This window comes from Maritimibacter sp., assembly GCF_016774595.1.
GTDB lineage: Bacteria > Pseudomonadota > Alphaproteobacteria > Rhodobacterales > Rhodobacteraceae > Maritimibacter > Maritimibacter alkaliphilus.
Genome location: NZ_JACBWT010000001.1, coordinates 1602501 through 1713350, shown reverse-complemented (window position 1 = coordinate 1713350; position 110850 = coordinate 1602501). Strand labels below are relative to the sequence as shown.

Genomic DNA, 110850 nt, shown 5'->3' with positions numbered 1-110850 from the left:
CCACCTGCGCGCCGATGTCGCGGAGTGTCGCGAAGAACCGCTCTGGCACGCCGATCCCGGCAAAGGCGAGGACGGGCAGACCTTTCCACGTCATTCCGGTCTGGAGCACGTCGAGATGGGCGCGAATGCGGGGCAGGGGCACGGTCCGAAACGCCTCCTGCGCGCGCTGCGGCCCGACGGTCACCAGCAGGTCGGCCTCCGCCAGCCCCCGCGACAGGGGATGGCGCAACGGGCCGAGCGGCCAGACCCTGCCGTTCCCGAACCCCCTGACCGCATCCTCGACGAGAATGCGGTAGTCCGAGGCGACATCCTGCGTGCCGTCCTCTTCCACGATCAGCAGGTCGGCGCCGTCGTTTGCCGCCGCGCGCGCCGCTTCGGCCATGTCGGACCCGACCCATGTCGGCGCGAACGCCGCGGACAAGAGCGGTTCGTCCCCCACGTCGTTGGCGGTATGCGTTCGTTCGTTCACGCGTAGGGGCGCGTCGCTCCCCCGCATGACGACATGAACCTTCCTGTCGGGGCGACCAAGACGTTGGGCGAGGGCGATCACCATCGGGGTCTTGCCCGTCCCGCCCCGCGACAGGCTGGCGACCGATACGATGGGCACATCCACACGAACGGGGTCAGGGCGTCGGGACCGGGGAAAGCGCACGGTCAGACGCCCTTTCGGTCGAGCGTGTCGAGCACCAGTTCCACCACGCGATCCGTTGCCTGTGCGCCGTTGGTGGTCACGTCCCAGGCCGCCGAGGCCATGCGCGCCACGTGATCCGGCGCCAGCAATTCCTCGACCGCGCGGGTCAGATCCTGCTTGTCGCTGACGCATCGCGCCGCGCCCGCATCGCGCAGCCTTTCGAAGCTCTCGCGCCACGGTCCCGGGCGCGGTCCATACAGCACCGCCGACCCCAATGCGGCGGCTTCGTAAGGATTGCGCACGGGCCCACCGGACAGCGTGCCGCCCAGAAAGGAGGTCGGCGCCAAGCGATACCACAGGCCCAACTCGCCGGGGACGTCGGCGATATAGATTTCGACCTCGGGCTCGGGTTCGTCCTCCAGCGAACGCAGGCCGACGACCCAGCCCTCGCTTTCCAGCTTGCGGGCAAGGAGTGGGCCCTCGTTCGGGTCTTGTGGCGCGAGGATCAGAAGGAGCCTGTGCGACCGCCGCATGACCTGCTGGTGCACGCCTGTCAGAATCGCGAATTCATCTGCCCCGGCGCCCGCCGCAAGCCAGACGGGTCGCGCGGCAAGCTCTTCGGCCAACATGTCGCGTTCGGCCTGACTGCAAGTCAGCGGCGCGGTGCCTTCCTGAAGGAAACCCACCGTCTCGATCCGGTCGGGGGACACACCCAAGCCGATCAGGCCGGTTCGGGCGGTGTCGTCGCCTGCGAACACATGGGTGAACTGGCGCAGGAGTGTCCGCCTGATACCCGGAAGCCAGCGCCAGCCAGCCCGTTCCGGCACCCGTGCGTCGACAAGCACCATGTCCACCCCGGCGCTCGCCGTCCGGTCGATCAGGCCCGGTTCGAACCTGTTTTCGGCCCAAAGGCAGATGTCGGGGCGCCAGTGACCCAAGAAAGCCTCGACCGCCCCGTCCTCGCCGTAGGGCGCATATTGCAGGATCGCGCGTGACGGCAGACGGGCCTCCAGCGGGTGATCCGGGTCGTGTCCGGTCGTGGTGACGAGAAAGCTCAGATCTTCGCGCTCGTCGGCCAGACGGTCGACCAGTTCCGGGAATCCCAGCGCCTCGACCTCGTTGCCTGCGTGCAGCCAGATCAGCGGACCTGCGGGGCGGTCCTGACGCGGCTTGCCGAGCCGTTCGGCGGCGCGGGTCCGGTCTTCGGACCCTTCGACGAGACCGCGTTTGAGCCGCGCCTCGGCACGGGCACGCCCCCGCAGCTTCTGCGATGCCAGATAGAATGAAAGGCCGGGGCGTTTCGCCATAGGCGGATTATTCCAGCTCCTCGGTCGGCGAGGCAGGTGTTTCCTCGTCCCGAAGGCGGTGAAGGTGGGCGATGAAATACCGCATGTGGGCATTGTCCACGGTGCGCTGCGCCTCGGCCCGCCAGGCGTCATAGGCGGTGGCGTAGTCCGGGTAGATACCCACGATATGAATATCGTCCACGCTCTTGAACTGGGTTTTGGTCGGGTCGACCAATTCGCCCCCGAACACGAGGTGCAGTCTTTGGGCCATGTCCGTCTCCGCCGTTGCCTGTGCCGAGCCTATCGCAGGGCCGGGTGAGGTAAAAGGCGCTCAGGTCTTGAGGCGCGTCTCATAGCCCGCCGCCTTGATCGCGTCGGCCAGAGCGGCGGTGTCGAGGGTCGAGTCGATCTCGACCTCGCGCGCGTCCATGTCGAACGCGATGACCGCGCCTTCGTCGGCGTCCATCACGGCGTCTTCGATCTTTGCCTTGCAGTGGCCGCAGCTCATTTCGGGAATGGAAAACGTGGTCATCGGAACCTCCTGAATGACCCCTCAGCTAGGATCGCGTCGCGCCTCCGTCAATCGGGATTCGAAAATTCCACCGCGACCTCTTGACCTTCCAGTGACTGGAAGGGCTATGTGGTGGATCATCGAGAAAAGGAGTCGGTGATGAACGACATGACGATCAAGGTCGAAGGGATGCATTGCGCCTCCTGCGTGTCCCGTGTCGAGGACGCGTTGAAGGGGCTGCCGTTCGTGGCCGACCCATCGGTGAACCTCGCAGGGGAAAGCGCGAACCTCACCTTCACGGAACCCGGCCACATGGCCGAAACGGCCGAGGCTCTGGCGCGCGCGGGCTATCCTGTCGTGACCGACGAGATCGACCTGTCGGTTGACGGTCTGGTGGACGCCGCCGCCGTCGCCAAGGTCGAAGCGGCGCTGAACGCGATCCCCGGCGTGCTCGAGGCACATGCGAACCCGGCGACCGACACCGCCAAGGTGGTGTTCGCGGCTGGCGCGGTCGCACCGTCCGCCATCACCGCTGCCGTCAACGCCACGGGCTACAGCGCCGAGGTGAAATCGGGCGGATCGCTTGACCTTGAAGCCAAGAAAGCCGCCGAGACGACCCGGTTGGGCCGGATGACCCTGCTCGCCGCGATCCTGACGCTGCCCGTGTTCATCGCCGAGATGGGCGGGCACCTGATCCCGGCCTTCCATCAATGGCTGCACGGCCTGATCGGCATGCAGAACCTGCGGTTGGCCGAGTTCGCGCTGACAGCGCTGGTCCTCGTGATCCCCGGACGCCGGTTCTTCACGGCGGGCGTGCCGCAGCTTTGGCGCCTGTCGCCCGACATGAACTCGCTGGTTGCGGTCGGCACGGCGGCGGCCTTTGCCTATTCCACCCTGTCGACCTTCACCCCCGGTATCTTCCCGGCAGGCACGGCGAACGTGTATTTCGAAAGCGCCGCGGTCATCGTCACACTGATCCTGTTCGGACGCTGGATGGAGGCGCGCGCCAAGGGTCGGACGGGCGAGGCGATCCGCGCGCTCATGAACCTTGCCCCTCGGACTGCACGGGTCGAGCGGGACGGAGAGACCCGCGAAATACCGACCTCCGAGGTGCGGCCCGGCGACATCGTCGTCGCCCGTCCCGGCGAGGCGATCGCGACCGATGGCGACGTGCTGTCGGGCGAAAGCTACGTCGATGAAAGCATGGTCACCGGCGAGCCTGTCCCGGTCGAAAAGGGGCCGGGCGACAGTGTGACGGGCGGCACCGTGAACACCAACGGGGCGCTGCGGATCACCGCCACACGCGTCGGGGCCGACACGACGCTTGCCCAGATCATCCGCATGGTCGAACAGGCGCAGGGGGCGAAACTGCCGATCCAGTCGCTTGTCGACCAGATCACCCGCTGGTTCGTGCCGGGGGTCATGGCCATCGCCGCCCTGACCGTGGCCGTCTGGCTCGCCCTCGGTCCCGATCCTGCGCTGAGTTTCGCTCTGGTCGCCGGTGTCGCGGTGCTCATCATCGCCTGTCCCTGTGCGATGGGTCTGGCGACGCCGACCTCGATCATGGTCGGCACGGGTCGGGGCGCGGAACTGGGCGTGCTGTTTCGCAAGGGCGACGCACTTCAGATCATGGAAGGCGTCAAGGTCGTCGCGCTCGACAAGACCGGGACGCTGACCAAGGGTCAGCCGGAGCTTACCGACCTGATCGGTGACGATACGGACGAGGCGCTGCGCCTTGCCGCGAGCGTCGAGGCCCAGTCCGAACATCCCATCGGGCAGGCGATTCTGCGCGCGGCCGAGGATCGCGGGCTGAGACTTTCCGAGCCTCATGGGTTCAAGGCGCTGCCCGGTTTCGGGTTGAAGGCCGAGGTCGACGGACGCGCCGTTCTGATCGGGGCCGAGCGGCTCATGCTGCGCGAAAAGGTCGACACCGGGACGTTTCCCGGGGAAGCCGCCCGCCTTGCGGCCCTTGGCAAGACACCGCTCTACATCGCGCTCGACGGCAGCGTGGCGGCGCTGGTCGCGGTCGAAGACCCGATCAAGGAGACGACGCCCCGCGCGATCAAGGCGCTGCATGATATGGGTATCGAGGTCGCCATGATTACGGGCGATGCGCAGGGCACGGCGGAGGCCATCGCCAAACGGCTGGGGATCGACCATGTGACCGCCGAGGTTCTGCCGCGCGGCAAGGTCAAGGCGCTCGAGTCGCTTCAGGCCGAGCATGGCACGACCGCTTTCGTGGGTGACGGCATCAACGACGCGCCCGCCCTTGCAGCGGCCGACATCGGCCTTGCGATCGGAACGGGCACGGATGTGGCGATCGGAGCGGCGGACGTGGTCCTGTCGTCCGGCGAGCTGACCGGCGTGCCCACCGCGATCCACCTCAGCCGCCGCACGATGCGGAACATCCGCCAGAATCTGTTCTGGGCATTCGGCTACAACGTCGTCCTGATCCCGGTCGCCGCCGGGGTGCTGTTCCCGGCCTTCGGCCTCATGCTGTCGCCGATGCTCGCGGCCTTCGCCATGGCGATGTCCTCGGTCTTCGTGCTCACCAACGCTCTCAGACTTCGCTTCGTAAAGGTGCCGACATGAATATCTCAGACGCCGGAGCCCGTGCGGGCCTGCCGCCGAAAACGATCCGGTATTACGAGGATATCGGACTCGTCACGCCCGACCGCGATCCCAATGGATACCGCTCGTTCTCGGACGTGGACATTCACAACCTGACCTTCCTGTCGCGTGCCCGTGCGCTGGGCTTCACCATCGAAGATTGCCGGACACTTCTGGCCCTGTATCAGGACAAGTCGCGCGCCTCGTCCGAGGTCAAGAAGCTGGCCGAGGGTCATCTGGACGAGATCGAACGCAAGATCGCAGACCTGACGTCGATGCGCGACACGCTCACGCATTTGGTTCACGCCTGCCACGGGGATGATCGGCCGGATTGTCCGATCCTCAAGGGCTTGGGGGGCGGCGGCGCGACTGATGACGAGACGGCCTAGCCGGCTACCCGTCGCTTGAAACGTCAGGTGAGTGGCCCCCTGGGTAGATTGGACTGGTACACGCTGGCCCGCGTTGCGACACCAAGTTTTTCCGACCCACAAAAAAGGGCGGCCCGCGTGGGGCCGCCCTTCGTATTTCGTAAGACCGGAACGCTTAGTTCAGCGCCATGTCGGTGATGTCGAGCGTGTAGGCACCCTCAGGCTCTTTCGTGATGACCGGGTCCGAACCGCCACCCATCAGGGTTTCCACGGTGCGTTCATAGTCGGCCGGGTCGAGCGCCCCGTTGGAACCGGCGGTCAGTTTGGCCACCTCGCCCATCATGCGGATCTGGTGCTGTTCGGTCTGGGCGCCGGTTTCATCGTATTCCAGCACGATCATCGCGGCCTCTTCCGGGTTCTCTTCGGCCCATTTCCAGCCCTTCATCGACGCGCGCACGAAGCGGGCCATCTTGTCCTTGAAGGCCTCGTCCGAAAGGTTCTCTTCCAGCACGTACAGACCGTCTTCAAGCGTCGCGACACCCTGATCTTCGTATTTGAAGGTGATGAGTTCGTCCTCACCGATGCCGGCGTCGATGACCTGCCAGTATTCGTTGTAGGTCATGGTCGAGATACAGGCGGCCTGGTTCTGAAGCAGCGGATCGACGTTGAAGCCCTGCTTGAGCACTTCGACACCGTCGTCGCCACCCTCGGTCGGGATGCCCAGCGTGCTCATCCACGACAGGAACGGGTATTCGTTGCCGAAGAACCAGACGCCCAGCGTGTTGCCGGGGAAGTCGTCCGGGCTGGTGATGCCGCTTTCTTCGAGGCAGGTCAGCATCATGCCGGACGATTTGAACGGCTGCGCGATGTTGACGAGCGGCAGGCCCTGCTCACGTGCGGCGAGGGCGGCGGGCATCCATTCGACGATCACGTCGGCACCGCCACCGGCGATGACCTGCGGGGGCGCGATGTCGGGGCCGCCCGGTTTGATCGTCACGTCGAGGTTCTCTTCCTCGTAAAAGCCCTGTTCGAGCGCCACGTAATAGCCCGCGAACTGCGCTTGCGTCACCCACTTGAGCTGAAGCGTGACCTCGTCCTGAGCCATTGCGGCCCCCGACGTCAGGGCCAGCGCGGTGGCGGCGAGTTTCATTGATTTCATCATTGGTCTTTCTCCCGTTGGTAAGTTTCGGCTCAGCCTCGTTGTGACGGGTGCCAGAAGGTCACCCCTTTTTCTATGAGTGCCACGGCGCCGTAAAAGACGCTCCCGGCGATCGCGGCGACCGCGATTTCAGCCCAGACCATATCAAGTCTGAGACGCCCGACCTCGGTCGAGATGCGAAATCCCATGCCTTTGATCGGACTGCCGAAAAACTCGGCAACGATGGCCCCGATAAGGGCCAGCGTTGTCGTGATTTTAAGCCCGTTGAAAATGAACGGCATGGCTGCGGGCAGGCGCAGTTTGATGAGCGTCTGGGCGTAGCTTGCCGAATAGGTCGACATCAGGTCGCGCTGCATCCGGGTGGTGGCCGCCAGACCCTCGACCGTGTTCACCAGCATCGGGAAGAAGACCATCACCACGACGACGGCGGCCTTGGACTGCCAGTCGAAGCCGAACCACATGACGAGGATCGGGGCGGTGCCGACGATGGGCAGCGCGGCGATGAAGTTGCCGACGGGCAGAAGCCCCTGTTGCAGGAACCTGGAACGGTCGATGAGGATCGCGGTCAGCACTGCCGCACCGCAGCCGATCACGTAGCCCGACAGCGCGCCCTTGACGAAGGTCTGAACGAAATCCTCCCACAGCGTCGGCACCGATTGGGTCATGCGCAGCCAGATGTCTGAGGGCGCGGGCAGGATCACCAAGGGCACGTTCAGGCCCCGCACCAGCCCTTGCCACACGACGAGGATCGTGATGCCGAAGATCACCGGAACCCCGATCCGCACGGCGCGATACTTGGCCAGGCGCGAATTGGCGAGCCAGACGTTCAGCGCATAGGCCCCGGCCCAGAACGCAGCCGCGAAGATCAGCCAGCCCCAGCTCATGCGTTCATCCCCATTCTGGTAAGGGTCCGGCGCTGGATCACGCCGATGATCCCCACGAGTATCGCGGCGAGGATGGCGGCGGCGAAAAGCGCGGACCAGATTTGAACGGTCTGGCCATAATAGCTGCCCGACAGCATCCGGGCGCCAAGGCCACGGATCGCTCCGGTCGGAAGCTCACCGACGATAGTGCCGACCAGCGCGGCGGCGATCCCCACCTTCAGCGACGCGAAGAGATAGGGCATCGAGGCGGGCAGGCGCAGTTTCCAGAAGGTCTGGGACCGGCTGGCCGAATAGGTCTTCATCAGGTCGAGGTCGAAGGCGGCGGGCGACCGCAGCCCTTTGACCATACCGACGACGACCGGGAAGAAACTGAGATAGGCCGAGATGATCGCCTTGGGGATGATCCCCGTCACACCCAGCGAGCTCAACACCACGATAATCATCGGCGCGATGGCGAGGATCGGAATGGTCTGCGATGCGATGGCCCATGGCATCACGCCCATGTCCATCGCGCGACTGTGGACTATCCCGACGGCCAGCAGGATGCCCAGCCCGGTGCCGAAGGCGAAGCCGAGCATGGTGGCCGACAGCGTGATCCAGCCGTGGTGGATGAGCGAGCGTTTCGACGTCACTTTCATCTCGACGGTCGATCCCCAAAGCTCGGACACGACCTGATGCGGGGCGGGAAGGCGCGGCCTTTCCTGCGACCATGTGTCGAGGATCAGCTCGCCGGTCGAAAGCTCGACCTCGGCGCGCTCGGCCTGATCCAATGCCCACTGGCTGTTCATCGGGATCGCAGCGGCATACCAGATGACGACGATGGCGGCGACGACGGTGAGGATCGGAACGATGTTTTTCATGCGCCGGTCCTCGCCATACGCAGGTTTCGCAGGCCGAAGACGACGTTCAGAAGGCCGATGAGGCCGAAGAGGATCGGCGACACGTAGTTTCCGCCTTCGGCGTCCAATGCGAAATTGATGGCCACACCGATCAGGATCACCCCGGCGATCAGCAGCATCCAGCCCGACGGGCGGTCACGGGTCGTCCGACGCGCTTCGTTCGCCGCCTCCTTGGTGTTGGCGGTCCGCACGTATTTGTAAGCGGCGTCCTTTTTGCTGACCATCACGCGCCCTCAGTCATAGCTGTGCCCTTCGCGCAGCCCTTCGCGAACCCTGTGGGCCACGTCGAGGAACTCCTTGCTGTCACGGATGTCGAGCGGGCGGTCTTTCGGCAGCGGGCTTTCGATGACATCGGTGATCCGACCGGGGCGCGGCGACATGACGACGATCTTTGTCGAAAGATAAACCGCTTCGGGGATCGAGTGGGTGACGAATGCGATGGTCTTTTCCGTCCGCGCCCACAGATCCAGAAGCTGCTCGTTCAGGTGGTCGCGCACGATTTCATCCAGTGCGCCGAACGGTTCGTCCATCAGCATGATGTCGGCATCGAAGGCCAGCGCACGCGCGATGCTGGCCCGTTGCTGCATCCCGCCCGACAGCTGCCACGGAAATTTCTTGCCGAAACCCTTGAGGTCCACGAGGTCCAGCACCTTTTCGATCCGGCCCGCGTGTTCGGATTTGGGATAACCCATGATCTCGAGCGGGAGGCGGACGTTGCCCGCGATGGTGCGCCACGGGTAAAGCCCCGCCGCCTGAAAGACGTATCCATAGGCCCGCGATTTGCGCGCCTCGTCCGGGGTCATGCCGTTGACGGTCAACGTGCCGCCCGTCGGATGCTCCAGTCCCGCGATACAGCGCAGGAAGGTGGTCTTGCCACAGCCGGATGGCCCGATGAAGCTGACGAAATCGCCTTTGTCCACAGCCAGATCGACGCCCTTCAGCGCGTGCACCGGACCATCGTTGGTTTCGAATGTCAGATCGAGCCCCTTTGCCTCGATCACTGGATTTGTGCTCACGAAAGTCCCCACAGTTTCGGTTCGGCGAATTCCACCGAGTTCCCGGCCGGATCACGCACGTAGATCGAACGCGGGCCGTGCGGCCAGTTGAAATCCGACTCGATATCTATCCCCTTGTCCACCAGATAGGCGGCCCATCCGTCCAGCTCTTCGCCCGGTACGGAAAAACAGATGTGCCCCGGACCCGTCGCACCGTGCGGCGGGACCGGAAGCTGGTCGTCACCTGGCGGCACCACCGTTTCCTCGGCCACGAAGGCAAGGACGACGGTCGGCCCGCAGGCAAAAAAGATGTGGCGCGGATCGCGCCGCGTGATGACGTCGAGCCCCACGACACCGGCATAGAAGGCTTCGGTCTTGTCGAGGTCGTCGACATAAACCGCGGCCTCGAGCACGCCGGTGGGTGTTGCGGGGCTCGTCATCCTTTACACGCCCGTCGCCGGAATGCCCGTCCGCTGCACGGGCTGCGGTGCGGTCAGCGCCTTCCACTTGGACAGCGACGAGTTCACGGTGGCGTTCGGCTCACGCGCGACGAACTCGCCCCAGCCCGGCTTGTGGTTCATCTCGCCGTCCATCACGGCGACATGGCCGCGGGTGAGGACATAGCGGGGCAGGGCCGAGACCTCTTTGCCTTCGAACACGTTGTAGTCGATCGACGACTGCTGCGTGTCCGCCGTGATCGTTTTCGACTTCGCAGGGTCCAGCACCATGATGTCGGCATCCGCGCCCACCAGAATGGCCCCCTTCTTCGGGTAGCAGTTCAGGATTTTGGCGATGTTGGTCGAGGTGACGGCGACGAATTCGTTCATCGTGATCCGCCCCGTTTCGACCCCGTAGGTCCAGAGCATCGGAATACGATCCTCCAGCCCGCCGGTGCCGTTCGGGATCTTGGTGAAGTCGCCGACGCCGTAGCGTTTCTGCTCGGTCGTGAAGGCGCAGTGGTCGGTGGCGACCACGGAAAGCGTGCCCGACGAAAGACCGGCCCACAGGCTGTCCTGATGCTGCTTGTTGCGGAACGGGGGCGACATGACGCGGCGGGCGGCATGGTCCCAGTCCTGATTGAAGTATTCGCTTTCATCCAGCGTCAGATGCTGGATCAGCGGCTCGCCCCAGACGCGCTTGCCCTGCATCTTGGCCCGCCGGATCGCCTCATGGCTTTCCTCGCAGGAGACGTGGACGACGTAAAGCGGCGCACCCGCCATGTCCGCGATCATGATCGCGCGGTTCGTCGCCTCGCCCTCGACCTGCGGCGGGCGGGAATAGGCATGGGCTTCCGGCCCGGTGTTGCCCTCGGCCAGCAGCTTGGCCGACAGTTCCGCGACCACATCACCGTTTTCGGCGTGAACCATCGGTGTCGCGCCCAGTTCGGCCAGACGCATGAAGGACGAATAAAGCTCGTCATCGTTCACCATCAGCGCGCCTTTGTAGGCGAGGAAGTGTTTGAACGTGTTGATGCCCCGCTCTTTGACGACCGTCTCCATCTCGTCAAAGACCTGCTCGCTCCACCATGTCACGGCCATGTGGAAGGAATAGTCACAGGCGGCGCGGGTCGATTTGTTGTCCCAACGCTTGAGTGCATCCAGCAGGCTTTCACCGGGGTTCGGCAGGGCGAAGTCCACGACCATCGTGGTCCCGCCGGCGAGCGCGGCGCGGGTGCCGCTTTCGAAATCGTCCGAGGAATAGGTGCCCATGAACGGCATCTCAAGGTGCGTGTGCGGGTCGATCCCGCCGGGCATGACGTAGCAGCCGGTCGCGTCGAGCGTCTCATCGCCCGACAGACCTTGCCCGATCTCGATGATCTTGCCGTCCTCGATCTTGACGTCGGCCTTGTAGGTCAGGTCGGCGGTGACGATCGTTCCGTCCTTGATGACTTTGGTGGCCATGTTCTCTCTCCTGTTGTTTCCCTGACCTTATTGGACGCAGACGGGATAACCGTCGGCATTGGTCAGCGGATAGATTTTGCCGTCTCTGCGGTAGTAGTAGCAGAACCCGATATCCTCGGGTTCGGTGTAGACCAGTAGGTCCGAATAGGGGATGTCGGCGGGCAGAGCCGCCAGCGCCTCGGGCGTGTACGGTTCATCGGCGACGTAGTAGTTGGCGGGCAACCCGCCGCTCGACCCCGACTGCCCGCAGGCAGCGAGCGTCAGAGCGAAAAGTCCCAGTGCGATGCGTGTCATTGTCCCCCCTCAAACACTTGCAAAACAACCGATGGCGTCGCCGTGGACCGAGATGTCGCAGGGTCCGAAGCGGCTTTCGACCGCGAGCGAGAAGACGTCGGACCATGGCAGCCAGAAGACCCGGTAAGGTCCCTTGGTCTCGGTCACCGCATAGGCGAAATCGGTGACCCCGCCCGGAAGGTTCACTTCCATCAGTTCGGGCTCGATCAAAGCAGACTTGAAGTCGGCGAGGATCGCCTCGTTCCATTCCTTGATCCCGGTGTGACGCGCCGGGTCGAACCCCGCGATCTCCGCCTGGATCAACTCCCGGATGCGGGCGACTTCCTTTGCCTGACTTTCATGTTCACTTACCAATTGCGACTCCACTCCCCGAAGGCATGGTTGTCGCTACGCGGACGCAGGTCAAATCAAGTCGCCTCCTTGCATCGCATGCCGATAGGAGCCGGCGACGATTGGCCGGATCGACTCTCAAGAAACGATCTCCGCCGTTTCGAGCGCGGCGTGGAACAAGACGTCGGCCCCGGCCATCGCCCAGTCTTTCGAGATTTCCTCGGCCTCGTTGTGGCTCAGGCCATCGACGCAGGGGCACATGATCATCGCGGTCGGGGCGACCTGATTGATCCAGCAGGCATCATGGCCCGCGCCCGAGATGATGTCGCGGTGGCTGTAGCCCAGCCGATCCGCCGCGTCGCGCACGGCGCTCACGCAGTCCTTGTCGAACTCGACGGGATCGAAGCCGCCGACCTTCTCAAGCTCGACCTCCAGCCCCATCTCGTCGCAGATCTTCTTGGCGCCCTCGGCCAGCCGCTTTTCCATGTCCTGAATCGTGGCGAGGTTCGGAGAGCGGAAGTCGACGGTGAACACCGCCTTGCCGGGGATCACGTTTCGGCTGTTGGGGTAGATGTCGATATGACCAGCAGCCCCCACCGCGTCGGGTTTGTGGGACCACGCGATCTCGTCCACCAGTTCCAGAATGCGCGCCATGCCAAGACCGGCGTTCTTGCGCATCGGCATCGGGGTCGAGCCGGTGTGGCTTTCCTTGCCCGTTACGGTCACCTGCGTCCACGACAGGCCCTGTCCGTGGGTGACGACGCCGATGTCCTTTTCTTCGGCCTCGAGGATCGGGCCCTGTTCGATGTGCAGTTCGAACATCGCGTGCATCTTGCGCGCGCCGACCTCTTCGTCGCCGACCCAGCCGATCCGCTTCAACTCGTCGCCGAACTTTTTGCCTTCCGCATCGACCCTGTCATAGGCCCAGTCCTGCGTGTGGATGCCCGCGAAAACGCCGGACGACAGCATGGCCGGGGCGAACCGTGTGCCTTCTTCGTTCGTCCAGTTCGCGATCACGATGGGATGCTTGGTCTTGATCCCCAGATCGTTCATCGAGCGCACGGCCTCGAGCGCGCCGAGCACGCCCAGAACCCCGTCGTATTTCCCGCCCGTCGGCTGGGTGTCGAGGTGGCTGCCCATGTAGACGGGCAGGGCATCCGGGTCGGTCCCTTCGCGGGTGGCGAACATGTTGCCCATCGTGTCCACGCCCATGCTCATGCCCGCATCCTCGCACCATTTCTGGAACAGGGCGCGCCCTTCGGCATCGGCGTCGGTCAGGGTCTGGCGGTTGTTGCCGCCCGCCACACCGGGGCCGATCTTGGCCATTTCCATCAGGCTGTCCCAAAGCCGGTCGGCGTTGATACGAAGGTTCTCACCGGGGGCTGCCATGGCACTCTCCTGTCATTTCGTCGCAGTCGCGGGCGGACGCCCATACATCAGGCGCGCCGCCGTCAAATTGTGCAACAGGGAAATGGGCGGACCCGTTCGGCTGCGCTGTGACGCCTCCGAACCGAACTGTGATTTCGCGCGATGCAGCATCGCCCTTGTCCCTGTTGCGTTGCCGCGCCCCTTGTTTTGCAGGGGCTTCGGCAGAAGTTCTGGTTTTTACCATTCGGTTAAAACGAGGCTAGCACAGGCCAACCCATCGTCAACCGGCGTTCACTGCCCGCGCGAGATGCAGGTCAGCGGATCGCCCATCGGGTTGTTCGGATGTTCGAGCCACGTGCGCTTGTCGTCCTCCGCCGGGATGGTCATGCCGGTCCGCAAGTCGGTTTCGCCGGGTTCAAGGCGGCGCATGGTGATGCAGCCTTCGACCGGGCAGACGTTGACGCACAGGTTGCAGGCGACGCATTCGTCGTCCTTCACCGTGAAAGTGCGGTCTTCCGACATGGCGATGGCCTGATGCGAGGTGTCCTCGCACGCCGCGAAACAGCGCCCGCAGGAAATGCAGAGGTCCTGATCGATTTCGGCCTTGGTCACGTAGTCGAGGTTCAGGTGCTGCCAGTCGGTGACCCGCGGGGTCGCCATGCCGATGAAGTCCGAGGTCTTGGTATAGCCCTGTTCGTCCATCCACTGGCTCAGGCCCGAGCACATCTCTTTCACGATGCGGAAGCCATAGGTCATCGCCGCCGTGCAGACCTGCGCATTGCCCGCGCCCAGTGCCATGAACTCGGCCGCGTCGCGCCATGTCGAAATTCCGCCGATGGCCGAGATCGGGATGCCCGCGGTTTTTTCCCAACGGGCCACTTCGGCGACCATGTTCATCGCGATGGGTTTCACCGCCGGGCCGCAATAACCGCCGTGGGTGCCAAGTCCGTCGATCATCGGCTCGGGGCACATCGCGTCGAGGTTGACCGAGGTGATCGAATTGATCGTGTTGATCATCGACACCGCATCGGCCCCGCCCTGTTTCGCGGCGAGCGCGGGCTGGCGGATGTCGGTGATGTTCGGTGTCAGCTTCACGATGCAGGGCAGGTCGGAGTGCTTTTTGACCCACTGGGTGATCTGGCCGACATACTCGGGCACCTGACCCACCGCAGAGCCCATGCCGCGCTCGGCCATGCCATGCGGGCAGCCGAAGTTCAGTTCGACCCCGTCCGCGCCAGTCTCGCCCACGCGGTCGAGGATCTTGCGCCACGCATCCTCATCCAGCGGAACCATGAGCGACACGACCACGGCGCGATCCGGGTAGTCGGCTTTGACGCGCTTGATCTCGTCGAGGTTGGTCTGAAGCGGGCGGTCGGTGATGAGTTCGATGTTATTCAGGCCCAGAAGCCGCCGATCCGCGCCCCAGATCGCGCCGTAGCGCGGGCCCGAGACGTTCACGACGGGCGGGCCCTCTTCGCCCAGCGTCTTCCACACGACGCCGCCCCATCCGGCCTCGAAGGCACGGCGGACGTTGTATTCCTTGTCGGTCGGCGGTGCCGAGGCCAGCCAGAACGGGTTGGGGGATTTGATACCTACGAAATCGGTCGTCAGGTCTGCCATGTCATTGGCCTCCTACGGTCTGAAGAAGAATGAGATTGCCCTCGCTGTCGTGGATCATCGCCCAGCGGGTCGACGGGTCCCACGGCGCGGTGTCCGGGCCGAGATGGATGGGCACGCCCAGATTCCTGAGCGCGACCACGTCGGCGTCGACGTCGTCACACAGGAGAACGAGGGCGGGCTTGTCGCTTGGTGTGATCGCGCTTTCTTTCGCGATCTGGAGCATGGTCTGCGCACCGGGAAGCTGGACGAAGATCCAGCGGTCGTCGCCATAGGCCTCATCCCGTTCCACCTCGAAGCCCAGCTTCTCGGTATAGAACGCCACCGCGCGCGCCTGATCCGTCGCGCCGATGGATTGGAAGTGGATGTGGCTGGGCATGTTGCCTGGCTCCCCGGTTCGGTCCGCTTATCCCGTAAGGCTCGCGTGGATGTCTTCGGCGGCGTCGCGGCCCTCGGACACGGCCACCACGGTCAGGTCTTCGCCCGCCGTGCAGTCGCCCCCGGCCCAGACGCCCGCACGCGATGTGCGCCCGGCGCCCGTCACCTTGATCTTGCGACCGTCGGTGTCGAGGCCTGCAACCTCGTCGAACACCTGCCCGATGGCCTTGAACACCTGATCGGCGGGCAGCGTGAAGGTCTCGCCCGTCGGCTTGGCGTTCTCGTCGGTATAGGCGAGTTCGATGGCGGCGACGTGCCCCTCGCCGATCAGCGAGACGGGCGCGACGCCCGACATGATGTGCACGCCCTTGGATTGCGCGAGGTGCTGTTCGTATTTCGATGCTGGCATCTTGTCCTGCGACCGGCGATAGACCAGCGTGACGTTCTCGGCGCCCAGCAGTTTGGATTGAACGGCGGCGTCGATCGCGGTCATGCCACCGCCGATGACCACCACGTTGCGGCCAACGGGAAGCTTGGTCAGGTCGTCGGTCTGGCGCAGGTCCGCGATGAATTTCACCGCATCCACGACGCCGCCAAGCTCTTCGCCCTCGATCCCGAGCGCGTTGGTGTTGCCCAGCCCGATCCCGAGAAAGACCGCATCGAAGTTGGCGGCCAACCCGTCAAGCGTGATGTCGGAACCGAGCGCCTTGCCCAGTTCCATCGTGATCCCGCCGATCTGCATCAGCCAATCGACTTCACGCGCAGCGAAATCGTCGACGGTCTTGTAGGTCGCAATCCCGTATTCGTTCAGACCGCCCGGTTTCGGCTTTGCGTCGTAAATCACCACGTCATGCCCATGCATCGCCAGCCGGTGTGCCGCCGACAGACCCGCAGGCCCGGCGCCGACGACCGCCACGCGCTTTCCGGTCGGCTCGGCCCGCTTGAACGGGTGCACGTTCGCGCGCATCAGCGTGTCGGTGGCGTAGCGTTGCAGGCGGCCGATCTGCACCGGCTCGCCCTCGGCAACCTCGCGCACGCAGACCTCTTCGCACAGCGTTTCGGTCGGACAGACGCGGGCGCACATGCCGCCGAGGATATTCTGTTCGAGGATCGTCTTGGCCGCCGCTTCCGGCGTGCCGGTCATGATCTGGCGGATGAATAGCGGAATGTCGATGTCGGTCGGGCAGGCCTCCATGCACGGCGCATCGTGGCAGAAATAACAGCGGTCCGCCGCGACATGCGCCTCATGCGCATCGAGCGGCGGATGCAAATCCGAAAAGTTGTCGGCCAGCGCCGGTGCCTGCAAACGCTCGGCAACCACGCCGGGGGTTTGTGGGGAATGGGTCACGGCTGTCTCCCTGTAGATTGTTCTTTTGGAGAACGCTGGCATGACTCGACTTTTTTATCAATTGGTAAAAATTATTGAGGTGTTTCATTCCACACCTGCCGCGCGACGCGCCGGATATTTTTCCATTTGGTCAATTGTTGTGCAGAGCGTTGACGAAGGCGTTGCTTCGACTTCGTGAAGGGAACGGGCGCTACCCGCAATTGGGTCTCGCCCTCGAACTCATTCGCCTTTAAGATGTATGGCGGGGCGAGTGGTTGCAAACCGAAAGCAGAGGTTCGGGCCGGTCGTAGAGATTGATGGGAAACACGAAACCGGGCGCGACGAAAGCTCGGTGGGGATCGTGAGGGCTGAATTTGGATCAGGTGGTCGAAGATCTGATTGTCGTGGGAATTGCAGCGTCGGCAGGGGGGCTCGAGGCCACGTCCTTGCTGGCCCAGAACCTGCCCAAGAGCCTGAATTGCGCCTATGTGATCGCGCAGCATATGTCGCCCAGCCACAAGAGTATGCTGGTGCCGCTCTTGTCGCGCGAGACTCGACTGAAGGTCGAAGAGGTCGAGGCGGAAACCGTGCCGTCGCCCGGAACGATCTATGTCCCGCCGCCGGGCCGCGATGTCGTGTTGGAGAACGGCACGCTCGTCCTGCGCGAACCCGTCGGTCACCATGCCGCGCCCAAGCCGTCCGCCGACCGCCTGCTGAAATCGCTGGCGAGCGATCTGGGGTCGAACGCGGTCGGTGTCGTGCTGTCCGGCACCGGAAGCGACGGGTCATATGGCGTGCAGGCCATCCGCGAAGCGGGCGGGATCACCATCGCGCAAGACCCCGGCACGTCGAAATACGACTCGATGCCGATCTCGGCGATCCGGACCGGTTGCGTCGACCTCACGCTCACGCCCGAACAGATCGGCCAGCACCTTGCCACCGTCCTGCAACAGCCGCGCGACCTGTCGTCGCTCAAGGATCTGAACGAAAAGACGTCGAAGAACCACGACCTGTTCCAGATCCTGCTCGCGCACACACTGGTCGATTTCCGACACTACAAGGAAACGACGATCAACCGTCGCATCCATCGCCGGATGTTCGCGAAGGGCATCGAGACGTTCGAGGAATATGTCGAGCTTTGCCGCCGCTCGGTGGAAGAGGTCGAGGCGCTGTATCGCGACCTCCTGATCTCGGTCACCAACTTCTTCCGCGATCCCGATCAGTTCGCCGCGCTGGAACAGGAAATCGCCGAGCGGTTCGCGGATCACGACGACGAAACGATCCGGGTCTGGGTGCCGGGATGCGCGACGGGGGAGGAGGCGTATTCCATCGCGATCCTCGTGGCCGAGGCGCTGGGCGGGCTTGAAAAACTGTCCAAGGACAAGCTTCAGATTTTCGCGACGGACATCGACGACCGGGCGCTGGGCATAGGTCGCAAGGGCAAATACCCGGCCTCTGCGGCCAGCGACATTCCGGCGCGTTTCCTCGACCGTTACTTCGACGTGTCCGACGACACGGTGAAGGTGAAGGACAAGCTCAAGCAGCATGTCATGTTCACCCGCCACAACGTGTTTCAGGATGCGCCGTTCATGTCGATCGACCTCGTATCGATCCGAAACGTGCTGATCTATTTCGAGGCGAAGTTGCAGGAGCGCGTGCTGACCCGCATTCAGTATGCGCTGAAATCGGATGGTCTGTTGTTCCTCGGCACGTCCGAGACGACGGGCGTGCTGGAAAGCTACTTCGTGCCCATCGAGTCGAACTCGAAAATCTTCGGCAAGCGGTCGCTGCGTCTGTCCCGGCCTCCGGGGCCGGAACGCACCTTGCCGGCGGGGCTCAATTTCCAGTCGGGGTCGGGCACCGGGTTCCATCGCGGCCAGATCGTTCACGAAAACACGTGGCGCTTCGACTCGCTCGCCCGGTCGGTCGTGTCGACCGGCATCCTGACGAACAGCGAAAAGTCGATCCTCAAAATCTACGGCGACATCGCCGAGTTCGTTGAGATGCGGGAGCCGATTCAGGGCAGCATGACCCTTGGCGTCCTGAAAAAGACTTTGGCCTATGAGGCCGGGTCGATGGTTCTGGTTGCGCTGAAACACAAGGAAACGCGCGCCGGTCAATGGCACCAGATCGACGGGCGCGGATACAACAACCTTCGCATGGTCGCCTATCCGATCATGCCGGAAAGCGGCGATTCCGAGAACGAGCCGCTCGTCCTGATCGGTTTCGAGACCGAGATGCGGGAAGAGCCGAAGGGCGACGAAGCCGAGCGGACGGATTACCTCGACTATCTCGAGACCGAACTGACCCGCACCCGCGATACGCTTCAGGTCACCATCGAGCAGCTTCAGACATCGAATGAAGAGCTTCAGTCACTGAACGAAGAACTCCAGTCGTCCAACGAGGAATTGCAATCCACGAACGAGGAACTCGAAACCTCGAACGAGGAGCTTCAGTCGACGAACGAAGAACTCATCACGGTGAACGAGGAGCTGCTGGTCAATACCTCGCAGCTTGAACGGACGACCGCAGAGCTCAACGGTCTGATCTCGGGCATTCCGACCGTGATGATGATGCTGGACCTCGGCCTGCTTATCCGCCACGCGTCGAAAAGCGCGATCCAGACGTTCCAGATCAAGGAACGGGGGCATTCGCTGGGCCACCTGTCGCAGTGCTACATTCCCAAGGGCTACCCGCCCCTCGTCGACATCTGTTCGCAGGCCCTGCTCGACCGGCAGGTTCACACCCGCAACATCGAAATCGGCGACTCGCTCATCACCCTGTCCGTGTCTCCCCTGTCCACCGAGGGCGAGGGGCTGATCGGTCTGATCGTTCTGGCCGACGAGGTGGATATGTCCATCGAAGGCAAGCTGAACGAGACGCTGCGCACCTTCGGCGACATCGGCACCTGGAAGATGAACCTTACGACGGGCGAACTGGACTGGTCGCGTGAGACCTATCTGATCCACGGTATCGACCCGGACAACCACCGCAGGCAGTTGGACGAAGGGGTGAACTTCTACCATCCCGACGATCAGGCGATGGTGCGCACGGCCATCGACAAGACCGTCGAAACCGGCGAACCCTTCCACTTCTTCGCCCGCCTCAATCGCGCGGACGGGCGCACGATCGTGGTCGAAGCGGCCGGATCGTCGGTGCGGAACGAGGCTGGCGAAGCCGTGGCGCTGGTCGGCGTGTTCCGCGATTTCTCGCGCCAGCGGAACGAAGACCTGCTGGTTCAGCATTATAACGAGGTCGCGGCGGATCAGGGGATCGGGTTCTATTCCTACGATATCGAGCACGACCTGCCGTACTGGAGCCCGCAGCTTTACGACATCCTCGGCCTCGATCCGAGCGAACCCCCGGTGGTCGATACGGCGCTGCGCCTGTTTGTTGGGGACGCGCGCGACCGCGTCGCGGATTACATGCAGTCGGCGATCGAGAAGAACGAGCCTTACGACTACGTCGAAGAGATCGAGCGCCCGGATGGAAGCCGCGCGAAGTGCCGCGGCACGGGGCGTGCGGAAGTGGATGAAAACGGCAAGGCGACCCACTTGTACGGGTCGTTTCAGATCGTGACCTGACCCGAAACGGCGCTACGGCGGGGCAGGCGTTAAGAGTTTGTTAACTCGCGAGAAGTAGCGCGAAGCCGTCGAGGTGACTAGAGTATGAGCATGGAACAGATCTCGGAAGACGGACCCAACGACACGCTCCAGATTCGCCTCGTCCGCGATTCGGACTCGGGCGAATGGTTCGCCGAGCAGATCGACATCAACCGCGGCGACGTCCATCACCGCATCGGATTTCGTAACAACCTGCCGCTTGCGCAGGCCTTCGTTCCGCAGTTTCTGGGCGAGTTGCAGCCCTACCTGCCGGACGGGCCGGCGAAGGGCGTGATGGCCGATAGTTCCGCGCTCATCGAAATCCCCGGTTTGGTGCTCGGCGGCATCCGCGTCATCGCGCAGTCGGTCGTCACCGGCATTCAGTCGCTGACCATCCGCTTCATTCGGGCGCTGGGCGCGCTTCAGGCGGTCCTTCTGCCCAAGTATCGGACCGAGACGGATATGTTCGCCAAACTCGAAGGGGCGGCGGCCCATACGCTCTTGTCGCTTCTGCACCCCGCGCTCGATCTTGCAGACGTCGGGCCACCGACCACCCTCAGCCGCAATGTGATGGAGCAGGTCGCCGAAAGGCTGGAAGTGCTTGCGCGCAACCGGAACGAGATCGGGTTCTTCGCGGTCCTGCTGCAACGCTATCTGCGCAATGCCCCCGACCTCGACCTTGCGGCCCGGCAGATCGCGGCCCAGACAAACGCTATCGGACGGTATTGAGCGTTTCCGCATCGGCCCGTTCAGCGGGCACGTCCCGTGAGGATCAATCTGCGGCGAACGCCCGACAAAGCGGATGATCCGGGTCTTTGAGCCCGTCGATCACATCGAAGTGGTGACGCCCCGGATCGGCGACGAGCGGTATGTTCCACGCTTCGGCGAGTAGCGCGGCTTGACGCAGGAACTCCGGCCGTTCCCGTGCGCCGACCCATGCCGTCACCTCCACCTTCCCGCGCTTGTCGCCCAGCGCGGGACTTTCCGCCGCCGCCTCATCGGCATCGAGGCGCAGAGCCTCGTTCATCGAATTCCGCCGAAGCGGGCGCAGATCGTGCAGGCCCGAGATCGAGACGACCCGTTCGACCCGGTCGGCAACCGCTGCGGGCAGGGGGGTAGACCCCGAAACCATGCGGGTGACCAGATGGCCGCCTGCCGAATGTCCGGTCAGCCGGATCGGCCCCGCAATCCGCTCGCCCGCCGCAGCAATGGCGCTCGCGATGTCATTGGAGATTTCCGAAATCTGCACCTCGGGCGCCAAGCGGTAACTCGGCATCGCGACGGCCCAGCCATGTGCCAACGCGCCTTCAGCCAGATCCGACCAGAACGATTTGTCGAACCTGAGCCAGTAGCCGCCATGCACGATGACCGCCAACCCGCGTGGTGTGCCGGTCGGGTGGAACAGATCGAACACCTGCCTGTCATGATCGCCATAGGGAATGTCGAACGCGGCGGACGCGCTCTTGCGGAACGCCTCGGCCCGCTCGGTCCAGAGATCGGGGAAGGTTTCGCCGCCGTCGATGCGGCCGGCATTCACGAAGGCTTCTTCCCAGTCGATTTCGGTGTCCGCCACTGCACTGCCCATCGCCGCACCCCTCTCGCACGCTCTGCCTCAGGCTATAGTGCAAACATAAATATTTCAAGCTTGAAGTATTTTTGACAAGGCGTAAGCTTTGGGTGAGTCGGGGCCTGATCCCGGCATTGGGAAAGGAGCGCCACGATGCGGATCGCCTGTCTGGGTGGTGGACCCGCCGGTCTCTACTTCGCGATTTCGATGAAGCTGCGCGACCCGTCGCACGAGATCGTCGTGATGGAGCGAAACCGTGCCAACGACACGTTCGGCTGGGGCGTGGTTCTCAGCGACGACGCGCTGGAAAACCTCGAAGCGAACGATCCGAAAAGCGCGCAGCAGATCCGCGATCACTTCGCCTACTGGGACGATATCGCGGTGATTCATGGCGGCGTGCGAACAGTGTCTGGTGGCCACGGCTTCGCGGGGATCGGCCGCAAGCAGATGTTGGTGCTCCTACAGGAGCGGGCGCGCGAGCTTGGGGTCGACTTGCGGTTCGAAACCCAATTCGACGATGTCGAGGCGATCCGAAAGGACTATGACCTCGTGGTCGGCTGCGACGGCCTGAACTCCCGCGTGCGGGCCACCTATGCCGACACGTTCAAACCGGACGTGGACACCCGGAAGTGCAAGTTCGTCTGGCTCGGCACACATCAGAAATTCGACGACGCCTTCACCTTCATCTTCGAAAAGACCGAACATGGCTGGGTCTGGGCCCATGCCTATCAATTCGACGCCGACACCGCGACCTTCATCGTCGAATGCTCGCAGGAGACATGGGATCGCTTCGGCTTCGAAGACATGACCAAGGACGAGACGGTCGAAACCTGCCGCCGCATCTTCGAGCGTCATCTCGACGGTCACGCGCTGATGTCGAACGCGGGCCACCTGCGCGGCTCGGCGGTCTGGATCAACTTCCCCCGCGTGCTCTGCGAACGCTGGCACCATGAGAACGTGGTGCTTCTGGGCGACGCCTCGGCCACCGCGCATTTCTCGATCGGTTCCGGCACGCGGCTTGCCTTCGACAGTGCCATCGCGCTGGCGGAATTCCTGCATCGCGAGCCGACGATGGAGCGTGCGTTCGAGCGGTACCAGGGCGAGCGGCGGCTCGACGTCCTGCGCCTTCAATCGGCGGCGCGCAACTCTCTTGAATGGTTCGAGGACGTCGAGCGGTATCTCGATCTCGACCCGGTGCAGTTCAACTATTCGCTCCTGACGCGGTCGCAGCGGATCAGCCACGAAAACCTCCGCCTGCGCGATCCCGATTGGCTGCAAAGCGCGGAACGCTGGTTCGCGATGCGCGCGGGCGTGGACGGAAACGCGCCGGTCCGCGCGCCGATGTTCACACCGTTCAAGCTGCGCGACATGGAGCTGAAGAACCGCATCGTCGTGTCGCCCATGGCGCAATACAAAGCCCAGGACGGCACGCCGACCGACTGGCACCTCGTCCATCTTGGCGAGCGCGCCAAGGGTGGGGCGGGGCTGGTGTTCACCGAAATGACCTGCGTGTCCCCCGCGGGCCGGATCACGCCGGGCTGCCCCGGACTTTACGCGCCGGAGCATGAAGCGGCGTGGTCCCGGATCGTGGAGTTCGTCCATGCGGAAACCGATGCCCGCATCTGCTGCCAGATCGGGCACTCGGGCCGCAAAGGCTCCACCAATCTCGGGTGGGAGGGGATGGATGCCCCCTTGGCGTCGGGCAACTGGGATCTGATCTCGGCCTCGGCGATCCCGTGGTCCGAAGACAACGCCACGCCACGGGAAATGACCCGCGCGGACATGGATGAGGTCCGCGATCAGTTCGTGGCTTCCACCGAAATGGCCGCACGGGCGGGGTTCGACATGATCGAACTGCACGCGGCGCACGGCTATCTATTGTCCTCGTTCATCTCGCCGACCTCGAACACACGCACGGACGACTACGGCGGGTCGCTGGACAACCGCCTGCGCTTTCCTCTCGAGGTGTTCAAAGCGATGCGGGCGGTTTGGCCGGCGGGCAAACCCATGTCTGTCCGCATCTCGGCGCACGACTGGGTGGGCGAGGCCGGGGTGACGCCCGAAGAAGCCGTCGAAATCGCGCGTGCGTTCGATCTGGCCGGGGCCGACCTGATCGACGTGTCGGCCGGCCAGACCTCGACCGAAGCGCAGCCCGTCTATGGCCGCATGTTCCAGACGCCGTTTTCCGACCGGATCAAGAACGCGGCGGGGATCACGACCATGGCGGTCGGCAACATATACGAAGCCGACCACGCCAATTCCATCCTCATGGCTGGGCGCGCCGATCTGGTCGCCATCGCCCGCCCGCACCTCGCCGATCCCTATTGGACCCTGCACGAAGCCACCCGCGTCGGTGATCGTGCCGAGGTATGGCCGCTGCCCTATCTCGCCGGGCGCGATCAGGCTTGGCGACTGGCCGACCGCGATGCCGAGGCGGCACAGGTATGAGCCTTAAGGGTCGTCATATCGTGGTCACAGGCGGCGGAACGGGTGTCGGCGCCGCGACCGCGCAGGCGCTCGCGCGAGATGGTGCCATGGTCACGGTCATGGGCCGGACCGAGGCGCCGCTGGTCGAACAGGGTCTGCCTTACCAGATCTGCGATGTCACCGACGCCGAAGCGGTCGCTGCGGCCTTTGACAAGGCGCGCGATCAGTCGGGGCCGATAAATGGAGTCGTGGCCAATGCGGGCATGGCCGAAAGCGCCCCGTTCGCGCGTATGACCCCCGACCTCATGTCGCGGACGCTGGCGGTCAACGTCATCGGCACGTCGAACGTCTGGCAGGCCGCGCTTGCCGACATGAGGGCCGCAGGATGGGGCCGGATGGTCGCCATCGCGTCGAGCGCGGGGCTAAAGGGTTACCCATACGTCTCGGCCTATTGCGCGGCCAAGCATGGGGTCGTTGGCCTGACCCGTGCTCTTGCGCTGGAACTGGCGAAAACGTCCATCACCGTCAACGCCGTCTGCCCCGGCTTCATCGACACGCCGATGCTGGATCGGTCGGTCGAGAACATCGTCAAGACCACGGGCATGAGCGACGAGGCCGCCCGCGCCTCGCTTTCGGCCAACAACCCGCAAGGGCGGTTCATCAAGACGGATGAGGTCGCGGGCGCGGTGCTCTGGCTCATGTCCGACGTGGCCCGTTCGGTGAACGGCCATACGCTTTCGATCACGGGGGGTGAAGCATGACGGCGGACGCAGGGCAACGCCCATCGCAAACCCTCTCCAAGGAACGTCTTCGGCTGTGGCTGAAGCTGCTCAAGGCCAGTGGCATGATCGAGGAAGAGGTGCGCCGACGCCTGCGCCGGGATTTCGACTGGACCCTGCCGCGCTTCGACGTGATGTCCGCGCTCCACCGCCACCCGGACGGGCTGAAGATGAGCGAGATTTCCCGGCTCCTGCGTGTGTCCAACGGAAACATCACCGGCATCGTCGACAAGCTGACCGACGAGGGGCTGGCGCTGCGCGTTTCGGTCGCGGGCGACCGGCGGGCGAACCTGATCCGCCTGACCCCGAAAGGGCGCGCGCTTTTTGCCGACCACGCCGCCGTGCACGAGGGCTGGATCGACGAACTGCTCGGCTCGGTCGACGCGGACGGCATCGCCAACATGACCGCCTGGCTCGACGAACTGACGACACACCACGAGGAGGAGACCTGACATGCGCACCGACGTGTCCCATTTCAAATGCGAGATCGACGGGGCCATCGCCACCGTCTCGCTCGACCGGCCCGAGCGGAAGAACCCGCTGACCTTCGACAGCTACGCCGAGATGCGCGACTGGTTTCGTGAGCTTCACTACGACGACGAGGTGAAGGCGGTGATCCTTGCGCCGAACGGCGGGAATTTCTCGTCCGGCGGCGATGTGCGCGACATCATCGGGCCGCTCACCAAGATGACGATGAAGGAACTTTTGACCTTCACGCGAATGACCGGCGATCTGGTCAAAGCCATGATCGGATGCGGCAAGCCCATCATCGCGGCGGTCGACGGCGTGTCGGCGGGTGCAGGCGCGATCATCGCCATGGCCTCGGACCTGCGGATTTCGACGCCGTCATCAAAGACCGCGTTCCTGTTCAACCGCGTCGGCCTTGCGGGCTGCGACATGGGCGCTTGCGCCATGCTGCCCCGGATCATCGGTCAGGGCCGCGCGTCCGAGCTTTTGTATCTGGGCCGCTCCATGACAGCCGAAGAAGGCCATGCATGGGGCTATTTCAACGCGGTCGTCGAGCCGGACGCGCTGATGGACGAGGCGCGCAAGATGGCGGGCCGGATCGCGTCAGGGCCGACGTTCTCGAACATGATGACCAAGACGATGCTGGCGCAGGAATGGTCGATGAGCCTCGATCAGGCGATTGAGGCCGAGGCGCAGGCGCAAGCGATCTGCATGCAGGGGCAGGATTTCACCCGCGCCTACGAGGCGTTCATCGCGGGCCAAACGCCCGTGTTCGAGGGCGACTGATGGCCGACACGAGCTATCTCGACTGGCCGTTCTTCGAGCCGCGCCACCGCGACCTCGCCGCACGGCTTGAGGATTGGGCGGCGTCCAACCTGAGTCAGATTGACCACTCTGACACCGACACCGCCTGCCGCGCGCTGGTGCAGGCCTTGGGTGATGCGGGCTTTCTGGAGCATTCCGCCAGCGAGACAGTCGACCTCGACGTGCGAAGCCTCGCCCTGATCCGCGAAACGCTCGCCCGCCACGATGGCCTCGCCGATTTCGCGTTTGCGATGCAGGGATTGGGCACCGGGGCGCTCACCCTGTTCGGGAGCGATGAGCAGAAGGCCGCATGGCTGCCAAAGACGCGCAGCGGTCAGGCGATTTCGGCCTTCGCTCTGACGGAACCCGGATCGGGGTCCGACGTGGCCAGTTCCACGATGACCGCCACCCGCGACGGTGACGCTTACATCCTTAACGGCGAAAAGACGTGGATCTCCAACGGCGGGATCGCCGATGTCTACACGCTCTTTGCCCGCACCGGCGAGGCGCCGGGGGCCAATGGGCTGTCGTGCTTCATCGTCACCCCGGACCTGCCGGGGTTCGAGGTGGCCGAACGGCTGGAAACCATCGCGCCCCATCCGCTCGCCACGCTGCGGTTCAGAGACTGCCGGGTGCCCGCGTCGGCGATGATCGGTGGCCCCGGCGAGGGGTTCCGCATCGCGATGTCGGTGCTCGACGTGTTCCGCGCCTCGGTCGCTGCCGCCGCGCTCGGGTTCGCCCGCCGCGCGCTGGACGAGTCGCTAAACCGCGTGACCACCCGCCGCGTGCAGGGCGCGCCGCTGGCCGAGCTTCAGATGGTGCAGGGGCATATCGCCGACATGGCGCTCGACATCGACGCCGCCGCGCTTCTCGTCTACCGCGCCGCGTGGACCAAGGATTCCGGCGCGCCGCGCGTCACCCGCGAGGCTGCGATGGCGAAGCTCTTCGCCACCGATCAGGCGCAGAAAGTCATCGATACGGCGGTGCAGCTTCACGGCGGCGACGGCGTCCGCTCTGGCAGCGCCGTCGAGACACTTTACCGCGAAATCAGAGCGTTACGCATCTACGAGGGCGCCTCCGACGTTCAGCGCGTCGTCATCGCCCGCCAGACGCTCGCACAACACCACAGGGGTTAGCCATGCTTGGTCCGTCCGCGCATATCGACACGTTCACACGCGACAGTCTGCCGCCCGCGGACAGTTGGCCGGACCTGATGCTGGACGGGTTCGAGTATCCCGAGACGCTCAACGCGGGCTATGAACTGACCGACGCGATGGTCGCCAAAGGGTTTGGCGATCATGTGGCGCTGATCGGGAACGGGCGGCAGCGGACCTATAAGGAACTGGCCGACTGGACCAACCGGCTGGCCCATGTGCTGGTCGAGGATTTCAAGGTGAAACCCGGCAACCGCGTGCTGATCCGCTCGGCCAACAATCCCGCGATGGTGGCCGCCTGGCTTGCCGCGACCAAGGCGGGTGCGGTCGTGGTCAACACCATGCCGATGCTGCGGGCGGGGGAACTCGCGAAATACGTCGAGACGGCGCAGATCAAACTGGCGCTCTGCGACACGCGGCTTATGGACGAGATGATCCTTTGCGCCAAGGCGAGCGACATTCTGGAAACTGTGGTGGGGTTCGACGGCACCTCGAACCATGACGCCGAGCTCGACCGTTTGGCGCTTGAAAAGCCGGTCACGTTCGATGCCGTTCCGACCGCCTCGGACGATGTGGCGCTGATCGGTTTCACGTCGGGGTCGACGGGAACGCCCAAGGGCACGATGCATTTCCACCGCGATCTGCTGATTATCGCGGATGGCTATGCGAAAGAGGTTCTGTCGGTCGTGCCCGAGGACATCTTCGTCGGCTCGCCGCCGCTTGCCTTTACCTTCGGGCTTGGCGGCCTCGCGATCTTTCCGCTGCGCTTCGGGGCGACGGCGACTCTGCTTGAAAACGCCTCGCCCCCGAACATGATCGAGATCATCCAGAAATACCGCGCGACCGTGTGTTTCACCGCGCCCACCGCCTACCGCGTGATGCTGCGGGCGATGGACGAGGGCGCGGACCTGTCGTCCTTGCGCGCGGCTGTTTCTGCGGGCGAGACGCTGCCGGGCCCGGTCTACGACGAATGGCAGGAAAAGACCGGCAAGCCGATGCTCGACGGGATCGGCGCGACCGAGATGCTGCACATCTTCATCACCAATCGCTTCGACGATCACAAACGGGCCTGCACGGGCAAACCCGTCACGGGCTACGAGGCCAAGGTGATCGGACCGGAGGGTGAAGACCTGCCAGCCGGCGAGATCGGGCGCCTTGCCGTACGTGGCCCGACCGGCTGCCGCTATCTGGGCGGTCACCGGCAGGAGGAATACGTGGTCGATGGCTGGAACATCACCGGCGACGCCTTCGTGCAGGACGAAGACGGGTATTTCCACTTCGCGGCCCGCAACGACGACATGATCGTCTCGTCCGGCTACAACATCGCGGGGCCAGAGGTCGAAGCCGCGCTTCTGTCGCATGACGCCGTGCTGGAATGCGCCGTGATCGGCGTGCCGGACGACGAACGCGGCCAAATCGTCGAGGCGCATGTGGTGCTGACCGAGGGCGCGACGGACGACGCGCTGATGGTCAAGACCCTTCAGGACCACGTTAAGGCGCAGATCGCCCCCTACAAATACCCCCGCAGCGTGCGGTTCACCGAGGCGCTTCCAAAGACGGAAAGCGGGAAAATCCAACGCTTCAAGCTGAAAGCCGACAGATGAGCAGCGACGCATACGATCCCGGCAGCGAAGGCGCCAAGATGGCGATGGCCGGGGCCATGTCCTATGGCGATTACCTCGACCTCGACACCCTGCTCGACCAGCAGAACCCGCTCTCCGGCGCGCATGACGAGTTGCTGTTCATTATCCAGCACCACACGAGCGAGCTTTGGATGAAGCTGATCCTGCACGAGATGCAGGCGGCCCGCGAAGCCCTAATCGCACGCGATCTGCCGCCGATGTTCAAGATGCTCGCCCGCGTGTCGCGCATCTTCGAGCAGCTCAATAACCAGTGGGACATCCTGCGCACGATGACCCCGTCGGACTACACCACCTTTCGCGAGGTGCTCGGCCCGTCCTCCGGGTTCCAGTCCTACCAATACCGGCTGATCGAATACGTCCTCGGCAACCGCAATCCGAACCTGCTGAAGCCACATGCCCATGTGCCAGAGGTGCACGCGAAGCTTGCCCGCGAACTCGAACGTCCGAGCCTTTATGACGAGGCGGTGCGGTTCCTGTTCGAAACGCTCGACGGAAACGACCGCGACATGCCCGCGCCGCAACTGACCCATCCGCATCAGGCGGTCGAGGCGATTCAGGAGCGGTGGGCGGCCGTCTATCGCGACGTGCGCGCGCATTGGACGCTTTACGAATTGGCCGAGAAACTGGTCGATCTCGAGGACTATTTCCGGCGCTGGCGCTTCAACCACGTCACCACGGTCGAACGGGTGATCGGCTTCAAACGCGGCACCGGCGGCACATCCGGCGTGACCTATCTGCGCAAGATGCTCGACGTCGAACTCTTTCCGGAACTCTGGCACCTGAGGGGTGAGCTATGACCGTCTTGCGCAAGGAATTGTTCCACCTTCCCGAGGGCGTCATTTACCTTGACGGCAACTCGCTCGGCCCGTTGCCCGTGAACGCCGAGGCCCGCGCGCGTGAGGTGATGACCCGCGAATGGGGGCAGGATCTGATCCGCGCGTGGAACATCGCCGACTGGATTTCGCTGCCCAAGAAGGTGGGCGACCGGATCGGCCGGATCATCGGCGCGCCGGAGGGCAGCGTCGCGACCGGCGATACCTTGTCGATCAAGGTCTATCAGGCGCTCGCCGCCGCCTTGAAGATGAAGCCGGATCGCCGCGTGATCCTGTCGGACAGCGGCAATTTCCCCACCGATCTTTACATGGCGCAGGGTCTGATCGGCACCATCGACAAAGGATATGAGCTTCGCACGCCCGCGCCCGAGGATGTCGTGGGTGCCATCACCGATGAGGTCGCAGTGGTCATGCTGACCCATGTCGATTACCGCACGGGCCGGATGCACGACATGGCCGCAATCACGCGCGCGGCCCATGCGGTCGGCGCGGTGATGATCTGGGATCTCGCCCATAGCGCCGGGGCGGTGCCGGTGGACATGGCCGGGTCGGGTGCCGAATTCGCGGTCGGCTGCACCTACAAATATCTGAACGGTGGCCCCGGTGCCCCGGCCTTCATCTATGCCCGCCCGGATATCGTCGAGACGGTTCAGCCCGCGCTCGCCGGTTGGATGGGCCATGAGGAGCCGTTCGCGATGGACCCGGACTACCGCCCCGCCATGTCGACCGAGCGCCTGCGCGTCGGCACGCCGCCGATCCTGCAACTGTCGGTTCTGGATGCCGCGCTCGATGCGTGGGACGGGCTTTCGATGGACGATGTCCGGGCGGCGTCGATCCGGCTGTCGGACCTGTTCATCGCCGAGGTCGAGCGGCTGTGTCCGACCCTGACGCTCGCCTCGCCGCGCGACGCGGGGGTTCGGGGCAGCCAGGTCTCGTTCCGGTTCGAGCACGGCTATTCCGCTATTCAGGCGCTGATCGACCGGGGGGTGATCGGCGACTTCCGCGCGCCCGACATCATGCGGTTCGGCTTTGCGCCGCTTTATCTGGACGAAGGCGATATTCGCGCGGCTGCTGAACACGTGGCGACCGTCATCAACGACAGCCTGTGGAACGATCCGAAATATCAGACGCGTTCGCGCGTGACATGACCCGAGGGCGTGGAGGAGAACCGATGAAACCTGAAACCATTCACCCCGAAGGCTGGGCGCCCGCTCTGGGCTATGCGAACGGGATGCATATGCCGGATGGGACGCTGCACATCGGCGGGCAGATCGGCTGGGACGCGCAAAAGGTTTTCGTCGAAGGCGGCTTTCTCGAACAGATGGAGCAGGCGCTGGCCAACATCGCAGCAATCGTCCGGGCGGCGGGCGGAGATGTGAGCGACGTGGGCCGGCTGACGTGGTTCGTGAAGGACAAGGCCGAATACCTCGCCCATCAGCGCGAGATCGGGGCGGCCTATCGTCGCATCTTCGGCAAACATTTCCCCGCCATGTCGCTGGTCGTCGTCAAAGATCTGGTCGAGGACGAGGCGCTGCTGGAGATCGAAGCCACGGCATTCGTCGCGCGATAGACGCGCGTCGGTCGCGTTCAATCTGGTTGCCGCTTAAGGGCGCCGCACATTCTTCTTCCCGACTGCGATGAGGCCGCTTCGGGGCCGCCGGGCGGCGGTTCGTGGAGGGCTGAGAGCCCAGCCCTGTAAGGCCTCGCACGCGGGGTGGGTGGCGATGAGCCTTGCGTCGTCGACCACCCAAGGGCGCGATGTCTGGCGCCGGCCTTTGCGCCGCTAGACCACCTTTCAAACGGCGACGTTCGCGTCCTCGATCCTACCTTCTCGCCGACCTTTCCACGGGCGCGTCGTCCACATGCCGTGGCGGCATTCGGCGGATTCCCACCCCCTCAACCGAAACACATTGACACATATCAATGTATGCATTTCCCATGAGCCTTAAGATTAAGTAAGTGACTAGTTACAAAATTAGCGACCCATCGCGTTCGCCAAGGAGGAAACGCCGTGACCACATACACATCACCCACGCATGTGTTTTCGATTGAAGACCTGACCGCGACATACTCAGGCGTACAGTATCCGGCCTTGCCCGGCATGCTCGATACGGCCGGAACCACTGTCGAGCCATACACCGACAGGGACGGAAACATCCTCTATGCGATCGACAGCGAGTTCGGGTTCTACATCGACGACTTCATCGGTGCGCTTGAAAAGGTGCTGGACGGCGATTTCGCCGAAGGGTTCGCCGGTAACGCTTTCGACGACGAGGGGAATCAGATCGGTATCGCCCTGCGCGACGCCGAAACCGACGTGTTCCTCTCCGGCGCGCCCTTCGGAACATGGTCGCTGGGCTTGGGCGGCAACACCGTCAAAGCGTCGACCGAGCATTACGAAACGATGGCCTCGGTCCTGTCGGATCAGGAATATCCCGGCGATCCGGGGGCGATTGGTCCGCTCGACGACGACCTCAAGATGCTGGACATCCGCCCGAGCGAGGTGACGCCGGGCACGTTCGACATCGGCCCCCTCAACAACGCCTATATCCACGAACTGATTCAGGCGCTTCAGGCCGCGATGGATTCGGCGGACCCCGGACTCGACACGGTTCTTTCCGACATCGACTTCGACCGTGACGGCGTGCTCGATACCTATCGCATCACCAAGACCACGGTGAATTTCGACGATGACGGCGACGGTATCGCGGACCCCATCGTGGTCGGCGCGGTCGATGTCGACAACGACGGCACCATCGACATCGTGGACAGCTTCCTGAACGGCTACGGCGGCGATGCCGACATCGTGGACCTGCTGGAACCCAACGAATCCAGCGTGACCTACAACATCGCCTACGGTCAGGATTACTCGGTCACGCTCAAGGACGATGGCAAGCTGCTTTACCGCTGGGGCGAGGCGGTCAAGCGGCCGAACGATATCCGGCTCGAAGTGGACATGCCGCTGCCCGAGGAATGGACGCGGGACGCCAACAACAACTCGATCATGGACGGTCTCGAAGGCAGCGGATTCACGATCACGCGGGCCGAACTGGTCATCACTCACGACATTACGAACAACCCGAACGATCAGGTCCGCCCTGAGGATTACGAGAACGAAGCGGCCATCGGTCGGCTTCCGTCCTTCTACATCGTCAAGGACCCGGACGACCCGACCAAGCTGCTCTGGGTTTCGCCGCTCGACAGCTTCGACGGGACGGGCGAGCCGCTTCCGAGCTACTTCATCCTCGACGCCGACGGCAACGTCGACCTCGCCGCGGGCGGCACGGCGGTCTACGACCCCGACGACGTTCTGGTGGGCTACCGCAACGAAGATGGCGGCGGCAACCCGGTCGGGACGGTCTTCCGCAGCGATGCGCTGGCCGAAATGAACGCGGCTGCCGGTCTGGATTTCATGACCGAAGACCTCGAGCACGGTTTCACCGAAGCGTGGTACACCACCACCGACCGCGAGCCGTTCGAATGGTCCTACGATCTGTTCCCGACCGATCCCTACAAGAACGTCTTCGAAAGCTTCCGCTCGCCCGATGACGCCGAAGATGCCGGGTTCACCGAGGATGCGCTGGTCTCCGGCCCGCGCTGGCGTTTGACCCCGAACAAGTTCGGGCAAGATCTGCCGGGGCTGGAAATTCCGCTCGAAGAAAATTCCGAGCCGCCCTACACCCGCGACAACATCAAGTACGACACCGGCGAAGTCATCACGACGACCCTGAACCTGCTCGACTGGGAAGGCGACTCGCCCCTTGCCAGCAGCCTCGGCTGGATGAGCATCGACATCGCGACGCTCGACGAGAATGCCGATGGCCTGATCGACGAAGGCTGGTCGATGGTCAACGGGTCGCTCGGGGCGGGGGATGCCGTTCCCACCGATCCGATCCTGACCGCCGTGACGCCCAATGGCGTGACGCTTGAATCCAGCTTCTTCGACGTTGCCGTCTACATGAAAGGCGACCGTCAGGACGACTCGATCATCTACGACATGGAACTCATCATCGAGTACGAATCCGATGCGGGCGACGTCATCGGGGCGGTTCAGAGCGTCGGCGGCGTGAATCATCAGACCCAGACCGTCAGCTATCAGGGCGGCACGACCTTCGACAACCCGGTGGTCTTCGCCTCGCTCGCCAGCCGCGTGGGCTGGGACATGGTGACGGTCGAATTCACCGACATCTCGGCGACCGGCGCAAGCTTCTACCTTGATGAACCCGAAGGTTACGATGGCACCCATGCCGCCGAAGAGGTGACGCTGGTCACCTTCGAAGAAGGCGTCTGGGAGCTCGCGGATGGCAGTTTGCTTCAGGTCGGCACGACGAACTTCGCTGCCGGAGCGACCGACGCATTCCACCGTGTCACCTTCGAACAGGCTTTCGACGAAGCACCCATCCTGCTGCTTCAGATCCAGTCCGACAACGGCGGCGAATGGGAGATCGTTCGCGCCCAGAACATCGGCGCCGATGGTTTCGATTTCGCAATCGAAGAACGGGAAGCCGCAGACGGGTGGCACACCTCGGAAGTCGTCGGCTGGGCCGCTCTCGATGCATCGGCGGCAGATGGTGTGATCGACTGGGGCGGCATCGGATCGCAGGCGTTTTCGACCGGCGATACCGTCTCGCACGAGATCGCGCCTTTCGCCTTGGACGCGGCGGTCGGGGCCGACCCGCTCGTGGCGGCCTTCCTTGCCAGCTACAACGGGGCGGATACGGCAAATGTCCGCACCACGGGCGTGACCTTCGACGGTTTGGTCGCCTCGGCCAACTTCAAGATCGACGAAGAAACCAGCCTGGATGCCGAACTCGAACATGCCTTCGAGGATGTGCACGGCTTTGCCTTCGAGCAGGCCGGATTGCTCACGGGCATGGAATACGTCGACCCCCTGCTCATCACCTGACGCAGGCGCGTGACACACAAGATCGGGCGGCCCGTCGTGGCCGCCCGAAGGTGTCCTGAACTGGGCGCCAGAATCGGGACGAACTGGAAAGGCCAGACACATGAGACTTGCAACAACCGCCGCCCTCGGCATGACCATTCTGACCGTCGCCTGCACGGAACAGACCCCCCGCGTGATCTACTCCGAGCCGGTTTTCAACAAATTCGGCGAGCCGTCCTGCCGCCCGCCTGATGTGCCGATCGGCGGGATCTACACTGCCGCCATGCCCACCTGCGATTCACGGTCCGTGGCCGTGGTCCCAGCCGGCACCCGGACCGCGACCGCGCCCACAGGCACCGCCACGTCGCCCACAACGGACGACGATGGGTCCGAGACGACAACGGACACGACGGACGGCACCGACCCCACTGACGATCCCACGGACCCGACAACGGGCGGAAGCGGAACGCAGAACCAGAACACCCAGTCCACGCAGAACTCGAACCGCAATACGTCGAGCACGCGAAACCAGTCGCAATCCAGTAGCGGGAACCCGTAGCGGCTGACCGGTTCCCGAACGCAACGCGGCATTGCGGCTGGCATTTGACGGGAGCCAAAGCCCCGCCGAGGACCAGCGACCTGTGGGCATTCATGTGACGTGGTGTGAGTGTATTTGCGCGGCAATCAGTTAGCGCGGAGACGGTTCGGCCCCGCAGGCTCAGACCGCCAGCGCAACACGCTCATTGATTCCTGTGTTCCAGAGCGAAGCGCCAGATGGATCAACGGATTTCTTAGGAGAAATGGTGCCCAGGAGAGGACTCGAACCTCCACGTCCATACAGACACCAGCACCTGAAGCTGGCGCGTCTACCAATTCCGCCACCTGGGCACAGGTGCGTGGAGCCGCGATGTAAGGCCCCGCGCAAACAGTGTCAACGGGATTCGCACACTTTCAATTCGCCTTGTTCCGGTTGACGCCGGGGGCTATGCAGGAACCCGTATTTACGAAGGAGATCGGGCATGTCGAAACTCGTGACCATCTACGGCGGTTCCGGCTTTGCGGGGCGCTATATCGCGCGGCGCATGGCCAAAGCAGGGTGGCGCGTTCGCGTTGCGGTGCGCCGACCGAACGAGGCGATCTTCGTGAAGCCCTATGGCACGGTCGGGCAGGTCGCGCCGATCCTGTGCAACATCCGCGACGACAACTCGGTGGCCGAAGCGATGACGGGCGCGGATGCGGTCGTGAACTGCGTGGGCACCTTCGACAAAGGCGGCAAGAACAACTTCGGCGCTGTTCAGGACGAGGGCGCCACGCGGATCGCGCGGCTGGCCGCCGAAAAAGGGATTGGGACGCTCGTCCACCTTTCCGCCATCGGCGCGGACACGGAGGGCGACAGCCTGTATGCGCAGTCCAAGGGGCGTGGCGAGGCGGGCATCCTCGAACATTTCCCCAACGCGGTGATCCTGCGCCCTTCGGTGATGTTCGGGCCCGAAGACAACTTCTTCAATCGGTTCGCGGGTATGACCCGCATGGGGCCGGTGCTTCCCATCGTCGGCGGCCAGACCCGGTTCCAGCCTGTGTTCGTCGATGACGTGGCCGCGGCCGCCGAAAAGGCGGTCAAGGACGAGGCCGCGCCGGGGATCTATGAGCTTGGCGGGCCGGACGTGCAGACCTTCCGCGAATTGATGCAGGATATGCTGACCGTCATTCAACGCCGCCGCATGATCGTGAACATTCCGTTCTGGATCGCGGGCGTGATGGGGACCGTTTTCGACGCCGGCTCTGCGATGACCGGGGGGCTCGTGTCGGCACCGCTTACGCGCGATCAGGTGACGTCGCTCAGGTCCGACAACGTGGTCGCCGAGGGCGCGAAAACCTTTGCAGATCTGGGCATCACGCCGACCGCGATGGAGGTGGTGCTGCCGCAATACCTGTGGCGTTTCCGCCAGACCGGGCAATATGCCGACATCACCGCCTCGGCGCGCAATCTGCGAACCTGAGCGCGTGGGACTTTGAACGCAGGGCCGATCCGAAAGGGTCGGCCTTATCGGTTCAGGTATAGGCGATGACGAGCAGTACGATCCCGAGGATCACGCGGTAGATCACGTATGGCGTGAAGCTGACCGAGCGCAGCAGCCGCATCATCAACGACAGTGCGAGCAGGGCGGCGACGAATGCCATGGCGGCGGCGATGGCCCCGTCCCGCAGAACCGCCCAGTCGGCTTCCGACGCGGCTTCCACGCCCAGAAGAAGACCGGACGCCATGATCGTCGGGATCGACATCAGCATGGCGAGCCGGGTGCCGTCCTCGCGCTTGTAACCCAGCGCCCGCGCGCCCGAGATGGTGGCGCCGGAGCGGGAGGTGCCGGGGATCAGGGCGAGCGCCTGCCACAGCCCCATGACGATTGCATCGCGCAGGGTCCAGTCCGCGTCGGTCTTTGTTTCGGCGCCTTTCTGGTCGACCCAGTAAAGCACGAGGCCGAAGATCAGCATCGTCCAGCCGATGACCGTGATCGACCGCATCGCGTCGGACAGCCCGGTGACGCTCAGGATCAGGCCGAGAGCGAGAACGGGGATCGTGGCGATCAGCAGGAGGAAGGCGAGCCGCGATCCCTTGGTGTCGATCCGGCCCGTCAACATGCGGGGGATACCGAAAAGCCCCTCTCGCACATCGGACCAGAAGTAGAGAACGACGGCGCCGAGCGTGCCCACGTGGACCGCGACGTCGATGACCTGACCCTGATCCTCGAGCCCGGTGAGATTCGGCAGAAGAATCAGGTGACCGGAGGAGGAAACCGGAAGAAACTCGGTAAGTCCCTGAATGACAGCGACAATAAACAGGTGGAAGAGCGACATGCCTGCTGCCTCGGGTTTGGAAGTTGCCCAAAGCTAACCATTTGGAAAGTAATGGAAAGCGGAAATATAGGTCAGCATAAGTTACTTAAAAATTCTCCAAACGATCAGAAAAACACGCTACCTTGGGCGATATGATCGTTTTTAGGTCAGTAATTATGCCTTTTCTTTTTCGGAAACCCTGCTAGATAGGCGGCTCGAAGACGGAGGACGTGATGGCCAAGCAGCCGATGTTGAAATTCGTGACTGTTCAGCGAGACATGCCCGAAAAGCGTGGCGCGGAACTACGTCGTGAAGACTTTCACGAGATTTATGCAGAGTTCGCGGATGCGAAGGCAGCCGAGCAATCGGCGCGGTGCAGCCAGTGCGGTGTGCCGTACTGCCAAAGCCACTGCCCGCTTCACAACAATATCCCCGACTGGCTGCGCATGACCGCGACCGGACGGCTCAAGGAAGCCTACGAAATATCGCAGGCGACCAACACCTTCCCGGAAATCTGCGGTCGCATCTGCCCGCAGGATCGTCTGTGCGAAGGCAATTGCGTGATCGAGCAGTCGGGTCACGGCACCGTCACCATCGGTGCGGTCGAGAAATACATCACCGACACGGCGTTTGAAAAAGGCTGGGTCGAAGACATCAAGCCCGCCGCCGAGCGCGGTGAGAGCGTCGGCATCATCGGGGCCGGCCCCGGCGGCCTTGCCGCCGCCGACCGTTTGCGCCGCGCAGGTGTGCAGGTCACCGTCTATGACCGCTACGACCGCTCCGGCGGGCTGCTGACCTACGGCATCCCCGGCTTCAAGCTGGAGAAAGACATCGTCATGCGCCGCAACGAGCAACTTGAAAAGGGCGGTGTGGATTTCGTGATGAACTGCAACGTCGGCGAGGACATCAGCTTTGCCGAGCTGCGCGAGAAACATGATGCCGTGCTCATCGCCACGGGTGTCTACAAGACCCGCGATCTGTCCGGCCCCGGCGCGGGCAGCGCGGGAATCGTGCGCGCCATCGACTATCTCACCGCGTCGAACAAGGCGTCCTTCGGTGACGAGGTTGCCGAGCACAAGGACGGCTCGCTTTGGGCCGAGGGCAAGAAGGTCGTCGTGATCGGCGGTGGCGATACCGCGATGGATTGCGTGCGCACCGCGATCCGTCAGGGTGCCACGAGCGTCAAATGCCTTTATCGCCGCGACCGCGACAACATGCCCGGCTCGCAGCGTGAGGTTGCCAATGCCGAGGAAGAAGGCGTGGAATTCGTCTGGCTTTCCAACCCGAAGGGGTTCCACGGCGACCCGGTGACGGGTGTCGTGGTGCAGCGGATGCGGCTGGGTCAGCCCGACGCCACCGGCCGCCGCTCGCCCGAGGCGATCGAAGGCGCGGAATACGTCGAAGAGGCCGATCTGGTCATAAAAGCGCTGGGTTTCGAGCCCGAGGATCTGCCGTCGCTTTGGGAACAGCCTGAGCTTCCGGTGACCCGCTGGGGGACGATCAAGGCTGATTTTCGCACCGGCGCGACCGACATGGATGGGGTCTACGCAGTGGGCGACATCGTGCGCGGTGCCTCGCTCGTCGTGTGGGCGATCAAGGACGGCCGCGACGCCGCCGACGCGATGCTCAAGCGGTTCAACGCCGCGGCGGCAAGCGTCGCTGCGGAGTGAGGAACGGCGTGCACAGCGGGCAAAAACGCTGTGCACAGGGACGAAACACGGCACTTCGGAAATGTCAGCGCACCTGACCCGGTCAAAGCCAAAGGTAAAGGAGGGGTTTAGATGAACCATCGCATCGCCGCGACGCTCGCCGCCGCGACCCTTCTCGCCATGCCTGCCCAAGCCCGCGTGTTCACCCCGCCCGAAGGCTGCGAGGTGTTTCTGACGGTGCAATCCAAGCAATGCTCGGTGTCCAACCTTTATCGCTGCGACACCGACACGGGCGGCTTCGCCGAAGCCATGTTCGACGGCGAGGGCATGTCGGCGGTCGTCACCTATGGCGCCGGCTACCAGTGGCAGGACAGCCTTTACATGTGGGACAATTCCCGCGAACGGCTGGTCGAACCGGCTGAAGACCCCATCGACCTGCCGACCCTGACCGACGAGGGCATCGACACGTTCCGGTTCACGATGCACCGCACCGCCCCCGGCGAAGATCGCGAGATCACCATCGTCGGGGCCGACATGCTGTCTGGCGAAACCACGGTCATCGACGGCATGACGCTCGACATCGTTCAGACCCAGCTTCAGATCCTGACCGAGGACGGGACCGTGGAATACCAGTCGCGCGGGGTTCAATACCTCAACCGCGAGTTGGGCCTGTTCTTCCTCGGACCGGAAGAGGTGCTCGACGACACGGGCGAAGCCACGCCTTACGACAACAGCCCCGTCGATTTCATCCATCCGGGCGAGCCGGGGTTTTCCCAGACGCTCCCCCTTTACGAATGCGACCAGCAGAAGGCGGGGCTTGTCCCCGCGCCAGCCGCCCCCACTCCGGGGCTTGAGGAGACCGACCATGACCAAATTTGACGAACGCTGGGTGGCCGAGGAAGAAGCCAAGCGCGCCTACCTTGCCGAACATGGGATGTACCGCGAAGAGTTCGAACACGCATCGTGCGGCGTGGGCCTCGTCGTGTCGATCGACGGCAAGAAAAGCCGCAAGGTCGTGGAATCGGGCATCGAAGCTCTTAAGGCGATCTGGCACCGGGGCGCGGTGGATGCCGACGGCAAGACCGGCGACGGCGCGGGCATCCACGTGCAGATTCCGGTGGAGTTCTTCTACGATCAGGTCCGCCGCACCGGCCACGAGCCGCGCGAGAAAGAGATGATCGCGGTTGGTCAGGTGTTCCTGCCGCGCACCGATTTCGGCGCGCAGGAGACGTGCCGGACCATCGTCGAGACCGAAGTCCTGCGCATGGGCTATTACATCTACGGCTGGCGTCACGTCCCCGTGGATATCTCCTGCCTTGGCGAAAAGGCCAACGCGACCCGGCCCGAGATCGAGCAAATCCTGATCTCGAACGCCAAGGGCGTGGACGAAGAGACGTTCGAGCGTGAGCTTTACGTCATCCGCCGCCGGATCGAAAAAGCCGCCGCGGCCGCAGGTGTCGGCCAGCTTTACCTCGCCTCGCTGTCGTGCCGGTCGATCATCTACAAGGGCATGATGCTGGCCGAGCAGGTGGCGGAGTTCTACCCGGACCTGAAAGACGAGCGGTTCGAAAGCGCATTCGCGATCTATCACCAGCGGTATTCGACCAACACCTTCCCGCAGTGGTGGCTGGCGCAGCCCTTCCGGATGCTCGCCCACAACGGCGAGATCAACACGCTGAAGGGCAACCTCAACTGGATGAAGAGCCACGAGATCCGGATGGCCTCGGGCGCGTTCGGGGATCTGGCCGAGGACATCAAGCCGATCGTGCCGCAGGGCTCGTCGGACAGTGCGGCGCTGGATTCGGTGTTCGAAGTTCTGGTGCGCGCCGGACGGTCCGCGCCGATGGCCAAGACGATGCTGGTGCCGGAATCGTGGTCCAAGCAGTCGGCGGAGATGCCGAAGGCGTGGGTGGATATGTATTCCTACGCCAACTCGACGATGGAGCCGTGGGACGGCCCCGCCGCGCTGGCCATGACCGATGGGCGCTGGGTCTGCGCGGGTCTCGACCGCAACGGCCTGCGCCCGATGCGCTATGTCGTGACGGGTGACGGCCTGGTCATCGCCGGGTCCGAAGCGGGCATGGTCCCGGTCGACGAGGCGACCTGCGTCGAGAAAGGCGCGCTTGGCCCCGGTCAGTTGCTCGCCGTCGATATGAAAGAGGGCAAGCTCTACCACGACGTCGAGATCAAGGACAAACTCGCCAACAGCCAGCCCTTCGGCGACTGGGTCGGCAAGGTCAACGACATCGACGAAGAACTGCTGGGCGTCGAAGAAAAGGCGCTCCATACCGGGTCCGATCTGCGCCGCCGTCAGGTGGCGGCAGGCTATACGTTGGAAGAGCTCGAACAGATCCTCGCGCCGATGGCCGAGGACGGGAAAGAAACGCTGGCGTCGATGGGTGACGACACGCCGTCTGCGGTGCTGTCGAATGAATACCGGCCCCTGAGCCACTTCTTCCGCCAGAACTTCAGCCAGGTGACGAACCCGCCGATTGACTCGCTGCGCGAATTCCGGGTCATGAGCCTCAAGACCCGGTTCGGCAACCTCAAGAACGTGCTGGACGAAACCGGAAGCCAGACCGAGATCCTCGTGCTGGAAAGCCCCTTCGTCGGCAACGCGCAGTTCGAGGAGTTGCTCAAGCACTTCAACGCGAAATGCGTCGACATCGACTGCACCTTTCCGGCGGACGGGGGCGATCAGGCGCTGCGCGACGGTCTGGCCCGCATCCGTGACGAGGCGGAAGAGGCCGTGCGCTCGGGCGCCGGGCACATCGTGCTGTCGGACATGGCGCAGGACGAGGATAAGGTAGGGATGCCGATGATCCTTGCCACCTCGGCCGTGCATTCGTGGCTGACGCGCAAGGGGCTGCGGACCTTCACCTCGCTCAACGTGCGGTCGGCCGAGTGCATCGACCCGCATTACTTCGCGGTGCTGATCGCGTCGGGTGCGACGGTGGTGAACGCCTATCTCGCCGAAGACAGCCTTGCCGACCGGATCGAGCGCGGCCTGCTGGAAGGCAGCCTGACCGATGCCGTTCGCAAGTATCGCGAGGCGGTGGATCAGGGTCTGCTCAAGATCATGGCCAAGATGGGTATCTCGGTCATCTCGTCCTATCGCGGCGGCCTGAACTTCGAAGCCGTGGGTCTGAGCCGCGCGATGGTCGCCGACTACTTCCCCGGCATGACCAGCCGTATCTCCGGCATCGGCATCGGCGGTATCCAGAAGAAAGCCCGCGCGATCCACGCAAAAGGCTGGCGTCTGGGGCAGGATATTCTGCCCATCGGCGGCTTCTACAAGGCTCGCAAGAACGGCGAGACCCACGCTTGGGGTGCGCAGACCATGCACCTGATGCAGGCGGCCTGCGACCGCGCGTCTTACGAGATGTGGAAGCAGTATTCGGCCCGGATGCAGGCGAACCCGCCGATCCATCTGCGCGACATGCTCGACATCAAACCACTGGGCGAGCCGGTTCCGATCGAACAGGTGGAATCGATCACCTCGATCCGCAAACGGTTCGTGACCCCCGGCATGTCGCTGGGCGCGCTGTCGCCCGAAGCGCACAAAACGCTGAACGTCGCGATGAACCGGATCGGCGCCAAGTCTGACTCCGGTGAGGGCGGCGAAGACCCGGCGCATTTCGTGCCGGAGCCGAACGGTGACAACCCGTCTGCCAAGATCAAGCAGGTCGCATCGGGCCGTTTCGGCGTGACCGCCGAATACTTGAACCAGTGCGAAGAGCTTGAGATCAAGGTCGCTCAGGGTGCCAAGCCCGGCGAGGGGGGTCAGCTTCCGGGGATGAAGGTCACCGATCTGATCGCGCGTCTGCGTCATTCGACCAAAGGCGTGACGCTGATTTCGCCGCCGCCGCACCACGACATCTACTCGATCGAAGACCTCGCGCAGCTGATCTACGACCTCAAGCAGATCAACCCGCGCTGCAAGGTGACGGTGAAACTGGTGGCGTCCTCCGGCGTCGGCACGATTGCCGCTGGTGTCGCCAAGGCGAAAGCGGACGTGATCCTGATTTCGGGTCACAACGGCGGCACGGGCGCATCGCCCGCCACGTCGATCAAGTTCGCGGGTCTGCCGTGGGAGATGGGTTTGTCGGAAGCGCACCAGGTGCTTGCGATGAACAACCTGCGCTCGCGGGTGACGCTGCGGACCGATGGTGGCCTTCGCACGGGTCGTGACATCGTCATGGCCGCGATGATGGGGGCCGAGGAATACGGCATCGGTACCGCCGCGCTGATCGCGATGGGCTGTATCATGGTGCGTCAGTGCCAGTCGAACACCTGCCCGGTGGGCGTCTGCACGCAGGACGAAAGCCTGCGGGCCAAGTTCACGGGCAATGCCGACAAGGTGGTGAACCTCATCACCTTCTACGCCACCGAAGTGCGCGAAATCCTCGCCCGGATCGGTGCCCGTTCGCTGGATGAGGTGATCGGTCGTGCGGATCTTCTGAGCCAGGTCAGCCGGGGTGCCGCGCACCTTGACGATCTGGACCTGAACCCGCTCCTGATCTCGGTCGATGGCGTCGGCAAGGACACGTACGACCGCACCCGGCCGCGCAACGAGGTGCTGGATACGCTCGACGCCGAAATCGTGAAGGATGCCGCGCGCTTCCTGAACGAAGGCGAGAAGATGCAGCTTCAATACGCCGTCCAAAACACGGCCCGGACCATCGGGACGCGGGTGTCGAGCCATATCGTTCGCAACTTCGGCATGAACAACAACCTTCAGCCCGATCACCTGACGATCAAGCTGTCCGGTTCCGCTGGCCAGTCGCTGGGCGCTTTCGCGGCCCCCGGTCTCAAGATCGAGGTCGCGGGCGATGCCAACGACTATGTCGGCAAGGGTCTGTCAGGGGGCACGGTCGTCGTGCGTCCGACCATGTCGTCGCCGCTGGTGGCGAGCGAGAACACGATCATCGGCAACACCGTGCTTTACGGTGCGACCGCCGGGTATCTGTTCGCGGCAGGTCGCGCGGGTGAGCGGTTCGCCGTCCGCAACTCGGGTGCCCATGTGGTGATCGAGGGCTGTGGGTCGAACGGGTGTGAATACATGACCGGTGGTGTCGCGGTGATCCTTGGGACCATCGGGGCCAACTTCGGGGCCGGGATGACGGGCGGCATGGCCTATCTTTACGACCCGGACGCGGTGGCCGAGACCTATATGAACAAGGAAACGTTGGTGACCTGCCCGGTGACGGTCGAGCACTGGGAAGCCGAACTGCGCGGACTGATCGAACGGCATGTGAAAGAGACGAACAGCCGTAAGGGGGCCGAGATCCTTCAGCACTGGGATATCGAGAAGGACAACTTCCTTCAGATCTGCCCGAAAGAGATGCTGCCGCACCTCGCCGCACCGCTTTCGGTCGAAGAGGGGGCGATCCCGGCCGAGTGATCGCCGTCGTGACTTTGAAAAGGGCGTGCCGCTGGCGCGCCCTTTTCCGTTACAAAACATGATTTTTCGTTATGCTGGCCTCACAACAAGGGGGCTTGCCATGAAACGACTACTCAAGATCGCGGCCGTGTTGATCGGTCTCGCGCCGGCGGCGGCGTCGGCCCAGCAATGGGGTGCGGTGTGTATCGGACCGGGCGGCGCATGGGGATATGCGCATAGTTATGGGAGCGAATCCGGGGCCTACAACCGAGCCTTGCAGGAGTCGCAATACGACTGCGAAGAGGTTCGGACGTTCTTCAACACCTGCGCCGCTATGGCCGTCGCCTCCAACGGCGGCTGGGGTTGGTCGACCGGCAATTCGCGCGGACAGGCCGAGGCGGGGGCGATGAGCTATTGCCGCCAATACGGGTCGGGCTGTCAGGTCCGCGTTTGGGCCTGTTCCGGCTGAGAACAATTCGTTGACGAACCCATAGGGCGTTCGCCGGATTGAGATTCCGTGCCAGACTTGCCCAAACTGGGGGATTCGATGCTGTTACATATTGCTGCCACGGCGCAGTTTTTCATGCGTGTCATATTGGGATTGTGTTTCGGGCTGATCGCCGGGGCCATGCTGGCGACGTTCCTTCCGATCTACGCCTGACGGGAACCGGACTTGCGCTTGCGACGTTCGATTTCCGAATGGATTGAACGGAGTGTCCCATGTCCGAGATCGTCGTTGCCCGTTTTCCCGACCCAGCCAAGGCCGAGGCCGCCCGCATGGCGCTGGCGAAGCTGGGCCGCACCTATCAGATCGAGCCGGAAGACATCGAACTGGTCAGGCGCGGCACCGACGGGAACGTCGAGATCATGCCGGAGGTCAACATCCGCCTCGCCCATGTGATCGGCGGCGCGATCTGGGGGGCCGTTCTGGGTGTCGTCTTTCTCGTGCCCGTCATCGGCGCGGCGGTTGGATCAGCCGCAGGCTTCCTGACCGGGCGCTTCACCGACGTCGGGCTTCGCGATGCGTATCTTCGCGATGTCGGACACCAGATCGCCCCGGGTGAGGCCGCTGTCGCCCTGCTGGCCCGTCGTGTGGACCCCGGTGCCTTGGCCGAGACGGTTCGCCGGTTCGGGGGCAAGGTCATCCGCTCGTCCTTAAGCGGGCGGCGCGCCGACCAGATCCGAACCGTGACGGCCGCGGATGCGCGCGGCGCCGAAAAGGCCAGCTTGCGGGACCAGCCCGAGCTTGCTTGACCACGCGCCCGCGCCCGTGGTCATAAGTGGCCATGGCGCGGAAATCGAAAAAGACCGAAGCGAAGCCACGCCGCGTCAGGGCCAAGCGCCCCGCGCGGCGTTTCGTATGGCGTTGCTCACGGCGCATCGTTCTTGGGTTCGTCGCCCTGATTTGCCTTTTGGTCTCGCTCTTCGCCTTCGTGAACCCGCCGACCACGCTTTACATGGCGAGCGAGTCGCGCCGCCTTGGCGGTGTGGCGCATGACTGGATCGACATCGAATATGTTGCGCCAGTGATGGCCCGGTCCATCGTGGCGGCGGAAGATGCGAACTATTGCCTGCACTGGGGCTTCGACATGGAGGCGATCCGGCAGGTCATCGAAGCGGGCGAAACGCGCGGCGCGTCGACCCTGTCGCAGCAGGTCGTCAAGAACGTCTATCTCTGGCCTGCCCGCAGCTATGTGCGCAAGGCGCTGGAGGCGATCATCACGCCGGTCGTGGAACTAGTCTGGACCAAGCGCCGGATCATCGAGGTCTATATGAATGTGGCCGAGTTCGATGAGGGCGTGTTCGGCGTTCACGCAGCCGCCCAGCATTACTTCGGGGTCACCCCCGACAAGCTGACGGATGTGCAGGCCGCCCGTTTGGCCGCGATCCTGCCGAGCCCCAAGGAACGCTCGGCCTCGAACCCCGGTCAGTTCGTGCAGCGCCGGGCCGCGTCGATCCGCGACGGGGCGGCGACGATCCTCCGAGACGGGCGGGCGGATTGCTTCGAGGATTGAACCCTTTCGCATTTCACGGCATGACAGGCGAAACCCCAATAAAAACGCAGCGATGATCCGCCTTTACCACTCCCCCCTGTCCCCGTTCTGCCGCAAGGTGCGGCTCGTCCTTGCCGAGAAGCGGCTGGAGGTCGAGCTGGTCGAGGAACGGTATTGGGAAAAGAGCGTCGAGTTCATGCGCCGCAATCCGGCGGGCAAGGTTCCGGTGCTACGCATCGACGGCAAGACGCTGACCGAAAGCGCGCCGATCTGCGAATACATCGAGGAAACCGTGCCGGAGCCGTCCCTGATGCCGAATTCGGCCGACGGGCGGTACGAGGTGCGGCGGCTGGTCATGTGGTTCGACGACAAGTTCCACAGCGAAGTGACGTCGAACCTGCTGTATGAGCGCGTGAACAAGAAGCTGATGGGGCAGGGCTACCCGGATTCGACGCGGATCAAGAACGGGGCGAAGGCGATCAAGTATCACCTCGACTACATGGGGTGGCTTCTGGATCAGCGGCGCTGGCTGGCGGGCGACGCCCTGACGCTGGCCGATTTCGCGGCGGCCGCGCATCTGTCGGCGCTCGACTACATCTCGGACGTCGACTGGAACCGCAACGCCAACGTGCGGGAGTGGTATGCCAAGATCAAGTCGCGGCCCGCGTTCCGGTCGTTGCTGGCCGATCAGGTGCCAAGCTTCCCGCCGCCCGAACATTACGCCAACCTCGATTTCTGACGCGGCCCGGACCGGAGAGGTCCCATGACACTGACCGAAAAGCTGAAGGCGCAGGCACTGGCCGAGGGATTCTCGGCGGTCGGTGTGATGCGTCCCGATGCCGTGCCGGAGCTGGCCGACCGGCTGGCCGCCTTTGTCGAAGCGGGGCGGCATGGCGACATGGGCTGGATGGCCGAGCGGGTGCACTGGCGCGGCGCGCCCGATGCGCTGTGGCCCGAGGCAAGGTCGGTCATCATGCTGGCCGAACTTTACACGCCGGAGCACGACCCGATGGCTGTGATCGGCGAACCGGAGCGCGGCGCGATCAGCGTCTACGCGCAGAACCGCGACTACCATGACATCGTGAAGAAACGGCTGAAGCGGGTCGGGCGCTGGCTGATCGACGAGGCGGGGACAGGGACCGAGATCAAGGTGTTCGTCGATACCGCGCCGGTGATGGAGAAGCCGCTCGCGCAGGCCGCGGGGCTGGGGTGGCAGGGCAAGCATACCAACCTGCTCAGTCGCGACCTGGGAAGCTGGTTCTTCCTCGGTGCGATTTTCACGACGGCCGAATTGGAGCCGGATCGTCCGGGGCGCGAGAACTGCGGTCGCTGCACCGCTTGTTTGGATGTCTGCCCGACGGATGCCTTCCCCGCGCCCTTCCAACTCGATGCAAGGCGCTGCATTTCCTACCTGACGATCGAGCACAAGGGTCCGGTGGACGAGGCCCTTCGCCCCCTGCTGGGGAACCGGATTTATGGGTGCGACGACTGCCTCGCCGTCTGTCCGTGGAACAAGTTCGCCGCCGAGGCGTCGGAGGCGCGTTATCTGGCGCGAGACGATCTTGCAGCGCCAAGGCTCGCGGACCTCGCGGCTCTGGACGATGCGGCGTTCCGCGAGAAATTCTCCGGCAGTCCGATCAAGCGCATCGGCCGGACCCGTTTCCTGCGCAATGTGGCCTATGCGATGGGCAATTCGGGCGACCCGTCGTTCGCCCCACAGCTTCAGCGCCTCGCAGGCGAGCCTGACCTGGTGCTTGCCGATGCAGCCACGTGGGCTCTGACCCGGATCGCTCGTTAAGCCGATCCGACCTTACACCTTTCGGCCCACTGCACGCTGTCCTCGGATTTCGGTCAATTGATCGGAACGTGCATGTGAAAGGCTTCGACCGCGGCGCTGATCCCTCGTGCCGCACGGGCGACCGAATAGGGGCCGATGGTGGTATGCCCGACCCTGTAGGTGACGCGCGTGGCGTCGACGCCGGGGTGGAAGAAAACGAAGACCTCGACCCCCTTGGCCTTGAAGGCGTTGACGATGGCGAGTTCCAGCGCCCGTTGCGAATATCCCCCGGCGCGGGCGGGCACCCATTCCACCTGTGCGACGATGTGGATCTGTTCGGTGGGGCGGCCCCTGTCATAGGCCGACAGGGCTTGCTGTGTGACGCCAAGGGGCCGAAGGTTCGGGTCCTTCGTCACCACGTAATAGCCGAGCGACATCGCGGTCGGCATCACGATAAGTGCGATGATCCCGAGAACGTAAAGGATGTTGCGGCGCGCGGCCATGCCTGCCCCCAGAGTTGGACGAGGCCACTCTAGGGGACAGGTCTTTTCAAAGTGTTACGACCGAACGTGCCGTTCGTAGGCCTCTGCGATCTCGCGGGTCAGGGCGCCGACCTCGAAGGTGTAGTCCCCGATCTGACCGACCGGGGTCACTTCCGCCGCCGACCCGGTGAGCCAGCACTGTTCGAACCCTTCCATCTCTTCGGGCATGATGTGCCGCTCGTGCACCTTCACGCCCCGCTCTTCGAGCATCTTGATGACGGTCTGGCGGGTCAGGCCGTTCAGGATCGCGTCGGGCAGGGGGGTGTGAACCTCGCCGTCCTTGACGAAGAACACGTTGGCCCCCGTCGCCTCGGCCACATAGCCGCGATAGTCGTAAAACAGCGCGTCGGAGCATCCCTTGGCCTCGGCCGCGTGCTTGGACATGGTGCAGATCATGTAAAGACCGGCGGCCTTGGCGGCGGTCGGGATCGTTTCCGGCGAGGGGCGCTTCCACTTCGAGATGTCGAGCTTCGCGCCCTTCATTTTGGCGTCGCCATAGTAGCTGCCCCATTCCCAAGCCGCGATGAACAGGCGCACGGGGTTGCGCGAAGAGCTGACCCCCATGTCTTCACCCGCGCCCCGGAACGCGACGGCCCGCACGTAGGCATTGGAGAACCCGTTCGCCTTGAGCACCTCGTCCTTGGCGGCGGTGATCTGTTCCGCCGTCCACGGGATCGGCATGTCGAGCAGCTCGCCCGAGCGCAGCAGGCGCTTGGAATGCTCGTCGGTCAGGAAGATCTTGCCATCATACGCGCGCTCGCCCTCGAATACGGACGAGGCGTAGTGAAGCGCGTGGGTCAGGATGTGTACGTTGGCGTCGCGCCAATCGACGAGCGTGCCGTCGACCCAGATTTTGCCGTCGCGGTCATCATATCCAGCCATTCCAACCTCCTTGGCCACATGGGCGCTTTTGCAAATGTTGCGCAAACTATGTCCGAACCGGACGTAAAGTTGCGTCAAAGACGCGATTCGCTACCATTGAGGGGTGGTAAAGTCAACAAGACTGACGTAAATTGCCTATCCGAAGGGCATTTTGTGAACGAGGATACCAAGGATGGACGACCGGCGTGGACCCCACCTGCTGTTCCTCACTGACGAGCAGCTCAAGAAGGGTATCGAGGCGATGTTCTTTGCCTACAAGGGCTTTACGGCGGACCCTGATCGCATTCTTGAACAATACGGCTACGGGCGGGCGCATCACCGGGCGATCCATTTCATTCATCGCAGCCCCGGCACGACCGTCAACAACCTGCTGGCGATTCTCGGCGTTACGAAACAGTCGTTGAACCGCGTGTTGCGCACACTGGTCGAAGACGGGCTGGTCGAAAGCCGCGTGGGTACGCGCGACAAACGCGAACGGCATCTGGTGCTGACCGAGAAAGGTCAGGCACTCGAGGCGGACCTCGCCGAAGCGCAGCGTGCCCGGATGCGCGCGGCCTACCGCGAGGTCGGGCCGGAGGCGGTCGACGGGTTCCGAAAGGTGCTGGAGGCGATGATGGACCCGGACATGCGCCGCCACTTCAACGCGCTGAAGGACCCGGAATGAGCCAGCCGGACGCGCATCTGCTTCTGGTCGACCCGGATGAGACCAAGCGCGGTCTGCTGAAGACCTTTCTCGGTCGGCACGGCTTCCTCGTCTCCGCCGCGCGGGATGTGGACCATGCGCAGCGCCTGCTGACGGGGCTGGATTTCGACCTGATCGTGCTGGAGGATGTGGCCGAGGCCGCACCGCTGTGCGATCTGACCGAAGCTCCGGCGCTGTGGCTCGTCGCGGCAGGCGAAACGCGCGAGGGCGAGGTTCTTTCGAAGCCGTTCGAACCGCCCGCACTGATCGACAAGATCAACCAGATGCTCGACCGCCGCCCGCCGCCCGAATCCGCCGCGCCCAAGGTGCTCAGGATGGGGCCGTTCACCTATGACATCGAAGCGGGTGCCCTGACTCAGGGCGAGGCGCGCGTGCGTCTGACCGCGACCGAGGTCAAACTGATGCGTGCGCTGGCGGCGCGGCCAAATGCGCCGATCACACGGTCCGAACTGGCCGACGTTGTCGATGCCGACCCGGCAAGCCGCGCGGTCGACGTCCAGATCACGCGGCTGAGGCGCAAGCTGGAACCCAACCCCAAGATGCCCAAGGTGCTGCAAACCGTGCGCGGGACCGGCTACATGATCGTCGCCGACTGATCGCGTCCCCACGTCACGCTTGCGCCGATGGTCTGCCCCGTGCCTCTCTCACCCCCAAGGGAGGATCAGCCATGTACGAAGTGATCGGAAAGATCGACACCCGCGCGTTCCGCGTGCTCTGGATGCTCGAAGAACTGGGCCAGCCTTACGAGTGGACCAAGGCCGGGCCGCGCAGTGCCGAGGTGATGGCGCACAACCCCTCGGGCAAGGTGCCGGTCCTGCTGGTCGATGGCGAGCCGGTGAACGACTCGGTCGCGATCATGCAGTATCTGGCGGACCGCCATGGCGCGTTCACACATCCTGCAGGGACGCTGGAACGCGCGCGCCAGGACGCGATCACCAACTTCCTGATCGACGACTTCGACGCGCTCCTCTGGATGGGCGCGCGCCACGTCTTCGTCCTGCCGGAAGAGCACCGGATGCCCGAGATCCGGTCGTCGCTGAAATGGGAATTCGCAGGCGCGGTGGAACGCTGTGCCAATATCCTCGGCGACAAGGCTTTCCTGACCGGGGACGAGATGACTGTGCCGGACATCCTTGCCGCCCATTGTGCGAACTGGGCCTTCTCGGCCAAATTCCCGCTCGAGAACGATAAGTTCAATGCCTACGTCAAGCGGATGCGCGACCGGGACGCCTTCAAACGCGTGGCGGCGCTGGCGAAAGCCTAGCCCAGCGCCTGACGGGCCGCCGCCAGCCCGGTGGCGAAACAGGCGGTCAACAGGTAGCCGCCCGTCGGCGCCTCCCAATCCAGCATTTCGCCGCAGGCATACAGGCCGGGAACGGACCGGATCGCATAACCGTCGAGGGCATCGGCCGTGATGCCCCCGGCGGTCGAGATCGCCTCGTCGATCGGGCGAAGTCCGGCATGACGGATCGGCAGTGCCTTGACGAGCGGGGCGAGGTCGTCGGGCAAGGGCCGCCCGAACTCCATCAACAGGGCGAGGCGAACGGGGTCCAGCTTCAGCGCCTTGCGCAGGTGCGCGGCGACGGTCGCCTTGCCGCGCGGCTTGGCCAGACGCGCGGCCACCTCGTCTTGCGTCAGGTCGGGGCACAGGTCGACGGTAAGCGCCGCACCCTCGCGCACCGCGCGCGAGACGGTGTAGATGGCCGACCCTTCGAGACCCCGCGCCGACACCACGAACTCCCCCCGGACCGAGGTGTCGCCTGCGGTGAGCCGGGCCACCTTGACCGGCGCGCCAAAGTGCTTGTCCATGTGAACCGACCAGTCGACCACCAGACCGGCGTTCGCAGGGGCGAGCGGCGCGATATTCACGCCACGATCCGCCAGCCACGGCACCCATGCCCCGTCCGAGCCGAGGCGCGCCCAACTGCCGCCGCCAAGTGCGAGGATGCACAGGTCGGGGGTGACGACCTGCCGCCCCTCCGGCGTGTCGAAGACATAGCCCGCGCCGTCGAATCCGACCCACCGCCAGCGTGTGCGCATGGCAACGCCGTCTAGCGTGCCGAGCCACGCCCGCAACAGCGGCGATCCTTTCATGGTCTTGGGAAACACCCTCCCCGACGACCCGGTGAAGACAGGCTGGCCCAGCCCGCGCGCCCAATCCGCGACCGCCTCCGGTCTGAAATCCACAACCGCCGCCCGAACCAGCCCGGCGCAACTGCCGTGATAGGCCGCAAGGAACCGTTCGAGCGGCTCGTCCTTGGTCAGGTTCAGCCCGCTCTTGCCCGCCATCAGGAATTTTCGCGCGACCGATGGTTTCGCTTCGGCCACCACCACGTCGCAGCCGCCACGCGCCAGCGCCCCGGCGGCCATCAACCCCGCCGGACCCGCGCCGATCACCAGTGCTTGCCGTTTCACGCCGTTCATCCCACCTTCACTGCATGGAAGCGCCGCCCGACACAAGCGACCCGATCTGCTCGATCTGCGCCCGCCCGATCCCCGAAGGCGTTCCGCAATCGCGCCATCACCTGATCCCGCGCCTGAAAGGCGGCAAAGGCGGCGAGACGGTGCTGCTCCACCACATCTGCCACAAGGAAATCCACGCGACCCTGTCCGAGGCCGAGCTTGCCCGTGTCTACAATACGCCCGAGGCGCTGCTCACCCACCCCCGGATCGCTAAGTTCGCCAGATGGGTCGCCAAACGCCCGCCCGACTTCCTGTCCCGCAGCGAAGGCAAACGCCGTCCCCGCCGTTAGGTGTTTCCGGTCTCGAAATATCCCGGGGGAGCGCGAGGGGGCTGGCCCCCTCGCCCGGGTCGGGTCGGGCGCAAGTCCGATCCGAAATCAGATCAAGCCCTTGATCCCGGCCACATGCTCCGGCGTCGCGCCCAGCGCATCCGTAGCCAAATCCCGCGCAGCCGTGACGACATCCGCGTCGATGATCCGGTCGATCAGACCCCAGTCCAGCGCCTCGGGCGCTTCGACCTTTTGCCCGGCCATAAGGATCATCTTGGCCCGCGACGGGCCAACGAGGGCCGCAAGACGTTTCGGGTCCGACGGCTGCGGCAGGAAGCCCAACTTCATCACCGGGTAGAAGAACTTGGCCGACGGCACCGCGATCCGCAGATCGCAGGCCAGTGCCATGCCCATCGCCCCGCCTGCGAGCGTGCCGTTCAGGGCCGCGATGGTCAGGATCGGGGCGCTGGCGATGGCGCCCGAGAGCCGTTCCCAGACCGGATCGGTGGCAAGCCCCGCGCGCGCCTCGTCAAGATCGGCCCCGGCGGAGAACACCTTGCCTTCCCCGGTGAAGATCAGCGCGCGTGCGGTGCTCGACGCCTCTTCGGCCACAGTCGCCAGTTCGAGCAGCATCTCGCGGGTGAGCGAATTGGCCTTGTCGGGCCGGGCGATGGTGGCGATCCAGAGGCCGCCGTCCCGCTCCAGCCGGATCATGCGATCAGGCCCACGGCGCGGCGCACGTCTTCGTCACGCAAAGACACCTCCTGCCCGAGCCATGCATCCCCATCCGGGCCGCAAAGCCACATCAGGCACTTCGCAGGCCAGTCGGGCGGGATGTGGTCGGACCAGTCGAGCTGGCTGACCGGGTTCACGCCGGAGGCCTTGATCTCGCGCTGCATCTCGGTCGCCACGGTGCCGGGCGACAGGCCGATGGCCCGGATGCCGTGACCCACCTCTTCCTTGTGAAGACACCGGGTCAGCATGTGGACCGCGGCCTTGGAGGTGCAGTAGTGGCTCCATGCCTCCAGCGCTCCATGCGCCGCGCCGGACGAAATCGTCAGAACCGTTCCGCTGCCTGCCTTCCGCATCGTCGGCAGCACCGCCCGCATGCCGTGGTAGACGCCCTTGACGTTGATGTCGATCACACGGCCCCAGTCGTCCGGGTCGCTGTCCGCCATGTTCGCAATGGGTTCGATCACGCCCGCGTTGTTGATGAGCACGTCGACGCCGCCGAACTGCGCGATGGCTTCGTCCACGGCTGTCTGCACCGCCTCGAAGCTGGCCACGTCGCATTCCAGCGCGAGCGCGTTGTCCCCGATCTCTTCCGCCAGTGAGGTGAGCGCATCGCCGGAACGCGCCAGCAGGGCGACGTTCGCCCCGGCCCCGGCGAACACGTGCGCGGCGGCCTCGCCGATCCCCCGGCTCGCGCCGGTGATGACCACCGTCTTGCCTGTCATATCCATCTGAAAACTCCCTGTTTCGCGCAGACCGTAATGGTTCGTTGCGCGGTGGACCAGTGCGTCGCCCTTGCGGGGGGGCGTTGGGGCCGTTACCTGAGACGACAACGTGGAAAGGAAACCCATGAAGGCCAAGCTCGACAGTCTCACCCAACAGCTTCTCGACGCCGCGCGCAAAGCGGGGGCCGACAATGCCGACGCGCTCGCCGTCGCGGGCACGTCGCTGTCCATCGACGTGCTCAAGGGCGCGCTGGAACATGCGGAGCGGTCCGAGGGCGTGGACATCGGGCTGCGCGTGATGGTCGGGCATCGTCAGGCGAACGTGTCGGCCTCGGACACCTCGGCGGACACGATCGAGGAAATGGCACAGCGGGCCGTCGCGATGGCGCGCGAGGCGCCGGAGGACCCCACCATCGGGCTGGCCGATCCATCGCAATATGCCCGCGACTGGGATCTGGCGGCACTGGAACTGGCCGACCCGTCAGACGAGCCGGCGCCCGATGCGCTGGAAGAGGATGCGCGGGTCGCCGAACAGGCCGCGCTGGGCGTCGAGGGCGTCAGTCAGGTGCAGGCCACGTCTGCGGGCTACGGCCGCACTGACATTTTCCTCGCCACCTCGAACGGGTTCGCGGGCGGCTATGGCCGCACGACGCGCGCCGTGTCGCTTGCCGCGATCTCAGGCACGGGTGCCGAGATGGAGCGGGAATTTAACGGCGAATCCCGCATTTTCCAGACCGACCTGCCGTCGGCGGAAGAGATCGGACGCATCGCAGGCGAACGGGCAGCGGCGCGCAAGGGCGCGAAACAACCGCCGACCGGCACCTATCCGGTCCTGTTCGACGAACGTGTTTCGGCCTCGATCATCGGGCACCTTCTGGGGGCGATCAACGGGACATCCATCGTGCGCGGATCGTCCTTCCTGCGCGACCGGATGGGTCAGCAGGTTCTGCCCGCGCATCTGTCGATCATCGAAGATCCGCTGCGCGTGCGTGCCACCGGATCGCGCCCATTCGACGGGGAGGGCCTTCCGACCGGGCGCCGGGCGCTTGTCGAAAACGGCGTGCTGAACGGCTGGGTGCTCGACCTCGCCACCGCGCGCAAACTGGGGCTGGAAAGCACGGCGAATGCGGGGCGCGGCACCGGAGCGCCGCCCAGCCCGGGCGTGTCCAACATGTACCTGACACCGGGAGACAAGACCCATGCCGACCTCATGTCCGATATGGGAACCGGGCTGCTGGTCACGGGGCTGATCGGGTCGACCGTGAACCCGAACACGGGCGATTACTCGCGCGGGGCCTCGGGCTTCTGGGTCGAGAATGGCGAGATCGCCTACCCGGTCAACGAATGCACCATCGCGAGCAACCTGATCGACATGCTTCTGCGGATCATTCCGGCGAATGACGCCGAGCCGCACAAGTCGCGGCAAGTGCCATCGCTTTTGATCGAAGGGATGACCCTTGCGGGAAGCTGATACCGCGCTTCTGGCCGACGCGGCACGAGAGGCGGGGGAGATCGCGAAGCGGTTCTTCAAGCGCGACGTGACCAAGTGGGAAAAGCCGGACTATCAAGGCCCGGTGACTGAAGCCGATCTGGCGGTCGACGAGATGCTGAAGGGCCGTCTGCGGGCCGCCCGGCCGGATTATGGCTGGCTGTCCGAGGAGACGCCGGACGCCACCGACCGGCTGGACGCCGAGACGGTGTTTATCATAGACCCGATCGACGGGACGCGGGCCTTCATCGAGGGGAACCCGACGTGGTCCCATTCCCTCGCCATCGCGAAGGGCGGCGCGGTCGTGGCGGCGGTCGTCTATCTGCCGATGCACGACAAGCTTTATGCGGCGACGGCGGGGCAGGGTGCGATGCTGAACGGCGAGGCCATTCGCGCGTCGGAGCAAAGCGTTCTGGCCGAGGCCGAGGTGCTGGCGGCGAAGCCCGCGATGGAGCCGCACAACTGGCTCGACGCCGACGTGCCGGAGATGAAACGGCAATTCCGCTCGTCGCTCGCCTATCGCATGGCGCTGGTCGCCGAGGGGCGCAAGGACGCCATGTTCACACTTCGCGCGACGTGGGAATGGGACGTGGCCGCCGGAACATTGCTGGTCGCCGAGGCCGGCGGGCGCGTGTCGGACCGAAAAGGCGGTGCGCTGGGGTTCAACAATCGGCATCCGCAGGTCAACGGCGTGGTCGCCGGTGGTGGTGCGGTCCACGCCGATATCGTGTCGCGCCTGCTTTAGGAATTTCGCCGCGGGCTTGCGCCCGCGTCGACCCGCTGGAGGGGAGGCCAGCCTCCCCTCCAGACCTCCCCACCGGGATATTTCCGGACCGGAAAGGGGATGTGCGTTTCGCTCTGCCGCAGCCGGGAATCGAGGTAGGGTGAGGGGTCACTTACGAGGAGATTCCCATGCGTTCAGTCATCTTCACAGTGTTCGCTTGCTGTCCGGGCGTCGTTCTAGCCCAGGAAGGACCGACCTTCGATTGTGCCCAAGCCACGCATGAGGCGGAGATCGCCATCTGCGAAAACGCGGAATTGGCCGCGCTGGACCGACGTCTGGCCGAGACTTATGGCGCGGCGCTGACCATGGCAGAAGGGCTGGACGCGGGCGCCGAGGCTGCGGTGGCGGAGCTGAAGGCCTATCAGCGAGGCTGGATCGGGGGGCGAGACGCGTGTTGGAAAGACAGCGATATCGTGGCCTGCATCAGCGACGCCTATCTGCGGCGCGAGGCCGAACTGGTGGCGATGTGGATGCTCGAGGAACCGGTCGGCACGTCCGTCTGGATGTGCGACGGCGGACCGGAAGTCGTGACGATGTTCTTCGACACGCCCCTGCCCAGCGCGCGCATGGAAGTCGGGGATTCCATCGACGTCGCAACGGTGACCCGGACCGCGTCAGGGGCCAAATACGAGGGCAGCTTCGGGCGGTCGATCTGGATCAAGGGGAACGAGGCGCTCTATCGCGAAGCTTCGCCGAATGATGCGGAGTATGGCTGCGTGCTGGCTGAGTAGGCGATGAGGTGTTAGCGGAATACAATGCCGCTAACACACATGAAAAAAGGGACTTTACAGCGTCGCGTCACCCCCTAACATCGGACTTATCCGAGTGTGAAAGGACATCCCATGGCCGACGCCCCGAAACGCCCCCTGACCCTGCGCGACGTGTCCGAGGCGTCGGGCGTCAGTGAAATGACGGTCAGCCGGGTTCTGCGCAACCGGGGCGACGTGTCGGACGCGACGCGGGAAAAGGTGCTCGAAGCGGCCAAGGCGCTGGGCTACGTGCCGAACAAGATCGCCGGGGCGCTGGCCAGTCAGCGGGTGAACCTTGTCGCCGTCATCATCCCGTCGCTGTCGAACATGGTGTTTCCCGAGGTGATGACCGCGATTTCGGACGTTCTGGACGATACGCCGCTGCAACCCGTGGTGGGGGTCACGAACTACAAGAAGGAACGCGAGGAAAAGGTGCTCTACGAGATGCTCTCGTGGCGGCCCTCGGGGGTCATCATCGCGGGACTTGAGCATTCGGAGGCGTCCAAGGCGATGCTGCGCGGGGCGGGTATTCCGGTCGTCGAGATCATGGACACCGACGGCACGCCGATCGACGCCGCCGTGGGGATCAGCCACCGGCGCGCGGGCCGGATGATGGCCGAGGCGATCATCAAGGCGGGCTATCGCAAGATCGGCTTCCTCGGCACCAAGATGCCGCTGGACCACCGGGCGCGCAAACGGTTCGAGGGGTTCACCGAGGCGCTGGCCAAGGCCGGGATGGAGATTGCCGATCAGGAGTTCTATGAGGGCGGGTCCGCGTTGGGCAAGGGCCGGGAGATGACCGAGGCGATCCTCAAACGGACCCCGGACCTCGACTTTCTCTATTTTTCGAACGACATGATCGGGGCTGGGGGGCTTCTCTATTGCCTCGACAATGGGATCGACGTGCCGAACCAACTGGGGCTGGCCGGGTTCAACGGGGTCGAATTGCTCAAGGGTCTGCCGCGCACGCTCGCCACGATGGACAGCTGCCGGGAAGAGATCGGGCGCAAGGCCGCCGAGATCATCGCGTCGCGCGTCGAAGGCGGGATCGAAGGGCCTCAGGGCCAGAAGGTCGAACTGACCCCGACCATCGAGCGGGGCCATACGTTGCGCCGCAAACCCAAGGATGCCGCCTACCCGGAATGAGTTGACGCACGGCGCCCGCCGGGGCATCAACCTTGCGCGCGGTCCCGTGGCTCAATTGGATAGAGCAGCCCCCTCCTAAGGGGCAGGTTGCAGGTTCGAATCCTGCCGGGATCGCCAGCCCTTCCGAACAGCTTGACGCGACGACCGGCGGGAAATCTGTGGGCGGGCTGCGACACCTTGGCTAACCTTTGCGGCAGGGAGGACGGCATGGTTTATCTACGCATCGCGTCGGCGCTTATCGCGCTGGTCTACTGGGTCGCGGAACCGATCGGAGGTGACGGCTCGCTGGTCAATTCGCTCATTAAGGCATCCTGCGTGACGCTTCTGGCGGTGTCGGTCGTGCCCTCGGGGCGGCTGATGCTGGTGGCGGCGCTGGCGCTTGGAGCGGCCGGGGATTACCTGCTCAGTCGATCGGGCGACATCATGTTCATGGCGGGCATGGGCGCCTTCGCGGTCGCGCACATCCTGTATGTCGTGCTGTTCCTGAGCCTGCCGACACGGATGCGGATCGTTCCGATGGTGGCGCTCGTGGCCTACGGTGGTCTCATGGCCGTCGTCATGTGGGAGGGGGCCGGGGCGCTGCGGGTGCCGGTCATGGCCTATATCGTCGTTATCATCGCCATGGGCCTTGCAGCCCTCAGCCGGGCCCGTTCGGAGCAATTCTGGGTGCTGCTCGCCGGGGCCGGGCTTTTCATCCTGTCCGATACCCTGCTCGCCACACGCCTGTTTCTGTGGGAGGGCGAGGCGGCATTTCCCGGCGGGTTCCTGATCTGGCCGACATACTGGTGCGCGCAGTTCGCGCTGATGTGGGGGTTCGAAAGGTCGCGGGGGTGACCCGTCACACCATCCGGATCACGTCCTTGTCGATCGACAGCATGTAGCCGCGCCGCGCGATGGTCTTGACCAGAAGTTCGGCCATCATCTGATTGCCCAGCGAGTCGCGCAGGCGCTTGATGCGGGTTGCCCCTGCCGCCTCTTCGCAGTCCGAGGCATCGCGGCCCGAAATGACCCCCTCAAGCTCGGCCCCCGTCAGCACGTCTTCGTCCATCCGGGCCTCGGCCAGCACGGCGAGGGTTTCGAGCGCGGCTTCGGTCAGCGAGAACTCCAAGTCGTTCAAAAGCACGGTGCGGTCGTTGCGGTTGATGACGAGGGATTTGACGCGAAGCCCCGCGCGCTCGATCTCGTCCATCCGGCGGTTCTGGCCGATGATGATGACGAGGAAGACGAGCGCCGCGACGAGGAGCGCGGTCGCGAAGACCATCAGCACGAAGATCACCACCCGATAGCTGGTGAGCGTGTCGGAAAAGGCGGTGCCGGATTGGGCGAGGATTTCGAGCAGCTTGATCTCGGCCTCGCCCGTGAGCGCATCGTTCTCGATGAAGATCTGTTCGACCCGCGCGTTGAACGCGTTGGCCGACGGCAGGTTCAGGAAAAGAAAGATCGCCGCGACGGTGAGGATCGCGACGATGGCGGCGATGCCGATGGCGACCACACGGTTGCCGGTCAGGCGCGTGTCAGTAGCGAAGGAAGTAGGGGCCGGCACTCGCTTTCCTCTCATCAAGGCCTGCATCGTCGAACACGCCCAGCACATTGAGCAGTGTCCAGCCGTCGGCGGCGATTCGGCGGCTCACCTCGGGCGCGGCGTCTTGGGCCGAACCGCAGGCGACATCGGGCAGTTCGATGACACCGTAGTGCAGTTTCAGCGGGTTGTCCTGCTTGGCCTTGTAGTCGGCATAGCAGGCGGCAGTCGCCGGAAGGGCGAGCAGGGTGGCGGCGGCAATGGCCGTGGAAAGAAGGCGTGTTTTCATGGGCGTAGAGATGCGCCGGAAGCCCCTGTTATGCGATATCAAACCACCTTTTCCGGGCCGCTATCCGATGTCAACGCGGCGATATTCCATGTCCGGGGCGAGGGGGGCCAGTTTGGGTTCATCGACATCGCGGATCACCCCGCACACACCCAACAGGACCCGAAAGGACACGTTATGAAATTGATTTCCAAAATCACCCGCCCGGTCACCGCCATGGCGCTCGCCGCTTCGGTCGCCTTGTCGCCTGTGGCCGCCACCGAAGCGCGCGCCGGGAGCGAAGAGGCCCTGATCGCAGGGGCCATCGGCACGATCATTCTGGGTGCCATCGCGACGCAGGCGATCGGCAACGGCAACATTCGTTTCCATTCCAACACGCAGTCGCATTACCAGCCGCGCAACCCCGCGCCGACCTATGGCAATACGCATGGCGGACGTCATGACGGGAACCGGGGCGGCCATCACGACAACCGCGGAAACCATGGCGGCAACCGGCACAACGCCAAGCAACTGCCGTCGAGCTGCATCGTGAACAACATTCCGGGCGAGCGCGGCGTTCTGTTCGGCAACCGCTGCCTTCAGCGCAACTTCACGGGCGCCTCGCGTCTGCCCGCGCAGTGCAAGGATCATGTCTACAACCGCAACACCGGGAACGTCCGCAACGTCTATCGCGGTCACTGCCTACGCCAATACGGCTACACCATCGCCGCGCGGTAAGAACATCGAGCAGGGAGCGGCACGTCTGTCCCCGATCTTCCGAATGCCGCTCCTCCCCGGCGGCGGGCCCGTAGAAGGCCCGCCGCCTTTTTCTTGTCCTTGCCTGCGGGGGTTCATTGCCGCAGGTAGGCGGCATGACCGATGGACTTGATTTTTCGCATGAGACCGCCGTGTTCGCCCGTGGCTTTGCCCGTGTTGCGGGTGTGGACGAGGTGGGGCGCGGGCCGCTCGCCGGCCCCGTGACCGCTGCGGCCGTGATCTTGGATGCTGCGAACATCCCCGAGGGATTGAACGATTCCAAGAAACTGTCGGCGAAGAAGCGCGACGCCCTGTTCGACGCGATCATGGCCGGGGCGCAGGTGGGCATCGCCCATGCCAGCGTTGAAGAGATCGACACCCACAACATTCTGCGCGCCTCCCACATCGCGATGCTGCGCGCGGTCGAGGCGCTGGGCACGCCCCCGGATCACCTGCTGATCGACGGCAACTTGATCCCGCGCGGCTGCACTGTTTCTGCCGAGGCCGTAATCAAGGGTGACGGCAAATCACTGTCCATCGCCGCCGCTTCGATCGTGGCGAAAGTGACACGCGATCGGATCATGGTGGACTTGGCGCAACAGCACCCCGGCTATGGGTGGGAGCGCAATGCGGGTTATCCATCAAAAAGCCACATTTCGGCACTCCAAGAATTAGGTGTGACCCCACACCATAGGCGATCCTTCAAGCCGGTCCACAATATCTTGTGTCCACCAAAACTGTAAGACACTGATTTAAAAAAGAAATTGACCACGAATCGCGTCTGACTCAAACTTATCCACAAGATACGAGGTCGAAAACGACCCGGGGAACGAGGCAGACAAATGAACAAAATGATCCCTGCGGCAGAGGCTCTGCCGCTCAATCAGATTTTGCCCGGTGATTGCATCGAGGTGATGAACAGCCTTCCGGAAAGCTCGGTCGATCTGATTTTTGCGGACCCGCCCTATAACCTTCAGCTCAAGGGCGACCTGCATCGCCCGGACAACTCCAAGGTCGACGCGGTCGATGACGAATGGGACCAGTTCGCGAGCTTCAAGGTCTATGACGATTTCACGCGCGAATGGCTGGCCGCCGCGCGCCGCCTGCTTAAGCCGAACGGTGCGATCTGGGTGATCGGCTCCTACCACAACGTGTTCCGCATGGGGGCCGAGCTTCAGAATCAGGGCTTCTGGATTCTGAACGATGTGGTCTGGCGCAAGTCGAACCCGATGCCGAATTTCCGGGGCAAGCGCCTGACCAATGCGCATGAGACGCTGATTTGGGCGCAGAAGTCCGAGGACAGCAAGGCGACCTTCAATTACGAGGCGCTGAAGTCGCTGAACGAAGGCGTGCAGATGCGGTCGGACTGGGTCATCCCGATCTGCAACGGCGGCGAGCGGCTGAAAGACGACAACGGCGAAAAGGCGCATCCGACGCAGAAGCCCGAGGCGCTCCTCCACCGCGTGCTGGTCGGTACGACCAACCCCGGCGACGTGGTGCTCGACCCGTTCTTCGGGACCGGCACCACCGGCGCGGTCGCCAAGATGCTGGGCCGCGAATTCATCGGGATCGAGCGTGAGGAGGCCTATCGCAAGGTGGCCGAGAAACGTATCTCGAAGATCCGCAAGTTCGACAAGGAGGCGCTGACCGTCTCGACCTCCAAACGTGCCGAGCCGCGCGTCGCCTTCGGGCAACTGGTCGAACGCGGTATGCTGCGCCCCGGCGAAACCCTGATCGGCCCGCGCGGCCAGATCGCCAAGGTCCGGGCCGACGGCACACTCATTTCGGGCGAGGCGCGGGGGTCGATCCATCAGGTCGGCGCGGCGCTGGAATCCGCGCCTTCGTGCAACGGCTGGACCTACTGGGCGTTCAAGCGCGACGGCAAGACCGTGTCGATCGACGTTCTCAGACAACAGATTCGCGCAGAAATGCGCTGACGGAATTGCCCCTCGGGGCAAAAGGCGTACCGCCTGTGCCAGTGGCATCGACCACGGCACAACTTACCCCGCCCTCGTGGCGGGGTTTTTTTGGTTTGGCGTTGAACCGGGGCGGGGGCCGGGGGCACCTTGTCCAAAAGGGGACAGGTCCATGAAGCTACTGATCATCGCCGTGGGGTCGCGGGGCGACGTGCAACCGTTCGTGGCCTTCGGGCGGGCGGCCACGGCGGCAGGGCACGATGTGGTGCTGTCGGCACCGCAGGGGTTCGACACGATGATCCGGTCGGCCGGGCTGACCCCCGCGCCGCTTCCCGTCGATTTTCAGGAGCTTCTGCAACAGCCGGAAATGCAGGCCGCGTTCAACTCGCTCACCGGGCGGCTCAAGGCGTTTCGCTGGGCGAACGAAATCATGAACGACCAGTTGTCAGAGATGTGGCGCATCGGGCTCGAGGTGGCGCCGGACCTGATCCTTTATCACTTCAAGGGCGCGATGGGGCCGTATCTGGGCCGCAAGCTGGGCCTGCCCGCGCTGCCCGTCGCGCTTCAGCCGGGGTTCGCGGCGACGGGCGAATATCCAATGTTCCTGATGGGGTCCAAGGACCGGGGGCCTGCGCTCAACCGGGCGACGCACCGGATCATCCATGCCACGATGCGCATGGGGACGAACGTGATGGTGAAGCGGTGGATCAAGGCGACGGGGGCCGAGATCGGACCCTTGATGGAGGTGCGACTGGGCTATGCACCCGCCGGCGCGCCGACCCGGCTTCACGCGTTTTCGCCCACGCTGGTTCCGCGCCCTGCCGATTGGGGCGCAGGGGACGTGCAGACCGGGTATTTCTTTGAAGACCCCGACGCGGATTACCTGCCCGACCCAGGCCTCGCGGCGTTTCTGGAGGCTGGCACCCCGCCGATTTACGCAGGCTTCGGTTCGATGCCGGGGCTAGACCACGAACGCACCACACGGGCCTTGCGGGGCGCGCTGGAGAAGACCGGGCAGCGGGCGGTTCTGGCGACCGGCTGGGGCGGGATCGAGGGGTTCGAGACGGGCGAGAACATCCACGTCCTCGACGCCGTGCCGCACACATGGCTGTTTCCGCGCGTCTCGGCAGTAATCCACCACGGCGGATCAGGGACCACGCACGAAGGGCTGCGATGGGGCAAACCGTCGGTCGTCTGCCCGCTTTTTGCCGATCAGCCGTTCTTCGGTGCGCGTGTCGCCGCGTTGGGCGCAGGGCCGGACCCGATCCGGCAAAAGCGGCTGACGGCGGATAACCTCGCCGCCGCCATTGATGTCGCGCTCATGCCCGAGACGGCGAAGCGGGCCGACGCGCTGGGCGGGGCGATCCGCACCGAAACGGGGATCGCCGATACGCTGGCCCTGATCGAACGGCTCGCCTAGCGCGGGCCGGGGATCGGGTGCTCGCCGTTCTTGTAGGGCCCCCAATCCTCGATCTCGGGGTAATACTGCCGCCGCCATGCCCGCACGCGCTTGTTCATCACGCGCCGCCAGATCGGCGGGATCATCGCACCCATCGCCATGAGCGGATAGCCATAGGGAAGCTGCGGGGCCTGCGTTTCGTCGTAGGTCTGAAGCAGCGGAAAGCGCCGCGCGGGTTTGTAGTGGTGGTCCGAATGGCGTTGCAGGTTGATGAGCAACCAGTTGGTCGCCCGGTGGCTCGCGTTCCACGAATGATGCGGGCGGACGGGTTCGTATTTCCCGTCGCCCAGATGTTTGCGGGTCAGGCCGTAGTGTTCGACGTAGTTGGTCAATTCCAGCTGCCAGATCGCGATGAAGGCCTGAAACAGGAAGAGCGCGAGGCCAAGCCAGCCGCCGATCAGAAGCGCAAGGATCACCGCGCCGCCCTGTAGCGCCCAGTAGCGCCAGAATGGGTTCGCACCGTCCCAAGGCGACAGATCACGCCGGGCCAGCATCGCCCGTTCCGCCCGCCACGCCGACACCGGGCCTTCGCGCAGGACACGGAAGAAATAGCGGTGGAAGCCTTCGTTATACCGCGCCGTGACCGCATCGCGGCGGGTGCCGACCCACGGGTGATGCACCAGCAGGTGCTCGGTGCGGAAATGGGAATAGAGCACGGTGGCAAGCAGCAGGTCGGCAAGCCAGCGTTCGAAGCGATCCTTCTGGTGCATGAGTTCGTGGGCATAGACGATGCCGATGGAGCCGCCCATGACGCCGACGCCGAAGAAGACCCCGAACTTCTCCCACAGTTCAAGGTGTTCTGCCCGCGGAACGAAGGCGATCATGCCGTAAAGGGTGACGACCTGAATGGGCAGCCAGATCCAGGTGATGAGGGAATACCAGTAAAGATGCGCATCGGTCGCGGCGGGGTCAGGGTTGTCCTCGTTCCGGCCCAGAAGCCGGTCGAGCGCGCTGAAGGCCCACCAGGTTCCCGCAATGGGCAGGATCAGTGCCCAGCCGCCATATGTCGCCGCGAGGAGGACGAGCGGGATGATAACCAGCGACGACCAGAAGGGCGCTGCGTGACGGAAATCTATGGCGGTGTCGGTCGGGGCCATCTGCTCACTCCTTGTCCCCCGTGGCCGAGTCTACGCCCGGTCGGGGGAACGGGCAACGGGGCCGGTCAGGACAGGGTGCCGCGGGCCAGATCGAACGCTTTGCGCATGACGGTGGGCAGATCGGACGGGGCAAGGCGCGGCTCGAAATGCCCGTGCTGGGGCGTGGCATCCTGTGGCAGCGTCGCGGTGCGCACGCGCAGGATCAGGTGGAAATGGGTGAAGGTGTGGCGCACGTCGCCGGGCAGGTCGGCCCAGTCCGCTGCGATGGGCGGCAGGTCTTCGGCCTCGTCGCCCCAGTCGCCCCCCGGCCAGCCCAGCATCCCGCCCAAAAGCCCCTTGTCCGGGCGCGTTTCGACCAGCCACGCCCCATCTTCGCGCCGCGCGACATAGGCGATGCCGTGGCGGAGCGGCTTGGGCTTCTTCGCCTCACGGGCGGGCAGGGCGGCCTGAACGCCCTTGGCACGGCCCGCGCAATCGTCGCGCCACGGGCAGATGCCGCAGGCGGGGGACTTCGGGGTGCAGATTGTCGCGCCGAGGTCCATGACTGCCTGTGCATAGTCGCCGGGCCGCGCCTTGGGTGTAAGCGTTGCGGCGGCGTCCCGCAGGGCAGGCTTCGATCCCGGCATGGGCGCTTCGATGCAGAAGATCCGGGCCATGACCCGCTCGACGTTCCCGTCCACGACCGTTTCGCTCCGGTCAAAGGCGATGGCGGCGATGGCGGCTGCGGTATAGGGGCCGATGCCCGGCAGCGCCTTCAGCCCGTCGAGCGTATCGGGAAACACGCCGTCCAACTCGCGCGACACGACCCGCGCGCACTTCAATAGGTTGCGGGCGCGGGCATAATATCCAAGGCCCGCCCATTCGCCCATCACGCGCGCATCTTCAGCGTTTGCCAGATCGTGCACCGTGGGCCAGAGCGCCATGAACCGGGTGAAGTAATCGCGTACGGCGGCCACCGTGGTCTGCTGGAGCATCACTTCGGACATCCAGACCGCGTAGGGATCAGACGTCACTCCGGCGGCCCGATCCGCCGGCCCCACGCGCCACGGCATGTCGCGGGCGTGGCGGTCGTACCAATCCAGAAGCTCCCCGGCCATCACCCCGGCGTCACGCATGTTTTATCCTTGTAACCTGATCGATCATGGCGTCCCTTGCCCGCGAACCGTAGTATCCGGCCTGACATGGAGAGGCCAGTGACCGACGCCAAAACCAAACGTGAGCGCCGCATGCGCGGGTTCGAGCGGACCAGCAAACTGCTGGGCAGCCGGATTCGCAAGGCGGGCGAATCGCGCGGGTTCGCGGTCACGCGGCTTATCACCCATTGGGACGAAATCGCGGGTGAAGGCGTCGCCCAGATTTCCCGGCCCGTCGAGGTGTCTTATGGCCGGGGCGGGTTCGGTGCCACGCTGACCCTGCTGACCACCGGGGCCAACGCGCCGATGCTCGAGATGCAGAAAGAGCAGATCCGCGAAAAGGTGAACGCGGTCTATGGCTATGCCGCGATTTCGCGCATCCGCGTGACCCAGACCGCACCGACAGGTTTCTCCGAAGGGCAGGTGGAATTCGCGCCGCGCAAGGCCGAGACCCCGAAAGAGCCCGATCCCGAAATCACCTCCCGCGCTAGGGCGACCGCCGACGGCGTGGAGAGTGAGGCGCTCAAGGCCGCGCTGGAGGCGCTGGCGGCGAACGTCTATACCCGCAATTCATCGAAAACATGAGGCAGACCCCATGAACAAGATCCTTCCCATCGCGCTCGGCGCTGCCGTCCTTGTCGGCGGCGGAGCCTATTTCGCCACGCAGTCGGGCCCGACCCCCGGCACGTCGGCCCTGTCGCCGATTTCCGCCGCCGTCGCGCAGGACGCCGACGTCGAGCTCGCACCCGACATGGTGCTGGGCGAAGAAGACGCCCCGATCACGATGATCGAATACGCGTCCTTTACCTGCCCGCATTGCGCGGATTTCCACGAACGTGTGTGGGAAGACCTCAAGGCCGACTATATCGACACGGGCAAGGTCAAGTTCGTGAACCGCGAAGTGTATTTCGACAAGTATGGCCTGTGGGCCGGTCTGGTCGCCCGCTGCGGCGGCGAGATGCGCTATTTCGGCGTGATGGACATGCTGTTCGAGACCCAGAAAGACTGGATCGGGAACGGGCAGGAGGCCGCGATTCTCGAGAACCTCACCACCATCGGCAAGAAGGCCGGTCTGAGCGAGGAACAGGTCACCGCCTGCGTGAACGACAAGGAAATGGCGCAGTCGATGGTCGCCGCCTATCAGCAGAACGCGGGCGCGGACGAGATCACCGGCACGCCGACCTTCATCATCAACGGCGAAAAGTATTCGAACATGACCTATGACGATCTGAAAAAGATCCTCGACGGTCTGGCCGAAGGCTGAACCCGGTTCTTTCGGACGAACGAAATGGCGGCTCACGGGTCGCCATTTTTCGTTAGCGCGCAGCCATGAAGGCGAGGCGGATGAGCGTGCGTTCGATCAGCGCCATCTGCGGGGCCTTGGATGTCGAGCGCAGCGTGAGGTCGGCCTCGATAATCATGTCGAGCGCGGTTTCCAGCTTGGCCGCACCCCAGCGCGAGGCCTGACGGGTCATCCGGTCGCGGGATTTGAAATGCACCGGGGGACGGGCGCGGAAGATGCCCTTGTTCGGCCCCTCCGGGTCCGATGCGGCCATGTGCAGCGTGCGGAAATGGTTGGTCGTCGCGATGGCAAGCCGCGTGGGCGCGATGCCCTGCGCTTCGAGCCGGGTCAGCAGCGGTCCAAGTTCCGGCGCGCGCCCTTCGGCGGTGGCGTGAAGCAGGTCGTCGAGCACCGCTTCGGTCGAGGCGGGCGCGCAGGCGTCCACGTCGTCAGGCGTCAGCAGCGACGGGTCGCCCAGCTTGTAGAGCGACAGCTTTTCGACGGTCTGGCGGAAATCGCCGGGGTCGAGAGAACGGGCGAGAGCTTCGAGATCGCGCATCGCTTCTGGGTCGATCTGGTTCAGACCGGCCTTTCTGAGTTCGTCCTGAATCTCGTCGCGCGACATCGGGTCGTCGTAGATGCCGATGGCGAAGGCCGAGGGGTGTTTCTCGAAATATTTCCTGAGCTTGCCGGTGGGCTTCAGGTTGCCGCCGGTGACCACGACATGGGCATCGCCCGGCTGCCAGTCGTCCAAAGCTTGCGTGATCTTGTCGCCATGCACGTCGGTCGCGTCCTCGACGAACACAGCGCGCGGACCGGGGAAGAACCCCTGCGCCTTGATCGCATCCGACAGCGCCGCCGGATCGGCGCGCAGATCGCCCGCGAGCATCCGCGTCAGGCGCATTTCCTCTTCGGCACCTTCGCCCAGCAGGTTCTTCAGCAAATCCTGCCGCTTCAGCGCCACCCGCATCGCGTCGGTGCCATAGATCAGCGTGCCGGTGGTGTCCGGCGCGGGCTTGGCGAAATGGCGGTTGGCTTCGGCGGGTTTGAGTTTCATGGGCTCACACTAGCCTGAACCGAAATGGTGCGCCCATCGGAAATGAGCGCGCCTTTGGGTCAGGCGACCACGTTCACGATCCGGCCCGGAACGACGATGACCTTCTTCGGCGCATTGCCGTCCAGCGCGCGTTTCACGCCGTCGGTGTCGAGGGCGAGTTTCTCGACCTCGGCCTTGTCCATGTCCTTGGGCACGGTGATCTCGTCGCGCCGCTTGCCGTTCACCTGAATCGGCATGGTCACGGTATCCTCGACCAGCATCGCCTCGTCCGCGACGGGCCATTCGGCTTCGGCCACAAGCCCCTCGCCACCCAGCATCGCCCAGACCTCTTCGGCAAGGTGCGGGGTCATCGGGGCCATGAGTTGCGCCATGACGCGCATGGCGGTTTGTTTGGTCTCAGCGCCTGCCTTGGATTTCGACAGGGTGTTGGTGAAGCCGTAAAGCTTGGCGATGGAGGTGTTGAAGGCAAAGCCCTCGATCCCGTCCGTGACGGCCTTGATGGTCTTGTGCATCTCGCGCAGCAGGTCTTCGTCGCCTTCGCCGGTGCCTGTGGCCTCGGCGATCTCGGCGGCGATGCGATAGACGCGGGCGAGGTGCTTGGAGGCACCTTCCGCGCCCGATGCCGTCCATTCCACGTCCCGTTCGGGCGGCGAGTCGGACATGACGAACCAACGGGCGGTGTCGGCACCGTATTGCGCGATGATCTCTAGCGGATCGACCACGTTCTTTTTCGACTTCGACATCTTGGCCGAGGGGATGACTTCGACCGCCTCGCCGGTGGCCTTGAGAATAGCACCGTCTTCAGTTTCTTCGACTTCTTCGGGGAAATGGTAAGTGTAGGTCTTGGTGCCAAACGACCCGCTTCCATAGCCGCCCTTCCCGTACTCGGTGTGGGTAGTACGGTAGATCGCGTGCGTCACCATGCCTTGCGTGAAGAGCGCGTTGAACGGCTCTTTCGACTTCTCCGGCAGGTGACCGGTGATGTTCATCGCGCGAGCGAAGAAGCGTGAATAGAGCAGGTGGAGAATCGCGTGCTCGATGCCGCCGATGTATTGATCGACGTTCATCCAGTACTCCGCATCCTCGGCCACGGTCGGCGTCGTCGCGCGGGGCGCGGTGAAGCGGGCGAAGTACCACGAGCTGTCCACGAAGGTATCCATCGTGTCGGTCTCGCGTTTCGCGGGCTTGCCGCAGGACGGGCAGGCGCAGTCGCGCCACGTCGGGTGACGGTCGAGCGGGTTGCCGGGCGTGTCGAAGCTGACGTCGTAGGGCAGTTCGATCGGCAGGTTCTCTTTCTTCTCCGGCACCACGCCGCAGTCGCCGCAATGAACGACGGGAATCGGGCAGCCCCAATACCTCTGCCGGGACAGGCCCCAGTCGCGCAGGCGGTATTGGGTGTGGCCTTTGCCCCAACCCTGTTTCTCGGCGTAGTCGATGGTGGCCGCAATGGCCTCTTCCCCAGTGGCCTCGTCCAGCCCCGCGAAGTGGTCGACCCACTTCACCTTGTCCGACTTCGGCGGCACGAAAGCCTCGCCCTCGACCGGCTTCGGGTCGTTCAGCGCAAAGAAGGTGTCGATCACCGGCAGATCGTATTTCCGGCAGAAATCCAGATCGCGCTGGTCATGCGCCGGGCAGGCGAAGATCGCGCCGGTGCCGTAATCCATCAGGATGAAGTTGGCGATCCAGACAGGCAGTTCCCAGTTGGGGTCCAGCGGGTGTTTCACGCGCAGCCCGGTGTCGTAGCCCAGCTTTTCGGCGGTCTCGATCGCCTCGGCGGTGGTGCCGCCCTTACGAGCGGTGGCGCAGAATTCGGCCACTTTCGGATCGGCGGCTTCCAGTTTCTTGGCCAGCGGATGATCGGGCGAGATACCCACGAAGCTCGCACCCATGAGGGTGTCGGGGCGGGTCGTATAGACCTCGATCGGGGTGCCGCCGTCCGTCCGCTCGAACGCGAAACGCAGACCTTGCGATTTCCCGATCCAGTTGGCCTGCATCAGCCGAACCTTTTCGGGCCAGTCCTTGAGCGTGTCGATGGCCTCAAGCAATTCTTCCGAGAAGTCGCTGATCTTGAAGAACCATTGCGTCAGCTCGCGCCGCTCGACCTCGGCGCCGGAGCGCCAGCCCTTGCCGTCGATGACCTGTTCGTTCGCTAGAACGGTCATATCGACCGGGTCCCAGTTCACCACGGCGTTCTTGCGATAAACGAGGCCCTGATCGAGGAAGTCGATGAACAGTGCCTGCTGCTGGCCGTAGTATTCCGGGTCGCAGGTAGCGAATTCGCGGGTCCAGTCCAGCGACCAGCCCATCGGCTTCATCTGCGATTTCATCTCGGCGATGTTGTTGTAGGTCCAGTCCTTCGGATGGCCGCCCGTCGCCATCGCGGCGTTCTCAGCCGGCATCCCGAAGGCGTCCCAGCCCATCGGGTGCAGCACGGAAAAGCCGCTCGACTTCTTATACCGCGCGACCACGTCGCCCATCGTGTAGTTGCGCACGTGTCCGATGTGGATGCGGCCCGACGGATAGGGAAACATCTCGAGCACATAGAACTTGGGCTTGGCCGGATCGCGGGTCGCGGCGAAGGTGCCGGCCTCGTCCCAGGCGGCTTGCCATTTCGGCTCGATTGTCGATGCGTCGTAGCGGGACATTGCTTCGTGGTCCTTCGGAAATGAAAACGCCGGGCTGTTGCCCGGCGCTTGAATAATTGGATGTGGCGCGAGGGTCCAGCGACTTACAGGTCGTAGTCCTGAATACGAAGCTGACGGGCGCGGCCGAGAATGGCGTCTTCGATCGCGTGCTGCGTGGCCGAGGATACGGCGCGACCACCGCGCGTTTGCAGCGCGACGTTCAGGCCGCGCGCATCCAGCGCCGGGTCCGAGACGTGGACGGTGGCGCGATACGCCTGACCGCCGCCCGGCGGGACACCGTAGCCGAAGACGATGACGCCCGAGAAGGGATCGACGACTTCGACCGGCATGAAGCTCAGAACGTCGAGCGAGGCGTTCCAGAGGTACTTGTTCACTTCCAGTGTGGTGTTGGGATCGTCGCGGTCCGCGAACAGATCCCAGATCGTCGAGCGTTCCGGGGCGCGGCGGGCCCGGTCCGGTCGGGCGATGACCTGACCGTCGGCGGTGCGCACGGTTTCCGTCTGGCCGCCGAACAAATTGCCGAAACCGCCCGAACAGCCGGCCAAGGCGACGAGACTGGCAAGGATCACAGCCTTGGCGGTGAAGCGCCCGTAAGTCATATGAATGCCCCGTTCCACTGGTTTGCTCCTACCTACCCAAGCCAAAAAGCGCGGGCAAGCGTTTTCCCGGTGGTAACAGGACCACGGGTAGCGCCGCCACCCCTATAGAGACTCAATATGTGCGACAGGGGCGGGGTTTGGCGGGGGCCACCGGGGCATGTGTGGCAACTCTGCACCATCACGCGGCACATTAGGTCGGGGCCGTTTGCATCGCTTGCATCGGAGCCGGGAAAGAGAGAGGAAACAGCATACTCAATTCGGATTCCCCTGAATTGAGGTGCACCTTTAGATAAACGAGGGAAACGAAATGAAAAAGATTCTCCTTGCTTCGACGGTTCTGGTGGGCACCACCGGTTTCGCCGCTGCGGACGTGTCGTTCACCGGTCGCGCCTATGCTGGTCTCGGCTACAACATCACCACCGGCACTCTGCTTCCGGAACTGTCGGCGCTCTTCACCGCCGGCATGATGACCACCACGGATCAGGGTCTTGAGGCTGGCGCCTCTGTGACCGTTCTGGCCGCTGGTCAGTCGATGCAGAAAGACCCGTCGGACGCTCAGTTCGGCACCAACGACTGGCCGCCGGCGGCCGGTGTTGTGCTCGGCGCCAACGTCTACCTGTCGGGTTCCTGGGGTAAAGTTGCTGTCGCATACGACACCAACGCGGACGGCGACGCCACCACCCCCGGTGACCAGGACATCACCGTCACCTACACGAACACCTGGGGCAACTTCGGCCTGAGCGCCTTCGGCGTCCTCGTCGCTCCGGGTTCGACCGCCACCACCAACGGCGACCTCGGCGTGAAAGGCACCTACTCGTTCGGCGATTACTCGGTTTGGGCCGCTGTTGAGCGTGACGCCAACGACGCCGACGGTAACACCATCGACCTGAAAGCTGGTGTGTCGGCTTCGATCTCCGGCTTCACCGCTGCTGCCGAAATCAAGTACGACCTCGGCAACGCCACTCCGTTCTCGTGGGCTGCTTCGGCTGGCTACGCGACCGGCCCCTACTCCATCTCGGCGTTCTTCAACTCCGACATGGAATACGGCGGTAAGGCTGCTTACGACCTCGGCGGCGGCGTCGCGATCGAAGCTGGTTTCGCCCACTCGAACGGCGTGAACTCGCCGGTTTCGAACGTGGTCTGGGCTGGCGTCTCGATGGCGTTCTAATCCGACCAGGATTTGAATTGGGAAGAGCGGGCCTTGTGCCCGCTCTTTTCATTTTGGGCCTCTCGTGATTTGTCAGGGCGACATTGAGAGGAACCCCGATATGGCCCTGTCCGACATTCTCCAGAAAATCCGCGACGAAGAGGCCCGCGTGGGGCGCGAGGCCGGTTCAACGCGTCTGATCGCCGTGTCCAAGGTTCAGCCATTGGAGCGTGTCGTGTCCGTGCTGGATGAAGGCCACCGGCTGTTCGGCGAGAACAAGGTGCAGGAGGCCGCGGGAAAATGGCCGGACCTACGTGCCCGCTACGAAGGCATCGAACTGCACCTGATCGGCCCGCTCCAGACCAACAAGGCGCGGCAAGCGATGGAACTGTTCGATGCGATCGAAACCGTGGATCGCCCGAAACTCGCCAAGACCATCGCGCGACTCGCCGATGAACTGGGCCATTGCCCGAAGCTGTTCGTGCAGGTGAACACCGGCGAAGAGGAACAGAAGGCGGGGGTGATGCCGGGCGATGCCGATGCGTTCATCGCCGATTGCCGCGACCTCGGGCTGACCATCGCCGGCCTGATGTGCATTCCGCCCGTGGATGAAGAACCGTCGTTGCACTTTGCGCTTCTGGCCAAGATCGCTGCGCGCAACGGGCTCGACGAGCTGTCCATGGGTATGTCCGGCGATTTCGAGAAAGCCGTGGCGCAGGGCGCGACCTATGTCCGGGTCGGCTCTGCGATCTTCGGTGAACGGGTCTACGACTGATCCGCGCAGGGCGGGTCAGGGCCTGACGAGGATTCGCGAGCGCGGCGTCCATCGGGCGAGAATCCAGCGCAGGTGATCTGGCCGGAAGGCAAGGCACCCAGCCGTCGGTTTGCGCGGTCCACGCCAGCAATGAACGAAAATGGCCGACCCCTTGCCGGGGCTCGCCTCCGGCCAGTTCCAGTCGGTCACGATGAAAATGTCATACAGGGGATCGGCACGGCGCAGTCGTTCGTGCGACGCGCTGTAAGGCGCCCGGACGGCGTGGTTGTACAGCGTGTCTTCCGGCGCATCGCACCACAGGTCGTGCGGGCCGATTGCACGCAGGCCTATCGGGGCTGGCGGGGGCATGACGCGGTCGGCCCGGTATCCGCCGCCCATCAGGCGCCAGGTTCCGGCGGGTGTTGCCCCATCGCCTTCGCGTTTGTTTTGTGTGATGCCGCCGCGCCCGATTGCGACCGGAAAGTGCCGTCCGGCGAACCGTGCGCCCCAGCGCGTCACAACCATGTCGCAGCGCCTTGGCGTCACAGCAGGTGGCCCGATTTCGCGGCTTTGGTGTCCAGATAGTCGGTGTTGTGCGCCCCGCGCCCGACCTGAAGCGGCACGCGCTCGGTCACGGCGATCCCGTTCGCCTCCATCATCGCGACCTTGGCGGGGTTGTTGGTCATGAGGCGCACGGCGGAGAATCCCATCTGGGCGAGAATCTCGGAGCCTATCCTGAAATCGCGTTCATCGTCCTCGAACCCAAGCCGATGGTTCGCTTCCACCGTGTCAAAGCCCTGATCCTGAAGCGAATAGGCCCGCATCTTGTTGGCAAGGCCGATCCCGCGCCCCTCTTGGTTGAGGTAGAGCAGGACGCCCGTGCCATTCTCGCCCATCGCGGCCAGCGCGGCGCGCAGTTGCGGGCCGCAGTCGCATTTGAGGCTGCCCAGCAGATCGCCGGTAAAACAGGCGGAATGGAGCCGCGCGAGCACCGGGTGATCGCGATCCGGGCGCCCGATCTCGACCGCATAATGCTCCTCCCCCCCGTCGACGGGGCGGAAGATGTGCAGCCGCCCCGCCTCGGACACTTCAAGCGGCACGCGGGCCGAAACGACCTCTTCCATCGCCGTGACGGGCGGATCGTCGGGCCGGCCGGTCAGGTCGACACGGGTCAGGCCGTGGCTCAAGGCGACTTCGGCCCCGTTTTCGACCGGCACGACAAGGGCAGCGGGCAGCAGCATGGCGGATTTGGCGAGGGCGATGGCGGCGCGGGCCACACCCTCATCCCCGCCGCGTTCGGTCATGAGCGGCCCCTTCATGGGCTTCATCAGGTCGTCTTTCGGGTCGGCGACGCCCAGGACCCATTCGACCCCCTCGTCGCGCGGCACGTGCACCCGTGCGACGTGATCGGAGTAGGCCCGCGCCTTGAGTGTCGCGGCACGACGCGGTGTGATGGCGAGCAGGAGTGGGCCGAACCCGCGCAGATCGCCAAGGCGACCCGCATCGACCGTTTCGGCGGCCGCCACCAGCCCGGCATGACCGCCGATCTCAAGCACGACCGGAAGGCCCATGCGCAGGTCGGCACGGGCGCGGGCGGTGAGTTCGGTCTGGGTCGGCTTGAGCGTCATTTTCGTCCTTCCACCGCACTTCAATAGGCCCGGTCCACGGGAATGTGAAACATTTCGACTGATCCCGACACGACCGCGTGAACGTATTGCCACAAACATTGCCGGGTCCGTGATGGGACCCAAGGTCTGTGAAAACAACATGGAGGGCCGAAGATGGCGACCCAGAAAAACATTCTACTCGTCGACGACGACGAGGACCTGCGCGAGGCGCTGGCGGAGCAGTTGGTGATGACCGAAGACTTCGAGGTCTTCGAAGCGGCCAACGGCGCGGACGCCATGCAGAAGGTCAAGGAGCAGATCCATGACCTTGTGATCCTCGATGTGGGCCTGCCCGACACCGACGGGCGCGAGCTATGCAAACTGATGCGCAAGCAGGGTGTGAAATGCCCGGTGCTGATGCTGACCGGGCATGACAGCGACGCGGACACGATCCTCGGGCTCGACGCCGGTGCGAACGACTATGTGACAAAACCGTTCAAGTTTCCCGTGCTTCTGGCCCGTATCCGGGCGCAGCTTCGTCAGCACGAGCAATCGGAAGATGCCGTGTTCCAGCTTGGGCCGTACACGTTTAAGCCCGCGATGAAGATGCTGATTACCGAGGACGAGAAGAAGATTCGTCTGACCGAGAAAGAGACCAATATCCTGAAATTCCTCTACCGGAGTCAGGAAGGCGTGGTCGCGCGCGACGTGCTCTTGCACGAGGTCTGGGGATACAATGCCGGGGTCACGACCCACACGCTGGAAACCCATATCTACCGCCTGCGCCAGAAGATCGAGCCCGATCCGGGCAACGCACGGCTTCTGGTGACGGAATCGGGTGGCTACCGGCTTGTGGCGTGATCGCAACAGGGGTGATCGCCTGCCTTATTCATGCCGGGATTCACGGGTAACCTAATCCTGAACATGATATTGTTTCCATATTGGCGACGATACAAAATCCCCTCGCCGTGTCGGGGTAATGACACGGCATCCTCCCTGTTGGACTGACCCGGCTTCGCGCCGGGTCTTTTTTGTCCAAGGGGTCAGCCGCGCGTCAGGCGGCCCGCGATCGGGTCGATCGGCTGGATGAGCTCGCGATTGGCGAGCCATTGCGGGCGCGGTTTGCTGGCCGCAAACGGGCTGACCGGCCGGTTCGTCACCGCATTGAACACAAAAAACGCGTTCGAGCGCGGGTCGGGCGTGATGTTCCCGTTGGAACCGTGAAGCGTATTGCAGTCGAAAAAGACCACGGTGCCCGTCGGCCCGGTCGCCGTATCCAGCCCGAAATGCTGGGCGAAGCGGGTGATCGTGTCCGGTTGCGGCACGCCGACCTCCTGCGCCTTGAGCGAGCTTTCATGGTTGTCGTCCGGCGTTTCGCCCAGACAGGCGATGAATTCACCCTGTGAACCCGGAATCAGCATGAGCGGGCCATTTGTCGACGAATTGTCGGTCAGCAGGACCGAGGCCGACACGGCACGCATCCGGGGCAAGCCGTCCTCGGCGTGCCAGGTCTCGAAATCCGAGTGCCAATAGAACTCCTTGCCCTTGAAGCCGGGTTTGTAGTTGAGCCGCGACTGGTGAAGATACACCCGGTCGTTCAGCAGGAACTCGGCCACACCGGCAAGGCGGGTATCGGCGGCGAGACGGGAGAAAAGCGGCGAGTGCTCGTCCAGCCGGAACACGGTGCGCACGTCGTCGGAATTGGGCTCGGTCACGAAATCCGCGGGCCGCTTGTCCGCATCCGTGTCGCGCAGACGCTTGGCCGTATCGACCAACAGCTCCAATTCGTCAGATGAGAACATGTCACGACGCACGAGATAGCCGTTCTCGCGGTAATGCTCCGCCTCGTCACGGGAAATCGGGGCGGCCTCCGACCAGTCGGACCACAGCACCGGGTCGCGGCGCGGCGTGATCTGTTCGCGATCCGGCAGACGGGTCGGGTAAGCGTCCACCGCATCGAAGTGCTGGAGTGTATCGTGTGAGATATTCATGGTTTCGATCCTCTTGGATTTCTAATTGTGATCAGCAGTCCCACTTAGTGGGCGTGGCCGGGCAACGCGGGGTTGCGCGTGTGGGTTCCAAATCCGGCGAACTTGTAATGTTCGCGGGTGGAACTGACCCGGACCCCCGGATAGGGTGCCCGCAGAATCTCAAAATGGGAGCAGTCATGTCCTTCACACTTGCCACGTGGAATATCAACAGCGTGCGGCTTCGCGCCGACCTCGTGTCGCGCCTGCTGGCGGACGAAGCGCCGGATATTCTGTGCTTGCAGGAGTGCAAATCGCCGGTCGACAAGATCCCGCACGACATCTTCAAGGCGCGCGGATACACCCACATGGTCGCTCGGGGTCAGAAGGGGTACAACGGTGTCGCGATCCTGTCGAAGCTTCCGCTGGAGGACGCAGGCGATCAGGATTTCGCGCGTCTGGGCCATGCCCGACACATCGCCGCCAAGCTGGAAAACGGCGTGACGATCCACAATTTCTATGTCCCGGCAGGCGGCGACAAGCCGGACCGCGAGATCAACGAGAAGTTCGGGCAGAAGCTCGACTACCTCACCGAGATGCGCGACTGGTTTCATGCCGAGAAGCCCGAGAAGGCGATCCTCGTCGGCGATCTGAACATCGCGCCGCGCGAAGATGACGTGTGGAACCACAAGCAGCTTTTGAAGATCGTCAGCCACACGCCGGTCGAGGTCGAGCACCTTGGCGCGGCGCAGGATGCGGGCAAATGGGTCGACATCACGCGGCAGGACATCCCCGAGGGGTTGCTGTATTCGTGGTGGTCCTACCGCTCGCCCGACTGGGATACGGCGGACAAGGGGCGGCGGCTGGATCATATCTGGGCCACGCCCGACATATCGAACGCGGCGCATGGCAGCCGTATCCTGCGCGACGTGCGCGGATGGGAAAAGCCATCCGACCATGCGCCGGTGTTCGCGACCTTCGATCTTTAGCGTTAGGATGCCGCAGGACGGCGGGCTTGGACGCGACGGAATGCACGCCCATATTGGGGGCAACAGACAGACAAGGAGCCAGACATGCTGGAACTGGGTCAGACGAACGGCGCCGCACCCGCAGGCGGCAACGTAAAGGACATATCCGAAGCGGATTTCATGGCCGAAGTGGTCGACGCCTCGCAAGAGGTGCCGGTCATCGTGGATTTCTGGGCACCGTGGTGCGGGCCGTGCAAGACGCTGGGCCCGGCGCTGGAAGAAGCCGTCAACGCGATGGGCGGCAAGGTCAAGATGGTCAAGGTCAACGTGGACGAGAACCAGCAGATCGCCGGTCAGCTTCGCGTGCAGTCCATCCCGACGGTCTATGCGTTTTCCGGCGGTCAGCCGGTCGACGGGTTTCAGGGCGCGCTGTCACCGAGTCAGGTGAAGGAGTTCGTCCAGAAGGTCGCCGCGATGGGCGGTGACGGGGGCGATGGGTTGGCCGATGCCATTGCGGCCGCCGAAGAAATGCTGGACGCGGGTCAGGTGGACGACGCAGCGCAGACCTTCGCCGCCATTCTTGAAGAAGATCAGGCGCTTGCCGCAGCTTACGCAGGTCTGGCCAAGTGCCACATCACGAAAGGCGACGTGGAGGGGGCCGAGGCGGTGCTGAACGGCGCACCCGCCGAGATCAGCCACGCGGCCGAGATCGACGCGGTCCATGCCCAGATCGCGCTGGCCCGTCAGGCCGAAAGCGCGGGTCCGGTCGACGAGTTGCGCGCCAAGGTCGACGCGGCGCCCGACGATCATCAGGCCCGATTCGATCTGGCGCAGGCGCTCTATGCCTCGGGCCAGACGGAGGAGGCCGTCGCGGAACTGCTCGAGCTCTTCCGGCGGGATCGGGAGTGGAACGACGGGGCCGCCAAGCAGCAGCTTTTCACGATCTTCGAGGCACTGGCCCCGAACGACCCGATCGCCCTGACGGGTCGCCGCAAACTCAGCTCGATGATCCTCGCCTGAGATGAGCCCGCGCACGGATCTTCCGGACGTTCTGCCGATTTTTCCGCTGCCGGGTGCGGTGGTCCTGCCGCGCGGCAGGCTGCCACTCAACATCTTCGAGCCGCGCTACCTTGCGATGTTCGACGATGCGCTCAAGACGGATGGCCGGCTGATCGGCATGGTTCAGCCCGCGGTGGCCGATGGTTCGCGCCTGCACACCATCGGCTGCGCGGGGCGGATCACGCAGTTCACCGAGACCGAGGATCACCGCTACATGATCCAGCTCTCGGGAATCAGTCGCTTCCGCATTCTCGAAGAAATCGACGGGTTCACGCCTTATCGGCGCGTGAAGGCGGGTTGGGACAGTTTCGAGCGTGATTTGGGGCGGTCGGAAAAGGATCCGGGTCTCAACCGCGGGCCGTTCCTCGACCTGCTCGCACGTTACTTCGACGTGGCCGACCTTCGGACCGATTGGGGCAGCCTCAAGGAGGCCGAGGACGAATTGCTCATCAATTCGCTGTCGATGCTGTGCCCGTTCGACCCGGAGGACAAACAGGCGTTGCTCGAGGCGCCTTCGCTGACCACCCGGCGCGAAACCCTCGTCACCCTGATGGAGTTCGCGCTGGCCACCGGGTCGGGTGGAGAGGGCAGCCTGCAATGACCGAAGCGACGTTCGACCGCCATATGCTCGAAGCTCTGGTTTGTCCGATGACGCAACGCGCGCTCGACTACGATCCCGAGAAACAGGAACTCGTCTCCCGTGCCGCCGGACTGGCCTTTCCGATCCGCGACGGTATCCCGATCATGCTGATCGACGAAGCGCGCAAGCTGAAAGACTGACGCAATCAAGCGGTGCGGGCTGACGCCCGCGCAAGGTGTGCCGTGAATATCGGTTCCCGATCTTCACGGCGATAGGGGGGCCAGCCCCCCGGCCGCATTTGCGCGGCAAATGCGACCGCCCCTCGAGGTTTTCCGAAACGAAGAAGAGTCAGCGGTTGCGGCTTTCGGCCTCGGCCACGATCGAGAAGTTGCGGTCGGAGATAGTCCCGCCCTTGCGCAGTTCGCCCAGAACCACGGTGGTCTGCTGGCCCGCGTCGTCGGTGATGACCCACTGGCGCAGTTCGGTCGGATTGCCGGTGAAGGTGAGCTGGATGTTCCCATATTCGGGATGCTCCGGGTCCTGTGCCGTCACGGTCGTCGCGGTGCCGTCGTAGTTGTGGCCGACGACCATGCCGTTCCGTCCGAGGTCCACGTTCTGAGCCAGGATCAGGTTCAGGGGCGTGCGGGCGAGCGGGTATTGCTCGGGCCCGGTGTTCGACTTGGCGTCGAAGATCGCCAGTTGCCCGGCGGAGGCCAGCACGAGCGTCTGTTCCGGCGGATTGTATTCAAACCGCGCGCGCCCGGGGCGCTTGATGTAGATCGTCCCAGTCGAGATCGTGCCGTCGGCGTTGATCTGCGTGAACTCGGCCTGAGCGGTCTTGAGCCCGTTCAGGTAGGTCGAGAGCGCGCCCAGCGAAAGCTGTTGCGCGGCGGCGGGCAGGGCGGTGGCGGCCAGCACGACGGCCGCTGCGAATAGTCGAATCTGTTTCATGGCACTCATTTAGTCAGCTTGGTCGGGCGTTTCACCCTACAACGCTGTCATCTGAGCGGGAACCGGCCCGATAGGCGATATCAGGCCGGTGTTATCCTTAGACACCTGATGCGCGAGGTCACTGCTCGGGGATCAGGATCTCGCGCTTGCCGACGTGATTGGCGGGCGAGACGAGGCTTTCCTCTTCCATCTGCTCCACAAGGCGCGCGGCCTTGTTGTAGCCGATGCCAAGCTTGCGCTGGATGTAGGAGGTGGAGCACTTGCGATCCTTGATGACGATCGCGACCGCCTGATCGTAAAGCGCATCTTCGCCGTTGGTGTTGCCCCCGGTGTTGAGGCCGAGCACGGCGTCGATGTTGTCGGCCTTGTCGTCATCCGGCCCTTCGACCACGCCGCCCACATATTCGGGCGGGCCGTAGGATTTGAGGTAGGTGACGATCTCTTCGACCTCTTCGTCCGAGACGAAGGGGCCGTGAACGCGGGTGATGCGAGCACCGCCGGCCATATATAGCATGTCGCCCATACCCAGCAGTTGCTCGGCGCCCTGTTCGCCGAGGATGGTGCGGCTATCCACTTTCGACGTGACCTGGAACGAGATGCGCGTGGGGAAGTTCGCCTTGATCGTGCCGGTGATGACGTCGACCGAGGGGCGCTGCGTGGCCATGATGATATGGATGCCGGATGCGCGTGCCATCTGGGCGAGGCGCTGGATGCAGGCTTCGATTTCCTTGCCTGCGACCATCATCAGGTCGGCCATTTCATCGACGACCACCACGATGAAGGGCATCTTCTCGGGCGCGAATTCCTCGGTCTCGAAGATCGGTTCGCCCGTATCTTCGTCGAACCCCGTCTGCACGGTGCGCGAGAACATTTCGCCGCGGCCCTGCGCGTCCGCCACGCGGCTGTTGTAGCCGTCGATGTTGCGCACGCCCATCTTGGACATCTTGCGATAGCGTTCCTCCATCTCGCCCACGACCCATTTCAGCGCGACGACCGCCTTTTTCGGGTCGGTCACGACGGGGGACAGAAGGTGCGGGATGCCGTCATAGACGGAAAGTTCCAGCATCTTGGGGTCGATCATAATCATGCGGCACTCTTCCGGCGTCAGGCGGTAGAGGAGCGACAGGATCATCGTGTTGATGGCGACCGACTTACCGGAGCCGGTGGTGCCCGCGATCAAGAGGTGGGGCATCTTGGCGAGGTTGGCCACGACCGGGCCGCCGCCGATGTCTTTGCCCAGCGCAAGCGGCAGGCGCATGTTGGTGTCGCCGAAATCGCGGGCCGACAGAATCTCGCGCAGGACCACCTTTTCGCGGTTCGCATTGGGCAGTTCGATCCCGATCACGCTGCGGCCCGGCACGGTCGAGACGCGGGCGGACAGCGCCGACATCGAACGGGCGATGTCATCGGCCAGACCGATCACGCGGGAGGCCTTGAGGCCCGGTGCAGGCTCAAGCTCGTACATCGTGACGACGGGGCCGGGGCGGACCGAGACGATCTCGCCCTTCACGCCGTAGTCGTCAAGTACGGTTTCCAGCATCCGAGCGTTCTCTTCCAGCGCCTCGTCCGACAGGTGATGACGCTCGATGTTCGTCGGGTTCATCAGGAGGTTCAGCGGCGGAAGTTCGTACTCCACGTCGTTCTCGGTGAAGGCGAGCGACGGCTGCGCTTCGGCCATCGCCCGGCTGGAGGGCTTGGTCGCCTTGCGGGGCGGATGCTGAACGACCTTTTTCGGCTCCGGCATCGGCGGGGGCGAATAGGCGTCCGGCATGTCGGGCGCGGGTTCGTAGGGTGCGGCGTCGAAGTCGGTGTCATACCCCGGACCTATGTCGTCGTCGCGACCCGGCATCCAGTCGTCGAGGATGCGCGGCTCATGCGGGCGGTCGTAGGCCCGCATGTCGGGCTCGAGGGCGAGGGGTTCGCCCTCATCCTCGTAAGGATCGGCCAGATACTCCTCGGTCGCGTAGTTCTGGACCGGGTAGTCTTCGACCGCGTCGTCGGCCATGTCGGCGAAGATATTGCCCCGCTCGAGCTGGGGTTCGGCCACGGGCGCGGGTTGTGCGGCCTGCGCGGCGGTCACCGGCGGTTCCGGGCGCATCGACGGGTCGAGCCGGATCACATGCTTGGGGTGCTGCGCCTTGGCGCGGGCCGCGGCGCGGGCGATCATGGCCGAGGTGGTGTTGGCCGGTTCCTCTTCCTGCTCATAAATCAGCTGCCCGGTCAGTTGCGCGGTGCGATTGCGCAGGGCGTTCGCGATCTTGGCCGAGATACGGTCGGGGTTGTCGCCGCCTTCGGGATCGGCGCCGTGGAACGTGTTGTCGATCAGTTCCGGCTCGGGCTCGGGCGCACGTTTCATAACCCGCGACAGCAGACCGCCTTTTGGTTGAGGCTGTGGCTGCGGTGCGGGGGCCGCTTCCGGGTATGCCATCTGCGGCTGAGGCGCGGGTTGGGGCGCGGGCGCCCGGCGCATGGGCGGTTCGACCGGGGCTTCGGCCCGGATCACGCGGTTCGCGGCCATGGGGGGCGGGCTGTCGAACGCCTCGTCGGGTTCGTAGAGCGGTTCGTCCTCCGGCTGGGTCCAGCTTTCGCGGGTTTCACGGCGGCTCGCCTGATAATCCTGCACGCCACGCGCGGCGGCACCTGCTGCGGACGCCGCCGACGCGGCGCCCGCGCGGGCACCCATGGCGGCCCCGCGTGCGCCGAAGCGGGCGAGTTTGAGAAGTCCGGCATAGGTCATGACGACGCCCACGATCAGGAACCGCGCCATGCGGCCCAGTTCATAGCGCGTCACGCCCAGCGCGAAGGCGCCGACGATCAGGGCGGCGAAGGCAAAAAGGATGGCGAGCAGCTTGATCCCGAACGCGGCGGAGCCGGGCATGACCCCCAGCACGGCGCCCAGAACGGTGTCGCCGAAGAGCCCGCCCATGCCGAACGAATGCGTCCAGTCGACCGGCGGCACGAGGGTCGAGGCATAGACCGAGGCCAGCGCGACGGCGATGGGCGCGAAGATCGCCCGGGCCATGGCGCGTTCTTCACCCCGGTGCAGGATGTAGCGGGCACCCCAAGCGGCGAAGGCGGCGGCAAAGCCCCAGGCCCCGTAGCCAAGGATGATGGCGAGCGGCGAGGCGAGCGTTGCGCCGAACTGGCCGAGCGCGTTTTGCGCCGGACCTTCGGTCGCCGACATCCAGCCGGGGTCTTCGGCCGAGTAGGTGGCCATCATCAGGGCGATGGCCACACCCACGACGAACAGCGCGAGGCCGAGGAGTTCCTTGCCCCGTCGTTCGATCATCGCCTGCGTGGCTTCATCGAAAATCGGATCTCGTTCCCTGACGTGGTATGCCATGTTGTCCTCGTCCTCAGTTCAGGAGGCAGTCGCGCATCGTTTCCAATGTGCGCTGCGTCTCTTCTTTCGGGGCGACAAGCGCCACTCTTATGTATTCTTTTCCGGGGTTTACCCCGTTCACGTCCCGCGCGAGATAGGCGCCGGGCAGCACGCGAATGCCGGTTTCGGTCCAGAGTTTCATCGCCGCCGCCTCGCCGTCATCGACGGGCAGCCACAGGAAGAACCCGGCCTCGGGCTTGTGGTATCCGGGGTAGTCCGCAAAGACCGCGTCGGCGATCGCGTACTTCTCTTGATAGAGCTTGCGCGAAGCGGTGACGTGTTCTTCGTCGGCCCAGACCGCCGCCGCCGCGTGCTGCAACGGAAGCGGCAGGGGCGCGCCGGCATAGGCGCGAAGCTGGCGGATGCGGGCCATGTTTTCGGGGCCGGACGCCACGAAGCCAGACCGCAGTCCGGGCAGGTTCGAGCGTTTTGAGAGCGAATGGAAGATCACCACCCGCTCCGGGTCGGCGTCGCCGAACATCGCGACCTCCATCGCGCCGGGGGGCGGGGCGTCGCGGTAGATTTCGGAATAGCACTCGTCCGCGAAAATGCGGAAGTCGTGCTTTTCGGCCAGAGCGATCAGGTTGGCCCAGTAATCGCGGTCGGCCACGGCACCCTGCGGATTTCCGGGTGAACAGATATAGGCGATCGCGGTCCGGGTCAGGATCTCGGGCGGCAGGCTGGCATAGTCGGGCAGGAAGCCGTTTTCGGCGGTAGCCGAGACGAACACGGGTTCGGCACCCACGGCGGCGGCGGCCACGGCGTAGACCTGATAGAACGGGTTCGGGATGAGGATGACGGGCTTCGCCCCACGCACCTCTTCCGGGCACAGGGCGATGGCCGCGTTGAACAGCCCCTCGCGCGTGCCGTTCAGTGGCATGACCTGATTTTCGGGCGATATGTCAATACCATAGCGGCGTTTGAGCCAATCGGTGAAGGCGCCCCGCAGCTCCGGCGTGCCTTCGTTCGGCGGGTATTTCCCGAAGTCCTGCGCGGTTTCGGCAATGATGCGCGACACGAAATCCGGCATGGCATGCTTCGGCTCGCCGATGGTCATATGCACGACATCGCCGCCCGGCGCATGTGCGTCGAGCAGAGACCGCAAACGCGGAAACGCATATTCTGGCAGGCCCGCAAACCGCTCGGGGAACGCTGTCATCGTCTCAGTGCCTCAAGGTTCGGGATCGTTGTCGCCCCGATTTGGGACGAGGATAACGGGATTGTGTGGCCCGGTCCAGAAAAAGGCGGGAATCCACGGGGTTATGTGGCTTTTGGGTTCTGCGAGGTTTCGCTGCGGGCTTACGCCCACAGCGATCCGCTGGGAGGGCGCTGCCCTCCCAGACCCTCCCGAGGTATTTTCAGACCGAAGAAGGGATCAGGTCAGCGCGTGTTCGGCGGCGGCCCCGATACGAAGCAGCCGTTCCTCGCCCATCGGTTTACCGATGAACATGATCCCTGCGCTGGGCGTGCCGGTCGGCAGGGTCAGGGCGGCCCCGTCGAGGAGGTTGCCGTAGCGCGTGTTTCTGAGCGTCATCAGGTTTTCGGTGACGTAATAGTCGTCATCTTGGAGCAGGCGTTCGGCCTCCGGCGGCTTGTTGGGGGTCGTGGGCAGGACGAGCGCATCGTAACCGGCGATTTGCGCGCGAACGCTGGCGCGGATCGCGTCCAGTCGCTGCCATGCCGCGATGTAATCGGAGGCGGTGAAGGCTGCGCCGGATTGGAAGCGGTCGCGGATTCGGGCGAACATCGCGTCCGGGTCGGATTCGATCTGCTCGCGCCAGGTGCCCCATGCCTCTGCCGTGTAGAGCAGGGCCGACATCGACTGCGCCTCGTCCAGTTCGGGGATGGCGCGGCGGTCGATCCGGGCGCCCGCTGCCGCGAGTTTGTTCAAGGCCGTCTCGAACGCGGCGGCGGGCGTTTCGCGGGTGTCGGTGAGCGCGTTTTCCAGCACGAGGAACCGCGTGCCGGAAAGCGATGCGCCGCCGAGGTCGGCTGGCTTGCCGCCTTCGAGCGCGGCGAGGAGAAGGGCTGCGTCTTCGACCGTGCGACACAGGGGTCCGACCGTGTCGAAGCGGGCGGCAAGCGGCACGACGCCTTTCAGCGACAGCCGCCCATGCGTGGTTTTCAGACCCACGAGGTCGTTCCACGCCGAGGGGACGCGCACCGAACCGCCGGTATCCGACCCGATCCCGGCCGCGGCGAGGCCGTGGGCGACCGAGGCTGCCGCCCCGGAAGATGAGCCGCCGGGCACCGCATCGGGGCTGTTGACGTTCGGCGGCGTGGCGGTGATCGGGTTCAGACCGAGACCGGAGAAGGCGAGTTCGGACATATGCGTCTTGCCCAGACACACCAGCCCCTGGAACGTCGCTGAGACGAGAACTTCGGCGTCCGATTTGGGTCGGCGGTCCTTCAGAAGCGCCGATCCCGCCTCGGTCTCGATCCCCGCCGTATCGAACAGGTCCTTCCACGAGATCGGAACACCGTCGAGCGGCCCCACGCGAAGCCCCGCTTTCGCGCGGCCTGCGGCGGCCTTGGCTTCGGCGAGGGCGCGGGGCCGGGTGATGCGGGCGTAGATGCGCGCGCTTTCCGGGTGCGTCTCGGCGGCGTCGAGATAGGCTTCGGTCAGGTCCACCGGGTCGATTGTGCCCGCGCCGATGCCACGACCCAGATCGCCCGCACTCATCCAAAGCCAGTTGTCGGCCATTTGCCCCTCCGCTGTTTTCGGGCAGGCTAGCGACGGCAGGGCGCATGGACAATCCCGACGCAGGGGCGCAGAAACGGCGCATGACGACAGACACCGATATCGTGATCGTGGGCGGCGGGCTGAACGGGCCCGCTCTGGCCTTGGCTCTGGGTGACGCCGGTTTCGACGTGACCGTGATCGACGCGCTTCAGGCAGGGGCGCGCGGCGAAGACGCGTTCGATGGGCGCGGTTATGCGCTGGCGCTTGCCTCGCAACGGCTGTTGAAGGCCATCGGGGTCTGGGGCGCGGTCGCGGAGAATTCGACGCCACTACTGGAAATCCGCATTTCGGATGGCAAGCCCGGCACCGGGCCAGGGCCTTTCGTGCTGGAGTTCGACCATGCCGAGATCGACGAGGGCCCGATGGGCTACATGGTCGAAGATCGGTTTCTGTCGCGCGCGCTGGCGGGCGCGGTCGAAGCGCATCCTCGCGTGACCGTGCTGTCGGGGGAGACGGTGGTTGCGCAGGCGGTCGAAGGGTCGACCGCGACCGTGACGCTTGCCAGTGGACGCACCCTTTCCGCCCGGCTGATCGTCGGCTGCGACGGGCGTGCATCCGGCACGGCGCGGCGGGCCGGGATCGACCGTTGGGGTCATGACTACGGGCAGACCGCTCTTGTCTGCGCCATCGCGCATGAGCATCCGCATCATGGCGTCGCGCATCAGTTTTTCATGCCGCCCGGACCGCTCGCCATACTTCCCTTGCCCGGCAATCGCTCGTCCATCGTCTGGACCGAAACGACCGAGGATGCGGCGCGCGTGCATGCGCTGGATGAGGCCCTGTACCTCGACCATCTGCGCCCGCGGTTCGGCGATTTCCTTGGCGACATTTCGATCGCGGGGGAGCGGTTCACCTATCCCCTGAACCTGACCGTCGCCGAACGCTTCGTCGACGACCGTGTCGCGCTGGTCGGAGACGCGGCCCACGGCATGCACCCGATTGCGGGGCAGGGGCTGAACGCCGGGCTCAAGGACGTTGGAGCCCTTGCCGAAGTCCTGACGCTCGCCAAGCGGCGGGGCGAAGATTTCGGGCGGCGCGACGTGCTTGACCGATATCAGCAGTGGCGCAGATTCGACGTGATGCAGATGGTGCTTGCCACGGAAGGCGCCAACCGTCTGTTCTCGAACGACAATCCGATCTTGCGTGTCGCGCGGGACGTGGGTCTTGGCCTGATCAACGCCATGCCGGGGATGCGACGCGGCTTCATCCGGGAAGCCGCCGGACTGACCGGAGATTTGCCGAAGCTGCTGGAAGGGCGTCAGATCTAGCGTTTGCCGCAAGTCTTGAGTTGCAGGTCGTAGATGGCCGCGCGCGCGGCGACTTCGTCCGAGATCCTGAGAAGCCACGATTTGCGGTTGTGCGTGCCGCGCAGGTAGCCCGCACGACCTTCGTGATAGGCCAGGTACTGGTTCTTGGCGTCACCCAGTGCCACTCCGGTCTCGGCGACCGTCTGGGTCATATACCAGCCGATGAAATCGGTGGCGTCACGGATGTCGTGGCGCTTGGCCCCGCGCTTTCCCTGCTCGTCGCGGTAATCGTCCCACGTGCCGTCCAACGCCTGAGCATAGCCATAGGCCGAGCTTTGGCGGCCCATCGGAATGACGCCCAGCGTGTATTGCATCGGGGTCCGGTTGTTCCCGATGAACTTCGATTCCTGATAGATGAACGCCATCTGAACCGGCACCGGCACACCCCATTTGCGCTCCGTCGCCTTCATGGCGCGCAGGTATTTCGGGCGTTCTTTCACGATGGCACAGGCGTCATCCAGATTTTGCGGCGCAGAAAAGTTCTGTCCGCAGGACACGAGTGCCGCCGCAACGACGGTCATTATCAGGGCGCGGAGAAACCTGCTCATCTGCCTCTCGCTATGGTCTTTTGTTTTTTTTCGACCATAACGGATTCAAGGCGATTTGAAAATGGTACGGTTTTTCAGACGAAAAAGGCGAGGGTGAGCGGCAGGGTCACGACGGCGACGAGGGTGGATACGACGACAAGCCCGGCGACCTCGTTCGGGTCGGTATCGTACTTTTCGGCCAACAGGTAATTGGCCACCGCGACGGGCGTGGAGAGCTGAACCGTGAGCACCGCAAGAGCGGTCGGTTCGAGCCCGAACGCCTTACCGATCGACCATGCGATGACGGCCCCGAACCCGATCTTGAGAAGCGAATATCCGAAGGCCCGGATCAGGCCGGACGGGCGCAGCCGGGCGACCGCGACGCCCAGCGTGAGTAGCATCAGGGGGATGGCGAGCTGCGCGATCAGGTCGAGCGTGTTCGTGAGGAACGTCGGCGTCTGCCAGCCCATCACCAGAAACAGCGTGCCCGCGAGGGTGCCGATGAGGATCGGGTCCTTCAGCACACCGATCGGCGATCCGCCGCCGGAGACGAGCCAGAGACCGACCGTGAACGACAGAACCGCCATGACGGCGAAAACGACGACGGCATAGTCGAGCCCGACGTCGCCAAAAGCGAAAAGCGCGAGCGGCAGCCCGAGGTTTCCGGTGTTGCCGAACGTGAGCGGGGCAAGGAAGCTTCGCACGCTCGCGCCGCGAAGCTTCAGCAGGATGAAGAAAACCGCCGCGACCGCCACATATGCAGCGAGTGCCGCCACCGAAATCGCGGTCAGGGCCGAGGGCTCGATTTCGGTATCCATAAGCGCCGTGAAAATCAGCGCGGGTGTGCCCAGCGTCATGGCGAGTTTGGTCACGAAATTGATTCGGTACTCATGGCCGAGTTTGACCCACCCAAAGCCAATTGCCGCCAGCAAAAACACGGGCGCGACGATTTCCAGCACTGTCAGAACGAGGTTCACAATCTGTTTCCCCTGAATCACATGACCCCCGATGGACAGGGGCTACCCGAGTGACTAGTAGTGGTGTGGGGACTGTTGATCTATGTTGAAAACGCACGCGAAATATCATCTCGGGCAAATCGTGCGCCATCGCAAACATCCGTTTCGCGGTGTCATTTTCGATGTGGATGCGATGTTTTCCAACACGCAGGAATGGTACGACGCGATTCCCGAGGAAAGCCGCCCGCCCAAGGACCAGCCGTTTTATCACCTGCTGGCCGAAAACGATCAGACCTATTACGTGGCATATGTGTCCGAGCAGAACCTGGTCGAAGATTATTCGGGCGAGCCTGTGACGCATCCGGATGTCGAGGATCTGTTCGGCGATTTCGAAGACGGTCACTATCCGCTGCACTTTCAATTGAACTGAGCAGACAGGCAGACCTGAAACGAACCGGGCGCCGCAAGGGCGCCCGTCGTGTTTTCAGCCCTTGGGAAGAGAACCTCGGTGCCGCGCACTGGGTGGGGGCTGTTAAGCGCGGCACCGAGGGAAGCATTGCAGCTACAAACACCGTTTTGCCCCCGCAATCTGTCCGCGTTTGGGAACCAATCGGGCAATTTGGGGGCATTTCGTCTCGATATGGTTAATGGCGATGCGGCGCTAAGCGCTCGCGTCGAACTCGGTAAAGTCTATGGCGAAGGTCAGTTCATTACGCGCCCCGTCGCGCCGGTAGGTCAGGTCGCGCGTCAGGTCGTGGATGATGCCCCAACCGAATCCGCCCTCCGGCAATTCGTGGGTTTCGACCGTCAGATCGTGGCGCTGGGCGGCGGGGAGGCGTTCCCCGGGCATCGGCATGCCGTCGTCGCGTATCCGCAGCGACAGGGCGTTGCCCGCGCGCCACGCCTCCAATTCGATGATTCCGTGGCCCCGATCCGTGAACGCATGTTCGACGACGTTGTTCAGCACTTCGGCGAGAACCAGTTCGGCGAAATCGCAGCCGTCCCGATCCACGCCCATGTCGTGAAATGCGGCGACGGAGGCGGACAAGGCGCGCCGAACCGACCGCTCGCCTGCCGGAAACAGAAGATGCAGACCACCATTTCCGGCAATCGGTCCCGCCCTGTGCCTGTCGCGCGCATGTCCCATGAAGCTCAGAGGCTCACTCTGCATTCGCAGGCCCCGCCAGAACGGCATCCACGCTGTCGTGAATGGTAAAGACCCGGTCCATGCGCGTCAGGGCGAACACCTTGGCCACGCTCCGGGTCAGGCCGGCGAGTTCGAGTTGCTGTGGCCCGACCGCCTGTTTCATCGCGGCGACGATGGCCCCCAGCCCGGAACTGTCGACAAAGGTCACCGCCGAGAGGTCGAGGATCACACGGTTCGGTCCGCCCACGATCAGGTCGCGCATCTGGTCCTTGAACTGGATCGCCACGGCGGCGTCGATCCGTGCCTCGCCCACGTGGACGACGCGCGTGTCGCCGGTGTCCCGAATGCCGAGCTCCATTGCCAATCTCCTTCGCGGGCGTTTTGATGGCGCCAAACTAGGAAAGCTTCGTTACCAACCGGTAAGCGCGGCGCAGAAAAGCGACGGGAGACTAAGATGGAAAACGTGGTGATCGCGGGGGCGTCCCGTACGGCCATGGGCGGCTTTCAGGGCGTGTTCGACGGGGTTGCGGCTGCGGATCTGGGCGGCGCCGCCATCAAGGCCGCGATGGCCGATGCGGGGGCCGCCGCCGACCGAATCGAAGAGGTCCTGATGGGCTGCGTCCTGCCCGCAGGCCAGGGTCAGGCACCCGCGCGGCAGGCGGGGTTCGCGGCTGGCCTCGGCGAAGAGGTGCCGGCGACGACGATGAACAAGATGTGCGGGTCCGGAATGAAGACCGCCATGGTCGCCTTCGACCAGCTTGCGCTGGGCCAGACCGGTATCATGGTCGCTGGCGGGATGGAGAGCATGACGAATGCCCCCTACCTTCTGCCGAAGATGCGCGGCGGTGCGCGGATCGGGCACGGGCAGGTGATCGACCACATGTTCCTCGACGGTCTGGAAGACGCCTATGACAAGGGCCGCCTGATGGGCACCTTCGCCGAAGATTGCGCCGAGGCGTTCCAGTTCACGCGCGAGGCGCAGGACGAATACGCCATCGGGTCGCTGAACAAGGCGCTCGAAGCGCAGAAATCGGGGGCGTTCGACGGTGAGATCACGGCGATGACGCTCACCACCCGAAACGGCGACGTCGTGATTGGCGAGGACGAACAGCCGGCCAAGGCGCGTCCCGACAAGATCCCCACCTTGAAGCCTGCGTTCCGCAAAGACGGCACGGTGACCCCGGCCAACTCGTCCTCGATTTCCGATGGCGCGGCGGCGCTCGTCATGGCGGGCGAAAGGGCGGCCGAAGCGGCCAGTCTTAGGATTCGCGCGCGCGTCCTCGGCCATGCCTCACACGCGCAGGCCCCCGCGCTCTTCCCGACCGCCCCGGTTCCGGCAGCGAAAAAGCTGCTCGACCGGATCGGCTGGGCCAAGGAGGACGTGGACCTGTGGGAGGTGAACGAAGCCTTCGCGGTCGTCCCCATGGCCTTCATGCAGGAGATGGGCCTTGCCCGCGAGATCGTGAACGTGAACGGCGGCGCCTGTGCGCTGGGTCACCCGATCGGTGCCTCGGGCACCCGGATCATCGTGACGCTGTTGAACGCGCTCGAAAAGCGGGGCCTGAAACGTGGGGTAGCGGCCATCTGCATCGGCGGCGGCGAAGGCACGGCCATCGCGATCGAGCGGGTCTGACCTTCTCTGTTTCAAGAAACCTCACGGGGGTCCGGGGGTGTGAAACCCCCGGCCTCGCCATCTGGAGATCCGCATGGATTATGCCGAACTCGCCCAACGCATCCGCGCCCTGACCGAGGAGGAAACCGACGAGGTCGCCCTCATGGCGACCGTCGCCTGCGAGGTGCATCATTTCGACGACCGCTTCGACTGGACCGGGTTCTACCGCGTGACCGCGCCGAAACTGCTCAAGATCGGACCCTATCAGGGCGGCCACGGCTGCCTGACCATCCCGTTTTCGCGCGGCGTCTGCGGTGCGGCGGCGCGGACGGGTGAGGTGCAGCGGGTGGCGGATGTCGAGGCGTTTCCGGGGCATATCGCCTGTTCCTCTTCGACCCGTTCTGAACTGGTCATCCCGGTGCGTGACGGGTCGGGCAAGGTGATCGGCGTGTTCGATATCGACAGCGACCGGCCCGACGCCTTCACCGAATCGGACGCTTCGGCACTAACGGCCATTCTCGACGAGGTCTTTTCAAGATGCTGACCGGCTCCTGCCTCTGCGGCGCGATCCGCTTCACCGTTGCCGGGCCGCTCGCCGATCCGGGCGCTTGTCATTGCACCCAGTGCCGCAAGCAGTCCGGCCATGTCTGGGCCTCGGGCGAAGTGGACATGTCGGATGTCGACATCACCGGAGAGCCGCGCTGGTATGCCGCCAGCACCGAGGCGCGGCGGGGGTTCTGCCCCACTTGCGGATCGTTTCTTTTCTGGCAGTCGAACGGGTCCGACCAGATGGGCGTGGCCTTGGGGGCCATCGACGGGCCGACCGGCGTGACCGGGTTCCGGCACATCTTCACTGCCGACAAGGGCGATTACTACGCCATCCCCGAAAGCGAATTGGGATGATCCTCGGCCTCGATCCTGCGACAGTGCTGGCCTTTCTCGGGGCGGGGGTGGTTCTGAACCTCACCCCGGGTGCGGACGTGATGTTCGCGACCGCTTCGGGGGTCTCGGGCGGGCCGCGCGTGGGGGCCGCCGCCGCTTTCGGCGTCGCGCTGGGCGCGCTGTGGCACACGGTGCTGGCCGCTGCCGGGCTGTCGGCTCTGCTTGCGGCCTTTCCGCTGGCCTATGATGCGGTGCGATATGCGGGCGCGGCCTACCTTCTGTTCCTCGCGTGGAAAAGCTGGCGCGCAGGGGCGGTGGCGCAGGGCGACGGTGTGCAGAAGCTGGGCCGGGCCGTGTGGCGCGGGTTCCTGACCAATGCGCTCAACCCCAAGGTGGCGCTCTTCATCCTCGCGCTTCTGCCGCAGTTCACCACGCCCGAGGCCGCGCCGCTTTGGGTGCAGATCCTCGTCCTTGGGGCGATTTTCGCGGGAACGGGCTTTTTCATCACCGCGGGGTATGGCGTCACCGCCGGCCTGGTCGGGGCAAAGCTCGTCCGCCATGCCCGGCTCCTCAACCGTGTCGGCGCCGTCGTATACGCGGCGTTGGCGCTGCGTCTCGTACTGGCCGGCGGGCAACGCTAGGCTTGCGCGCGTCGCGCGGCTTTGCGAAAGGCCGGGGATGGATGACTTTTACGACCCGCCCGACGATCCGCTCGACATCATCCACATGGATCATGAGATTCTCGTGGTGAACAAGCCGTCGGGATTGTTGTCGGTGCCGGGCAAAGGCGAGCATCTGGCGGACTGCCTGATCGCACGGTTGCAAGCGGCGTTCCCCGAGGTGCTTCTGGTCCACCGACTCGACCGTGACACATCGGGCGTGATGGTGTTCGCCCTGACCCCGCACGCGCAGCGCCACCTTGGATTGCAGTTCGAAAAGCGGCAGGTGAAAAAGACATATGTCGCGCGTGTCTATGGCGATGTTCAGGAGGATACCGGGACGGTCGATCTTCCGCTGATCGTCGATTGGCCCAACCGGCCGCGCCAGCATGTCGATTTCGAAAAGGGCAAGCCCGCCGTCACCGACTGGAAGGTGCTGAAGCGGGAAGGTGCGACCACACGAATGCGGCTATTCCCCCAGACCGGGCGCAGCCACCAGTTGCGCGTTCACATGCTGGAGCTTGGCCACCCGATCTGCGGCGATCCGTTCTACGCAGAAGGTTCGGCGCGCGACTTTCCCCGCCTGATGCTTCATGCCGAAAGCCTGAGGTTTCGCCACCCGGACGGCGGCAAGGGCATGAACTTCCGCGCGAAGGTCCCGTTCTGAACGATCTTGCGCTCGGCTTTCAGGCGGCGCCGCGCCATGACTACCAGAATACTAGGATTCTAGTATCCTGAACTCCAAGCTAAACCACTGTGAAATAACGCTATTCCAGCGTCAAATTCGGGATTGGCTCCAGCGTGTTAACCAATTCGCCCCTGAGCAGCTCGTGCTGTGCGGGCAGTTTCAGAGCCTCCCCCAGCGTCTCCACCGGCTCGTCGGCATCGAAACCGATGTCGAGCGTTGCGACCTCGAACAAAACGCCGCCCGGCTCGCGGAAATAGATTGAGTGGAAGTAATTCCGGTCGCGCACTTCGGTCGGTTTGAGGCCTGCGTCGATCACCGCCTCACGCACGTCAAGCAGGGTCTCGTCGTTGGGGGTGGCGAATGCGATGTGGTGGACCGACCCGGCCCCTTCGACCGATTTCGCGACGTCCGGCGCCGCCATCACGTCGATGATGCCGACCGGGGCTTCCATCGTCAGGCGCGTGGTGGTGCCTTCGACCCCGGCTTCGGCGTAGCCCATCGCGGTCAGCACATCGAGCGTGGGCCGGGGGTCGGCGATCATGAGCGTGACGGAATGGAAGCCCCGGATGCCCATCGTCTTGGGCAGCGCGCGCCACGGCTCGCGATCATCGTCGCATTCGACCAGAGCGAGCGTTTCGCCGTCGGGGCCCGAAAACCTGAGTTGCGCCTGGCCGAAGACCTCGATCCGGGTCGCGCCCTTCAGCCGGGCTTCCCAGTCGTCCAGCGATCCGCGCGGCACGGAAAAGGCGGTCACGGCCACCTCGCCGGACCCGCGATGGCCCTGTTTCCATTTCCGGTCCGGGAAATGCGTCATGACCGTGCCGGGGGTGCCCACTTCGTCTCCAAAATACAGGTGGTAGACATAGGGATTGTCGAAATTCACCGTCGTCTTGACCCGGCGCAGGCCGAGCGTGCCGGTGAAGAAGGCGTCGTTCTCGGGCGCGGGGCCGGCGAATGCGGTCACGTGGTGCAGACCGTGGATATGCGGGATCATCTTTTCCTCCGTTTTGGCGATTACGGCGATGCGCTTTGGGTGGATGATAACAGGATTATCCCTATCGTGCGGATATGAGCTTTTCCGGTGCGAAACTGATCCTGCTGATCGGCGGCAAACTTCTGACAATCCGGCGCGACGACGACCCGTCGATCCCATGGCCGGTGCTGTGGGACTTGCCGGGTGGCGCGCGTGAAAATGATGAAAGCCCGGAGGCCTGCGTGTTGCGCGAAACGGCCGAGGAAACCGGGCTCACACTCGCGCCCGAGGCGCTGGTCTGGCGAAAGCATTACCTGCGACCCAACCCTGCGTGGTTCTTCGCGGCCAAGCTTGGTGCGGATGCGTTCAGCCGCGTTCGTCTTGGCGACGAGGGGCAGGCGGTGGCCCTGATGCACCCCGCCGATTGGGTTCTGCGCGACGATGTGATCCCGCATTTCAGAATGCGCGTTGCCGAGGCGATGGAGGACATGCACGATCTGTGACCGATTTCGGGGAGGACCGGCCGGAACATCTGACTTGATGGTGAAGGCCGCTCCCCGCATAGTGTGCCCGACATTTCAGCACACGGAGTAGACGCCCATGAATTCCGAGGATTTCCTGTCCCAGTTTGTGGGGTCGAATATCGTCCTCCTTCTTATCGCGCTGTTCATTATCGTCTCGATTTTTCTGGGCGTGCGGATCGTGCCGCAGTCCGAGAAATTCGTGGTCGAGCGGTTCGGGCGGCTTCAGGCGGTACTTGGGCCGGGGATCAACTTCATCATCCCGTTCCTCGATCGGGTGCGGCACAAGATCTCGATCCTCGAGCGGCAGCTTCCGACGATGAGTCAGGATGCGATCACGCGAGACAACGTGCTGGTGCAGGTCGAAACCAGCGTGTTCTACCGTATCCTGAACCCGGAAAAGACGGTTTATCGCATTCGCGATGTGGACGGGGCGATTTCCACGACCGTCGCGGGTATCGTGCGCAGCGAGATCGGGATGATGGATCTGGACGACGTGCAGTCGAACCGGACGCAGCTGATCGCGCGGATCAAATCGCAGGTCGAGGATGCGGTCGATAACTGGGGGATCGAGGTGACGCGGACCGAGATTCTCGACGTGAACCTCGATCAGGCGACGCGCGACGCGATGCTCCAGCAGCTCAATGCCGAACGGGCCCGTCGGGCGCAGGTGACCGAGGCCGAGGGCAAGAAGCGCGCGGTCGAGCTTCAGGCGGATGCCGAGCTTTATGCCGCCGAACAGATCGCCAAAGCCCGCCGCATTCAGGCCGATGCCGAAGCCTATGCGACCGAAGTCGTGGCCAAGGCCATCGCCGACAACGGTCTTGAAGCGGCGCAATACCAAGTCGCGCTGAAACAGGTCGAGGCGCTGACCAAAGTGGGTGACGGGCCCGGCAACCAGATGATCCTGCTGCCCGCCGATGCAGTGGACGCCTTCAAGAACGCCTTTGGTATGCTCAAGGGCCGTTCATGATGATGCTTTGGGAAATCTGGTGGGTCTGGATCGCGGCGGCGCTGGTCCTCGCGATTTTCGAGGTGTTCACGGCCGGTTTCGTGTTCGTGGGCTTCGCGCTGGGCGCGGCGGTCGTGGGTGTCTTGCTCGCCGTCGGCGTGTCAATTGCGCTCGCATGGGCGCTTGTGGTCTTCGCCATCGTGTCGGTCGCCGCCTGGGTGATCCTGCGCGCGGCCTTCGGTGTGCGACGCGGGCAGCGCCAGACCTTTCACCGCGACATCAACGAGGATTAGTCGGCAGGCGCCACCATGCGGGCGACGGCGCGCACCGCGCCGAGCTGCTTGCCCTTGACCAGCCATGAGACCGCAAAGGCGAGGACGCCGATGGTTTCGAGGATGAACATGTATTTGTAGGGCGCGAGAGTTTCGGTGATCCGGTCGGACAGCACGTAGGGGACGAGCGCCAGTAGGGCCAAGATCATGACGCCCCCGCAGCCGACGAAGATCAGGTTGTCCCCGGTCCAGACCATTTTCCCGTCCGAGTCGCGGTCCGACTTGGTGAACTGGAAGATCGACATCAGCGCCAGCAGAACGAAAAAGCCCGTGGCCGAGCCGAAATGTAGAAAGTTCGGGTGCCCCTCGATCCCGAGGTTCACGTCGGGCAGCGCGACCATGTCTGGGCTGTCGACAACCACCGGGAACAGCGCGACCCCGATGGCGAAAATCCCGGCACCGCTGGTCAGGACGTTGTCGGACAGCGTTTCGTCGTCGGTCTTCGCATAGCCCTTGTAACTGACCAGAAACACGCCGATCGCGCACATGGTGCCGACGAAAACGCCGCCCATGTGGGTGTAGTAAAACTCGCTGATCGAGGGCGCGAAGACCGTATCGGGCAGCAGGCCATAGATGATGAGAACGGCGGGCAGGAAGAAGCCGAGCCAGCCAAGCGCGCGGCGGACGTTCAGATATTCGATGACGAGGGAGTTCTTGTCCTCTTCGATGTCGCCTTTGATTTCCTTGCCAAGCTGATCCACGGCGCTCTCCCCGTTGCGTGGGGGTAGTCTAGCATGGTCGGTCGCCGGGCCTAGTCAGCGCAGCCTTACCTGTGACGGCGGCGCAATCGCCCTACGGCAGGCTTGCAAGGATCGCTTCGGCGGCGGCACGCGGATCGGGCGCCGATTTGATCGGGCGGCCGACGACGATGTGGTCGGCACCGTCCGAGATGGCTTTCTCGGGTGTCGCGATACGTTTCTGGTCGCCCGTCTCGGCGCCATGTGGGCGCACGCCCGGCGTTACGATCAACTTGCCGCTGGCCTCCGGCAAGGCCCGGATCAACGCGGCTTCGTGCGGGGAGGCGATCACGCCGTCCGCCCCGGCGGCCATGGCCCGGCGCGCGCGTTCCACGACAATATCCTGCACGTCGCCTTGTGACATCAGCATGTCGTCGAGGTCGGCGCGGTCCAGCGAGGTCAGGATCGTCACGGCGAGGATCTTGAGGTCCGAGGCCCCTTTGCCTTCCTGCGCAGCGCGCACCACATGCGGATCGCCGTGGACCGTCAGGAAGTCCAGCCCGTAGTTCGCAAGCCCGCGTACGGCGGCCTCGACCGTGTTGCCGATGTCGAAGAGTTTCATGTCGAGGAAGATGCGCTTGTCCATCTCGTCGATCAGTTCGCGGGCCAAGGCGAGGCCCCCGCCGGTCAGCATACCAAGGCCGATCTTATAGAACCCCACCGGGTCTCCAAGCCGTTGCGCCAGTTCCAGCCCGGCCAGCGCGTTGGGAACGTCGAGCGCCACGATCAGGCGGTCGTCGGTCTTGGTCATGTTCTCGGCCATGGGGCGATCCTTTCCGGTTTCGGCCCTTGTGCGAAAGCCGTCCGGTTCCGTCAAGCGTTCAGCCGTAAAGCCGGCGCAAGGCGGGTGCATTCGCCCAAAAAAAGGGTCGCTTCGATGCCTGTGTCACCCGGCCTTGGCGCGCGGTGAGAAGGGCAGACGACCGACTGCCGACATGATGTCGACCGAGATCTGTTCTTCGCCACGGCGAAACCCCGGCATGGCGCGCGCCTGATCGAGCGCATGGGTCACGAGGTCGTAGGTGATGAGCGATGAGGGGCAGTCGTGCGCCCTGTGCGACTGGCAGATGAAATTCACATGCCGTTGGCGCGCGCCCCCATCGGGCAACATCGCCATGGATACGGCGGCGCGGAAGCATTTCGCGCGATCGTCCCAGCGCAGATCGCGGATGTCTATGTCGGTCACTTTCATGGTCGGTCCTGTTTGCCCCACGGCGCGGACCATCGCCGAAAGTGGTGAACATTCCGTTCGCGATTGGTTGCGCGAAGGTGAACGGACATATGCAATTTTCGTGATCACAGGCTTGCGAGGGGGGTGACGCCCCCCCATCTATGATCCGAGGCCCAGACAGGGGTGTGCCGCAGGGCGGGCACCGCAATTCACAGGGCGCTTAACGAGAGGAAAATGCCATGAATTTGGAAAAATTCACCGAACGGTCGCGTGGCTTCATTCAGGCCGCCCAAACGATCGCGATGCGCGAAAACCACCAGAAACTCGCGCCCGAGCATCTGCTCAAGGCCCTTATGGACGACGAAGAAGGCATGGCTGCGAACCTCATCCGTCAGGCGGGTGGGGAGCCGAAGCGGGTTGTCGAAGCCGTCGATGCCGCCGTCGCCAAGATCCCGCGTGTGACGGGGGATGCCGGGCAGGTCTACCTCGACAATGCCACGGCCCGCGTGCTGGACGAGGCCGAGAAGGTCGCGAAGAAGGCGGGCGACTCGTTCGTCCCTGTCGAACGTCTGCTCACGGCGCTGGCGCTGACCAAATCAGCGGCCAAGGACGCGCTGGAAGCGGGCGCGGTGTCGGCGCAGAAGCTGAACGCCGCGATCAACGACGTGCGCAAGGGGCGCACGGCCGACAGCGCGTCGGCCGAGGACAGCTACGAGGCGTTGAAGAAATATGCGCGCGACCTGACCGAAGCCGCCGAGGACGGCAAGATCGACCCCATCATCGGACGGGACGAGGAAATTCGCCGCGCGATGCAGGTGCTGTCGCGCCGGACCAAGAACAACCCGGTCCTGATCGGTGATCCGGGCGTCGGTAAAACCGCGATCGCCGAGGGCCTTGCCCTGCGCATCATCAACGGTGACGTGCCCGAGAGCCTCAAGAACAAGAAGCTCATGGCGCTCGACATGGGCGCGTTGATCGCCGGCGCGAAATATCGGGGTGAATTCGAAGAACGGCTCAAGGCCGTCTTGAACGAGATTCAGGCGGCGGCCGGGGAAATCATCCTGTTCATCGACGAGATGCACACGCTTGTGGGCGCGGGCAAGACCGATGGTGCGATGGATGCCGCGAACCTCATCAAACCGGCGCTCGCGCGCGGGGAGCTTCACTGTGTCGGTGCCACGACGCTGGATGAGTACCGCAAGTATGTCGAGAAGGACGCGGCCCTCGCCCGCCGGTTCCAGCCAGTGATGGTGGACGAGCCGACGGTCGAGGATACGATCTCGATCCTGCGCGGCATCAAGGAGAAGTACGAGCTGCACCACGGCGTGCGAATCTCGGACTCCGCGCTTGTGTCGGCGGCGACCCTGTCGAACCGCTACATCACCGACCGGTTCCTGCCGGACAAGGCCATCGACCTTGTCGACGAGGCGGCGAGCCGTCTGCGGATGGAGGTCGACTCGAAACCCGAGGAACTCGACCAGCTCGACCGCAACATCCTCCAGCTTCAGATCGAAGCCGAGGCGCTCAAGAAAGAGGACGATGCCGCGTCGAAGGACCGGCTCGAGAAACTCGAGGGCGAATTGTCGGCGTTGCAGGAGCAATCGGCGAGCATGACCGCCAAGTGGCAGGCCGAACGCGCCAAGCTGGAAGGCGCGCGCGAACTGAAAGAGCAGCTTGACCGGGCGCGGGCCGATCTGGACATCGCCAAGCGTGAGGGCAACCTCGCCAAGGCCGGTGAGCTGTCCTACGGCGTGATCCCGGACCTTGAGCGCAAACTCTCCGAAGCCGAGAAGGCCGAGGAGGAGGGCGACGTGATGGTCGAAGAGGCCGTCCGGCCCGAGCAGATCGCGCAGGTGGTCGAGCGGTGGACGGGTATCCCGACCTCGAAGATGCTCGAAGGCGAGCGCGAGAAACTGCTGCGGATGGAAGAGGGCCTGCACAAGCGGGTCATCGGTCAGGATCAGGCGGTGCGCGCGGTGGCCAATGCCGTGCGTCGGGCCCGTGCGGGTCTGAACGACGAAGCGCGGCCCTTGGGCAGCTTCCTGTTCCTCGGGCCGACCGGCGTGGGTAAGACCGAGCTGACCAAGGCGGTGGCCGAGTTCCTGTTCGATGACGACAGCGCGATGGTGCGCATCGATATGTCGGAGTTCATGGAAAAGCACGCGGTCGCGCGTCTGATCGGCGCCCCTCCGGGCTATGTCGGCTATGACGAGGGCGGCGTTCTGACCGAAGCCGTGCGGCGCAAGCCCTATCAGGTCGTCCTGTTCGACGAGGTCGAAAAGGCGCACCCGGATGTGTTCAACGTGCTGCTTCAAGTGCTGGACGACGGTGTCCTGACCGACGGGCAGGGTCACCGAGTCGATTTCAAGCAGACGCTGATCGTGCTGACCTCGAACCTCGGATCGCAGGCCTTGAGCCAGCTTCCGGACGGGGCGGATGCCGGGAAAGCCAAGCAGGACGTCATGGACGCCGTGCGGGCGCATTTCCGGCCCGAGTTCCTGAACCGTCTGGACGAAACCGTGATCTTCGACCGGCTGGGCCGGGCGGATATGTCGGGCATCGTGGACATCCAGCTTGGCCTGCTCGCCAAGCGTCTGGCCAAGCGCAACATCACGTTGACGCTGGACGATGATGCGAAGCAGTGGCTCGGGGATCAGGGTTATGATCCGGTCTATGGTGCGCGCCCGCTCAAGCGCGTGATCCAGAAGGCGCTCCAAGACCCGCTGGCCGAGATGATCCTGTCAGGTGACGTGCTGGACGGGGCGACGATCCCGGTCACGGCCGGGGCCGACGGGCTTATCATTGGGGACCGGGTGGGAAACTCGACGAACCCGAAACCGAATGATGCGGTCGTCCACTAAGGACGCACGCGTCGGTGCGAGAAAGGGCGGGGGAGACCCCGCCCTTTTTCTTTGCCTTGACCGACTCGGGCGGTGCGAGTAAACACTCGCATGTGCGAGCGAGTGTTTACTCGCACTACGGATCGGGAGTCGACCCATGAAAACTCACATCAATTCGTTCTTCGAAGGGCCGATGGCGAAACAGGCCATCATCGTGCCCGTGCTCATCATGCTCATCTTTTCCGTCTTCACGCTCACCGCACCGATGGACCCGGAGAAGACGGCACAGGCGGTCACACTGGGGATCGTCAATCAGGACGAAGGCCTGCCGATGCCGCCCGTCAAAGTGTCGGAGCGGATGTTGCAGGGCTTGGGCGGTCAGATGCCCTTCGCCACGCAGTCCTTCGACAACCGTGACGACGCTATTGCGGCGCTGGAAGCCGGCGATCTGAGTGTTCTTCTCGTTTTTCCTACCGATTTTTCGGCCAAGGCGTTCAAGGGCGAGCAGGCGCGGTTCGAGATCGTGACATCGCCCGCCGTGACCGTCGCGGAGTTCCAGATGGCGCAGCAGTTGGAGCGAATGCTGCCAGCCGCGATGTCCGCCGGAGTCGCCTCGCTTCGCCTCGCGATGAAAGAGGGTAGCATGCCGACCGGAGAGATGCCGGTGGCGGCGGATGTGACCTCGGTCGTTGACGCCGGTCCGATGGCGTCGATGCAAGCGCCGTTCGCGATGCTCTATACCACATGGCTCGCCTCGCTCGTCGGCGCCGTGATGATGACCCTTGCGACGCGCGGGCGGGCGGATCGGGGCACGGTCGCCGTGACACGCACGGTGATTCCGGTCCTCGTTATGGGCCTCGCCTCGCTCTGTCTTGCGCTGGTCGTCGGGGCCACCGCCGGTTGGGGCGCGTTCCTGCCCGCCTGGGCCGTCGTCTGGCCGACCGCCATCGCGCTGTCATGGCTGTTTGTCGGCCTGCTCTCGCTTCTGGGGCTTTGGGTGGTGATCCTTCTCCTCCCGCTCGCTTTTTACCAGTCGGCCATCGGCGGGGTCATGGCCCCGGCGGCCGCAGCGCCCGAGTGGCTGTCGCGGATCACGAGTTGGGCCGGTCTGGAGCAGATTGGCGCGGCTTACCGTGGCGCGGTGCATGGGGTCGCCATGCCCTATCCGGTTGTCCTTGTCGCCATCATCGCGATACTCGGGCTGGCCCTGATCTGGATCCGCGCGGCGCTTCCCGCACGGGCCGGGGCGACCGGAGCCACGACCGCCGCATGAACAAAGCCGACAGCCGGTTCGAAAGCGATGCCTTCAGGGCCGTGTTGGACGCGGTCGAGAAGGAAGAGGGTCCGAGTGCGCCGAAAAAACGCCTCGCGATCCTCGCCGCGCTCGACTGCTTTGCCGAGTTCGGGTTCGACGGCACTTCGACCAAGATGATCGCCGAACGGGCCGGGATCGGCGAGGCGACGATCTTTCGTCATTTCCCGTCGAAGAAGGCGCTGCTGCTCAGGATCACGCAACCCGTCGTCCGGCATATCCTGACCCCGGCGGCCGAGCAGGAGGCGCACGAACTGATCGACCGGCACAAAGGGGATCGGCGGGCGGTGCTGCGGGCCGTGATGCTGTCGCGGCTGCATTTCATGCGCGTCTACGAACCGCTGGTGAAGATCCTCTTGCAGGAGGCGCTGGTGAATCCCGACCTGCGCGCGGTGATGATCCACGAGGCGACGCCGCTTTTCGATCAGCTGTCCGGCACCGTGGCGATGTTCGGTCCACAGACCGAGCGTGAGCGGGAACGCTTCTTCCGCACGCTAGGGTCTTTCATCATGGGGTACTTCCTGCACCGTTCGATCCTTGCGCCGAACCGGGATTGGGACGATGCGACCGAGGTGGATTTCATGCTGACCGTCATGTTCGACGGATTGGATGCCACGCTCGACCGGCGTTGACGCGAGGTTCGGCAATCGACCGTTTGGACTTCGCCCGGTCTGGCGTATCCTCTTGCCGGGAGGAGCCATCATGAGAAAAGTCGATGCATTACTGTCGGAGTATGGCGAGAGCCATCAGAACCCGACGAACAAGATGGTGCACTGGATTTGCGTGCCGGTCATCTTCGTCTGCGTCATGGCACTGATCTATGCGATCCCGCCCGTTGCCGGTGTGAACCTGTTGTGGCCCGTCGCCGTTGCCGCGCTCATATACTATGCCGTACTGTCGCCGCCGCTTGCCGTGGGTTTCGTCGTGGTGCTGATTGTCGGGTATCTCATCATACAGGCTCTGGAAGCTTTGGTGCCGCTGCCGATCTGGGCGACCGCGCTGATCCTGTTCGTGCTCGCCTGGATCGGGCAGTTTTGGGGTCACAAGGTCGAGGGCAAGAAGCCGTCGTTCTTCAAGGACGTGCAGTTCCTGCTGATCGGGCCTGCGTGGCTCATGTCGTTTCTCTACGCGCGCGCGGGCGTGAAATACTGAAACGACCCCCGCCGCAGGGGGGGGCAGGGGCCGTTCCGGGGGCGGATGAGATGCGGGGTTACATCTCGCCCGATGGGATCAGCCCGTCCTCCTGCGCCGAGGCAAGCTCGTCCATGTCGAGAACGCCGTCCCCGTTCGTGTCTGACGCGGTAAAGATGTCTTCGTTCACGTCGTCATAGGCCGCCATGAGTTCTTCGACCGAGATGACGCCGTCCGCGTCGATATCGACCACCTTCACGTCCTGCGCGATGGCGACCGATCCGATGGTCAGCGTGGCTGCGATGGCAAGGTTCGCGATCTTCATGTTCATTTCCTCTCTTTAAGGGGCCCGTCTGTCGGGATGAGGACACTTGGTCACGCCCCATTGCCCGGTGCATCGGGGATCTGACCCACATGCGGTTTTGGGCGCCGGATTGCGCGGCGAGGCCGATCAGGCAGGCGGAAACAGGATCGTCAAAGGCGGGCTTTCGCCACACGGCGGAAGCGCACCGACCTGCGGGGGGCCGGCGGGCGAAAGGCCGCTCTCGTTCAGGTCATTTTCCTATCGGCGTGCGACGGCCGGATACGGTCCGGTTTTCCCTTGTTCGCGCGACTCGCGCGCGGCATGATCGGGTCAACCGGGGCACGAGACCCCTTTGAGCAGCACCGAACCGGGAGGCGGTATGAGCCCCGACGTCGAACGCATCCTCACCAAGATCAAATTCGGCAAACCGTTCCGCGCGCATGACGTGACCATCATTCACACTCTGGTGGACGATACGCGGGTGAGTTTCTGCGTGGACATGGAGAACGACCCGATCCAGCGGAATCACCGTCGCGGCCAGTTCTATGAGCAAAAGGAACTGAAGGATCTGAAGCGGCTGTTTCCCGAAGGCGGCACCTTTGTCGATATCGGCGCGAACGTCGGAAACCACTCCTTATATGCGGCGCTCATTCTGAAAGCCGGCAAGGTGATCCCGGTGGAGCCCAATCTGCTCGCCTTCCGCCTTCTCATTCATAATGTGCTCATCAATCGGCTGGAGCATGTGTTCGACCTGTCCAAGCTGGGCGTCGGGTTGTCGGACAAGGCCGAGCAGGGCTACGCCATGCAAAAGCGCGAGCGCAACCTTGGCGGGGCCAAGATGCTGCCGGGCGAGGGCGACCTGATGGTCGTGCCGGGCGATGCGCTGCTGGCGGGCGTGACCCCCGACCTCATCAAGATCGACGTCGAGGGGATGGAGATGATGGCACTCGCCGGGCTGGAGGACACGATCGTAGCCCATAACCCGGTTCTGCTGGTCGAGGTCGACAACGAGAACGAGGATGCGTTCTTCGCTTGGGCCGAGGCGCATGACTACGTCATCGACAAGACGGTGCAACGCTACCGGCTGAACAAGAACCACCTGCTGATCCACAAATCGCAGGCGGGCGATGTGGCCGCCGAGTAGAGGGGAAGCGCGCGATGGAAAACGAGTTGAGCACGACCTTCTGGGTTCTCGAATACCTCGCCATGTTCTTCATCTTCCTGATTGGGGCGGTGGTCGCGCTCGTCCTGATCTGGTGGGCGGTCGACAAGTTCCAGACCGCTGACGCCGTTCGCCGCAACTATCCGGTCATCGGGCGCTTCCGGCACCTGTTCACCTCGCTGGGTGAATTCTTCCGGCAATACTTCTTCGCGATGGACCGGGAAGAGATGCCGTTCAACCGGGCGCAGCGCGACTGGGTCTATCGGGCGGCGGCCGGCAAGGACAATACGGTGGCCTTCGGCTCGACCCGCAATATCTCGACCCCCGGCACGTCCATCTTCGTCAACGCGGCCTTTCCGCCGCTGGGGTTCCAGTATGCCAAGACCGCGCCGATGGTGATCGGGCCGACGGCGGCGAAACCGTATGAGGCGCCGAGCTTCTTCAACATCTCCGGCATGTCCTATGGCGCGCTGTCCCAGCCCGCCGTGCGCGCGTTGTCGATGGGGGCCAAGAAAGCGAACGTCTGGCTGAACACCGGCGAGGGCGGCATGTCCGACTATCACCTCGAGGGTGGATGCGATGTCGTCTATCAGATCGGGACCGCCAAATACGGGGTGCGCGACGAACACGGCAAGCTTTCGGACGCGAAGCTGCGCGAGGTGGCGGCACGGCCCGAAGTGAAGATGTTCGAGTTGAAGCTCGCACAGGGGGCCAAACCCGGCAAGGGCGGCATCCTACCGGCGGCCAAGGTGGATGAAGAAGTCTCGCGCATCCGGGGCATCCCGGTCGGCAAGGCGAGCGAGTCGCCCAACCGCCATGAAGAGATCGACGATTGGGACGATCTTCTCGACGTCATCAGCCATATTCGCGAGGTCACGGGGAAACCCGTCGGGTTCAAGACGGTGGTCGGCGCGGTCGATCCGTTCTCGGACCTGTTCGACTGCATCATGCGGCGCGGCCCCGACAGTGCGCCGGACTTCATAACGATTGACGGTGGCGAGGGCGGCACGGGTGCCGCGCCCATGCCGCTCATCGACCTCGTCGGGATGCCGATCCGCGAGGCGCTGCCGCGGATCGTGGACCTTCGCGACCAGCGGGGGCTGCATGACCGCATCCGCATGATCGCGTCGGGAAAGATGGTGAACCCGTCTGACGTGGCATGGGCCATTTGCGCGGGGGCCGATTTCGTCGTGTCCGCGCGCGGCTTCATGTTCAGCCTGGGCTGCATTCAGGCCCTGAAGTGCAACAAGAACACCTGCCCGACCGGGGTGACCACGCACGACCCGCGTTTGCAGAAGGGGCTGGTGCCCAAGGACAAGGCGGCGAAGGTCGCGAGTTTCGCCAAGAACATGATCCACGAGGTCGAAACCATCGCGCATTCCGTGGGCGTCGCCGAACCGCGCCAGATGCGGCGGCGGCACGTACGGATCGTGCAGGGCGATGGCCGCTCGATCCCGATGAACGAGATTTATCCAAGTTACAGTACTCACGCACTATCGTGATGCACCTTTATTGGGCCGGTTCTCGTTTCTTCCGTAAGACGGGAGAAAGAAGGACGTAGGAGGACCCAATGGGATACAAACCCGACCTGACTCGTGACGACGTCACACCGAAGGCGCTTTTTCTGAATCGGCGGCAGATCATGGCAAGCGCCGCTGGCCTCATGGCCGGTGGCCTCGCCGCGCCGGCCTTGGCGCAGAACGAGCTCGAGCCCAACACGCTCGAAGAGATCACCAACTACAACAACTACTATGAGTTCGGGACGGGCAAGGAAGACCCGGCCAAGAACGCGCATATGCTGACGGTCGATCCGTGGTCGATCGAAGTGGGCGGTTTGGTGGATCGCCCCGGCACCTATTCCATGGCCGACATCATGGATGGGATGACGGTCGAGGAGCGCATCTATCGGTTCCGCTGTGTCGAGGCGTGGTCGATGGTGATCCCGTGGAACGGGTTCGAGCTGAATCAGCTTCTGGAAAAGGTCGGTGTTCAGGCCGGCGCCAAGTACGTGGCGTTCGAAACCGCCTACCGCCCCGACGAGATGCCGGGCGTCCGGTTCCCCGTCGTCGAATGGCCCTATGTCGAGGGTCTGCGGCTGGACGAGGCGATGCACCCGCTCACTATTATGGCCACCGGAATTTACGGGGAGCCGATGCCGAAGCAGAACGGCGCGCCCATCCGGTTGGTGGTGCCGTGGAAATACGGGTTCAAGTCGATCAAATCGATCGTGCGGATTTCGCTGGTCGAGGACGAACCGCCGACAACCTGGAACAAGGCGAACGCGCGCGAGTACGGCTTCTATAGTAACGTGAACCCGAACGTGGATCACCCGCGCTGGTCTCAGGCCACCGAACGCGTGATCGGGGCCGGCATTTTCGCCGCGCGTAAAGAGACGCTGATGTTCAACGGATACGAAGATCAGGTCGCCAGCCTTTATGCCGGCATGGACCTGTCCGAGAACTACTGATGTCCGAGATTGCCCGCACCATAAACGGCGCGCTGCGAAAGGTGCCCGCCTGGCCGATCTATCTGATCGGGGTGATCCCGCCCGCATGGCTCTTCTATCAGGGGGTCACGGGGAACCTCGGCGTCGACCCGGTGAAGAAGATGGAACACGAGATCGGGCTTCTGGGTCTTCAGGTTCTGATCGCCACGCTGGCCATCACGCCGCTGTTCAAGATCACCAAGATCAACCTCGTGAAGTTCCGGCGCGCGCTCGGGCTGGTCGGCTTCTTCTATATCGTCTGCCACCTCGCGGTGTGGCTGTTCCTCGATGTTCAGATCTGGAGCCAGATCTGGGCCGATATCGTGAAGCGTCCCTACATTACTATAGGGATGGGGGCCTTCGCCCTTTTGATCCCGCTGGCGGTCACGTCGAACAACTGGTCGATGCGGAAACTCCGCAAGACGTGGAAGTCGATTCACAAGCTGTTCTATCCGGCGATCATTCTGGGCGGGGTTCACTTCCTGCTCCTGCGCAAGGGCATCCAGCTGGAGCCGGTGCTCTATGTCGTGGGGATCGTCGTGCTGCTCGCGATGCGCGTGAAGCTCCCCAAACGCGAGCGCCGGACGGCGAACGCCTGAAGACGAAGCGATTCACCCCGATATGGGGTGAATCGCGCCCCGGTTCGTGAATCGCCTACCGATTCACCGCTGAATCGCCCCCTCCGAAAACTTTTTTGGCCGATTCATCCCCCGATTCACCGGAATCTCGCAGGGGGCCCACCGATTCAGACGACGATTCAGGGTCGGACGGGGCTGAATCGGGGGTGATTTGGGCCTCTGAGTCTCTCCGAGCCTGTGGAAAACCGGTGGATAAGCCCGATTCAGCGTCGTTAGCGCCCAAGATTTCAGGGCGCCAACAGAAGATCGCCAAAAAATCGCGAAAAATAACCTAGCAAAAACAATGGGTTCCAACTTTTCGGCGAAAAATGTCATGTTTCTGAAAAAAAGCCCTTGCGGGGTCAGGCCCAGAACCGTAAATACCCCCTCACCGGCGGCGCTGAGGCGCACAACGGAACGCCAGACGGAACGACGGAGCGACGCTCCAGAGTGAAGCGAGGCAAAAAACTAGAGGCTAGATCAGGCGGGCGCGCCGAACAAGATAGGGCGCACCAGTCGGGTTTTTGTCTCTACGCTCTTTGAAATCGATGGTATCTGAAGAGATGTGTGGGCGGTTTGGTTCATTCGATGAACAAACAACTGCATATCAAACTACCTAGCGAAGGCTTCGGCCCTAGCGATGATGGATAGTCAGCTTCACTGTTTGGACGGCTTTCGGTACCTTTGGTACTGAAGCACAACAAACAGAGACGGTTCCAACCTAGCCGGTTGGAATTGATGTGCAGAGGTTCGAACGTCAAGGATAACCGAGTAATCGGTTTTCAACTTGAGAGTTTGATCCTGGCT

The 110850-nt window shown here is 64.0% G+C and carries 111 protein-coding genes, 2 tRNA genes and 1 rRNA gene (2 of these 114 running past the window's edge); 66 read left to right on the top strand and 48 right to left on the bottom strand.

Annotated features, from left to right (window positions below; translation table 11 throughout):
* The 4 genes in view from lpxK to HOY44_RS08735 are tightly spaced (at most 60 nt apart) and all read right to left on the bottom strand, a layout consistent with a single transcriptional unit that may run on beyond the window.
* On the bottom strand, positions 1–658 hold the 5' portion of the coding sequence (lpxK, locus tag HOY44_RS08750; protein ID WP_502710692.1) for a tetraacyldisaccharide 4'-kinase. Its footprint begins 224 nt before the window's first position; the window shows 658 of its 882 coding nt (coding positions 1–658); its start codon is at positions 656–658; the stop codon falls past the left edge of the window.
* Positions 655–1938, bottom strand: coding sequence for a 3-deoxy-D-manno-octulosonic acid transferase (locus HOY44_RS08745; protein ID WP_138422131.1), 1284 nt, complete (start codon positions 1936–1938; stop codon positions 655–657). The genes lpxK and HOY44_RS08745 overlap by 4 nt, the downstream gene beginning before the upstream one ends.
* 7 nt (positions 1939–1945) lie before the next feature.
* Complete coding sequence (locus HOY44_RS08740; RefSeq protein WP_008332961.1) at positions 1946–2188, bottom strand: DUF4170 domain-containing protein; 243 nt, start codon at positions 2186–2188, stop codon at positions 1946–1948.
* A gap of 60 nt (positions 2189–2248) precedes the next feature.
* Positions 2249–2449 carry a heavy-metal-associated domain-containing protein gene (locus tag HOY44_RS08735; protein WP_008332964.1) on the bottom strand — a complete coding sequence of 67 codons (201 nt, stop codon included), beginning with the start codon at positions 2447–2449 and terminating at the stop codon, positions 2249–2251.
* 138 nt (positions 2450–2587) lie between these two features.
* Between HOY44_RS08735 and HOY44_RS08730 the strand changes: the two genes are divergently transcribed.
* Together HOY44_RS08730 and cueR are read left to right on the top strand one after the other, a co-directional pair.
* Positions 2588–5020 (top strand): heavy metal translocating P-type ATPase, encoded by a 2433-nt coding sequence (locus HOY44_RS08730; RefSeq protein ID WP_287434315.1) that lies wholly within the window; start codon positions 2588–2590, stop codon positions 5018–5020.
* Positions 5017–5427, top strand: a complete 411-nt coding sequence (gene cueR / locus HOY44_RS08725; protein ID WP_008333002.1) for a Cu(I)-responsive transcriptional regulator — start codon at positions 5017–5019, stop codon at positions 5425–5427. The genes HOY44_RS08730 and cueR overlap by 4 nt, the downstream gene beginning before the upstream one ends.
* Positions 5428–5581: 154 nt before the next feature.
* Here cueR and HOY44_RS08720 read toward each other — a convergent pair whose 3' ends face one another.
* The 13 genes from HOY44_RS08720 to HOY44_RS08660 form a co-directional block, all read right to left on the bottom strand.
* Positions 5582–6568: an ABC transporter substrate-binding protein gene (locus HOY44_RS08720; protein ID WP_287434312.1), complete on the bottom strand. Its 987-nt coding sequence runs from the start codon at positions 6566–6568 to the stop codon at positions 5582–5584.
* A 29-nt stretch (positions 6569–6597) separates the two neighbouring features.
* Entirely contained in the window at positions 6598–7449 is an 852-nt protein-coding gene (locus HOY44_RS08715; protein ID WP_287434310.1) for an ABC transporter permease, read from the bottom strand.
* The gene (locus HOY44_RS08710; RefSeq protein WP_287434308.1) at positions 7446–8309 is read right to left on the bottom strand and encodes an ABC transporter permease; all 864 of its coding nucleotides are present in this window, start codon (positions 8307–8309) and stop codon (positions 7446–7448) included. The genes HOY44_RS08715 and HOY44_RS08710 overlap by 4 nt, the downstream gene beginning before the upstream one ends.
* Positions 8306–8572: a hypothetical protein gene (locus HOY44_RS08705; RefSeq protein ID WP_287434306.1), complete on the bottom strand. Its 267-nt coding sequence runs from the start codon at positions 8570–8572 to the stop codon at positions 8306–8308. The genes HOY44_RS08710 and HOY44_RS08705 overlap by 4 nt, the downstream gene beginning before the upstream one ends.
* A 9-nt stretch (positions 8573–8581) precedes the next feature.
* On the bottom strand, positions 8582–9364 hold the full coding sequence (locus HOY44_RS08700; protein ID WP_287434304.1) for an ABC transporter ATP-binding protein: 783 nt from the start codon (positions 9362–9364) through the stop codon (positions 8582–8584).
* Positions 9361–9783, bottom strand: coding sequence for a VOC family protein (locus tag HOY44_RS08695; RefSeq protein WP_008333025.1), 423 nt, complete (start codon positions 9781–9783; stop codon positions 9361–9363). The genes HOY44_RS08700 and HOY44_RS08695 overlap by 4 nt, the downstream gene beginning before the upstream one ends.
* Positions 9784–9786: 3 nt before the next feature.
* Entirely contained in the window at positions 9787–11244 is a 1458-nt protein-coding gene (gene hydA / locus HOY44_RS08690; RefSeq protein WP_287434301.1) for a dihydropyrimidinase, read from the bottom strand.
* Between the two features lie 27 nt (positions 11245–11271).
* The gene (locus HOY44_RS08685) at positions 11272–11538 is read right to left on the bottom strand and encodes a hypothetical protein (protein ID WP_287434299.1); all 267 of its coding nucleotides are present in this window, start codon (positions 11536–11538) and stop codon (positions 11272–11274) included.
* Positions 11539–11547: 9 nt separating this feature from the next.
* Complete coding sequence (locus HOY44_RS08680; protein ID WP_148912507.1) at positions 11548–11892, bottom strand: hypothetical protein; 345 nt, start codon at positions 11890–11892, stop codon at positions 11548–11550.
* 114 nt (positions 11893–12006) lie between these two features.
* On the bottom strand, positions 12007–13257 hold the full coding sequence (locus tag HOY44_RS08675) for a Zn-dependent hydrolase (protein ID WP_287434296.1): 1251 nt from the start codon (positions 13255–13257) through the stop codon (positions 12007–12009).
* Between the two features lie 270 nt (positions 13258–13527).
* The gene (gene preA / locus HOY44_RS08670; RefSeq protein WP_287434294.1) at positions 13528–14856 is read right to left on the bottom strand and encodes an NAD-dependent dihydropyrimidine dehydrogenase subunit PreA; all 1329 of its coding nucleotides are present in this window, start codon (positions 14854–14856) and stop codon (positions 13528–13530) included.
* 1 nt (position 14857) lies between these two features.
* A complete protein-coding gene (locus HOY44_RS08665; protein ID WP_287434292.1) occupies positions 14858–15232 on the bottom strand; it encodes a VOC family protein in 375 nt (124 codons plus the stop codon).
* A gap of 27 nt (positions 15233–15259) precedes the next feature.
* Positions 15260–16579, bottom strand: a complete 1320-nt coding sequence (locus HOY44_RS08660; RefSeq protein ID WP_287434290.1) for an NAD(P)-dependent oxidoreductase — start codon at positions 16577–16579, stop codon at positions 15260–15262.
* A gap of 362 nt (positions 16580–16941) precedes the next feature.
* On the opposite strand from HOY44_RS08660, the gene HOY44_RS08655 reads away from it, so the two are divergent.
* Together HOY44_RS08655 and HOY44_RS08650 are read left to right on the top strand one after the other, a co-directional pair.
* Positions 16942–20142, top strand: a complete 3201-nt coding sequence (locus HOY44_RS08655) for a chemotaxis protein CheB (protein WP_040885728.1) — start codon at positions 16942–16944, stop codon at positions 20140–20142.
* 84 nt (positions 20143–20226) lie between these two features.
* Entirely contained in the window at positions 20227–20889 is a 663-nt protein-coding gene (locus tag HOY44_RS08650; protein ID WP_040884990.1) for a hypothetical protein, read from the top strand.
* A gap of 43 nt (positions 20890–20932) precedes the next feature.
* On the opposite strand, the gene HOY44_RS08645 is transcribed toward HOY44_RS08650, so the two are convergent.
* A complete protein-coding gene (locus HOY44_RS08645; protein WP_287434287.1) occupies positions 20933–21745 on the bottom strand; it encodes a hormone-sensitive lipase in 813 nt (270 codons plus the stop codon).
* A gap of 135 nt (positions 21746–21880) precedes the next feature.
* Here HOY44_RS08645 and HOY44_RS08640 point away from each other — a divergent pair, with 135 nt between their 5' ends.
* The 11 genes from HOY44_RS08640 to HOY44_RS08590 all read left to right on the top strand — a co-directional run bounded on the left by HOY44_RS08640 (position 21881) and on the right by HOY44_RS08590 (position 35279).
* Positions 21881–24175, top strand: coding sequence for a bifunctional salicylyl-CoA 5-hydroxylase/oxidoreductase (locus tag HOY44_RS08640; protein WP_287434286.1), 2295 nt, complete (start codon positions 21881–21883; stop codon positions 24173–24175).
* Positions 24172–24915 (top strand): SDR family NAD(P)-dependent oxidoreductase, encoded by a 744-nt coding sequence (locus HOY44_RS08635; RefSeq protein ID WP_287434285.1) that lies wholly within the window; start codon positions 24172–24174, stop codon positions 24913–24915. The genes HOY44_RS08640 and HOY44_RS08635 overlap by 4 nt, the downstream gene beginning before the upstream one ends.
* The gene (locus HOY44_RS08630; RefSeq protein ID WP_040884994.1) at positions 24912–25385 is read left to right on the top strand and encodes a MarR family winged helix-turn-helix transcriptional regulator; all 474 of its coding nucleotides are present in this window, start codon (positions 24912–24914) and stop codon (positions 25383–25385) included. Before HOY44_RS08635 ends, HOY44_RS08630 begins: the two co-directional genes overlap by 4 nt.
* Position 25386: 1 nt before the next feature.
* On the top strand, positions 25387–26187 hold the full coding sequence (locus HOY44_RS08625) for an enoyl-CoA hydratase family protein (protein ID WP_287434284.1): 801 nt from the start codon (positions 25387–25389) through the stop codon (positions 26185–26187).
* Positions 26187–27341, top strand: coding sequence for an acyl-CoA dehydrogenase family protein (locus tag HOY44_RS08620; protein WP_287434283.1), 1155 nt, complete (start codon positions 26187–26189; stop codon positions 27339–27341). Before HOY44_RS08625 ends, HOY44_RS08620 begins: the two co-directional genes overlap by 1 nt.
* Before the next feature lie 2 nt (positions 27342–27343).
* Entirely contained in the window at positions 27344–28963 is a 1620-nt protein-coding gene (locus tag HOY44_RS08615) for an AMP-binding protein (RefSeq protein WP_287434282.1), read from the top strand.
* Complete coding sequence (locus tag HOY44_RS08610) at positions 28960–29799, top strand: tryptophan 2,3-dioxygenase (protein WP_287434281.1); 840 nt, start codon at positions 28960–28962, stop codon at positions 29797–29799. Before HOY44_RS08615 ends, HOY44_RS08610 begins: the two co-directional genes overlap by 4 nt.
* Positions 29796–30983, top strand: a complete 1188-nt coding sequence (kynU, locus tag HOY44_RS08605) for a kynureninase (RefSeq protein WP_287434280.1) — start codon at positions 29796–29798, stop codon at positions 30981–30983. Before HOY44_RS08610 ends, kynU begins: the two co-directional genes overlap by 4 nt.
* 23 nt (positions 30984–31006) lie before the next feature.
* A complete protein-coding gene (locus HOY44_RS08600) occupies positions 31007–31405 on the top strand; it encodes a RidA family protein (protein ID WP_287434279.1) in 399 nt (132 codons plus the stop codon).
* 441 nt (positions 31406–31846) lie between these two features.
* Positions 31847–34741 carry an H-type lectin domain-containing protein gene (locus HOY44_RS08595; RefSeq protein WP_287434278.1) on the top strand — a complete coding sequence of 965 codons (2895 nt, stop codon included), beginning with the start codon at positions 31847–31849 and terminating at the stop codon, positions 34739–34741.
* Positions 34742–34841: 100 nt separating this feature from the next.
* Positions 34842–35279, top strand: coding sequence for a hypothetical protein (locus HOY44_RS08590; protein WP_287434277.1), 438 nt, complete (start codon positions 34842–34844; stop codon positions 35277–35279).
* Positions 35280–35521: 242 nt separating this feature from the next.
* Here the strand turns inward: HOY44_RS08590 and HOY44_RS08585 are convergent.
* Positions 35522–35608: transfer RNA gene (locus tag HOY44_RS08585), tRNA-Leu, on the bottom strand.
* Positions 35609–35739: 131 nt separating this feature from the next.
* On the opposite strand from HOY44_RS08585, the gene HOY44_RS08580 reads away from it, so the two are divergent.
* Positions 35740–36720 (top strand): complex I NDUFA9 subunit family protein, encoded by a 981-nt coding sequence (locus HOY44_RS08580; protein WP_287434276.1) that lies wholly within the window; start codon positions 35740–35742, stop codon positions 36718–36720.
* Between the two features lie 52 nt (positions 36721–36772).
* On the opposite strand, the gene HOY44_RS08575 is transcribed toward HOY44_RS08580, so the two are convergent.
* Positions 36773–37576, bottom strand: a complete 804-nt coding sequence (locus HOY44_RS08575) for an undecaprenyl-diphosphate phosphatase (RefSeq protein ID WP_287434275.1) — start codon at positions 37574–37576, stop codon at positions 36773–36775.
* A 212-nt stretch (positions 37577–37788) separates the two neighbouring features.
* Here HOY44_RS08575 and HOY44_RS08570 point away from each other — a divergent pair, with 212 nt between their 5' ends.
* The 8 genes from HOY44_RS08570 (at position 37789) to queG (ending at position 48379) form a co-directional block, all read left to right on the top strand.
* Complete coding sequence (locus HOY44_RS08570) at positions 37789–39225, top strand: NAD(P)-dependent oxidoreductase (RefSeq protein ID WP_287434274.1); 1437 nt, start codon at positions 37789–37791, stop codon at positions 39223–39225.
* Between the two features lie 111 nt (positions 39226–39336).
* A complete protein-coding gene (locus tag HOY44_RS08565) occupies positions 39337–40083 on the top strand; it encodes a hypothetical protein (protein WP_287434273.1) in 747 nt (248 codons plus the stop codon).
* Complete coding sequence (gene gltB / locus HOY44_RS08560) at positions 40070–44608, top strand: glutamate synthase large subunit (protein WP_287434272.1); 4539 nt, start codon at positions 40070–40072, stop codon at positions 44606–44608. Before HOY44_RS08565 ends, gltB begins: the two co-directional genes overlap by 14 nt.
* A gap of 100 nt (positions 44609–44708) precedes the next feature.
* Positions 44709–45056 (top strand): DUF4189 domain-containing protein, encoded by a 348-nt coding sequence (locus HOY44_RS08555; protein WP_050771974.1) that lies wholly within the window; start codon positions 44709–44711, stop codon positions 45054–45056.
* Positions 45057–45307: 251 nt separating this feature from the next.
* Complete coding sequence (locus HOY44_RS08550; protein ID WP_287434271.1) at positions 45308–45841, top strand: DUF1269 domain-containing protein; 534 nt, start codon at positions 45308–45310, stop codon at positions 45839–45841.
* A 32-nt stretch (positions 45842–45873) separates the two neighbouring features.
* Entirely contained in the window at positions 45874–46602 is a 729-nt protein-coding gene (mtgA, locus tag HOY44_RS08545) for a monofunctional biosynthetic peptidoglycan transglycosylase (protein ID WP_287434270.1), read from the top strand.
* 52 nt (positions 46603–46654) lie between these two features.
* Positions 46655–47320, top strand: a complete 666-nt coding sequence (gene fzlA, locus HOY44_RS08540; RefSeq protein WP_008333163.1) for an FtsZ-binding protein FzlA — start codon at positions 46655–46657, stop codon at positions 47318–47320.
* A 24-nt stretch (positions 47321–47344) separates the two neighbouring features.
* On the top strand, positions 47345–48379 hold the full coding sequence (gene queG, locus HOY44_RS08535; protein ID WP_287434269.1) for a tRNA epoxyqueuosine(34) reductase QueG: 1035 nt from the start codon (positions 47345–47347) through the stop codon (positions 48377–48379).
* 53 nt (positions 48380–48432) lie between these two features.
* Here queG and HOY44_RS08530 read toward each other — a convergent pair whose 3' ends face one another.
* Both HOY44_RS08530 and HOY44_RS08525 read right to left on the bottom strand, forming a co-directional pair.
* Positions 48433–48861 carry a hypothetical protein gene (locus tag HOY44_RS08530; protein ID WP_040885020.1) on the bottom strand — a complete coding sequence of 143 codons (429 nt, stop codon included), beginning with the start codon at positions 48859–48861 and terminating at the stop codon, positions 48433–48435.
* Positions 48862–48915: 54 nt separating this feature from the next.
* Positions 48916–49782, bottom strand: coding sequence for a branched-chain amino acid aminotransferase (locus HOY44_RS08525; protein ID WP_040885024.1), 867 nt, complete (start codon positions 49780–49782; stop codon positions 48916–48918).
* A gap of 172 nt (positions 49783–49954) precedes the next feature.
* Between HOY44_RS08525 and HOY44_RS08520 the strand changes: the two genes are divergently transcribed.
* From HOY44_RS08520 to HOY44_RS08510, 3 genes are all read left to right on the top strand, one after another.
* Positions 49955–50446, top strand: a complete 492-nt coding sequence (locus tag HOY44_RS08520; RefSeq protein WP_040885026.1) for a MarR family winged helix-turn-helix transcriptional regulator — start codon at positions 49955–49957, stop codon at positions 50444–50446.
* A complete protein-coding gene (locus tag HOY44_RS08515) occupies positions 50443–51081 on the top strand; it encodes a winged helix-turn-helix domain-containing protein (RefSeq protein ID WP_287434268.1) in 639 nt (212 codons plus the stop codon). The genes HOY44_RS08520 and HOY44_RS08515 overlap by 4 nt, the downstream gene beginning before the upstream one ends.
* Positions 51082–51152: 71 nt before the next feature.
* Complete coding sequence (locus HOY44_RS08510; RefSeq protein ID WP_287434267.1) at positions 51153–51749, top strand: glutathione S-transferase family protein; 597 nt, start codon at positions 51153–51155, stop codon at positions 51747–51749.
* Here HOY44_RS08510 and HOY44_RS08505 read toward each other — a convergent pair.
* Entirely contained in the window at positions 51746–52909 is a 1164-nt protein-coding gene (locus HOY44_RS08505; protein ID WP_287434266.1) for a TIGR03862 family flavoprotein, read from the bottom strand. The two genes, HOY44_RS08510 and HOY44_RS08505, sit on opposite strands and share 4 nt — an antisense overlap.
* 14 nt (positions 52910–52923) lie before the next feature.
* On the opposite strand from HOY44_RS08505, the gene HOY44_RS08500 reads away from it, so the two are divergent.
* Positions 52924–53238, top strand: coding sequence for an HNH endonuclease family protein (locus tag HOY44_RS08500; RefSeq protein ID WP_287434264.1), 315 nt, complete (start codon positions 52924–52926; stop codon positions 53236–53238).
* Positions 53239–53325: 87 nt separating this feature from the next.
* Here the strand turns inward: HOY44_RS08500 and HOY44_RS08495 are convergent, their stop codons facing one another.
* Positions 53326–53931, bottom strand: a complete 606-nt coding sequence (locus HOY44_RS08495) for an enoyl-CoA hydratase/isomerase family protein (RefSeq protein ID WP_287434262.1) — start codon at positions 53929–53931, stop codon at positions 53326–53328.
* A complete protein-coding gene (locus HOY44_RS08490; protein WP_287434260.1) occupies positions 53928–54680 on the bottom strand; it encodes an SDR family oxidoreductase in 753 nt (250 codons plus the stop codon). Before HOY44_RS08490 ends, HOY44_RS08495 begins: the two co-directional genes overlap by 4 nt.
* Before the next feature lie 118 nt (positions 54681–54798).
* Here HOY44_RS08490 and HOY44_RS08485 point away from each other — a divergent pair, with 118 nt between their 5' ends.
* The 6 genes from HOY44_RS08485 to HOY44_RS08460 all read left to right on the top strand — a co-directional run bounded on the left by HOY44_RS08485 (position 54799) and on the right by HOY44_RS08460 (position 59676).
* The gene (locus HOY44_RS08485) at positions 54799–56145 is read left to right on the top strand and encodes a TldD/PmbA family protein (RefSeq protein WP_138422566.1); all 1347 of its coding nucleotides are present in this window, start codon (positions 54799–54801) and stop codon (positions 56143–56145) included.
* Positions 56132–56908, top strand: a complete 777-nt coding sequence (locus tag HOY44_RS08480) for an inositol monophosphatase family protein (RefSeq protein ID WP_287434259.1) — start codon at positions 56132–56134, stop codon at positions 56906–56908. The genes HOY44_RS08485 and HOY44_RS08480 overlap by 14 nt, the downstream gene beginning before the upstream one ends.
* Positions 56909–57075: 167 nt before the next feature.
* On the top strand, positions 57076–57678 hold the full coding sequence (locus HOY44_RS08475) for a lysozyme inhibitor LprI family protein (protein ID WP_287434257.1): 603 nt from the start codon (positions 57076–57078) through the stop codon (positions 57676–57678).
* A 111-nt stretch (positions 57679–57789) separates the two neighbouring features.
* Positions 57790–58842, top strand: a complete 1053-nt coding sequence (locus HOY44_RS08470; protein ID WP_287434255.1) for a LacI family DNA-binding transcriptional regulator — start codon at positions 57790–57792, stop codon at positions 58840–58842.
* A 40-nt stretch (positions 58843–58882) separates the two neighbouring features.
* Positions 58883–58959: transfer RNA gene (locus tag HOY44_RS08465), tRNA-Arg, on the top strand.
* Between the two features lie 90 nt (positions 58960–59049).
* Complete coding sequence (locus HOY44_RS08460; protein ID WP_287434254.1) at positions 59050–59676, top strand: lysoplasmalogenase; 627 nt, start codon at positions 59050–59052, stop codon at positions 59674–59676.
* A 4-nt stretch (positions 59677–59680) separates the two neighbouring features.
* On the opposite strand, the gene HOY44_RS08455 is transcribed toward HOY44_RS08460, so the two are convergent.
* Entirely contained in the window at positions 59681–60400 is a 720-nt protein-coding gene (locus tag HOY44_RS08455; protein ID WP_502710684.1) for a winged helix-turn-helix domain-containing protein, read from the bottom strand.
* A complete protein-coding gene (locus tag HOY44_RS08450) occupies positions 60357–60650 on the bottom strand; it encodes a hypothetical protein (protein ID WP_008333246.1) in 294 nt (97 codons plus the stop codon). The genes HOY44_RS08455 and HOY44_RS08450 overlap by 44 nt, the downstream gene beginning before the upstream one ends.
* 174 nt (positions 60651–60824) lie before the next feature.
* On the opposite strand from HOY44_RS08450, the gene HOY44_RS08445 reads away from it, so the two are divergent.
* From HOY44_RS08445 to HOY44_RS08430, 4 genes are all read left to right on the top strand, one after another.
* Positions 60825–61364 (top strand): hypothetical protein, encoded by a 540-nt coding sequence (locus HOY44_RS08445; protein ID WP_138422088.1) that lies wholly within the window; start codon positions 60825–60827, stop codon positions 61362–61364.
* A gap of 134 nt (positions 61365–61498) precedes the next feature.
* Entirely contained in the window at positions 61499–62125 is a 627-nt protein-coding gene (rnhB, locus tag HOY44_RS08440) for a ribonuclease HII (protein ID WP_287434248.1), read from the top strand.
* A gap of 99 nt (positions 62126–62224) precedes the next feature.
* Positions 62225–63319: a site-specific DNA-methyltransferase gene (locus HOY44_RS08435; RefSeq protein ID WP_287434247.1), complete on the top strand. Its 1095-nt coding sequence runs from the start codon at positions 62225–62227 to the stop codon at positions 63317–63319.
* Positions 63320–63470: 151 nt separating this feature from the next.
* On the top strand, positions 63471–64718 hold the full coding sequence (locus HOY44_RS08430) for a glycosyltransferase (RefSeq protein WP_287434245.1): 1248 nt from the start codon (positions 63471–63473) through the stop codon (positions 64716–64718).
* On the opposite strand, the gene HOY44_RS08425 is transcribed toward HOY44_RS08430, so the two are convergent.
* Both HOY44_RS08425 and mutY read right to left on the bottom strand, forming a co-directional pair.
* Positions 64715–65854 carry an alkane 1-monooxygenase gene (locus HOY44_RS08425; protein ID WP_287434244.1) on the bottom strand — a complete coding sequence of 380 codons (1140 nt, stop codon included), beginning with the start codon at positions 65852–65854 and terminating at the stop codon, positions 64715–64717. The genes HOY44_RS08430 and HOY44_RS08425 overlap by 4 nt on opposite strands.
* Positions 65855–65919: 65 nt before the next feature.
* Positions 65920–66969, bottom strand: a complete 1050-nt coding sequence (mutY, locus tag HOY44_RS08420; protein WP_287434242.1) for an A/G-specific adenine glycosylase — start codon at positions 66967–66969, stop codon at positions 65920–65922.
* A 111-nt stretch (positions 66970–67080) separates the two neighbouring features.
* Here mutY and HOY44_RS08415 point away from each other — a divergent pair, with 111 nt between their 5' ends.
* Both HOY44_RS08415 and HOY44_RS08410 read left to right on the top strand, forming a co-directional pair.
* Entirely contained in the window at positions 67081–67572 is a 492-nt protein-coding gene (locus HOY44_RS08415) for a DUF721 domain-containing protein (protein WP_040885733.1), read from the top strand.
* Between the two features lie 10 nt (positions 67573–67582).
* Positions 67583–68251, top strand: coding sequence for a DsbA family protein (locus tag HOY44_RS08410; RefSeq protein ID WP_008333230.1), 669 nt, complete (start codon positions 67583–67585; stop codon positions 68249–68251).
* A gap of 52 nt (positions 68252–68303) precedes the next feature.
* Here the strand turns inward: HOY44_RS08410 and holA are convergent, their stop codons facing one another.
* The 3 genes from holA to HOY44_RS08395 form a co-directional block, all read right to left on the bottom strand.
* The gene (gene holA, locus HOY44_RS08405; protein WP_287434241.1) at positions 68304–69326 is read right to left on the bottom strand and encodes a DNA polymerase III subunit delta; all 1023 of its coding nucleotides are present in this window, start codon (positions 69324–69326) and stop codon (positions 68304–68306) included.
* Positions 69327–69385: 59 nt separating this feature from the next.
* Positions 69386–71971 carry a leucine--tRNA ligase gene (leuS, locus tag HOY44_RS08400; protein WP_287434239.1) on the bottom strand — a complete coding sequence of 862 codons (2586 nt, stop codon included), beginning with the start codon at positions 71969–71971 and terminating at the stop codon, positions 69386–69388.
* 83 nt (positions 71972–72054) lie between these two features.
* A complete protein-coding gene (locus tag HOY44_RS08395) occupies positions 72055–72570 on the bottom strand; it encodes a DUF3576 domain-containing protein (protein ID WP_008333220.1) in 516 nt (171 codons plus the stop codon).
* Between the two features lie 307 nt (positions 72571–72877).
* Between HOY44_RS08395 and HOY44_RS08390 the strand changes: the two genes are divergently transcribed.
* Both HOY44_RS08390 and HOY44_RS08385 read left to right on the top strand, forming a co-directional pair.
* Positions 72878–73738, top strand: coding sequence for a porin (locus HOY44_RS08390; protein WP_008333217.1), 861 nt, complete (start codon positions 72878–72880; stop codon positions 73736–73738).
* A 100-nt stretch (positions 73739–73838) separates the two neighbouring features.
* On the top strand, positions 73839–74492 hold the full coding sequence (locus HOY44_RS08385) for a YggS family pyridoxal phosphate-dependent enzyme (protein ID WP_287434236.1): 654 nt from the start codon (positions 73839–73841) through the stop codon (positions 74490–74492).
* 15 nt (positions 74493–74507) lie between these two features.
* Here HOY44_RS08385 and HOY44_RS08380 read toward each other — a convergent pair whose 3' ends face one another.
* Together HOY44_RS08380 and ribA are read right to left on the bottom strand one after the other, a co-directional pair.
* Positions 74508–74996, bottom strand: a complete 489-nt coding sequence (locus tag HOY44_RS08380) for a L,D-transpeptidase family protein (RefSeq protein ID WP_287434234.1) — start codon at positions 74994–74996, stop codon at positions 74508–74510.
* 17 nt (positions 74997–75013) lie between these two features.
* Positions 75014–76099 carry a GTP cyclohydrolase II gene (gene ribA / locus HOY44_RS08375; RefSeq protein ID WP_287434232.1) on the bottom strand — a complete coding sequence of 362 codons (1086 nt, stop codon included), beginning with the start codon at positions 76097–76099 and terminating at the stop codon, positions 75014–75016.
* A gap of 153 nt (positions 76100–76252) precedes the next feature.
* Here ribA and HOY44_RS08370 point away from each other — a divergent pair, with 153 nt between their 5' ends.
* Entirely contained in the window at positions 76253–76939 is a 687-nt protein-coding gene (locus HOY44_RS08370; protein WP_008333211.1) for a response regulator transcription factor, read from the top strand.
* 182 nt (positions 76940–77121) lie between these two features.
* Here the strand turns inward: HOY44_RS08370 and thpD are convergent, their stop codons facing one another.
* On the bottom strand, positions 77122–78069 hold the full coding sequence (gene thpD / locus HOY44_RS08365; RefSeq protein ID WP_287434231.1) for an ectoine hydroxylase: 948 nt from the start codon (positions 78067–78069) through the stop codon (positions 77122–77124).
* Between the two features lie 176 nt (positions 78070–78245).
* Between thpD and HOY44_RS08360 the strand changes: the two genes are divergently transcribed.
* The 4 genes from HOY44_RS08360 (at position 78246) to HOY44_RS08345 (ending at position 80852) form a co-directional block, all read left to right on the top strand.
* The gene (locus HOY44_RS08360; protein WP_287434229.1) at positions 78246–79034 is read left to right on the top strand and encodes an exodeoxyribonuclease III; all 789 of its coding nucleotides are present in this window, start codon (positions 78246–78248) and stop codon (positions 79032–79034) included.
* 84 nt (positions 79035–79118) lie between these two features.
* Positions 79119–80033, top strand: coding sequence for a thioredoxin (gene trxA, locus HOY44_RS08355; protein ID WP_287434227.1), 915 nt, complete (start codon positions 79119–79121; stop codon positions 80031–80033).
* Between the two features lies 1 nt (position 80034).
* Positions 80035–80673 carry an LON peptidase substrate-binding domain-containing protein gene (locus HOY44_RS08350; RefSeq protein ID WP_287434225.1) on the top strand — a complete coding sequence of 213 codons (639 nt, stop codon included), beginning with the start codon at positions 80035–80037 and terminating at the stop codon, positions 80671–80673.
* Positions 80670–80852 (top strand): Trm112 family protein, encoded by a 183-nt coding sequence (locus HOY44_RS08345; RefSeq protein ID WP_008333198.1) that lies wholly within the window; start codon positions 80670–80672, stop codon positions 80850–80852. Before HOY44_RS08350 ends, HOY44_RS08345 begins: the two co-directional genes overlap by 4 nt.
* A 148-nt stretch (positions 80853–81000) precedes the next feature.
* Here the strand turns inward: HOY44_RS08345 and HOY44_RS08340 are convergent, their stop codons facing one another.
* The 4 genes from HOY44_RS08340 to HOY44_RS08325 all read right to left on the bottom strand — a co-directional run bounded on the left by HOY44_RS08340 (position 81001) and on the right by HOY44_RS08325 (position 87689).
* On the bottom strand, positions 81001–81603 hold the full coding sequence (locus HOY44_RS08340; protein WP_287434223.1) for a LolA family protein: 603 nt from the start codon (positions 81601–81603) through the stop codon (positions 81001–81003).
* A 118-nt stretch (positions 81604–81721) separates the two neighbouring features.
* Complete coding sequence (locus tag HOY44_RS08335; protein WP_287434222.1) at positions 81722–84946, bottom strand: DNA translocase FtsK; 3225 nt, start codon at positions 84944–84946, stop codon at positions 81722–81724.
* A gap of 13 nt (positions 84947–84959) precedes the next feature.
* The gene (locus tag HOY44_RS08330) at positions 84960–86144 is read right to left on the bottom strand and encodes an aminotransferase class I/II-fold pyridoxal phosphate-dependent enzyme (protein ID WP_287434220.1); all 1185 of its coding nucleotides are present in this window, start codon (positions 86142–86144) and stop codon (positions 84960–84962) included.
* A 216-nt stretch (positions 86145–86360) separates the two neighbouring features.
* Entirely contained in the window at positions 86361–87689 is a 1329-nt protein-coding gene (locus tag HOY44_RS08325; protein ID WP_287434218.1) for an amidase, read from the bottom strand.
* Between the two features lie 44 nt (positions 87690–87733).
* Between HOY44_RS08325 and HOY44_RS08320 the strand changes: the two genes are divergently transcribed.
* Positions 87734–88996: an FAD-dependent monooxygenase gene (locus tag HOY44_RS08320; RefSeq protein WP_287434204.1), complete on the top strand. Its 1263-nt coding sequence runs from the start codon at positions 87734–87736 to the stop codon at positions 88994–88996.
* Here HOY44_RS08320 and HOY44_RS08315 read toward each other — a convergent pair.
* Positions 88993–89583 (bottom strand): transglycosylase SLT domain-containing protein, encoded by a 591-nt coding sequence (locus HOY44_RS08315; protein WP_040885038.1) that lies wholly within the window; start codon positions 89581–89583, stop codon positions 88993–88995. The genes HOY44_RS08320 and HOY44_RS08315 overlap by 4 nt on opposite strands.
* Positions 89584–89657: 74 nt before the next feature.
* Positions 89658–90539: an AEC family transporter gene (locus tag HOY44_RS08310; protein WP_287434202.1), complete on the bottom strand. Its 882-nt coding sequence runs from the start codon at positions 90537–90539 to the stop codon at positions 89658–89660.
* A gap of 82 nt (positions 90540–90621) precedes the next feature.
* On the opposite strand from HOY44_RS08310, the gene hspQ reads away from it, so the two are divergent.
* The gene (hspQ, locus tag HOY44_RS08305) at positions 90622–90948 is read left to right on the top strand and encodes a heat shock protein HspQ (RefSeq protein ID WP_008333273.1); all 327 of its coding nucleotides are present in this window, start codon (positions 90622–90624) and stop codon (positions 90946–90948) included.
* 231 nt (positions 90949–91179) lie between these two features.
* Here the strand turns inward: hspQ and HOY44_RS08300 are convergent, their stop codons facing one another.
* Complete coding sequence (locus tag HOY44_RS08300; RefSeq protein ID WP_287434199.1) at positions 91180–91689, bottom strand: ATP-binding protein; 510 nt, start codon at positions 91687–91689, stop codon at positions 91180–91182.
* On the bottom strand, positions 91679–92023 hold the full coding sequence (locus tag HOY44_RS08295) for an STAS domain-containing protein (RefSeq protein WP_008333281.1): 345 nt from the start codon (positions 92021–92023) through the stop codon (positions 91679–91681). Before HOY44_RS08295 ends, HOY44_RS08300 begins: the two co-directional genes overlap by 11 nt.
* Before the next feature lie 96 nt (positions 92024–92119).
* On the opposite strand from HOY44_RS08295, the gene HOY44_RS08290 reads away from it, so the two are divergent.
* From HOY44_RS08290 to HOY44_RS08270, 5 genes are all read left to right on the top strand, one after another.
* Positions 92120–93298: an acetyl-CoA C-acyltransferase gene (locus tag HOY44_RS08290; protein WP_287434196.1), complete on the top strand. Its 1179-nt coding sequence runs from the start codon at positions 92120–92122 to the stop codon at positions 93296–93298.
* Positions 93299–93371: 73 nt separating this feature from the next.
* Positions 93372–93821, top strand: a complete 450-nt coding sequence (msrC, locus tag HOY44_RS08285; RefSeq protein ID WP_502710683.1) for a free L-methionine (R)-S-oxide reductase MsrC — start codon at positions 93372–93374, stop codon at positions 93819–93821.
* Positions 93815–94180: a GFA family protein gene (locus HOY44_RS08280; protein ID WP_287434194.1), complete on the top strand. Its 366-nt coding sequence runs from the start codon at positions 93815–93817 to the stop codon at positions 94178–94180. The genes msrC and HOY44_RS08280 overlap by 7 nt, the downstream gene beginning before the upstream one ends.
* Positions 94177–94800: a LysE family translocator gene (locus HOY44_RS08275; RefSeq protein ID WP_287434192.1), complete on the top strand. Its 624-nt coding sequence runs from the start codon at positions 94177–94179 to the stop codon at positions 94798–94800. The genes HOY44_RS08280 and HOY44_RS08275 overlap by 4 nt, the downstream gene beginning before the upstream one ends.
* A 37-nt stretch (positions 94801–94837) precedes the next feature.
* Positions 94838–95485, top strand: coding sequence for an RluA family pseudouridine synthase (locus tag HOY44_RS08270; protein WP_287434190.1), 648 nt, complete (start codon positions 94838–94840; stop codon positions 95483–95485).
* Between the two features lie 100 nt (positions 95486–95585).
* Here the strand turns inward: HOY44_RS08270 and HOY44_RS08265 are convergent, their stop codons facing one another.
* Complete coding sequence (locus HOY44_RS08265; RefSeq protein ID WP_287434189.1) at positions 95586–96500, bottom strand: VOC family protein; 915 nt, start codon at positions 96498–96500, stop codon at positions 95586–95588.
* A gap of 74 nt (positions 96501–96574) precedes the next feature.
* On the opposite strand from HOY44_RS08265, the gene HOY44_RS08260 reads away from it, so the two are divergent.
* From HOY44_RS08260 to HOY44_RS08250, 3 genes are all read left to right on the top strand, one after another.
* Positions 96575–96982: an NUDIX domain-containing protein gene (locus tag HOY44_RS08260; protein ID WP_287434187.1), complete on the top strand. Its 408-nt coding sequence runs from the start codon at positions 96575–96577 to the stop codon at positions 96980–96982.
* A gap of 97 nt (positions 96983–97079) precedes the next feature.
* On the top strand, positions 97080–97973 hold the full coding sequence (locus tag HOY44_RS08255) for an SPFH domain-containing protein (protein ID WP_008333300.1): 894 nt from the start codon (positions 97080–97082) through the stop codon (positions 97971–97973).
* The gene (locus tag HOY44_RS08250) at positions 97970–98245 is read left to right on the top strand and encodes an NfeD family protein (protein WP_008333301.1); all 276 of its coding nucleotides are present in this window, start codon (positions 97970–97972) and stop codon (positions 98243–98245) included. The genes HOY44_RS08255 and HOY44_RS08250 overlap by 4 nt, the downstream gene beginning before the upstream one ends.
* Here HOY44_RS08250 and HOY44_RS08245 read toward each other — a convergent pair.
* The 3 genes from HOY44_RS08245 to HOY44_RS08235 all read right to left on the bottom strand — a co-directional run bounded on the left by HOY44_RS08245 (position 98242) and on the right by HOY44_RS08235 (position 100213).
* Positions 98242–98985 (bottom strand): hypothetical protein, encoded by a 744-nt coding sequence (locus HOY44_RS08245; protein ID WP_287434185.1) that lies wholly within the window; start codon positions 98983–98985, stop codon positions 98242–98244. The genes HOY44_RS08250 and HOY44_RS08245 overlap by 4 nt on opposite strands.
* 91 nt (positions 98986–99076) lie before the next feature.
* Entirely contained in the window at positions 99077–99784 is a 708-nt protein-coding gene (gene pyrF, locus HOY44_RS08240; protein ID WP_287434183.1) for an orotidine-5'-phosphate decarboxylase, read from the bottom strand.
* 123 nt (positions 99785–99907) lie between these two features.
* Positions 99908–100213, bottom strand: coding sequence for a hypothetical protein (locus tag HOY44_RS08235; protein WP_008333304.1), 306 nt, complete (start codon positions 100211–100213; stop codon positions 99908–99910).
* A gap of 218 nt (positions 100214–100431) precedes the next feature.
* Here HOY44_RS08235 and clpB point away from each other — a divergent pair, with 218 nt between their 5' ends.
* The 4 genes from clpB to HOY44_RS08215 all read left to right on the top strand — a co-directional run bounded on the left by clpB (position 100432) and on the right by HOY44_RS08215 (position 105496).
* Positions 100432–103053: an ATP-dependent chaperone ClpB gene (gene clpB / locus HOY44_RS08230; protein WP_138422054.1), complete on the top strand. Its 2622-nt coding sequence runs from the start codon at positions 100432–100434 to the stop codon at positions 103051–103053.
* Between the two features lie 136 nt (positions 103054–103189).
* On the top strand, positions 103190–104305 hold the full coding sequence (locus HOY44_RS08225) for a YhgE/Pip domain-containing protein (protein WP_287434180.1): 1116 nt from the start codon (positions 103190–103192) through the stop codon (positions 104303–104305).
* Entirely contained in the window at positions 104302–104976 is a 675-nt protein-coding gene (locus HOY44_RS08220) for a TetR/AcrR family transcriptional regulator (RefSeq protein ID WP_287434177.1), read from the top strand. The genes HOY44_RS08225 and HOY44_RS08220 overlap by 4 nt, the downstream gene beginning before the upstream one ends.
* A 70-nt stretch (positions 104977–105046) precedes the next feature.
* A complete protein-coding gene (locus tag HOY44_RS08215) occupies positions 105047–105496 on the top strand; it encodes an Mpo1 family 2-hydroxy fatty acid dioxygenase (protein WP_287434176.1) in 450 nt (149 codons plus the stop codon).
* Positions 105497–105554: 58 nt separating this feature from the next.
* Here HOY44_RS08215 and HOY44_RS08210 read toward each other — a convergent pair whose 3' ends face one another.
* Positions 105555–105800 carry an EF-hand domain-containing protein gene (locus HOY44_RS08210; RefSeq protein ID WP_040885042.1) on the bottom strand — a complete coding sequence of 82 codons (246 nt, stop codon included), beginning with the start codon at positions 105798–105800 and terminating at the stop codon, positions 105555–105557.
* Positions 105801–106158: 358 nt separating this feature from the next.
* On the opposite strand from HOY44_RS08210, the gene HOY44_RS08205 reads away from it, so the two are divergent.
* The 5 genes from HOY44_RS08205 to HOY44_RS08185 form a co-directional block, all read left to right on the top strand.
* Positions 106159–106923: an FkbM family methyltransferase gene (locus HOY44_RS08205; protein WP_287434174.1), complete on the top strand. Its 765-nt coding sequence runs from the start codon at positions 106159–106161 to the stop codon at positions 106921–106923.
* 14 nt (positions 106924–106937) lie between these two features.
* The gene (locus tag HOY44_RS08200; RefSeq protein ID WP_287434172.1) at positions 106938–108443 is read left to right on the top strand and encodes an FMN-binding glutamate synthase family protein; all 1506 of its coding nucleotides are present in this window, start codon (positions 106938–106940) and stop codon (positions 108441–108443) included.
* Between the two features lie 68 nt (positions 108444–108511).
* Positions 108512–109408, top strand: coding sequence for a protein-methionine-sulfoxide reductase catalytic subunit MsrP (msrP, locus tag HOY44_RS08195; protein WP_287434171.1), 897 nt, complete (start codon positions 108512–108514; stop codon positions 109406–109408).
* Positions 109408–110025 carry a protein-methionine-sulfoxide reductase heme-binding subunit MsrQ gene (gene msrQ, locus HOY44_RS08190; protein ID WP_287434170.1) on the top strand — a complete coding sequence of 206 codons (618 nt, stop codon included), beginning with the start codon at positions 109408–109410 and terminating at the stop codon, positions 110023–110025. Before msrP ends, msrQ begins: the two co-directional genes overlap by 1 nt.
* A gap of 801 nt (positions 110026–110826) precedes the next feature.
* A 16S ribosomal RNA gene (locus HOY44_RS08185) occupies positions 110827–110850 on the top strand (it continues 1444 nt past the right edge of the window).

What these genes read in the sequence shown, in the direction of transcription:
- HOY44_RS08745 (WP_138422131.1), bottom strand. Translation starts at nt 1,938, where the DNA reads ATGGCGAAACGCCCCGGCCTTTCATTCTATCTGGCATCGCAGAAGCTG.
- HOY44_RS08740 (WP_008332961.1), bottom strand. Translation starts at nt 2,188, where the DNA reads ATGGCCCAAAGACTGCACCTCGTGTTCGGGGGCGAATTGGTCGACCCG.
- HOY44_RS08735 (WP_008332964.1), bottom strand. Translation starts at nt 2,449, where the DNA reads ATGACCACGTTTTCCATTCCCGAAATGAGCTGCGGCCACTGCAAGGCA.
- HOY44_RS08730 (WP_287434315.1), top strand. Translation starts at nt 2,588, where the DNA reads ATGAACGACATGACGATCAAGGTCGAAGGGATGCATTGCGCCTCCTGC.
- cueR (WP_008333002.1), top strand. Translation starts at nt 5,017, where the DNA reads ATGAATATCTCAGACGCCGGAGCCCGTGCGGGCCTGCCGCCGAAAACG.
- HOY44_RS08720 (WP_287434312.1), bottom strand. Translation starts at nt 6,568, where the DNA reads ATGATGAAATCAATGAAACTCGCCGCCACCGCGCTGGCCCTGACGTCG.
- HOY44_RS08715 (WP_287434310.1), bottom strand. Translation starts at nt 7,449, where the DNA reads ATGAGCTGGGGCTGGCTGATCTTCGCGGCTGCGTTCTGGGCCGGGGCC.
- HOY44_RS08710 (WP_287434308.1), bottom strand. Translation starts at nt 8,309, where the DNA reads ATGAAAAACATCGTTCCGATCCTCACCGTCGTCGCCGCCATCGTCGTC.
- HOY44_RS08705 (WP_287434306.1), bottom strand. Translation starts at nt 8,572, where the DNA reads ATGGTCAGCAAAAAGGACGCCGCTTACAAATACGTGCGGACCGCCAAC.
- HOY44_RS08695 (WP_008333025.1), bottom strand. Translation starts at nt 9,783, where the DNA reads ATGACGAGCCCCGCAACACCCACCGGCGTGCTCGAGGCCGCGGTTTAT.
- hydA (WP_287434301.1), bottom strand. Translation starts at nt 11,244, where the DNA reads ATGGCCACCAAAGTCATCAAGGACGGAACGATCGTCACCGCCGACCTG.
- HOY44_RS08685 (WP_287434299.1), bottom strand. Translation starts at nt 11,538, where the DNA reads ATGACACGCATCGCACTGGGACTTTTCGCTCTGACGCTCGCTGCCTGC.
- HOY44_RS08675 (WP_287434296.1), bottom strand. Translation starts at nt 13,257, where the DNA reads ATGGCAGCCCCCGGTGAGAACCTTCGTATCAACGCCGACCGGCTTTGG.
- preA (WP_287434294.1), bottom strand. Translation starts at nt 14,856, where the DNA reads ATGGCAGACCTGACGACCGATTTCGTAGGTATCAAATCCCCCAACCCG.
- HOY44_RS08665 (WP_287434292.1), bottom strand. Translation starts at nt 15,232, where the DNA reads ATGCCCAGCCACATCCACTTCCAATCCATCGGCGCGACGGATCAGGCG.
- HOY44_RS08650 (WP_040884990.1), top strand. Translation starts at nt 20,227, where the DNA reads ATGAGCATGGAACAGATCTCGGAAGACGGACCCAACGACACGCTCCAG.
- HOY44_RS08645 (WP_287434287.1), bottom strand. Translation starts at nt 21,745, where the DNA reads ATGGGCAGTGCAGTGGCGGACACCGAAATCGACTGGGAAGAAGCCTTC.
- HOY44_RS08640 (WP_287434286.1), top strand. Translation starts at nt 21,881, where the DNA reads ATGCGGATCGCCTGTCTGGGTGGTGGACCCGCCGGTCTCTACTTCGCG.
- HOY44_RS08635 (WP_287434285.1), top strand. Translation starts at nt 24,172, where the DNA reads ATGAGCCTTAAGGGTCGTCATATCGTGGTCACAGGCGGCGGAACGGGT.
- HOY44_RS08630 (WP_040884994.1), top strand. Translation starts at nt 24,912, where the DNA reads ATGACGGCGGACGCAGGGCAACGCCCATCGCAAACCCTCTCCAAGGAA.
- HOY44_RS08625 (WP_287434284.1), top strand. Translation starts at nt 25,387, where the DNA reads ATGCGCACCGACGTGTCCCATTTCAAATGCGAGATCGACGGGGCCATC.
- HOY44_RS08620 (WP_287434283.1), top strand. Translation starts at nt 26,187, where the DNA reads ATGGCCGACACGAGCTATCTCGACTGGCCGTTCTTCGAGCCGCGCCAC.
- HOY44_RS08615 (WP_287434282.1), top strand. Translation starts at nt 27,344, where the DNA reads ATGCTTGGTCCGTCCGCGCATATCGACACGTTCACACGCGACAGTCTG.
- HOY44_RS08610 (WP_287434281.1), top strand. Translation starts at nt 28,960, where the DNA reads ATGAGCAGCGACGCATACGATCCCGGCAGCGAAGGCGCCAAGATGGCG.
- kynU (WP_287434280.1), top strand. Translation starts at nt 29,796, where the DNA reads ATGACCGTCTTGCGCAAGGAATTGTTCCACCTTCCCGAGGGCGTCATT.
- HOY44_RS08600 (WP_287434279.1), top strand. Translation starts at nt 31,007, where the DNA reads ATGAAACCTGAAACCATTCACCCCGAAGGCTGGGCGCCCGCTCTGGGC.
- HOY44_RS08590 (WP_287434277.1), top strand. Translation starts at nt 34,842, where the DNA reads ATGAGACTTGCAACAACCGCCGCCCTCGGCATGACCATTCTGACCGTC.
- HOY44_RS08580 (WP_287434276.1), top strand. Translation starts at nt 35,740, where the DNA reads ATGTCGAAACTCGTGACCATCTACGGCGGTTCCGGCTTTGCGGGGCGC.
- HOY44_RS08575 (WP_287434275.1), bottom strand. Translation starts at nt 37,576, where the DNA reads ATGTCGCTCTTCCACCTGTTTATTGTCGCTGTCATTCAGGGACTTACC.
- HOY44_RS08570 (WP_287434274.1), top strand. Translation starts at nt 37,789, where the DNA reads ATGGCCAAGCAGCCGATGTTGAAATTCGTGACTGTTCAGCGAGACATG.
- HOY44_RS08565 (WP_287434273.1), top strand. Translation starts at nt 39,337, where the DNA reads ATGAACCATCGCATCGCCGCGACGCTCGCCGCCGCGACCCTTCTCGCC.
- gltB (WP_287434272.1), top strand. Translation starts at nt 40,070, where the DNA reads ATGACCAAATTTGACGAACGCTGGGTGGCCGAGGAAGAAGCCAAGCGC.
- HOY44_RS08555 (WP_050771974.1), top strand. Translation starts at nt 44,709, where the DNA reads ATGAAACGACTACTCAAGATCGCGGCCGTGTTGATCGGTCTCGCGCCG.
- HOY44_RS08550 (WP_287434271.1), top strand. Translation starts at nt 45,308, where the DNA reads ATGTCCGAGATCGTCGTTGCCCGTTTTCCCGACCCAGCCAAGGCCGAG.
- mtgA (WP_287434270.1), top strand. Translation starts at nt 45,874, where the DNA reads ATGGCGCGGAAATCGAAAAAGACCGAAGCGAAGCCACGCCGCGTCAGG.
- fzlA (WP_008333163.1), top strand. Translation starts at nt 46,655, where the DNA reads ATGATCCGCCTTTACCACTCCCCCCTGTCCCCGTTCTGCCGCAAGGTG.
- queG (WP_287434269.1), top strand. Translation starts at nt 47,345, where the DNA reads ATGACACTGACCGAAAAGCTGAAGGCGCAGGCACTGGCCGAGGGATTC.
- HOY44_RS08530 (WP_040885020.1), bottom strand. Translation starts at nt 48,861, where the DNA reads ATGGCCGCGCGCCGCAACATCCTTTACGTTCTCGGGATCATCGCACTT.
- HOY44_RS08525 (WP_040885024.1), bottom strand. Translation starts at nt 49,782, where the DNA reads ATGGCTGGATATGATGACCGCGACGGCAAAATCTGGGTCGACGGCACG.
- HOY44_RS08520 (WP_040885026.1), top strand. Translation starts at nt 49,955, where the DNA reads ATGGACGACCGGCGTGGACCCCACCTGCTGTTCCTCACTGACGAGCAG.
- HOY44_RS08515 (WP_287434268.1), top strand. Translation starts at nt 50,443, where the DNA reads ATGAGCCAGCCGGACGCGCATCTGCTTCTGGTCGACCCGGATGAGACC.
- HOY44_RS08510 (WP_287434267.1), top strand. Translation starts at nt 51,153, where the DNA reads ATGTACGAAGTGATCGGAAAGATCGACACCCGCGCGTTCCGCGTGCTC.
- HOY44_RS08505 (WP_287434266.1), bottom strand. Translation starts at nt 52,909, where the DNA reads ATGAACGGCGTGAAACGGCAAGCACTGGTGATCGGCGCGGGTCCGGCG.
- HOY44_RS08500 (WP_287434264.1), top strand. Translation starts at nt 52,924, where the DNA reads ATGGAAGCGCCGCCCGACACAAGCGACCCGATCTGCTCGATCTGCGCC.
- HOY44_RS08495 (WP_287434262.1), bottom strand. Translation starts at nt 53,931, where the DNA reads ATGATCCGGCTGGAGCGGGACGGCGGCCTCTGGATCGCCACCATCGCC.
- HOY44_RS08490 (WP_287434260.1), bottom strand. Translation starts at nt 54,680, where the DNA reads ATGGATATGACAGGCAAGACGGTGGTCATCACCGGCGCGAGCCGGGGG.
- HOY44_RS08485 (WP_138422566.1), top strand. Translation starts at nt 54,799, where the DNA reads ATGAAGGCCAAGCTCGACAGTCTCACCCAACAGCTTCTCGACGCCGCG.
- HOY44_RS08475 (WP_287434257.1), top strand. Translation starts at nt 57,076, where the DNA reads ATGCGTTCAGTCATCTTCACAGTGTTCGCTTGCTGTCCGGGCGTCGTT.
- HOY44_RS08470 (WP_287434255.1), top strand. Translation starts at nt 57,790, where the DNA reads ATGGCCGACGCCCCGAAACGCCCCCTGACCCTGCGCGACGTGTCCGAG.
- HOY44_RS08460 (WP_287434254.1), top strand. Translation starts at nt 59,050, where the DNA reads ATGGTTTATCTACGCATCGCGTCGGCGCTTATCGCGCTGGTCTACTGG.
- HOY44_RS08455 (WP_502710684.1), bottom strand. Translation starts at nt 60,400, where the DNA reads ATGAGAGGAAAGCGAGTGCCGGCCCCTACTTCCTTCGCTACTGACACG.
- HOY44_RS08450 (WP_008333246.1), bottom strand. Translation starts at nt 60,650, where the DNA reads ATGAAAACACGCCTTCTTTCCACGGCCATTGCCGCCGCCACCCTGCTC.
- HOY44_RS08445 (WP_138422088.1), top strand. Translation starts at nt 60,825, where the DNA reads ATGAAATTGATTTCCAAAATCACCCGCCCGGTCACCGCCATGGCGCTC.
- rnhB (WP_287434248.1), top strand. Translation starts at nt 61,499, where the DNA reads ATGACCGATGGACTTGATTTTTCGCATGAGACCGCCGTGTTCGCCCGT.
- HOY44_RS08435 (WP_287434247.1), top strand. Translation starts at nt 62,225, where the DNA reads ATGAACAAAATGATCCCTGCGGCAGAGGCTCTGCCGCTCAATCAGATT.
- HOY44_RS08430 (WP_287434245.1), top strand. Translation starts at nt 63,471, where the DNA reads ATGAAGCTACTGATCATCGCCGTGGGGTCGCGGGGCGACGTGCAACCG.
- HOY44_RS08425 (WP_287434244.1), bottom strand. Translation starts at nt 65,854, where the DNA reads ATGGCCCCGACCGACACCGCCATAGATTTCCGTCACGCAGCGCCCTTC.
- mutY (WP_287434242.1), bottom strand. Translation starts at nt 66,969, where the DNA reads ATGCGTGACGCCGGGGTGATGGCCGGGGAGCTTCTGGATTGGTACGAC.
- HOY44_RS08415 (WP_040885733.1), top strand. Translation starts at nt 67,081, where the DNA reads ATGCGCGGGTTCGAGCGGACCAGCAAACTGCTGGGCAGCCGGATTCGC.
- HOY44_RS08410 (WP_008333230.1), top strand. Translation starts at nt 67,583, where the DNA reads ATGAACAAGATCCTTCCCATCGCGCTCGGCGCTGCCGTCCTTGTCGGC.
- holA (WP_287434241.1), bottom strand. Translation starts at nt 69,326, where the DNA reads ATGAAACTCAAACCCGCCGAAGCCAACCGCCATTTCGCCAAGCCCGCG.
- leuS (WP_287434239.1), bottom strand. Translation starts at nt 71,971, where the DNA reads ATGTCCCGCTACGACGCATCGACAATCGAGCCGAAATGGCAAGCCGCC.
- HOY44_RS08395 (WP_008333220.1), bottom strand. Translation starts at nt 72,570, where the DNA reads ATGACTTACGGGCGCTTCACCGCCAAGGCTGTGATCCTTGCCAGTCTC.
- HOY44_RS08390 (WP_008333217.1), top strand. Translation starts at nt 72,878, where the DNA reads ATGAAAAAGATTCTCCTTGCTTCGACGGTTCTGGTGGGCACCACCGGT.
- HOY44_RS08385 (WP_287434236.1), top strand. Translation starts at nt 73,839, where the DNA reads ATGGCCCTGTCCGACATTCTCCAGAAAATCCGCGACGAAGAGGCCCGC.
- HOY44_RS08380 (WP_287434234.1), bottom strand. Translation starts at nt 74,996, where the DNA reads ATGGTTGTGACGCGCTGGGGCGCACGGTTCGCCGGACGGCACTTTCCG.
- ribA (WP_287434232.1), bottom strand. Translation starts at nt 76,099, where the DNA reads ATGACGCTCAAGCCGACCCAGACCGAACTCACCGCCCGCGCCCGTGCC.
- HOY44_RS08370 (WP_008333211.1), top strand. Translation starts at nt 76,253, where the DNA reads ATGGCGACCCAGAAAAACATTCTACTCGTCGACGACGACGAGGACCTG.
- thpD (WP_287434231.1), bottom strand. Translation starts at nt 78,069, where the DNA reads ATGAATATCTCACACGATACACTCCAGCACTTCGATGCGGTGGACGCT.
- HOY44_RS08360 (WP_287434229.1), top strand. Translation starts at nt 78,246, where the DNA reads ATGTCCTTCACACTTGCCACGTGGAATATCAACAGCGTGCGGCTTCGC.
- trxA (WP_287434227.1), top strand. Translation starts at nt 79,119, where the DNA reads ATGCTGGAACTGGGTCAGACGAACGGCGCCGCACCCGCAGGCGGCAAC.
- HOY44_RS08350 (WP_287434225.1), top strand. Translation starts at nt 80,035, where the DNA reads ATGAGCCCGCGCACGGATCTTCCGGACGTTCTGCCGATTTTTCCGCTG.
- HOY44_RS08345 (WP_008333198.1), top strand. Translation starts at nt 80,670, where the DNA reads ATGACCGAAGCGACGTTCGACCGCCATATGCTCGAAGCTCTGGTTTGT.
- HOY44_RS08340 (WP_287434223.1), bottom strand. Translation starts at nt 81,603, where the DNA reads ATGAAACAGATTCGACTATTCGCAGCGGCCGTCGTGCTGGCCGCCACC.
- HOY44_RS08335 (WP_287434222.1), bottom strand. Translation starts at nt 84,946, where the DNA reads ATGGCATACCACGTCAGGGAACGAGATCCGATTTTCGATGAAGCCACG.
- HOY44_RS08330 (WP_287434220.1), bottom strand. Translation starts at nt 86,144, where the DNA reads ATGACAGCGTTCCCCGAGCGGTTTGCGGGCCTGCCAGAATATGCGTTT.
- HOY44_RS08325 (WP_287434218.1), bottom strand. Translation starts at nt 87,689, where the DNA reads ATGGCCGACAACTGGCTTTGGATGAGTGCGGGCGATCTGGGTCGTGGC.
- HOY44_RS08320 (WP_287434204.1), top strand. Translation starts at nt 87,734, where the DNA reads ATGGACAATCCCGACGCAGGGGCGCAGAAACGGCGCATGACGACAGAC.
- HOY44_RS08315 (WP_040885038.1), bottom strand. Translation starts at nt 89,583, where the DNA reads ATGAGCAGGTTTCTCCGCGCCCTGATAATGACCGTCGTTGCGGCGGCA.
- hspQ (WP_008333273.1), top strand. Translation starts at nt 90,622, where the DNA reads ATGTTGAAAACGCACGCGAAATATCATCTCGGGCAAATCGTGCGCCAT.
- HOY44_RS08300 (WP_287434199.1), bottom strand. Translation starts at nt 91,689, where the DNA reads ATGCAGAGTGAGCCTCTGAGCTTCATGGGACATGCGCGCGACAGGCAC.
- HOY44_RS08295 (WP_008333281.1), bottom strand. Translation starts at nt 92,023, where the DNA reads ATGGAGCTCGGCATTCGGGACACCGGCGACACGCGCGTCGTCCACGTG.
- HOY44_RS08290 (WP_287434196.1), top strand. Translation starts at nt 92,120, where the DNA reads ATGGAAAACGTGGTGATCGCGGGGGCGTCCCGTACGGCCATGGGCGGC.
- msrC (WP_502710683.1), top strand. Translation starts at nt 93,372, where the DNA reads ATGGATTATGCCGAACTCGCCCAACGCATCCGCGCCCTGACCGAGGAG.
- HOY44_RS08280 (WP_287434194.1), top strand. Translation starts at nt 93,815, where the DNA reads ATGCTGACCGGCTCCTGCCTCTGCGGCGCGATCCGCTTCACCGTTGCC.
- HOY44_RS08275 (WP_287434192.1), top strand. Translation starts at nt 94,177, where the DNA reads ATGATCCTCGGCCTCGATCCTGCGACAGTGCTGGCCTTTCTCGGGGCG.
- HOY44_RS08270 (WP_287434190.1), top strand. Translation starts at nt 94,838, where the DNA reads ATGGATGACTTTTACGACCCGCCCGACGATCCGCTCGACATCATCCAC.
- HOY44_RS08265 (WP_287434189.1), bottom strand. Translation starts at nt 96,500, where the DNA reads ATGATCCCGCATATCCACGGTCTGCACCACGTGACCGCATTCGCCGGC.
- HOY44_RS08260 (WP_287434187.1), top strand. Translation starts at nt 96,575, where the DNA reads ATGAGCTTTTCCGGTGCGAAACTGATCCTGCTGATCGGCGGCAAACTT.
- HOY44_RS08255 (WP_008333300.1), top strand. Translation starts at nt 97,080, where the DNA reads ATGAATTCCGAGGATTTCCTGTCCCAGTTTGTGGGGTCGAATATCGTC.
- HOY44_RS08250 (WP_008333301.1), top strand. Translation starts at nt 97,970, where the DNA reads ATGATGATGCTTTGGGAAATCTGGTGGGTCTGGATCGCGGCGGCGCTG.
- pyrF (WP_287434183.1), bottom strand. Translation starts at nt 99,784, where the DNA reads ATGGCCGAGAACATGACCAAGACCGACGACCGCCTGATCGTGGCGCTC.
- HOY44_RS08235 (WP_008333304.1), bottom strand. Translation starts at nt 100,213, where the DNA reads ATGAAAGTGACCGACATAGACATCCGCGATCTGCGCTGGGACGATCGC.
- clpB (WP_138422054.1), top strand. Translation starts at nt 100,432, where the DNA reads ATGAATTTGGAAAAATTCACCGAACGGTCGCGTGGCTTCATTCAGGCC.
- HOY44_RS08225 (WP_287434180.1), top strand. Translation starts at nt 103,190, where the DNA reads ATGAAAACTCACATCAATTCGTTCTTCGAAGGGCCGATGGCGAAACAG.
- HOY44_RS08220 (WP_287434177.1), top strand. Translation starts at nt 104,302, where the DNA reads ATGAACAAAGCCGACAGCCGGTTCGAAAGCGATGCCTTCAGGGCCGTG.
- HOY44_RS08215 (WP_287434176.1), top strand. Translation starts at nt 105,047, where the DNA reads ATGAGAAAAGTCGATGCATTACTGTCGGAGTATGGCGAGAGCCATCAG.
- HOY44_RS08210 (WP_040885042.1), bottom strand. Translation starts at nt 105,800, where the DNA reads ATGAAGATCGCGAACCTTGCCATCGCAGCCACGCTGACCATCGGATCG.
- HOY44_RS08205 (WP_287434174.1), top strand. Translation starts at nt 106,159, where the DNA reads ATGAGCCCCGACGTCGAACGCATCCTCACCAAGATCAAATTCGGCAAA.
- HOY44_RS08200 (WP_287434172.1), top strand. Translation starts at nt 106,938, where the DNA reads ATGGAAAACGAGTTGAGCACGACCTTCTGGGTTCTCGAATACCTCGCC.
- msrP (WP_287434171.1), top strand. Translation starts at nt 108,512, where the DNA reads ATGGGATACAAACCCGACCTGACTCGTGACGACGTCACACCGAAGGCG.
- msrQ (WP_287434170.1), top strand. Translation starts at nt 109,408, where the DNA reads ATGTCCGAGATTGCCCGCACCATAAACGGCGCGCTGCGAAAGGTGCCC.